Genomic DNA, 113,735 nt, shown 5'->3' with positions numbered 1-113,735 from the left:
GTATGGCCGGGCCGGAGCCATCGGTGACCTCCAGATATGTTTCCTCGATCAGCGTCTTCTTACGAACGCGTACCGTTGCCCCCTCGTGCAGTGGAGCATACTCATCGAGCTCAAGCACGACGCGTGCGCGACGTCCGACGGCTTCGACGGTGCGTACACTACCTACCGTGACTCCTGCGATGGTCACATCCGAGTCGTCAACCAGGTTGGATACCCCGGAGAACTCCGTAGTGACCGTGTATCCCTCTTCCGAGACTCCCGGGATCCGGCCACCGGAATTGACCCACAGGTACGCGAACAGCCCCACACAGACTGCGGCGAAGACAACCAGCACCAGCGTCCGCATGGACGCCGTTATGGACGGCAACTTCATCATCGACACTCACCTATCGGGACGCTGCCGCTGCAAGCTCGGGCAGAAGCGGCACGAGACCAGAGATCGTCTCGTCGGACAGTTGGGCGGCCGCGCGATACGCCGAGCCATCCTTGTCGCGCAGGCTGACCACCGAACGCGTGTTGACGACGAACGCTTTGAGGTCGGTCAGATACGGGAGAACGGCAGACGTGATCGGCTGGAACCGGCGGGTTATCTCCTTGACATCAACCAGGGAAGCCCTAACGTCGCCGATGAACGGGCGGAGGTCTCGCACGACCGGCTTGGCCTTCGCCACGACGGGCCGGGCTGCGTCGACGGTCTTGCCGACCTGGTCGATGGTCTTGGTGAACTGTGCCAACGAGCCGGGTAGCTTGTCCGTGGCTCCGCGAAGGTTGTCTAATGTCGGATCCAGCTCGCTGCTGAGCTCGCTGACGCTGCTCATCGCGCGTTTGAGCTCGGCGGTGAATTCGGGAAGCTCGGCGAGTGCGGCATCCAGATCCCCGCCGCGTTTTCCGGTTGTGCGCAGCGTGCGCTGTAGCGAGCTGGCGAGTGAGCTGAGACGCTGATCATTGTCCCCGACTGCGGTCGAGATCCGGCCGAGTGCGTTCACGAGCTGCGCCAAAGCCCGCTGCCGGGACTGCAACGTCGTGACCACCGGGCGCAGGTCCTTGAGCACCTCACCGGTGGCGTCCAGCCCCCCGGGCAGCCGGCTCGGCGCGTTCGCCAGCGCCACGTCGGATTCCGACAGCAATGTCGTCAACGCGTCCCTTGCGTTGGCATCCAGGTGGCCAAGCGCCTCATCGACCTGAACAGGCCGCGACGAACTGGTGATAGGAAGGGTGGAGCCGGCTGCCAACCGCTCGGCCGGGGGACCACCGGGATCGAGTGCGACGTACATCTCGTTGAGCGGGCTCTTCGGCCGAAGCACCACTCGTGCGTTCTCGTAGATCGCATGTCCGCTGTCGATCGACATTTCCACCTTTGCGTTTCCCTCGTCGTCGACTGACGCGGACTGAATATCGCCCACGCTCACGCCAGCGATCCGCACCTCCTGCCGACTCTCCGGGTTGACCGCGGGAGCTTCGTCGAACGTCGCGGAGAAGCGAAACTCGTCGTGCCACGGCCATTGGATCGTCTGTTGCTGGCTGAAGATGTAGCCGAGAGTGCCAAGGCCGAGGACCACGAGCGTGGTCACGACCAGGAGGTTGCGTTTCAGGTGGCGCTCGCGTCCGATCCTTTCCCAGACCAGTTTGATGCGATCAGTGACAGTTCTCATCGACCCTCCCGTTGTTCGGGTGTGCCGCCACGACTTTGGCCAATGGTGTCGAGCAGTTTCTCGAAGTTGATCGGTGTGCCTGAGATGAGCGCGCCCCCGAAACCGGGTTGTAGGCCGACGGCCGTTCCGTTCTCGTCGACTAGTTGCGAGGCCCGGTCCATGTCGGCGAACATGTAGCCGATCTCCTGGTACAACGGCTTGTCGGAGCCGCCGCCTGAATAAACACCGCTGCCTTTGAACGGCGTCAGAACCATCTTCTTGATCGGCCCGTTCACGCGGTCGAGCACCGGACCGCTTACGTCGTTCAGGACCGACGTGGTCTGGCGTGTGGTCGGCACCAGTTGCTCGACAAGCGGCCTGGCGTCCGCCAGCAGACCTTTGAGGTCGGAGACCAGCGGACGCGACTTGGCCAATACCGGGCCGAGGTGTTTCAAGGTCGTGTCGAGTTCCTGGGCCACGGGCCGTGCCGGGCCTGATGTATCCCGGAGCTTCGTCAAAGTGCGATCGAGTGCATGCAAACCGCGCTCCGCCGAGTCAAGTGTCGCGGGGAGCGTACGAACCGTCGCTGCGACTTCTTCACTACGGTCGTCGAGCACGTTCGAGACGGCGTGCATGTCCTCGATAATCGACTCAAGTTCACCGTCGTTCCGGGTCAGTACACGCGCGGTCGACTCGAGCCCCTGCACGAGGTTCCTGAGGTCTCGCTGAGGGCGCTCTCCCTGAAGCCCCCGCAGCACTTTCGCGGCTGGACCGAGTGTACCGGGTGCGTGGTCCAGCATCTTTTCGACAGCACCCCGTCCTCGCGGACCCAAGGTCTTGTCCATGGCCCGGACCGAAGTGCGGATACCGTCGATTGCATCGGGCTGCAGGGCCGAGGCGACGTGCTGCAGTTCGACGGGAACCTCGGTGCGCTGCGCCGGGATCGTTCCGGAGAACCTGTCTCCCGAACCGCCCGGCTCCAGCGCGACATAGTAATTCCCGCCGAGGATTGTGGTCGGCCGGATCAGTGCCCGAGGGGAAGATCCAAGCGTTTCCACGATGCCGTCGTCTACTTTGAGCCTGGCAACTGCCTTGCCACCATTGGCGCGTTCGACGGACTCCACGACGCCGACGACCACGCCGGCGACCTTTACCTCGGAGACGTAGTCCTGGAGCCGGTAGTTCCGCGCGAACTCCGCACGGACGATCTCACCGGACCTCGTCCACGTTCTGATCTTCTCCATCTGGGACAGGCCGGCCACCATTAGGACGATTAGGGCGATGATCACGGTGCCCAGCTTGAACGGAGACAGCTCACCGGTCTTGACCAGCAGTTTCCTGAGGTTGCGACGGACCGCCGTCATCATCCTTCACCTCCCGTCGAGAGGGTGGACCGATCCTTTGCGGCCTCGCCTGGAGCCGGATACGGTTTACGGTCGACCAGCGGGCTCTTAATCCCACCTTGTCCAGCCACCGACTCCTCGCTAAACAGCAAGGAAAGCCGCAGGTAGTGACCGTTCTCGTCCTTGTGGGACAACGCCCCTGCCCAGTTCGTGAACCAGGTTGAGACTTCCGGCGCGTAGGGGGCCAGTACATTGAGGAAGCTGTGGCTGCGGTCGAGCATCTGGACCGCACGGGGTGCCAGTGGACGAGCGTCCTCGACAACCGCAGTCAGGTCCGAGACCGCGGGTTCGGCCTGTTTGTTGACCGCAGGCATTTTCTGAAGTGGCCGCGTACCTTCGCGGAGCACTCCTCGCAGATCAGGTGTCGCCTCACCGAGGGCCCTGGCGCCGGTCCGCATCGTGCCCATTCCCGCCTGAAGGTCCGCCAATGGCTCTTGCAGGGAACGCATCGCCTCTCTAGTCGTCCGAAGCGTCGAGGGCCCGCGTTCGAGGGTTCCCCGCAACGGCGCGCCCTCGTCGACACCGACCGCATCCATCGTCGTGCGGAAGCCGCGCAGGAGTCCGGCTATGTGTTGCTGCCTGCCCTCGAACCGGCCGGAGAGGCGTTCCGCACTGGCCAGCAGAGCCGCCATATCCGCCCCGTCTTCTGTGGACAATGCCCGGGCGATGGCGCCGAGTTGCGGAAGCATCTCGGGTGCCGCCTCGACGGCATCGTTGAGATCGCGCGCGTGCCCACCGAGACCGCCGCCGACCTCTCGTAACACGGAACCCGCCGCCTCGCGCGTGGATTCGTCGAACACGTCGTCAAGGAGCGTGTTGACGTCCCTGGCCTCCGTGGTTGACCCCCGCGCGATCACGTCTTTCGGCCCGAGCGGTCCGGCTGAGGGCGACCCTGGTATGAGGTTCACGTACTTTTGTCCCAGTAGGGACCGGGACGACACCGAAGCCGTTCTCGCCTCGGCTCGCGCGTTCCGGTAGATCGGACGCTGGTCGCTGAGCTGCATCGTCACGCGTGGGGTTCCGTCCACGAGTTCGATACCTTTTACGCTACCGACGCGCGCGCTCGCGATCCGCACGTCATCACCGATCCTGAGTCCGCTGACGTCCGCGAACTCGGCATGCACGACAGTTCTGTCGTCCCACGGCAGGCCCTTGTGCGCCTGCGTCGCGAGGTATGCAGCCACGCCAACCGTGGCCGCGACAACCATGCCTACGATAAGGGTTCGGCGTTTCCGCAACCGGCCGATGGTCATCGGGAACCTCCCAGCAGAAAGTCGAGAGCACGGCCCTCTTGCTGTTGACTCAACCCGGTTACGCCGCCGTCTCGCGAACTCGGCCTGGAACTGTCGAGCAACCCGCTCACACCACCTTGGAGTTCGGGAAGTTGCTGCCACACGGCACGTTCGTTGTTCCGTTTCGGCGGCGGTTTTTCGCCCTTTGCTCCCGTGAGCTCGGTTGCAGAAGTTTTCGGTAGCAATCCGGTAATCTGTTGAGGATTGATGATTACCATTCCGCGAAAGTAGTGTGAAAGGCCGTCCCAGCCATTTGTGGCCATCGCCCAGTACCGGAAGAAGTTCAGGACGTTTTCTATGTTGCCGGTCAACCGTGCTACCAGCGGTTTCGCCGCACTGGCGGTGCCTTTCAGATCCTTACCTGCCTTTCGCATCTCGGCGACAACCGGCCTCGCCTGGTTCAGCAGTTCTTCCGCGTGCGCCAGCACCGGTTCGGCGCTCGCCAATGCCGGTTGGGCGGTCCTGCTGAACTCTCGTAGTTCCTCACTGATCGCGTTGAGGTTGTCCGTAGTCGGCCGTAGCCCCGCAAGAACCGGTGTGGTCGCCTCTGACGTGCCGGCCAACCGTCCCAGCGTGGCCCTGGCTTCCGACAGGGTTGCGGGAAGTTGTGAAAGCACCGCGTCCAGTGCCTCGTCCTTCTGCGACGTCGATTGCACGACCCGATGAATTGAGCCCACGAGCCGATCCAGGGTCTCGCCGTCGTCGGCCGCCAGCGCGTCCGCGACTGGTTGAGCCGTGCTCACCAGGTCGTTCAGTAGCCTGGTGTGCTCCTTCAGCACCTCGACAAGGCCGTCGGTGTCCCGCATCGCCGATTCGAGGACCGCGATCGCATCAGCAGCATCCTTACCCCTGCCCTGCATACCCTGGCCGAGCGTCGTCACCAGCGCGGCGAGCGATTTCCCGGTTGGTTCGTCAACCATGTTGAGTACCTCGTCCAGGTCCGTCGCCTGCCGCGTCTGGCTCGCAGGCAGCACTGCGCCCGTAGACAGCAGTGGTGCCGAGGGTGTTCCCCGGTCGAGGTCGACGAACCGCTCGCCGAGGATCGTGACGGGGCGGATGATCGCCTGGGCATCCTGATGCAGCGGCTGCGCCGACCGGTCCAGTTTCATCGCCACCGCTGCCTTGTTGCGCCGTGCCTCGATGCTCTCCACCGTGCCGACGACCACGCCGTCGAGCTTGACTTGGTTTCCGACCACCAGCGGGCTCGCGTCCTCGAATTCGGCAACGACGGTCATGTCCCCGCCGGCGTCCGCGGACTTGCCGATGCCTGCGGCCGCGCCGGTACCCCCAAGCAGGGTCGCCAGCACGACCACCAAGATTTTCAGCCTCGACCGCCGGCGTCCTTGTATCGTGTTCGCGTTCATCGGGGACCACTCCCGTAAGCGTCCTGCCATGGCTGCCCGACAAGTTCACCGGGCAGCGGATATGGGTCGTGAACCATTCCTGGTGGCATCACTCCTGGATTGTGGTTGAAACTCGATCCACTTCCGGGAACGAAGATGCGCATGTATCGCCCTTTGCTGTCGTAATTTCCGGCCGATGAGGCCCAGTTCGACAACCATCCGACGATCTCGGGCGTGTACGGACGCAGGAATGACAACGCGGGTGTCAGGTCGCTAATCGCCGACTCGCTGCCGGGCAGTACTTGCTTCGTACTGTCCAGCAGTGCTGGTGTGCGCTGCAGGAGCATGTCCGCCGCGTGGAGCGTGGGACGCAGCCGGGCAACCATCGGACGGAGGTCCCGCAGCACCGGCTGCAGCTTGCTCGCCACGGACGGCAGCCGTTCCGCGGCCGGTCGCAAATCCTCGAGCAGCGGAACCGCCTCGTCCGCGACATCCGGAACCTTGCCGAGCGTCCGATCCGCCGTCGAGAGCACTTCGGGAAGCTTGGCCAGTCCGGCGCGCATAGCCTCACGCTCGCGCACCAGATCGCGGCTCATCCCCGAGAGGCGCTCGACGATTCCCCGTACCACCGCATCGCGACGGGACAGGGTACTGATCATCTCGTTGGTCTCGCTCACCAGTTGCTCGATCGCGCGACCATCCGAACCGACCTCTCGAAGCACGCCGACGAGCTCTGCGACCGCTGGCCCCGCCTGCGTGAGCGTCTGCCGCAACTCCGTCTCGTTCGAGCCGACGGTCTTGTTGAGCCGTTTGATCGAGGACCGCAGGTGTGTTCTGGTAGGGCGGTCAAGGGCGTTGAGCACCTTGTCTATCTCGACCGGATCCGGCATTTTCCCTTCGAGCGTCCCGCCATCGCGGATCACGGGGTTCGACTCAGCTCCATCGCGGATGTCAACCTGACGCTCGCCGAGGACCGCCTTCCACACGATCGCCGCCTCGGCCCCGGAGTGCAGCGGAGCGACTTCGTCGTCCAGATCAAGTGCGACCCGAGCCTTGCCGTTCACGACCTCGATATCACCCACCTGGCCGGCGTCGAAGCCATCGATGAGGACCTTGCTTCCTTCGACCAGGCCCGTAGCCGACGGCAGCACGACATGGGTTGTGTAGCCGTCGTCGGCGCTGGAAGCAGCCCACCCGGCGCCACCGGCTAGCGCGGTCGCGGCGACCGCCAGAATTGCCAGACGTCGCATATCGCTCAGTCCATTCCCAAGGGTCCGGCCGATTCTCCGAGCAGGAACTGCCTCACAAACGGGTCCTCCGACGCGAACGCCTCTTCCGCGGGCCCGTAGTGGACGACCTTTCCTTGCCAGATCAGGCCGATGTAGTCGCTCACCTTGCGCGCTGTTCGGATATCATGCGTCACGAGCAGGTACGTACCTTTGTGTTCCCTGTGCACTTCAAGGATTAGGTCGTTGAGTAAACTCGTCCGTACCGGGTCTAAACCCGAGTCCGGCTCGTCAAACAATAAGATGTCCGGGTTCATCACCAGCGCGCGCGCGAATCCCGCCCGCTTCCTCATTCCCCCGGATATCTCGCCGGGCAATTTTTCGGCGGCGTTTTCGAGACCGACTTCTTTGAGGCGCCCAGACACCAGGTCACGTATATCCGGCTCCGACATTTCCGTGTGTTTTCGCAGCGGAAACGCGGTGTTGTCGAAGATGTTCATCGAGCCAAACAACGCACCGTCCTGGAACAGTACGCCGAAGCGTCTGCGGATGTCGTACCGCTCGCGTTCGGCGATGCCCCAGATATCCTTACCGAAGATTTTCACCTCTCCCTGATCCGGTTCCAGAAGGCCGACCAGGTGTTTGATGAGCACACTCTTACCCGTACCGGAAGGTCCCAGAATGGTCGTGACGGCGTCGTTCTCGAACTTCAAGTTGAGACCCTGCAGCACACGTGAACGTCCGAAGGTTTTATGGAGATCACGAACTTCCATCGCACGCGCCCCGTTGGCTGAATCGCAATTGGGAACGTGGCCTGCCGACAGCTCTCCCGATATTCTCACGACTTGAGTCCTCCTCATCTATTAAGACCGCCGCAATTTCGATCTGGTCAGTTGCCGATCGGCAGATTCGGATGCACACCCCACGCCAGCCAACTGCCTAACAGTCCGACAACGTGCACGAGTACCATATTGAGCATCATCGATTTCGCCGTGTTTCTCCCCACCCCCGACGGACCGCCGGCCGCGTAATACCCGTAATAACAACCGACGAAAATGATCACTGTACCCATTCCGAACATCTTCAGCATGGAAGCGGCCACGTCATACGGATTTTGAAACAACCAGAACAGGTACGAGTACCCACCCGGCGACACAGTCCCGAACTGCACGACGGTGATCAAGTACATGGCGATGAACGTGAACCCCAGTCCAACGAAATAAAGGAACGGCATAGTGATCCAAGCCGCCATGATGCGCGTCCCGACTAGGTAGCTCAACGAGTTGACACCCATGACTTCCATCGCATCGATTTCCTCTGAGATACGCATCGACCCGATTTCAGCGACGAGGCCGCACCCAACTTTTGCGGCGAAGATGTACGCCCACATGTACGGCGACATCTCACGAAGGCCGCAGACGTTGTTGAACACCGCCGCATAGCTGGGCGCGCCCACCTGCTCCAGGGTATAACTCGCATTGGTGGCGCACATGGTTCCGATCACAAACTGCATGAACCAGATGAGCAGACCGCTGAAGAGCACCAATGTCGCGGCTTGCGAGAAGATTTCGCCGATGTGGTGGCGTAAGTCCGGCAGGCTGCGGACCACACGACCGGAGAATCTGGCTATTTCGCCCCCGGTTGTAACCGCGGATCTGATGTTGTCCCTGATTCCCTCACTACCCGTGGCACCGTTTAGATTCGCTCGGCGCACTGGTTGTCGGGTTCGCCGCCAGTTGGTGGTCTCTACCATGCCATGGGCCCTTTACTTGAATACGTGCATGTCGGGGTTAAGCCCGAGCAGAACAGTGGTGAAGAGATAGTTGAAGACATAAACGGCGACGAAGGAGATCACCACCGCCTGGTTCACGGCGCGACCGACGCCGATTGGCCCGCCCTGTGCACTGAGGCCTTTGTAACAGCAAACGACCGAGGTAAGAAGCCCGAATATTAACGTCTTGATGACGCTGCCCCAGATGTCGGTCGTAGTTGCGTTCGCCCAAAAATTAGCGACGAAGGCAGAACCATTGGCGTCGAAGACTAACACGGCGACTAGGTATCCACCGAACACTCCGCAAACCAGTGCGCCGACAACGAGCAGGCCCGTCATCACCGTTACCGCGATAACTCTCGGCACGATCAGCGTTCGCACGGGATCGATTCCAAGCACCTGCATCGCATCGAGCTCGTCGCGGATGCGCCGGGAACCGAGGTCCGCCGTAATGGCGGTGCCCATAACGCCTGCGACGATCATCGCCGTTAGCCACGGGGCAAATTCCCTGACGCTCGCCATGAGCAGGAAGGATCCGAGGCGCTCAGGGATCCCGAGGACGCTGTACATGGCGCCGCCTTGCATACCAGGCGCGGCGAATCCGAAGATCGTGGTGGACACGATGATCGGAATGGCGCAGCGGCGCAATGTGTCATACATCTGATCACGGACATCTGTCCAGTAACCGACTGGATAACGCGCCGCCGACCAGATGACCTTGCCGAACAGCTGGGTTATCTCGCCCGCCTCTAGGAGAGGCCGCTGGGCTGCTGATACCCATCCCGGCCGTTCCCCGGTACGGCGACGGCCTCGGTCCTGGTTCGGACGTTCGAGGTCTTTCGTTATCCTTATCGTCATATTTCATTCCCTGCATTAGCCGCGATCGAGAGGGACCAGCTACGAAGGTGCCCGGCAACCGCCCCGGTGATCCCGGCGGTCGCCGTCACTGCCATGACGACCGGGATCTGAGTCTGCGAAAACCCGTACATAATCGGGAGAAAGAGCAGGTAGCTCGCGACGGCCGTCGTCATTCCATGGACCGCTGGCCGGCGAGCCGCACCGATTCGCGCTCCCGCGACCGCGAACCCGATGATCCCCGTCACCGCCGACAGGAGAGTGGGGCCGATTTGCGTGTAGGCAGTGACGAGGGGGAGGGCGAGGCCGCCGAGCAGCAGGACGCAGAAGCCCGTCCATGCCCCGCCGGCCATAGCGGCAGGGTCGACCGTGTCCGCCGACGCTGATCCAACCCTGTCGGGTATGGCTCGCTGAGCTTTGGGGGCGGCCCCGCGTCCGTGTGCCATGCGGTCTCCTCTTGCAGCGAATCGGAGCTGTGAGGTTGCTCATCAACGATTGCGCAACACGCTAGCATGTTAGTACCGGTCGGACAAGGCGGGGTTCCACCATGCCTACTAGAACGCCAGACCGTTAGAAGGTGAGCAGGACGTTGCTAGGAGAGGTTGAGACGGAGTGACGTGATCCAGCAAGGCTTTGCGTCGGCGCCGTCGCTCACGATGAGTGCCGACAGCGACGCAAATGCCTGAGCCGCAGAACTTTCAAACCACTAACTAGCATGCTAGCATGCTTCTAGAAGGAGGGATCATGAGTCAGCACATTGATCACCACGAACTCCGCAGCACACTTGGTCGCTTCACGACCGGTGTAACCATTGTGACTACGCCGGTAGGCGACTCCGTCCATGCGATGACACTCAATGCGTTTCTCTCGGTATCGCTAGATCCCCCGCTCATCGCGGTATGCATCAACAAGAACGCGAAGATGCACGGACTCATCGCGGCGAGCGGAGTTTACGGGGTAAGCGTTCTGCCACACGAGGCCGCGCACGTGAGCCAGCATTTCGCCGGACGTCCGGTGGACGGCTTCGAGCCGCGATTCACGTGGGTCGGCTCGGTCCCCCTGCTAGAAGGAGCTATCGCGCACCTCGGCACCACGGTAATCGATGCGCACGAAGTCGGGGACCACACGATTTACACGGGCGAGATTCGGTATTTCAACCACACCGACGACAAGCCCTTGATCTTCTTCGGTGGCCGGTACCGCAGTCTCGGGATGGAAAACGTGCCCGCCTGACTACTGCCGGATCCGCTGGCGGGCGGCAACGCGAGGGTAACGCTTCTACGCTGCGTCGAGCCCGGATCCGAGAGCAGGCGTCCCGAGGGGTCGTACCCGGGACTTCGTGCCGGGCGCCATCCGCTGGCGCTCTCCTTCCGGGTGGCTGTCGATCCACACGTCTTCGCACAGCGGAAGCCAAGTGCCGATGTGCATCCAGCTTCTCCCCCACGCTTTCCTGACCAGCACGATCGACCGACGGCAGCGGGGGCAAGGGCGCGGTACGAGGTCAACAGGCATGATCCACTCCGGGTCTTCGTCAGTTGAGTCGGAGCCACCGCTCCTGGGTTGCTTCAGCCTGCTTCCTCGAGACTTGCGTCACATTGGTGGTGCTACCTAGAAATCCCAAGTAGGTACCTATTTTCAAACGGCAGAGATGCGTGCATCACTCCCCGGCCGCGCGGTTTTGCGCCTCGCGACCCAATTCGCGATCTGTGCCCGGGAATGGAACCCGAGCTTGACGAGGATGTGCTCGACGTGTGCGTCCACCGTGCGCGGGGAGATCACCAGTGATTCGGCGATCTGCTTGTTACGCATGCCCTGTGCCACCAGTTCGGCGACCTCCGACTCTCTCCTGGTCAGATTGGTGGATTCGGTTTCGCGCCGGCGCGACCTCCGCTCGGCGGCGCTGCTCACGCTCACCTTAGCGGTCCGGTTCACCGCCAGGGTGAGCGCTGTCTCCAGCGGTAAGGCCGCTCCCTCGCTAAAGTTCGCCTCGAACTTGTTCTGCCCCAGGGAAGTTTTCGTTCGCCGTTCCGCATCGTCGACGACCGTCTTGCGCACGTAGATGTACGGCAGTCGAGCTGGCCCGGTTCGCCAGATCGTTTGCGCGGCGCCCATCAGCTGCGCGGCATGCTCCGGCTGCTCGGCAGCCACCGCCACGCACGCTAGACCGTCGAGGCAACACGCGAGTCCGAGGTTGTGGTTGAGCAGCTGAAAGATGTCTATGGCTTGGTGCAGGTTGACGGTGGCCTCACCGAGCTTGTCTTCCCGGCACCAGTACAGGCCCATGATCCAGAGTACGAAGGCTTTCCACAGTTGCGCTCCGTGTTCGTCGTGCAGTGCGACCGCCTCGGCCCCGTACATCTCGGCCTGTGGGTCGTTCAGCGCGAACGCCATGATCGTGGCCAGGAATAGTGCCTCTCCTGTTATGGCCGGATCGCCCTTGATCCTACCTGCGGCAACACCCTCTTCGGCGATCTTGAGCGCCTGTTCCAGGTCGTCTCGCAGAAACTCGGCGAGCGAGGCGCACAGTGTCAGGTCGGTGTGCAAGTCAAGTAGATCAAGCTGATCAGCGAGTAGCCGGCACTGGTCCATGGTCCCGATCCCAGTTTCCACCTCACCGAGCAAGATCTCGATGTAGCTCATCGCCCATAACGCGCGCGCCCTCGCTTCCGTGGGCTCACGATCGAGCGCGAGCGACTTCCGCAACCATTGGTAGCCCTCCAGGATGAATCCTGGAGCGATCCAGTAAGTCCGGAGTGCGGTGCCGATACGCAGAGCATCCCGCGCGTATTCGGGGTGTGTGACACATAGTTCGAGAGCTGATCGGATATTGGCACGCTCGGCGCCGACTTCCCGGAACCAATCTGCCTCCCGGGGACTAAAGTAATCGACACTCCCTCGTTCGGCGAGCTTTTTGAAGTAGTCGAGGTGCCGCAACCGCAGCTCCCGGGCCTCACCGTGCTCGACAAGGCGTTCCCGGCCGTACTCGCGGACAGTGTCCAACATGCGGAAGCGTGCATCAGGGCTGAGGGGTTCCCGCTGAGTGGTCACGATGGACTTGTCTACCAAGCTACCCAGTAGATCAAAGACGTCTTCAGACGCGATGGGATCTCCGATACAGACTTCCTCTACCGCTCGCAGCCCGAATCCGCCGGCGAAAACGGATAGCCGCGCCCACAACATCTGCTCGGAGCGTGAACAAAGCTCGTAACTCCATTTGAGCGTATCGTGGAGGGTTTGATGGCGTACCGGGGCCGAGCGCGGACCGGCAGCGAGAAGCTGGAACGTCTGACTCAACCGGCATAGGATCTGTTCCGGTGAGTACGCCCGCAGTCGAGCCGCCGCCAGCTCGATGGCCAATGGCACGCCGTCGACACGACGGCAGATCTGAGCAATCGTGTCCTGGTTCTCCTCGGTTAGCGAGAAGCCAGACAGTGCGGCCGCGCCGCGCTCGACGAACAGGGCAACGGCCTCGGACTCGTCCGCCCATCGATCGCCACGCTCCAGTGCTGGCAGGGTGAGCGGTGGAACCGACAGAACGTACTCGCCTTCGACGCCAAGCACATGCCTGCTCGTCGTGAGCACGCGCAGGCCCGAAGCCGCAGTAAGCAGGTTCTTGAGCAGCTTCGCGGTGGCCTCGACGACATGCTCACAGTTGTCCAGCACCAGTAACAACTGCTTGTCGTGCACGAAGTCGGCGAGCCGGGATTCAGGATCCTTCGACGCGTCTTGCAGCCCGAACGCGGTCCCGATCACTAGCGGTAGCAGCGCGCCATCATTGATCTCGGCCAGATCTACTAACCACACGCCGTCGTGGAAGCTGCGATGGACATCCGCCGCCACTCGAACGCCCAGCCTGCTCTTGCCGACGCCCCCAGGACCGGTCAGGGTGAGTAAACGCGTCGAGCTGAGTAGCTTCCTCGTAGCGGTCAGCTCCGACCGACGCCCCACGAAACTAGTCATCTCGGCGGGCAGGTTGCCTAGCGTGCGGGCTGCTGCATTGGACATGGACCCGAGTCCCTCAGCACTTTCTCTATGCACCGTTCGGCTTTGCCTATGTGACCCTCCACCTGTAGGTAGAGTCTTGCGAAAAAGATACTGGAGCGTAGTGTACGTCTACCTACACCGATAGGGTCAAGATTCTCGCCATTGACCTCTTGCCAATAGCGCGTCCAGGGTGGTCAGGCCCTACGTTGTGGCGCAAGACCGGCCGTGACCCCACTGATCCGGCCTGGTGACGGGCTTCCATGGCCGCGACCAGGGCGGCTAGTGTCGCATGTCGGTTCGGGCAGGCCCCGCTCCGTTAATCATCGGGAGATCGTGGCGGCGACGTTGAAGCCGCCGCCGAAGAAGCTCGGGGTGACGCACTGGTCGTCGCGGCTGTTGGCTTCCCGGCTGGGGATCAGTAACGGCACGGTGGCCCGGGCCTGGCGCGCCTACGGGGTGCAGCCCTGGCGGTGCGAGACGTTCAAGTTCTCTACCGACCCCGAACTCATCGCGAAGGTCACCGACGTGGTCGGGCTGTATCTGGCGCCGCCGGAGAATGCGATCGTGCTCTGTGTCGATGAGAAGTCGCAGGTCCAGGCGCTAGATCGGACCCAGCCGACGTTGCCGATGCAGCCCGGGCTGGCGGAGCGGCGTACCCACGACTATGTCCGCCACGGACCACCACGCTGTTCGCCGCCTTAGAGATCGCCACCGGCACGGTGACCGCGCCGTGCAAACCACGGCACCGGCACCAGGAGTTCCTCGCCTTCCTCAGGCAACTCGCCCGTGCCTATCCGGGGCAAGAGCTGCACCTGGTCATGGACAACTACGCCACCCACAAACGCGTCGAAGTCCGCGACTGGCTCGCCGCCAACCCGCGCATCCACGTGCACTTCACGCCGACATCCGGGTCGTGGCTCAACCTGATCGAGGTCTGGTTCGGCATCATCGAATGCCAAGCCATCCGCCGCGGCAGCTTCCGCTCCGTGCGCGACCTCAACGCCAAGATCCGCGCCTTCATCACCGGCTGGAACGACCGCTGCCACCCCTTCGTCTGGACCAAAACACCCGAACAGATCCTCAAGAAAGCCAACCGTAAAACCACTTCAAACACGGACCACTAGGTAGCATTCTAGGTAGTTCATCAGATGATTGCATCCCCGCGCAGCAGCAATGTTGGAAATCGAACCCAGCACATCGAGGTGCGCTCAGGGAGTAGATCATGCCTGTCGATTCGGCGTCGCGACACTTTCCGGGACCCCGTCCATCAACCGTCCTGATGTCCCGTCCCCAGGCACGCGAACGACGGCGCGCGGGTATCTGCCGGCTTCCACGCGATGGCGGGGCCCCCACACCAGGGGCCTCCATCGCGTTGCGGTGCCGACAGTGATCGCCACCGCGACGTGCCATTCGGGTACGTGTGATTGTACCGAGTCCACAGAGGAGTGGTACCGACGACACCGTACAACGATCTGGCGGTACGTGTTCGGCAACTCGGGTGATCACACACTCGCCGACGATTACACGAACGAGACGTTCCTCCGCGCGTTCCGCCGCCGTCACACCTACCGTTGTTACGGTAAAGGAGTGCTCCCCTGGCTGGTCACCATCGCCCGCAACGTCGTGCTCGATGCCGCCAGAAGGGCCTCGCTCCGGATCGAGCATCTCGTCCCTGATTTCTCTGACACTGGCGATTACGAGGCTGATCCCGAGCATGTCCTCGTCAAGCGCGACGAATACCGCGAGCTTCATCAGCAGCTGGCATCCTTGTCCTGGGACCAGGCAACCTGCCTATGGCTTCGCTACTTCAAAGATTATTCTGTCACGGAGACGTCGCTTACGATGCGTCGCGCCGACCCTGCCGTGCGCGCCTTGCAGTATCGCGCCATTCGTACACTCTCGGCCCGCTACACGTCCGATATCTCGTAGAGTTTTCCGGCTTATCGCGGTGCGCTGCCCTCCACACCGACTGACGAACGAGGCGACACCGGCTGTTGAAGCTCGTCTTTGATGATGCTGAGGGGGTCGTGGTGACTGAGCACGGCGGCGTGTGCGCACACGCGCCGATGGCGAGCGGCAAGCTGGACCCAGAGCGGGTGACCTGCCGCGTCCGCAGACGCCACTCAGGTGCTGCCCAGGCCTGGTGCGTGCCCGCCCGTAGTGATGACGCCGAAACGATCGTGCCGCGCTGCTGGCTGTTGGTCTCGATTCCGGTGATACCGCTCGATCGCGGAGGGTCTGGGCCGCCCTGCGCTCACGGCTCGCGGGTGGCTGCACGCCGCGCCGATAGCCCCTCCGTGAGCGGGCCTGGTCGGTGCAGGACCAGGGTCGAGCACATTTGGCGCAGCCGACCGTAGGCGCTACCGGGTCACCGTTGGGCGACGCCATCGATGGATTGGGGGCGGCAGCCGTGGCGGCCAAGTGGTTCGTCGGCATCGACTCGTACGCCACCCAAGTATGAGGGCCGATCGTGCAGATCTGTGGTGGCGGCTACAGCGACCATCGCGTCGATTCACCAGTTGGACGACAGCGGCGCATGGCACAAGTCTGCCCGCGACCGGCGATACCATACACATGTCGCGCCGTTCACGGTGCTCATCACCGTTCCCACGGACACCGTCGGTAGCCGGCACCACCGGTCGGCGTCCTCTCGCTGCGCGTCACGACATGGGCAGAAGCAACGTCGGCCCTGGTCGGCGAGTGCCGATGAGTCGGTGTTCAGGAAAATCGGGCGTTGACCGTTCCAATCCCGCTGATTTCCGCCGAATACTGCATACCCCGACGCACTCGCACCATCGGCCCCAGCGCGCCTGACAATACGATGTCGCCGGCACGCAATGGCGATCCATACTCGGCAGCGGTGTTTGCTAGCCACAGGACAGCATTGAGCGGGTCCCCGAGGCATGCGAATCCTGCACCTTCGGAGATATTGTCGCCGTCCGCGTATAGGGTCATCGTCACATCCGGCAGCGCAAGTCCCTCGAGTGGGATTTGTTGCGGTCCGAGTACGAACAACCCGCAAGATGCGTTGTCTGCGATCGTGTCCACGATGGAGATGTCCCAGTTATTGATTCGGCTGTCCACAATCTCTAACGCCGGTGATACGAAGGCTGTCGCACGACTAACCGCGTCCGTAGTCAACACCGGCCGGTCCAGGTCCTCGGCGAGGACAAATGCTATCTCCGCCTCGATCTTGGGTTGCAGCAGCCGGTCCACCTCGATCGGGTCGTCGTCATGTTGCATGTCCTCGAAAAGGACACCAAAGTCCGGCTGGTCGACGCCGAGTTGACGCTGTACCGCGGGCGACGTCAGCCCCACCTTCCGCCCGACTACGCGCCGTCCGTCGCGGATCGCCGCTTCGGTCAGCAGACGCTGCACCGCATATGCAGCGGCGATGTCCTGGCGACCAAGCATGTCGCGAACCGGTCGGCACGTTCGGTGCTCTGCTGCCGCGATCCGCAAGCGCCGTGCTGCGCCGCGGATGCGGTCCTCCGCTACTTCCTCAGCGACCAACTGCTTCGTGGGACGCACAATCATAGAAACCTCGTTACAGTAACGAAATAGATTACAGTAATCGCTGACTTCGCGTTTACCTGCCGCAGGTTGCATCTGTCGGTCGGCGATCCGATCCCGACAACCACGCTGACCCATTAGCCAAGGATTGGTTCTGACCGGCCAACGGGTCAGCGTGGTTCAGTACCGGTCGTAAAACGCTAGTGGCTGGACCGGTTGGCTACCGGTCACGACTCGAGCCCCGCCATACGGGTAAGGCCGCGTACACCGAGACCACCGTCGCTGTGGATGACGTTGCCCGTCACGGCTGGTGTACGCTCCCGGGCCGCCAGGATCGCATACGACCAGGCGTGGTCTTCCGGGTTGGCCACGAGGCGCAGTGGATTGATACCTTCAATGAGGTTCTCGATATCGGGTACGTCCTTCAGCCGTTGTGCCTCATTCGCCAGCGCCGGAATGCCGCGTAGTTCGGTCACCGTGCCTCCCGGTGCCACGCCGTTCACCCTGACCTTGGGTGCAAGTTCGTAGGCGAGCTCGGTCACGAGACCGCGGACAGCGAACTTTGATGCCACGTACAGTGGCCCGCCGCCTCCGGCGTAAAATCCGGCGTTCGAGATAGTCAGGATTACGTCACCCTGGTTCTCGATAAGCTGGTCGAGCCCCGCTTTCACACTCAGCATGTTGCTCTTGACATTGACGCTGAACAGCTCATCGAACGCGTCACTGATCTTATCTTTCGGGAGTTGGGGTAGTTCGGTGAAGTAGTCGAATACCCCGACGACGCAAATAAGAGTCGTCAGAGAGCCGAATGCATCCACCACGTCAGCAACAGCACGTTCGTTGTCCGTCAACGATGTAGCATCACCCTCCGTCACCACGACGGAGTCACTGGAAAAGGCGTTACGCAAGGTCTTTACCTTTTCCGGGGAGATTTCCAGTACCCCCACCTTCGCGCCTTCTTGCACGAAAAGATCGACAACCCCTCGGCCGATACCAGATCCGCCGCCGGTGATCAGCGCCACCTTGCCATCGAGGAATCCCAAGTCACTCAGTCCTTTCTGAACAATGCCGATAATGGCTTGGCCTTCAAATCCGCACCCGGTCCGTAAGGTGTGTCAAGCAGCGCCGAGTACATCTCCGGCTTCTGCCAGGTGAGGCTCTCCAACTGCAACGGGTCCAGATAGGTCCGAAACCCGAGACGGGGTGAGGTGATGACCAGGCGCTCGCCAGCACCGGTACGGGTATAGCCGATCCGGATAACAGTGAACTCATTTGCGATCTGTATTTCCGGCTCTCGGCCATCATTGTGGATGACGCCCATCAAAGCTCCCTTATCACATGATCAGTGCGAGGTTGTGCGTCATGACCGTGGTCTGATCGAGTAGCACGACTCGTTTGGCTAGACGGAAACGGTCGTCTACACGGCGCAGTACGTCTTGACGCTCACCGGACAGGATGTCGAAGGATGCGACGTCGCCCCGCGTGCGATAAAGCAGTAAGTTCGACTTGACCGCGTACTCGTCCGCATTCTGTCCCGGCGTCACTCGAATATTGGTCACGAAATGCCTTGAGCGCGATGGCGGGTCTTCTGCCCAGGCGTATTCCGTTTCGAGGCGCAGGACGCGCATCTCCATCGAGTCCGCGTCATCGTCCTGATGGCTCATGCCGATGATGACATCGGACTCGGCCTCACGTTCCCGCGTCACCCGAAGCGGCACGACGTAGCTCAGGTCCTCGGTTACAAGATCGAGCCATTCCCGGTACTTGCCGTTGTCGAGCAATTCGGCCTCCATGAACAACCACTCCGTAACCTCACGAAGAGTATTGTCCGCGATCACTGTCACCGTGCTCATCGCGCAGCCTCCGCATTCGCTCGGACCTTGGCCAGGTCGTCAGCCGACGAATCCGCCTTGCCGTTGCCCGCGCCAGGCGGATCAGCGAGCATCAGCCGCATCCAGTACTCAAGGAAGTTCCGCTGATTCGCCTCCGCGTAGTCCAGCGGGTATGCCTCCCCTGGCCCGGGCCAGTCCAGATCGGGCTCCAGAACCCCCTTGCCCATCTGGTAGTTCAGGTCTCCGGCCTGCGCGAACCGGCCGGACAGCACGCGGGTGATACTCTGCCAGTTCTCGGCATCGTCCTGTTCGAATGCCCCCGAGATCCCAAAAGTGCGCAGGTATGCCTTGTAGCTTTCTTCCTTGAACCACTCGGGTGCCTCCTTTTCGACGAAGAAGAAGGACCACACCTCCATCTTCTCCGGCCCCAGCGGGTGCCACAGCCGAAGCGTCACGAAAGGTGAGGGCGGTGAAAGGTGATCCCGTCCCATGAGGAAGTTACCGATCGACAAGTTCGGGAAGACCGTGCCGTGGATGAACGCATTCGGCCGGAAGATCTCGACCTGTTCGGGGGTGAGCCGCCGCTGCAGCTCGTCGACGATGTTCTCCGGCAGCCCCATAAACTCCGGCAGCGGCATACCGGGAGGCGGACCGATGACCCCCAGCCCGTGCCCATTGTTCATATGAATGTGCTCGCCGTAGAGGGCGAACTGCGGGTCCGGCGGCGCCATACCCAGCTCGACCATGGAACGATGGGTCATCATGGTGTGGTACGCGTCGCCGACGAAGTTGTCGGCACCCAGCTTCCAGTTCGCGCCGACAACCCACCGCTGCGGTGCACCAACTATCTCGAGGCCAGCATCACTGCGGTCCACCACGATGTCGAGGTAGAACTTCATATCCCCCAGGTACTCTTCCAGCGATTCGGCATGAGGGTCGAGTGAGCCGAAGACAAGGCCCTTGTAGCTGGCGAGCTTGGGGATCGCCCGGAGGTTCCAGTCGGACTTTTTGAGCTTGTTGCCGTAAGCGTCCTTGCCTGCCGGCACGCCAACCAGGTCTCCCTGATTGTTGTAAGTCCAGCCGTGGTACGGGCAGCGGAAGTGTGATGCGTTGCCCTTCTCCGCGCGGCATACCTGCATGCCACGGTGGCGGCAGCTATTAAGGTGCGCCCGAACCTGACCGCCCTCCTCTCTGCAGACGATGAACTGGTCGTTTGAGATGTACCGGACGACGTAGTCTCCGGGCTCAGGAATCTCGCTCTCGTGCGCGAGGAAGACCCAGGCGCGGCCGAACACGCGCTCGCGTTCGGCGCTATACACCTCCTGGTCACTGATGATCGCCGCTGGAACGGTCCAGTCGCCGTTGATGTCGTGCAGGCCCTTCTGCAGGGTCTGCCGCAGCTCATTGCTCAGCATGGTTTGGCCTTTCCTGATGCAGGCACCTTTGTCTCCTTCAGGGTCTGGAGGGGCGCGTTGTGTTGCTACTGACCTTCTAACATGTTAGTATTTTTAGTCAACTTGTCAATAACGATCTGAGATCGTAGTAGGTCAGTCAGAAGGAGGGCGCAGCATGGCTACACCCGTCTTGTCCCCGGAGTGGATGAAGAGCTACGCGGAACTTTGGAATGAAACCGAGGCGACGCGCGAAGGGCTCAAGAAGCTGAGCATGGTCATCGAGTATCGACTCGCCGAAGACGAAGGTCGTGCCGGTCAGATAGAGGTGGTGGAAGGCGAGGTTGTCCGGGCAGGCGCCCCCGCTGACGGCGTGAAGCCCGAGTACGTTCTCACCGCGAAGGCAGACACGTGGAAGCGCTTGGGCGCCGGAGAGATCCCGGCAGCAAAGGCGATGGTCACCCGCAAGGTCAAGTTCCGTGGCCCGATGTCGGTGGCTTTGGCGCATCTTCCCTCTCTCGAAGCAGCGATGAGGATGTTCGGGCAGATCGACACCGACTGGTCAGCCTGATCAGAGCACTGGTGTACAGAGCGTCCACCGGGTGCGACTACTCCGACATCCGGTGGCGCCCTATCACCCGCCAACCTCAACGCAGCGTGATGGCACCCAAAGGCATACCGCACGCCGGTGATAACGTCTAGAATGCTAGAACTGCAGGGAAGGAGATCGTGATGCGTACGTTCGTCGCCACGGAGGAAAGCCAGGCAGACCCGGCGACCGCGCTGTGGGTCTGCGAGGTGTGCGAAGACGTGTATGACCCCACGGAGGGAGATCCTGAAGGGGGTGTCGCACCGGGGACCGCATTCGAGGATATCCCCGACGACTGGATTTGCCCGGTCTGCGGGGCGCGCAAGAAGGAGTTCCGGAAACTCGAACCCGGCGAGGAGTTCCCGGACGTTCGGGAGGACGCCATGACAGGAGAACGGGCGTGAGCGGTCCTGTCCGGGCCCGTGCGCTCGTCTGTCTCAAACAGGTACCCAGCCCTGGATCGGCCGAATTCGACTCAAGAACGAAACGCGTTCGCCGCACAGAAGGCTCAGCGGTCACCAACCCAGCCGACCTCTACGCGCTGGGGCACGCGTTAAAGCTCCGCGAGGCACTGGGCTGGGAGGTGATCGTCGTAACCATGGGGCCACCAACCGCCACGGCCAGCCTAGTCGACGCCCTGAGCAGGGGCGCCGACCGAGCAGTCCACCTCCTCGACCGGCGTTTCGCCGGTGCTGACACGCTGGCGACGGCGCGCGCGATCACGCGGCTCGTCGAGCGCGAAGAGCCGCATCTCGTTCTCACTGGCCGCTGGACGCTGGACGGAGCCACCGCACAGGTCGGTCCACAGATCGCCGAGCTCGCCGGGCTGCCCCAGCTCACACAGGTAATGTCGATGCGACCTACCGGCAACGGCCGCCTACTCGCTTGCACCGAAACCGATGTCGGTACAGAGGACTGGGGGCTGCGGTTGCCGGCCTTGGTCTCGGTCTGTCGCGGCGTCACGCCTCCCGCTGTCGACGACGTCGACCCGACAGCTATCGAGACCGTCACCGCCGACGACCTCGGAGCGAGCCCTCGAGACTTCGGAACACGTGGTTCTCCGACCTTCGTCGTCGAGATCCGCCCCGGGCGCACCGACCGCATCACCGAGCGCGCTGGTGTCGGCGACGTAGTCGGCAGGCTGGCCACGGCCATCGCTGCAGCGCGGGATGAGGCCCAGTCGGACCGGCCCGCAGAAGGTCGGGAGCCGCCCCGGGAGATCTGGACCGTCGCCGAGCCGCTCCCGGATGGCGGTTTGCATCCCACCAGCCTGGAGGCTCTGGCGTGCGCGCGCTCCGTTGCGGCCGAACTGGGCTCCACCACCGTTGCTGTGCTCCCCTGCGCGGACACAGACGACGCGCCGCGCACTCTAGCCGCGCATGGGGCAGACCGGGTGATTGTGCTACGGAGCCCCGGACTGTCAGGATACTCGACGGCAGCGTTCACAAATGCCCTGAGCGTTGCGGTCGCCGAGGGATCACCCTTCGCCGTGATAGCCCCTTTCAGTGCCAGGGGTCGCGACTACGCGCCGCGGGTCGCGGCCCGGCTGGGCCTCGGGCTCACCGGTGACTTCGTCGGCTTGGAAGTTCGAGACGGCGACACCGCCGACCCAGACCTCGTATGGCTCAAGCCAGCGCTCGGAGGGGACGTGGTGGCACCCGTCATCGCGCATACGATCCCATCGATGGGCACGTTGCGCCCAGGTTCCTTCACGGTCGCCCCGGTCCGAGATGCGAATGACCCAAGAGTTGAGTGCGTCGAGGCGACCGTAACTCCCGCCGACACCCGGTGCGAATCGATAAACCAGCGGATCGAGATGCCCACCGCTCCCGGTCTCACTCAGGCACCCGTAGTCATCGGGCTCGGAGCCGGGCTCGACTCGGCGACGCGCAAGGCGGCAGAACGGCTTGCGCGCAGGATCGGCGGCTCGCTGGCGGCGACCTCAGCCGCCGTGACGGCCGGGGAGGCTCCGTCGCAGGTGGAGATCGGACCGCTGGCCCGGACGATCGCTCCCACGATGTACCTAGGCCTCGGCGCCCACGACCGGGAGAGCTTGCGGGCGGTCACCGGAGCCGGCCACGTCGTGCTCATCGATCCACACGCCCAGTTCGACGAGATCTCCGGTCTTGCCGACTTGGTCGTCACCGACGCTCTCGACGGTGCGCTCGGCACACTGCTCAACACCCCCGAAACAGCAAGCGCCACCACTCCGCACTGACATGGGCTGGTGGTGCGGTGAACCATTCGCGTTCCAACCGAACGGCGTCTCACGCCTGCCCACGTCCAAGGGCATACCCGACATTTCATGGTAAGGAGTCCCGCATGCCCGCCGCGCTGTGCACACTCTCGCATTCCCCGCTAATTGGTTTCAACAATCCGGCCCCGGAAACGGAGGCCAGGGTGCAGGCTGCGTTCGATCATGCCAAGAAGTTCGTCGAAGACTTCGATCCAGAACTGGTCGTACTTTTTGCCCCCGATCATTACAACGGGTTCTTTTACGACATGATGCCACCGTTCTGCGTCGGAACGAACGCCACCGCGCTCGGTGACTACGACACTCTGGCCGGACCGCTGTCCGTCACCCCCATCGCTCGGCAAATCGTAGCCGACGTGCTCGACGCGGGCATCGATATCGCGGTGTCCGAGCACATGTACGTCGATCACGGTTTCGCCCAACCGCTACAGTTTCTCTTTGGCAGTTTGCAAGCCGTTCCATCGCTACCGGTCTTCATCAACTCGGTGGCCGTTCCGCTGGGGCCAGCGAGCCGTGCTCGCAAGCTTGGCTCGGCGATCGGCCAGGCGACGGCAGCGCTGGACAAGCGAGTCTTATTCGTGGGATCGGGCGGCCTGTCCCACGATCCACCGGTGCCGAAACTCGAGGGTGCGTCACCGGAGGTGGCGCAACGCCTCATCGCCGGACGACACCCCACGCCCGAGGAGCGCGCGGCACGGCAGGCCCGGGTGATCCAGTCCGGGCTGGACCTCGCCGCAGGCATATCGACAATGCGTGCGCTCAATCCGGAGTGGGACAATGCTTTCCTCGATATCCTTGCCGCAGGTGACCTCACACAGATCGATACTTGGAGTAACGAGTGGTTCGTCGAACAGGGTGGCGACTCCGCGCACGAGGTGAGAACCTGGATCGCCGCATACGCAGCGTTAGCGGCTCGTAACCGATACTCAATGAACTATCGGTTCTACGAGGAGATCAAGGAATGGATCGCGGGCTTTTCGATCACTACGGCTGTCGAGATACCCGTCCAGAAACCTGTCCAAGCTTGATTGCTGCGTCTCCCCGCCGGTTCGACCTGGCGGGGAGCGGCATTGTGGTATGGGCCTCGCCGCCGTTATCAGCCGACGGACCGGCTAGCTTTCCTTCTTACTCTTCGCTTCCTCGGCGTCGGCACCGGTGTCGTTTATGTCCGCCACAGTGTCCAGTATGTGCCGCTCCATCTGGCGGCGAGCGCCTTCGGCGTCGCGGTTGAGCAACGACTCCAGGATCTCCTCGTGATCGGAATGACGTTCATCGATGGCTGTCGTCAGAGGAGCGGGTATACCGCTCGTGTTGATCAGGAAGTCGCTCAGGTCGAACATTCGCTGAGCGATGTCCATCATGATCTCTGAGCCGGCCATCGTGTGAATGACAGAATGGAACTGGCGATTCAAGATCCGGTACAGCCGGGCACGCTCGGCAGGATCCGTCTCCGTGCGGAGGTTCGCCACGCGTGCTTCAACCCTCGTGAGTTCGACAAGCTGCGACTCGCTGCGCCGCAACGCGGCGATCTCGGTGATCGTGCTTTCGACACCTGCGAAGAGCCGGAAGAAATCCTTTACTTCCCGTTGCGAATAAGTCGAGACCTGAATCCCCACCTGCGGGATGATATCGACAAGTCGTTCACCCGCCAGCCGGCGGAGCGCGTCCATCACCGGCTGCTTGCTTACCTCGAATTCGGTGCGCAAGGCTTCGACCGACAGGCGCTCCCCGGCCGCGTAAGTACCCTCGAGCAGGCGTTGTTTCAGCTGGTCATAGATGAGCGAGCCGAGGCGCATGGATGACCGCGTTGGGTCGAACGACCGGGTTGGCCGGTCGTTCTCTGGCCTGAATGACTCTGACTCGACACCGGCCTGACTAGTCATAAGCTCATACTACCTAGCATGCCTACTCAAGAGCGAGTTACATCCACAAAGTGGTTAACCGGTTGGCCCAACGTGTCGCCTTAACCGCGAAAGCTGGCACGCTAGTGGCTTAGTCGGCGAGGTCGCAGAACATGCGGCCTCGAGCTAGGGGCGGCCACGTAGTACGGCCGCCCCTAGCTGCGACGTGTGGCGTCAGGAGCCGACCTGGAACGACTCGGGCGGGAGTGCGCCCCATGCACTGAACGCCGCACGGAAGTCGTTCCAGAAATTGGGACCGGCGGTAGGGGAAACCGTCCGCGGCATCTCAGCGGAGAGCTCGTACCTGTTACCACCCGGTGCCCAGAAGTACGCGTAGAGGTTGCCTCCGACACCGTGCCTGCCCGGGCCCGTCTCCAGGGGAACTTCCAGCTGGCTCAACATGTCCGCCGCACGCTTCAAGTGATCGATGCCGTCCATGGTCCACGCGAAGTGGTCCAGCGTCTCCGACGACCGCTGTGCCCCCATCACGGCGACGTCGTGATGGTACTCACCCACTCGCGCCCACGCAGCCGCCCACGTACCCGGCGCCGGCTCGAACACGTCGGAAATCTTGAAGTCGAGGCCCGCCACGAGAAACTCGACCAGACCCCGCACATCGCTGGACCGCAGCGTGATGTGGTCCGCATCAAGCGGTACGACGCCTTTGTGCCGGGTGTGCGTGGGATTGCCCGGGTGAAGGTAGACCGGCTGGTCTCGGCTCACTACCAGCTCGATGGAGTGCCCGTCGGGAGCCTGGAACCTCAGTCCCCTGAGCTGGCCGGGGGCCGCGTCGCCACGTGTTTCGGTCGTCACACCGAGCTCAGCAAGGCGTTTCCCGTAATATACGAGGTCGTCCTCGGACTCCACTTGAAGTGCGAAGTGACGGACGCCGCCGCCACCTTGCACGAGCGCGAGGTCATAGTTGTTGTCGGCACCACAACCGAGGAATACCGCACCGTCTGCCCGTCCTATCTCGACCAGACCGAGCAGGTCGGTGTGGAATCCGACCGCCTCTTCGACATCGGCGACCGCGAGGTCCGCGTGCGCAACTTTCAAAATTCCCATCTTATTCTCCTCTGAACTGGTTGTAAGACACCAATCCAGCGCTCTCCCGCTGGTTGAGACCGAGTTGATCGAGCAGACGAGAATTCTCGATCAGCAACATTTCCACGGTTTCCGTGCCATCGTTGTAATGCCGGTGCCACACCCACGGTGGCGTGTAGATCAGGTCACCTTTTGCCCACGGAAGGACCCGCGGTCCGATTTCCGATCGACCGGATCCACGGAGAACCACATGCACTGACTCATGAGCGTGTCGTTGGAGGTCGCTGGCCTCACCCGCGGGAATTTCCTGCAAGTAGAACTCCATGGACAAAGCGGGGATGTCAGCGAGCACGCCGATCTTCGTCGGATTTCCGGTCACTTCTGGGGTGAGCCAGTGCGCGGCTGCCGGGCCAACGACAAGATTCTCGGGCATAACCGACTCGGGATCGAAATGTTTCATGGCGTGCAGCTTCTGTAGCCAGATTTCCATTGCCGGGGAGTTGCTCATAGTGGCACCACCTGCGTAAAACCGCCGTCGATGACGTGAGTTCGGCCCGTAAGGAACCCGGCGTCCTCAGAGCAGAGAAAATCCACTAGAGCCGCTACTTCTTGCGGCTGTCCGAACCTTCCCATCGGGACTTTGGTCAACTGCTCCTTTTCGAATGTTTCCAAATCCACTCCCCGCTTCTCGGCGAGGTGCCTCGTGATCTGCTTGCGCCGTGCCGTATCGATATGGGCAGGCGCGACGACATGGGTGGTTACGCCATCCGGAGCGACCTCCGCGGCGATCGACATCGCGAGCGACTCGACCCCCGACCGCATCACGTTGGACAGATGAAGTTCGGGAAGTGGGCGCACGGACCCGCACGAGGTGAGATAGATCAGCCTTCCCCACCCCGAAAAGCGCATCGCCCCGACCACTTCACGCGTCAGCCGGATGGCGCTGTCCAGGATCAGCCGGTATGAGTACTCCCAGTCATCGGCGGTCAGGCTGTCAAACGTGCCCGCGCGAGGACCTCCGGTATTGCACACGAGGACGTCGATCCCGCCGAGCACCTCGTTCGCTGCGGCTGTGACGTACTCTGCGGCGCCCGCCTCGGTCAAATCGGCTGTACACCACCCAGCGGCACCGATCTCGGCAGCTGCACGCTCGGTCTTCTCCTGGCCTCGCCCGGTGACGTATACATCCATCCCGCTATTCCGCAACCGTTTCGCGATCGCGTTTCCGATGCCCCTTGAAGACGCCGTGACGAGTGCACGCCGGCGCGGCGTGCTCATGTCACCTCCTCGCCCGACGCGCCAAGAACGTCGTCGACGCCATAGGAATCCAGCAGGCTGTCGACCAAATCGAGCGGATGCGCCCAGTCGTACATCTGGAACTGGGTGTTGATCCGCAGGAAGAGCGGATCGCCTGCGTAGAAACGCTCGTACAGTTCGTGGCGACCACCGAAACCGGACACGGCGAGGTCCGCCGCGACCTTGTACAGCTTGACGCGATCCTCCGCGGCGACCTCAGGACCACGGTAGAATTTGTCGAGGTCGCCGGCGATCTCAGACCGGAAGGCCGATACATCCGCCGGCTGGTAGAGCAGACCACCTGCGACGGTCAGCTGCAGCAACTCACGCACCCGGGGATACCAACGGTTACCAGAGTTGCGGACGGCGTAGAGCGGCGTGACATTAGGGACCACCGCACCCGAGGCGGTGGTCTCCGCAGTCGTCTCCGAAGCGATCAGTGCTGCCCTGGTGAGCTCGATGTAAGTGGTGATCTCGCCGAGCATGTCGCGGACTTGTGGGAACTGATCAGTCCTGACTAGCTCCGTCGCTCGTTTGGCCAGACCAGCGACGAACTGCAGCTTGGACATGAGCCTGGCGCTGCTCTGCACCCCCGTGAACGCGTTGGAGTTAATTTCCCAGATCCGGTTTACCCGGTCGTAGTCTTGGTTGAGAAAGACCCGGTTCCACGGCACCAACACACGGTCGAATACGACCACGGCATCCATTTCGTCGAACCTGCTGGCCAGCGGGTGATCAAACCGGTTTCCACTGCTGTAGGGCTCACGGCTGATGAATCGCAGCCCTTCCGAGTTTGTGGGAATCGCGAACGCCAGGGCATACGGGGCGTCTGCGGCCTCGTGGTTGCGTCGGGAGAACGGCCACACCAGGATCTCGTCGGCGTAGGGCGCAGCGGTCGCCAGCATCTTCGCCCCGCTGACGATGAGTCCTTCCTCGGCCTCCGCTTCGACACCGAGGTAGGTGAAGCGATCGGGTTGCTGCGACGGTGGTCGGGACCGATCCACCGGCGGGTCGATGATCGCGTGCGTGAGAAAAAGGTCGTTCTCACGAACGTACTCGAAGTAGTCACGCACCCGGTCCGCCGTGTCCCCGAAAAAGTCCGCGTTGACATACCAAGCGGTGAGCATGGCGCCGATGAAGTCCGTGGTCCGGCCCATGAGACCGCATGTGGCGTCGGCCCAGATCTTGTGTGCGCGACGGCGCCTCAGCAGATCCTCCTGCTTGGTCGGGACCAGGAACTGAGTACCTACTTGCTGACCTGTGGTCGGGGAGGTAAACAGCATGTCCCCGCGATACCTGGCATCGTGCTGTAGGTCGTAAAGCCGCGCGATCTCGTGGGCTGCTCCCTGGGTGGCGGAGTGTGCGGTGACGTCTGTGACGCGATCGGCTCCGATCCACACTTCGGGACTGTTTTTGCAGATCTGCTCGAGATATTGGTTCCCGGTTCTAGCGCTCATTCACCGGTCTCCTTCCAGTAAGAACTTTAGGTGAATATCGTTGAACTCGTCCGGCTTCTCCCACTGCGGCCAGTGACCCGCGTCGCCGATCACGTGCAGTCTGCTGTCAGGAATCCATTTCAATAGGAGTTCGGCTTCATCGAGGCCGCCGGTGGGATCGTTGTCTGTCCAGAGCAGCAGGGTTGGCGCGGCAATCCGTCCACACCACTCTGGCCCCCATGCGAAGGGCTCGCGGATCTCCCAGTTCTGAACGGCTACAATATTTTCCATAGCACGCTCGAACCCGGGCTGGGTGTAGATGGAGCGCCGGATCTCCACTAGTTCCTCCGTGACGAATGACTTGTCATGGAAAAGCCATTCCAGCCGCGACCGAACATTCTCGGGTGTAGCTTCGCGAACCGCTGTGAGGCTCGACTCCTTCACACGCTTCATGACCTCGGGCTTGTTCAGGATGTTTCCCGGCGTGTTCAGTACACACCGCTGCACCCGTTCGGGCTTATGCGCCGCGGTCCAGGCCGCGACCCAGCCGCCAATGGACTCACCAGACAGATGCGCTCGTTCGATCTCGAGCGCATCAAGCACACCAATCAGGTGGTCACTGAGAACATCAATCGTGTAGGGCCGGTCGGGTTTCTCAGAATAGCCGTGCCCCACCATGTCGAAGAGGATGAGGTGAAAATGGCGAGACAGATCGCGAACGTTGCGCGAGTAGGCTTCGAGATGGCCGCCCGTCCCGTGCACCATGACCAGCGGAGGACCTTCCCCGGCCTCCACGACGCGCGTCCGGACTCCGTTCGCCACAACATGACGGTGTCTCAGGGGTACGTCAATGAGATCACTCCAGATACTCACATGCGGTATCACACGTGCCTCCCTTTCCCGTAGCTTTCGTGCCGCTCCGCAACCAGCAGACGCTCGGGGTGGCCGCACTACGCCACCCCGAGCGGGACGCCGGAGGGCTCCTGCGGCGTCCCGCCGTCCTCACGTAACACTGAGCACCGAGCCGTTGCTCGGCGTGTCGCGAGCGCCTCCATGTCGGTTACTAGAAGTGTAGCATGCTAGCCTGTCGGCGACTAGCGTCTCACGATCTCCTTGTACGGCTCCGTGCAACCGACAATCGCTGATTGCGTGAGAACCTTCGCCGCCGATGAACAGCTCAGGAAGCCGCTCAGCTCGCTATGCCAGCAGACGGCGAAGGTGCCCTAGCGATGGTCTCACGCTCGGCGATCGAATCCGCACCGAGCGTGAGGACAACATCGGGGACCTCAGGATGTCGGCGCTGGATAGCGCACCGGATGTTCTCCAACGCCGCAACGAGGGGCACGGTGAAGCACGTCCGACGTGCCAGAGTGTGCGAATTGAATGCCGACCGCGCAGTAGCCGTCGGCGTTATTGGCGTTCTTATTGATCGCGGTCAGGTCTTCGTTGATCACCATGCTCCCGCCATACCATCGGCCGACGAACGATTCGGGGTCGTCGTGCGGCACCTGGACGCTGATGCGGTATCCCCCGATGGTGGTCAGTGTGTCCTACCGCGACCTTCCACACTTCGACTGGAGTTGTCGATCGCGTTCTTTCAGCGCGGCGGTGGTCTTGCTCGTGTGCGGTCGCGTTGGGCCGTGCTCGGGATGGTTCTTGCGGTCCTAGGCGCGGTGGCCGCGGTCCTGGGGCACGACGGGGTAGCCCCCCGTGGCGACTGGCCAACCGCGCGCTGCCACCTCTGGCGATGACGGAGTCGGTTCCCGCGCGCCGCGGCAGGGCGGTGATCAGGACGAGCAGATCCGAGCCCCGATCCTGCCGGTGTCGCTGCGGCAGCGTGCGCTCCACGCGATCAGGAACCCGCTGAGAACGGCGGTCCACAGCCCGTCCCGACCGGGGCGCCGAGGATCAGCCCGTCGCGCATCGACGGCCAAGTGCTGGGTCAGCAGGGTGAGCGCGACCAGCTTGACCGCTTCCTCGATGAGCCCGACGCCGCCGTACAGGCACGCCGACGGGTGCAGCAGGTACGTCTCCAGCACCGACGCACCGAGCACCCCGCCGATGATGAACGTGCGGAACACGAGTTCGGCGGTGATCTCGCCGGAGTCCCGGCGCTCGAACGCCTGCCACGAAGGTCGCCGACGCCAGGAAGCTACCGAGCAGCACGAGTGTCGGGATGAGGTTGGGGTGCCCGGTCAGGTAGGTGACGACCGCGGACATGATCCACAGGACCAGGCCGGCTCCGAACATCCGAAGCCACATTCGTCGTTTCGGCCGTTCAGTGACCGCCCTCACCTGCGCCTCCCCCACCGCTCGCCGCGGCCGTGGGCGGCCGTGTCGATAAAAGTCCGGTACCGGGCCGCGGAACCGGGTTCAGCGACGTCCTCGAGCCCGCCGGGGCAGCGCAGCGACGACCACAGCGCGGCATGCGGTTTCGGGTCGTCGATGACGGCGCGGTACCAGGAAAACACCTCGGCCAGCAGGGGGTCGTCCATCACGTACATCACGGGTGGGGTTAGCCCCAGCCCGGCGAAGTGCGCGGCAAGAAGGGGAGTGCCCGCGCGTCGATCGACCCGCCGGCCGCGACGACGGTGTAGTGGTCGTCGCGCAATGTCGAGGTGACCGTGAGGTTTCCCGTGGTTCCTGCGACCTCGGGTGGAGCACCGCGCGCCCGCCCGGTGAAGCGTTGCAGCTCGGCGAGCGCGGCCACGTGCGTCGGCTGATCGAGGGTGAGTGAGAGTCCGCTGGCCATGTCTAACGCCTTTCAGAGGAGCAGTTCGAACATCCGGAAGACCTGGTTCCATTCGGCGGAGCCGGGGTTCTTCACGCGCGGGTCGATGATCTTGCTCGGGGACTCGGTGTGAACGGGCTCGGGGACTCGGTGTGAACGGGAAGGACCGGAGGCGCGGGAGCCGCGTTCGACCTTGTTTTTCCAGCGCCCGTTCTTGAAGTTGCCGCGCTGACCGGCAGCACCCTGGTCCTGCTCAGCGGCGACAACGCGGCCACGGCCGGCCGGATCGACAGGCAGGTCGGCATCACCGACGTCCGCAGACGCCCCGCCCGCAGCCAACCAACAACACGGTGAACCCGGCTGTTCAGACTCGTGGTCTTCCGTGAGTGTCTCGGGTGGGGATGCCGCGTTCACGGAGTTTGGTCAGCACGGAGGTGTGGTCAACGCCCAGCGTTCGCCGACTCGCGCTAGTGACCAGCCGAGGTTGTACAAGTGGATGGCGGTGTCGACCTGCTCGGGTGAGAGGCTGCGGCGGCGCTGCTCCAGCCTGGTACCCAGCGATGAGTGCTTGGACCTGGTCGGCATCGAGTTGCCGTGCCCGACCTGGTTTCGGCCGGTCAACTAGCGGCGGAGCGGGCGTCGTGGGTGTTGGGCAGCTTCCGGAGCAGCGCCTCCAGTGCTTCTAGCTGGGGTTTTGTGTTGTAGCAAGCTCCCCCAAGGTCCACTCTTGAAGATTCCTCGAGAAACGGCCTTCGAGCTGTGGCAACGCAGTCGGAGGCCGATCTTGTTTGGGGTGCCCGTTGTGGACTGTGCGACTGCACACGGGAGCAAGATGGGAGCATCATCCGCGGCCCCACGGGCGTCCGGTGGTGCCGCATTGGTCGCGACATAGCGGTTGACCTGCGGTTTCGAAGCCGACCAACGCCCCTGTGGCGGGTGAATCACCAGTTCCAAACGCACCCACCACCGACCGTATGAGCTGCGATTCCCGGTCCCTTCACACCACGGCGCCGGAGTCGTCGCGGGCGCGGACCGGCCGCCGTGCCTGCGGTGCTGTGGGCGGGTACCTGTGTTGCAGCACGATGGCCACCGGCCCTGCGGTCACGATGGTGGAGACGGTGCCCGCGAACAATCCGAGCAGTAGCGCGAGCGCGAAGTCGGCCAGCGACCCGTCGCCAAGGAGTAGTAGTGCGCCCAGTACGAATAGCACGCCGATGCCGGTGTTGACCGTGCGGGGAAGGGTCTGCAGCACCGCCTCCCCCACGATCCGGGAAAATGGTTCCCGTCGATGTTGATGCCGCAGTTCTCGCACCCGGTCGAACACCACCACCGAGTCGTTGACCGAGTATCCGATCACGGTCAGCAGCGCGGCGAGGAACACGCCGTCATAGGTCTTGCCCAGCCAGGCGAACAGCCCGAGCACGATCAGGACGTCTTGCGCCAGCGCGACCACGGTGGCGACGCCGAACCGCCAGTCGAACCGCATCGCCAGGTACAGCAGTTGCGCGAGCACTGCCAGCCCTAGCGCGATCAACGCCTTGGTGCGCAGTTCCGCGCCCAGGCTTGGCCCGATCTTCTCGTCACGCAGCTGTGTCGCATCGCCGGTGACCTCGGCGACCGCTGCCTGGATCCGTCCTGTCGCCTCTTGCTCGATGGGCTCGGTGCGTACCGACAGTTCCTGGTCACCGGAGGCCTGCACCACTGCACGCGGGAATCCGGCGTCTTCCACCGCCGCACGGACCCGTTCCACGTCGACCGCGCGCGGAATCTCGTACACCAGCACCCGGCCGCCGGTGAACTCCACGCCCAGGCTGGGTCCGACGACCCCCAGCCCGACCAGCGCGATCACGACCGCTGCCCCGGCACCGAGCAGCCACTGTCGTGGCCGCGCCAAGAAGCCCGAATCGCGTCGGTTGATCCATTGCCGCACCGCGCCCTCGTGGGTCAGCCCGCTCCATCGCGGCCACTTCGACAGCCCGCCCGCCAACGCCAGTTGCAGCAACGCGCGGGTCAGGACCAGGCACGTGAACATCGACGCCACCACACCGATACTCACGGTGACGCCGAACCCGCGCACCGGTCCCGACGCCAGCCAGAACAGCAATCCCGCCGCCAGCAGGGTCGTCACGTTGGAGTCGACGATCGCCGACATCGCACCCTTGAAGCCTCGCTCGACCGCGCCCGGCAAGCTACGCCGCCGGATCGCGTGTTCCTCACGCGTCCGCTCGAACACCAGCACCGTGGCGTCGACAGCCATCCCGATCGCGAGCACCAGCCCGGCCAGTCCCGGCAAGGTCAACGTGGCGCCGATCGCCAACAGCCCGGCATACGCGATCGCGGCGTAACCCAGCAGCGCCAGCACCGCCAGCAGCCCGGACAGCCAGTACACCGCCACCAGAAACACAGCCGTCAGCGCCAGCCCGATCACCGCGGCCCGCGCGCTGTCGTTGATCGCCTCCGCCCCCAGCGTCGGCCCGACCGTGCGCTGCTCGATGATCTCCACCGGCACCGGCAGCGCTCCCGCACTGATCAACACCGCGAGGTCCTTGGCCTCCTGCTGCGTGAAGGACCCCGTGATCTGGGTGCGACCACCCGGAATGCCAGCCTCACAACCCACACTCGGATCGACCTGTGGCGATGAGATCACCTCGCCGTCGAGCACGATCGCGACCCGCCGAGAGGGATCACCCGGCGGCGAGCACGCCGCCTTCCCGGTCAGTCCGCGCCACGCGTCGTCATCGGTGAAATCGACGTCGACCACATAGCCGACGCCCTGCTGGTTGACACCCGAGCGAGCTTGCTCCACCCCCTCGCCGCTCAACGCCGCTTTCCCCAGCCGCAGCAGACCGCCGTCCTCATCGGGCAATACCCAAGTGCCGTCCGGCGCTGGTTTCTGCTGCGGCCGCGCATCGGCCGAAGCGGCACCGATCACCGGGTGGAAGGTCAGCTGCGCGGTGCGGCCGATCACCTCCACAGCCTCAGCCGGGTCCTGAAGCCCGGGAAGCTCGATCACGATCCGGTTCTCCCCAGACCGTGCCAGCATCGGCTCCGCGACCCCCAGAGCGTCCACCCGCCGCCGCAACACCTCCAGCGTGCGGTCGGTCGCCTCAGCATCGGCGCGGGCAGTCGGCGAATCATGGGTCTCCAACACGACCTGCGTCCCGCCTCGCAGATCAAGCCCCAATCGGGGCGTAACAGTCAACAACAAGTAGATGGCGACGGCAAGGACGGCCAACGACACCAGCGCTCGGCCCAACAAATCCCGCCGCGCCGATAAGCGCGACAACGCGAGTTCCTCCGAAACGTGAGATCACCAACGACATGCGTCGGCGAAAAGGGCGCGGCACGCTCAGGCGCGCCTAAGACATCAGGGCAACCCCGTGCCTCGGAGGAGCACGATCACGCGTGCTCGACACATCCACCGTCGACAGCCACGAAACGGTGTCCACAGCTGTCAGACCAAACGAAACCGGCGGAGACACCGGACCGGACCCGACCGGCCCGATTCCCGACTCCGGATCAGCGTCATCGCCGTGGGCTAACGCGACCTCACCCACAGGACGCGGGAGACGCGGCATCGTCAGCGAATCGGGTGCCAGATGGCCATGCGCGGCATGCGGCTCGCTCGGACCGGTTGGCATCGCCGCATCCGGATACCTCGCAGGCGAGGGAAGCCCGAGCGGAGCCAACGCCACCGCCAGGACGACAACCAGCAGCCAGCCAACGCCAGCCCGTGCCGATTCCTTGCCGCCCACCGCACACTCCTCGCTCGTCCTGCCATCCTAAGCCAGCGCCGCGACCAAAGGCCGTGCAATTCCATGGCAGAACGTGTTAAGCCGAAGCCGGTGAGACGTCTGTGTATGCTTGGCGCGAGTTCAGCGGAACTGACCTGCGCTGATAGGAGCGGGTGCGTGCACGAGAAGGCCAGGGCGGGACGTCTCGCCTTTCCGCTCGCCGTGCTGCTCGCGGTATTCGGATGGCTCACCCCGGCGTTGCTCGGCTCCGCCGGCGGTGGGTCACCCCACCAGCTACTGCTGCTGGCCGAGGAGCCTGCCGCCGTCCCGGAGTCGGACACCGACTTCCCGCAGGCACGACCCATACCCTTATCGAGTCCGACGCTCGCCGCGTCACCGTCGGAGGGCTCGTGGGCCGTCCACGCTCCCCATCCCAGCGCCGGTCTCCCCGCGGGCTTGTGGTTCGACCATGTGGCCGAGAACTCGGGCACGCCCGTCGCCGCTGAGAGCGCGACCCGCAGTCGCGCGCCGCCGTCCGTCTGAAGTCGAAACCCGCACAGAACGCTCGCCATGGCCGCCCGGCCATGCGGGCGACGCACACCCACGAACGCCGAATTCGTGTGGGTTGCCTGCCGCGCGCATTTCCCATGCTTGCAGGCCATCACGCCTGCCTTCGCGCGCGATGACATATCGGTAATGGCTTAGTTTTTCTCACGGACGGAAATTCCATGTCAGTTGTCGCATTGGTATTGCTGCTCGCCACTTTCGGGGTCGTAGTGGCCCTCCAGGTCGCGATGTTCGTCAAAGACAAACCGTTGTACGGGGCGTTCAGCATCTTCGTCATCGGCGTCCCGGGCACCGGGCTCGCTTTCCTTTATCAAGCCCTCTCCCACGGGTAACGCGCATGTCGGTCGAAACACTTCTTCCTGCCGGCGTTGCCGCTCAGGGAATCGACCATCTTGCGGGCATGCCGACGTGGCTTCAGGCGGAGACATTGCTGTCCGGTCTCGGGCCGTACATGCTGCTGGGACTGTGTCTCATTGTGTTCGCGGAATGCGGACTCCTGATTGGTTTCTTCCTGCCAGGAGACTCCCTGCTCTTCACCGCCGGGTTGTTCGTCGCGGACGGGCTGATCGCCGAACCGCTGTGGCTGGTGTGCCTCGTGCTCGTGACCTGCGCGTTCTTGGGGAATGTCACGGGGTACTGGATCGGCCGCAAAGCTGGTCCCGCGCTGTTCAACCGATCCGACTCACGGTTGTTCAAGCAGGCGTACGCCGAGAGGACGCATGACTTCTTCGACAAGCACGGCGCCCGGGCGATCGTGCTGGCGCGTTTCGTACCTATCGTGCGCACATTCATCACCGCGATCGCCGGTGCGGTCCAGATGTCACCTCGACACTATCTGACCTATTCCGCTGTGGGCGGAGTCATCTGGGCGGCGGGACTCACTGTGCTCGGCTACTTCTTGGGTCGAATCGACTGGGTACGAAACAACTTGGAGCCAGTCCTCCTGATGATCGTCGCGATCTCGATCACTCCCATCGTCACCGAATTTCTCATGACACGCCGAGCGAAACGTACCGGTGCGACATAACCGAGCCCTCAGCGCCAGGAGGTTCTGACACCGCCGCCTGATCAACTCGTGCCCGGGTTACCAAGCGGGTAACCTACTTGGCTCTAAAACCAGGAACCTACCGGCTGTTCATCCAGCTCCAGACCAACGGCACAGTGCACACCGCACACGCCACCATCAACGTCACCTGACAGCAGAGTCACGGCGAGCGGGAGCGGCAGACGCCCCACGCTCGCCGTTTGGATGTGCTCACCCGGTGCGGTGGCCGCTAGCCTGCCTGTAAGTGCCGGCGTGCTGACGGGAGTGAGGCGATGTCAGTGGAATCTCCCCAGAGCATGGTGGTTGCGACCGATCTCTCTGATCAGTCGGGGCGGGCGGTGCAGCGCGCGGTGCGACTCGCCGAGCAGCATCACGCTGGGCTGACCGCGCTCCATGTGCTGCCACCCCGGGCAGCGAACGACCTGGCGGCGTTCGCGCGCTCGCGCCTGGCCGCCCAGGTCCGGCAGCACGCGACGAACACCGAGGTCGAGCAGGTCGTCGTGACCGGCGAGGTGGCGGTAGAGATCGTGTCGCAGACGCGCGACCGTAGCGCTGACCTCGTGATCGTGGGTGCGACCGGGGCGCACACGTTCCCGTTCGTCGGTCACACCGCGGAGAACCTGGTGCGGGTTTCCCCCTGTCCCGGTGCTCGTCGTTCGTCGCCCAGCCAGTGAGCCGTACCGTCGGGTCCTGCTCGCCGTGGACGCGACCGACACCGCGACCGCCGCTACCGCGGGCACCGGCATCACGCCGCGTGCGGAGCACATCATCGTTCATGTCGCCGTCGTTCTCGGTGAGCACTTGCTGCGGCTGCGCGGTATCGCTGAGGACGCGCTCGCGAAACTCCGACACGTGAGTCTGGAGGACGTGCGCGCCAGCATCCAGCGGTTCGCGCGGGAACTGGAACCGCAGCCGTCCCGCGTTGTCATCGAATCAGGTGTCGCCCGCGACACCCTGCTGGACCTGGCCACCGACCACGGCGCGGATTTGATCGTGGTCGGCACCGGCAGCCGTACGAAACTCAGCTACGCCCTGCTCGGCAGTGTCGCCGCGCACCTGATGCGACGGGCAGAGTCCGATGTGCTCGTCGTTCCCGAACGGACCGGGCGATGACGGCTGATGTCCACGCCTTCCCGCTGATCGCGGCCATCCTCGCCATCGCCGCGGTGGTGGGCCTGCTCGCGACCCGGCTGCGACAGCCGCTCATCGTCGCCTTCATCGGCGTCGGCATTCTCGTCGGACCTACCGGTACCGGCTGGGTCACCACCGGCGGCACGATCGAGTTACTCGCCAGGATGGGCATCGCGATCCTGCTGTTCCTCGTCGGCCTCCGACTCGACCTGCACCTCGTCCGCACCACCGGACCGATCGCGCTGGCGACCGGACTCGGTCAAGTCGTGTTCACCTCGGTCATCGGCTACCTGATCGCCATCGCCCTTGGCATGGACACCGTCACCGCCATCTACGTGGCCGTCGCGCTCACCTTCTCCTCGACGATCATCATCGTGAAACTGCTGTCCGACAAACGTGAGCTGGAGCAGCTCCACGGACGTATCGCTGTCGGTTTCCTCATCGTGCAGGACATCGTCGTCGTGCTGGTGATGATCGCGCTCACCGCGTTCGGACAGCAGACCGACGACACCGTGGCGCTGAACATCGCCCTGGTGTTCGCCAAGGGACTCGGACTACTTGGCGGCATCGCACTGCTGATGCGCTACGTCCTGCCGACACTGCTCGGCCACATCGCCCGCTCGCAAGAGCTGCTGGTGCTCTTCGGCGTCGCCTACGCGGTCTCGGTCGCCGCGGTAAGCGAGTGGCTGGGATTCAGCACCGAGGTCGGCGCGTTCCTGGCCGGTGTCTCCCTCGCGACAACCCAGTACCGCGACGCCTTGGGCGCTCGGCTGGTCAGCCTGCGTGACTTCTTACTGCTGTTCTTCTTCCTCGACCTCGGCGCCAGGCTGGAGTTCACCAACGCCGCGGAGCAGATCACCGCGGCGGCGATCTTCTCGGTGTTCGTGCTGATCGGCAACCCGCTGATCGTGATCGCGATCATGACCCTCATGAAGTACCCCGTGCGGGTCGGCTTCCTCGCCGGCCTCACCGTCGCACAGATCTCCGAGTTCTCCCTCATCCTCGCCGCGCTCGGGCTCAGCCTCGGTCACATCACCAACGCCACCGTCAGCCTGATCACCGTCGTCGGGCTCATCACCATCGGCGGCTCGACCTACCTGATCCTCTACTCTCACCAGATCTACGCTCGTCTCGCACGCTTGCTCGCCATACTCGACCGCTCCGACCGCCGCACCGCCACACTCACCAGCGACGACCACGATGTCGACGTCATCCTCTACGGACTCGGCCGCTTCGGCGGCCACATCGCCGACAAACTCAGCCAGGCCGGGTACCGCGTCCTCGCCGTCGACTTCGACCCGCAACGCGTCGAAAACAACGACCGGCGCGGTGTCACCGCGGTTTTCGGCAGCGCCGAGGACGTCCACTTCCTCGAGTCACTACCACTCTCCCGCGTCAGCCACGTGATCAGCACGCTCCCACTGCGCGAGGCCAACAATGCCCTGCTCCACGGCCTGCGACACCACGACTACCGAGGTCGGATAGCTCTCACCGCCCATACCAAGCACGACGCCGCCCACCTTCGCCAATCCGGGGCCGACATCGTGCTCGAACCCTTCGCATTCGCCGCGGCAACCACCGTTGACACGCTCATCGACGACGTCGTCAACACCAACCGGGACCAGCGCGAGCACGGCGACGAGGCCGAATGAACCCGCTTCGACCACCGCCTACATCGAGGGTCCCATCGAGCGAGGTACGTGGTCAGTCGGGATAACCGTGTTCGCCGAACCAGCGGGCGAGTCGGCCGCGTCGGGCGACGGCGCGGAGTCGTCGTTCGGTCGCGTCGCGGTGCGCGTTCGTGGTGACGATGAGCAGTTCGTCGCCGGTCTTGAGCCAGGTTTCGGGTCGCGGGACGAGCACCTGCCGGCTGCGGATGATCAAGCTGATGACGCTGGTCGGCGGCAGCCGAAGCTCCATGACCGACACGCCGTGGAGGCGGGAGGCTTCGGGGACGGTGAGGGTGAGTAGTTCGGCGTCGATGGTGTCAAGGGGTGCGGATTCGATCTGGACCTCACGGGCAGCGTCCGCCCGTATCAGCCCAAGTACGCACGCCACGGGGCGGAGGCTGGGGGCCTGGACGAGAGTGAAGATGACGACGAGGACGAACACGATGTCGATCAGGCGGTCGCTGCCGGGGACGTTCTGCACAACCGGGAAGGTCGCGAGCACGATGGGCACGGCTCCGCGCAGTCCGGACCAGGACAGGAAGAGTTGGTCACGCCAGGGTGTTTTGAACCAGCTCACCGACAACAGCACGGACAGTGGTCTGGCGAGCAAGAGTAGGACGAGCCCGACGACCAGGGCGGGCAGAACTTCGTCGAGCAGCTCGCTGGGGGTCACGAGCAAGCCCAGCATCACGAAGAGGCTGATCTGTGCGAGCCAGCCGAGTCCCTCGGCGAAGGATCGGGTGGCGGAGCGGTGGGACAGTCCGCTGTTGGCGAGCACGATTCCTGCCAAGTAGGCGGAGAGGAACCCGCTAGCTTGCGCGGCACCGGCGGCGGCGAACGCGACGATGCCGAGTCCGAAGATCGCCAACGGGTACAGGCCCGAAGCGGGCAACGCCGCGTGTTTGAGGATCTTGGCGCCCACCCGCCCGAGGACGAGGCCGATGAGTGCGCCGGCGGCGAGTTGGTAGAGCAGGCTGCCAGCGACGTATACCGGATTGACCTCGAGCGGGGTAGTGCTGAACAGGAGCACGAGGATAACGGTGGGCGCGTCGTTGAACCCGGACTCGGCCTCCAGCGATCCCGCTAGCCGTCTCGGCAGTGGAAGCACGTGCAGTACGGAGAACACGGCCGCGGCGTCGGTGGAGGACACGATCGCCCCCAGCAGCAGGGCGAGTTGCCAGTTGACGTCCAGCAGGAAGTGGGCACCGGCTGCGGTGATCGTCACGCTCACCGCGACGCCAACGGTAGCCAAGAGCCCTGCGGGCACGAGGAGGTTGCGGATGTCGGACCATCTGGTGCTCAACCCACCTTCGACCAGGATGACCGCGAGTGCGGCCGTGCCGATGTTCTGGGCCAGTTGGGCGTCGTCGAAATCGATACCGATGACGTCCTCGCCGAGCACGACGCCCAAGGCGAGGAACAGCAGCAGGCTGGGCAAGCCGACACGGGTCCCGATGCGGGTAGCGATGACCCCGGCGAGCAGGACGACACCAGCGACGAGCATGGCGGCGTAGAGCTGCTGGAGGGTCATCACACCACCTTTCGGGTTCATCGATCGTCGGATAGCGGATCGCTACCGGATCGGCCCCTCATGTCATACGACAGCACCGCTGTCCGTGCGTACGTCCGGGCGTCGTGCCCGTGGAGACGCGGTTCGTCCCGCTCCGGGGTACTTCTTCTCCAGCAGGATGGCAACGGGACCGGCGGTGGCGACGGTAGATACCGTACCGATGATCAACCCGAGCAGGAGTGCGAGCGCGAAGTCGGCGAGAGACCCGTCACCTAGAACCAGCAGCGCGCCGAACACGAACAGCACCCCGATTTTGCAGCACCGCAGCGCCAACGATGCGGGCGAAGTTCGCGTACCCACTCGAACAACGATCACGGGAAGCAACGCGGCCAGGAAACAGCCCGTCGTAGGTCTTGCCGAGCCAGGCGAACGCGCCGAGCACAAGGAGGACGTCTTGGGTGAGTGCGGCCACGGTGGCTGCTACACCGAGGCGCCAGTCGAAACGCACCGCCAGGTAGACAACTTGGGCTGCCACGGCCAGCCCAAGCGCGACTTCGGGCGGCGATCGACGCACGTCCGGTGTACTGGCACCTCGACTGCGACGTCCTCGAACCCGGCATCGTGCCAACGGACTACCGCGTACCCGGCGGACTCACCCTCGACGCCTCCACGCGGCGGCAACTGTCATCGCCGAGCACGAACTGGTCGGCCTCGAGATCGCCGAGTTCCAAGACACCAGCCCGGACGAACCCTCACCATCGCCGCAGCCACTACTCGACGCACTCGCACCGGTGCGCGCGAGCAGGGCAGGACGAAACTCGCGCGGGATGTTGCGCTTGGGCACAGGTGGCGGCGTGTACGCGGTGGCGTTCTCCGGGCAGTCGATCCGGGAAGGATCGGTGACGACCCCGTACTCGTTGAACTCGACGCGGTAGCAGGCATCGAACGCTGGGGAGTGATGCCACCCGGAACCGCTCTCATCGCGGTGAATGCGCCATACCAGGCGCGCTATCGGATCCCCGGGAGACTCCTGGTCGAGGTCCGTGGCCTCCAGCACGCTGAAGTTGGATGACCTGCCGAGCGGGGTGGCCAACGCGGCGCGGGCGAACCGGCATAACGGAATCACACGCACCCGCCATCACTATCACGACCACGGTCCCATGGGTAGCGCCGCTCCTCGGGGCCTGCGGCGCAGGTCCAGGTGGCCGTTGCGTTTAGTACTCGCCGATGGGGTCGGAGTGCCCTATGGGCATTGCCGTGGCCGGTCGACGCTGGGCACAGGAACGCCTGACCAGGGAGGAGTGGCGATGCGCCCGATCACACAGGCCGCAGCGGAGTTTCTGGCCACGAAGCGGATCGCGGTCACGGGGGTATCCCGGACGCCCGCCAACCACGGCAGCAACGTGGTGTACCAGCGGCTACGCGACCGCGGCTACGACGTGTTCGCCGTCAACCCGAACGCGGACGAAGTCGAGGGCGACAGGTGCTACCACGACCTTACGTCGATCGCCGGTGGCGTCGACGCGGTCGTGATCGGCACCCGCCCGGAACACGCCGAGACCACAATGCGCGAATGCGCCGAGCTTGGCATCAAGCATGTGTGGCTGCACCGATCATTCGGCGGCGGCAGCGTCTCTCCCGAGGCCGTCGAGTACGGCAGGCAGCATGACATCGAGGTCATCGATGGCGGCTGCCCGCTGATGTTCCCGCCCGCCGACGATCCGGGGCACCGCGCGATGCGGTGGATGTTCACCCTCAACGGCCACGTGCCGAGGCGAGTGTGACGATGCGGTTCCGCTCGAAGCCGCCACCGCACTCGCCTGACAACGATGCCGCGATGAAGCATGTCCCGGAGACAGGCAGCCCTGATGCCGTCCCGGGCGCTAGACCGCGACGCGGCCTGAAGGGAATCGCCGTGGTCGCCGCCAGCGTGACCGCGCTCGCTGCGATCGCCTGGGTCGGCCTGCAGGTCAACCCTCGATCCTTCTCGAGCCCGCCGCTGTCGCGGGCGGAGCCGGAGACGACGGCGTTGCCGCAGAACCTGCCGCCGCCAGTGGAACGCTTCTACCTGCAGCTCTATGGCGATCGGCTGCCTGTCATCGACTCGGCGGTGATCAGCGGCCGTGGCCGCATGCGGATTTCCGGAATCACCTTCCCGGCGCGGTTCCGTTTCACCCACCTCGCGGGCCACGACTATCGGCACTACATCGAAACAACCGTGTTCGGCCTCCCGCTGTTGTCGGTCAACGAGTCGTTCCTCGACGGCACGAGCCGACTCGAGCTCCCGTTCGGCGTCAGCGAGGGCCCCAAGGTGGATCAGGGCGCGAACCTGGCGCTCTGGGCGGAAGCGGTCTGGCTGCCCGCGGTGTGGGTGACCGATCCGCGGGTGAGGTGGGACGTGGTGGGCGCGCACTCGGCCCGGCTGGTCGTCCCCTTCGGCGACGAAACAGAGGCTTTCCTGGTGCGTTTCGACCCGAGGACGGGCTGGCTGCGGTCGATGGCGTCAATGCGCTACAAGGGTGAGGACGGCGCCGCCAAGATCCGCTGGGTGAACGAGGTCGCCGAATGGGGTGACCTCGGCGGCCGCACCCTGCCGATGCGGACGGCGATCACCTGGCAGGACGAGGGCTCACCGTGGGCGACGTTGCGAACCGAGGATGTCGTGTACAACGCCGACGTCGCTGGCTACCTCACACAGCGGGGACCGTAGGTGAGGTTCGCGACATGAGGCTGTTCGCCTACGTCAGGACGCGACAGTGGGTGCCCGCTGGTGACCGCGTTGCTCGCGCTGATCGGCGCATGGCTGGCCCACCGCCGCCCGCGAGCGCTGCGCAACGTCCACACGGCAGTCCGCAGTCATCCCCTCGTCAGCCTCACCGTCGGCGCGCTGGTGACGGTGACGTTCTTGGCGCTGTCGGTGTTCATGGCGTTCACGCTGGTGCTGCTGCCGATTGGCCTGCTCGGCCTCGCCATCGGACTCGCGGCCGCCGGGTATGGCGTCGTGTGCCTCGGCTCGCTCGTCGCGCGGTGGCTGCCGGTGCGTCGAGCCGCACCAGCCACCGCACTGGGCGAGGTCGCCGTCATGGTGGCGCTCCAGGCGCTCAACGCGATTCCGGTGCTGGGCACGTTCGCTGCGGGCAGCCTGGTGCTGACCGGGCTCGGCGCAGTCGTGGTGACCTACTTCGGGCTCACGGAGTTCACACCCGTAGCGCTGCCGGAGTGAGCCGCCACGACGTCGGGCGATCGTCAGCCGCAACAATCGGCGGTCGCTCACGAAGGTCTCGCCGTAGTGCGACGGGTCTCTGACCGCCAGGACCGTGGTCAGGGCGGTGGCGAGGGTTCGGCCGTCGGGCCGGACGGTGCGCAACAGATCAGCGGCAGCGTGATGATCTTGCCCGCGGTGACGCTACCCAGACGGATACAACAGATGGCGTCGGACGCCGCGATGCCGGCGAGGACGGCATTGCCCGCCGCGACATTGCGAGCTTCGTCGCGAGACCGCACGACGGCTGCCTGCTCACGAAACCTCCGCAGAACCGCCACCCTCACGCTGCTTGACCCGCCGCGTGCGCTCCGGTTCTCCCCTGTGGCGGTTACGCCGCGCCCTGAGTCTCCTCCCGGCGGCTGAAATGGTGGGACTCGAGCAGCAGTGACACCGCCAACCCGCCGATCAGCGCCCAGAATGGACTGGACACGCCGAAGATGGTGACGCCGCTCATCGCGATGACGAGCGCGAAGAACGCACCGATCTGGAACTGGTTTTCGCGGAACGCGCCCTGAAACGCCGAAAGCAGGACCGTGATCATGGCGAGCCCGGCCACGGTGGAGACGAGTTCGGACGGCAGCGCGGTCACCACCGCGACGGCGACACCAGCGAAGACACCGAAGGCCATGAACAGCAAGCCGTTGACCACGCTCGCCGCGTACCGCCCGGACTCGGGGCCGGCCTCGCGGGAGCTGCAGATTGCGGTCATCGGACCGGCGATGTTCGCGGTGTGCCCGCCGAATCCAGCCGCCGCCGCACCGCTGAGCCCGCTGAGCAAGGTCATGACGTTCGTCGGCGGCCGGAAGGAGGCCGCCATCAGGGTGCCGATGGCTTGCGCGTTCTCGGCGCCGATCACGAGGACCGCCAATGGCACGGACACGGCGAGGATCGCGCCGAGGTCGAAGCTCGGCATGACGAGCGCGGGTGCGGTCAGCGTGACGTCGTGTTCGGTGCCGGTGATGGAGCCGCTCATCCAGGCAGCGATCCCGCCGACCACGAGCGCGCCGACGACACCGGGGATCCGCTTGATGAAGCGGGAGAAGAAGAGATATCCGGCGACCGAAGCGGCCACGATCCATGGCGTGGCCGAGCCCGCCTTGACCACGTCGATGGCGAACTTGATCAGCGCTCCGGCGATCATCGCCATGATGATCGGGAACGGCAGCCAGTTCATGACCCGTCGCAACACGCCGGTGAGCGCGAGCAGCACCACTAATGCGCTGCTGACGAGGTAGGCCCCGGCCATCTCGCTGAGTGAGAAGGAGCCGAGTGCGTCGGCGACGAGCACCGCACCGGGGATGCTCCAGGCGCCCACGATGGGTTGTTTGTAGTACAGGGCGAGCAGCACTGAGTTCAGGCCCCCGAACACGTACACGGCGAAGATCCACGACACCGTCTGCGTGGCGCTCAGTCCCGCGGCGTTCGCGCCGTCGATGATGATCAGCGCCGGTCCGGTGCATCCGAACACGGCGGCGACGATCGCGGTGCCCACGGTCGCCACGGTCAGGTTGCGCCTCCGGTCGCGCAGTCCGCTGCGGAACCCGGGGCCGCGTTCGATGAGGCTGTGCTCGGTGCCCGTCGCCTCGGTAGAGGCGGTCGATGGGGTGGCGCTCATCGGCTGTCACCTTCTTTGCGGTTCTGTGGTTGAGTGCTGGTCCGGCCGGTCCGGAACCTGCTGGCTCGGCGGGTGAGGCGGAACCGCCGCAACGCCGTCCTGAGCCGGTCGCCGAGGGTGCCGGCGAGGATCGTCAGCGCGCTCGGGGTGGCGACTGGCTCGGGCAGCGCTGTGCCCGAGGTGGCCGTTCGGCTCAGGGCATCGGCGAACTGTTCGAACATGCGGCGGCTGACGTCGCCGGCCAGCGCCCTGCCGAACTGGGCGATGCGACCGGTGAGGTAAACGGCGGCGTCGGCGAACAGCACGGTGCCCTGAGCGGTCGCCTCGGTGCGCAGCACGATCTCGGCCTGCGTGCGAGCCCCACCGGTGTCGTATCCCTGCGCGAGCATGCGGATGCGGCGTCCCGCCTTGTCGTGCTCGATGATGTGCGCGGTGCCGGTGAAGGCCAGTTTGACCGGGCCGACCGAGACCTTGGCACGGCCCGCGTAGCGGTTGTCGCCGAGGTCGTCGGTCAGTTCGGCGCCGGGCAGGCAGCGGGCCAGCAGCGGCACATCGTCGAGGACCCGCCACACCTCGTTCTCGGACACCGCGATCTCGGTCCTGGTGTTCACGACCGCCGTCGGGTCACCGCTGGGAAGCACGATGTCGCCGTCCCGCCCGGGCGTTTCCGTGCCGCTGCCGGTGTTCGCCTCACCGTCCGGTACGACGCCCGCTCCGCCGGTGACCCGTCCGATGAGCGCACGCCGGGCGCAGTTGCCGGGGCCGGGCACACCGTCGGGATGCGCTTGGCGGGTTTCGGCGATCGCGGCCAGGATGTTGCGGTATCCGGTGCAGCGGCACAGCACGCCGGACATCTCCTCGGGCAGTTCCTCGTCGGTGACGCCGGGTTTGGTGGTGAGCAGGTCGTAGGAACTCATCAGGAACCCCGGGGTGCAGAACCCGCACTGAAGCGCGTGGTTCCTGCCGAACGACTCCTGCAGGGGGTGCAGCTCGCCGGGCGTGCCGAGCCCTTCGACGGTGACGATGTCGCACCCGTCGAGCTGAACCGCGAACAGCAGGCAGGCCCTGGCCGCTTCGCCGTCGACGAGCACCGTGCACATTCCGCACACCCCGTGCTCGCAGCCGAGATGCGTTCCGGTCAGCCCGAGGTGCTCGCGTAGCGCGTCAGCGAGCGTGAGGCGTGCTGGCAGCGCCAGGGTGACCGAGTTGCCGTTGACCGTCAACCGGACCTCGACCGTGTCGTCGACGGCCGCCTTGACCGGCCGCGGTGTCCCGGGGCGCGCGGTGTCGTCGCGGGTGGCAGGTGTCGTGGTCATTCGTTCACCTCGTCGATGTCGCTGCGAGCGCGGTGGTATGCCTTGCTCAGTTCGCGGGCGGCCAGCGTGCGGAACAGCCTGCGGCGATAGTCCCGTGACGCGTGCGCGTCGCCGTCGGTGTCGACCATCTCGTCGGCCACCGTGCTGAGTGCCTCCCGCAGGTCGTCGGCCATGCGGCCGGACTCGCTGCCGCCAGCGCGCACCACGGTGATGAGCTCGTCGCTGACCGCGCGCGTGACGGGCCGGTCGGAGATACCGAACCCGGTGAGCACCGCGTCGACCGTCTCGCCGTCAAGCCGGACACGCGCGGCGACACCGGCGAGTGCGAAGTCGCCGTGCCTGCGCGCGATCTCGGCGAAGCCGAATCCCTCGCCGGGCGCGGCGACCGGGAACCTGACCGCGGACACGATCTCGTCCTGGCCCAGCGCGGTCATCATCGCGCCTGTGAAGAACTCCCGCGCCAGGACGCTTCGGCTGCCGCCCGGTCCCGCGATGACGACGCCGGCGTCCACACAGGACGCGACGGCGGGCAGCTCGGCGGCCGGGTCGGCGTGTGCCACGCTGCCGCACACGGTGCCGCGGCTGCGGATCTCGCGATGTCCGACCCACGGCATCGCCGCCCGCAGCAACGGAACCATCGAGCACACCGGGTCGCGCTCCACACGTCGCTGCCGCACGGTCGCACCAATCTCGACAACGCCGTCGGCATCGACGATCTGGTCCAACCCGGCGACGGCGGTGATGTCGATCAGCGTCTCCGGCCGGGCGAGGCGCATCGCGAGCACCGGCGTCAGCGACTGCCCACCCGCGATGACCTTGCCCTCCCCCTCGGTCGCGGCGAGCTCGGCGACCGCGTCCGACAGGCTCGACGGCCGGACGTAAGCGAACGGCGCGGCTTTCATCGGCTCACCGGCCCTGGAACTTCGGGGCGCGCTTCTCGGCGAACGCGGCGACGCCCTCGGCGAAGTCCTTGCTCGACCGCAGCATCGCGTAGGCCTTGCGTTCGAGCTCGATCCCGGAGTACAGCGGGGCATCGACGCCCTTGTCGAGCACCTCCTTGGCGGTGCGGGCGGCCAGCGGTGAGTAGCCGAGCAGCGTCGTCACGATCCGCTCGACCTCGGCGTCGAGCGCGGCGCGGTCGTCAACGACGGCGGCGACCAAACCCCAGTCACCGGCCTGCGCGGCGTTGATCCTGCTCGCGGTCATGATGTGGTACTTCGCCCTCGACAGTCCGATCAGCCGGGCGAGCCGCTGGGTACCACCGGAACCCGGGATCATGCCGAGCCGCATCTCCGGCAACGCGAACTCGCTACGGGTGGTCGCGACCCGGATGTCGGTGGACAACGCCAGCTCGAGCCCGACGCCGAAGCAGTAGCCGTCAACGGCGGCGATGACCGGCTTCGAGCTGCGTGCCGGGGCCGTCACGTTGTGCCCGAGGTCGGTGAAGTCGATCGGGTCGACCTCCATGAACCCGGCGATGTCGCCGCCGGACGAGAAGTGCTCGCCCTCGGCCGTGATCACGACGACCTGGATGTCGTCGTCGGCGTCGATCTCGGCGAACCGGTCGGCCATCACCTGGCGGGTCTCCCAGGTGATGATGTTGTATTTGCCGTGGTTGAGCGTCAGGTAGGCGACCCTGCCGTCGTGGCCACGGTCCAGCCTGATCTCTCCTCCGGTCAGTGCCATCGTCAGTGTGTTCCTTCCGTGTCGGTTGTTGCCTGGTTCTCCAGCAGGTCGTGCAGCACGTTGCCGTGCAGCGGCAAGCTGGTGATGTTCACGCCCGCGGGGCCTAGCGCGTCCGCGACCGCGTTGGCGATCGCCACCGGCAGGCTCATGCAGCTGCCCTCGCCGCAGCCCTTCGCGCCGAGCTTGGTCAGCGGGGACGGCGTCTCGAGGTGGTCGCTGGTGAGCTCGTAGGTGGTCTCGGCCGAGGTCGGGCACAGGTAGTCCATGAACGTCGCCGTGGGCTGCCCGGCGTCGGTGTAGCGCAGCTCCTCGTACAGCGCGCCGCCGATGGCGTGCGCCAGCGCGCCGTGCACCTGGCCTTCGAGCAGCGTCGGGTTGAGGATGGTGCCCGCGTCGTGGATCGTGACGACCTGCTCCAGCGTGGGTTGCCTGGTGTCGGGGTCGATCCTCACGGCGGCCAGCTCGGCGACGAAGCCGTAGCAGAGGCTGGAGTTGATCTGGTCACTGCGGCTGGCTGCCTTCGACTGCGGCGGTGTGAACGCCGCCTCTTGATAGAGCCGCGCCGGGACGCCGTCGGGCAGCGCCCCCGGGTCCCAGTGGACCAGTCCGGCGGCGTGCCGGAACTCCACCGCGCGTGCGGGCTCGTGCCGTAGCCGCACCTGGCCCTCGGCGAGTTCGACGTCGGCTGGGTCCGCGTTGAGCAGTGTCGCTCCCGCGATCCTGATGGTCGTCGCGAGTTTCTCGCTCGCTTCGACCAGCGCGCTGGTCAGCAGCGGCGCGAACCGTGAGGAGTAGCTGCCCGAGCTGATGGTCCACGGCGTGGTGGCGGTGTCCATCTCCACCACCGGGCGCACCTGGTCGAGCGGGAGGCCGAACTGCTCGGCGACGACGGACTGCGCGACCGTGGCGTGGCCCTGCCCCTGGGGAACGGTTCCCAGTAGCACCGACACCACGCCGTTCGGGTCGACACTGATCCGCACGTGCTCGGTGGAGCCCGACTTGTCCCGGCCGGGCCGCCGGTCCTCAGCGGGGGTGGCGAGTCCGACGTAGCCGATGTTGGTCGCCGATGGGTCGACGATGGTGGCCACCCCGATGCCGTAGTACTCGCCGCGTTCGCGAGCCTCTCGCTGTTTCCGGCGCAGCTGCTGGTAGTCGGCGTTCTTGACCAGCATGTCGACGGCTCGCGGATAGTCTCCGGAGTCGTAGACGCCGCCGGTAGGGGTCGCGTACGGAAAGTCGTCAGGCTGCACGAGGTTGCGCCGCCGCAGCTCGACGGGGTCGAGCCCGCACACCCCGGCGATGGTGTCCATCAGTCGTTCCAGGCCGAAGTACAGCTGTTGTCCGCCGAAGCCCCGGTTGAGCCCGGTCGGGGTCTTGTTGGTCACCACGGCGCGGGAGCGGATCTCGACGGCGTCGATGGTGTAGGCGCCGGTGATGTTGCCGAAGCAGCGGTACAGAGTGGACGGTTCCGGGGGCCGCAGGTACGCGCCGACATTGTCGACGAGATCGGCCCGCAGCGCACGCACCGTGCCGTCGGCGGTCACCGCGGCCTCGAACCGCATCGCCCGGTCGGAGCCGGCTGAGCTGGCGAGCAGGTGCTCGATCCTGTCCTCGGTCCAGCGAACCGGACGGCCCGCGTGCTTGCTGGCCAGCGCCATCAGCGCGACGTAGGGATAGATGCCCGCCTTGATGCCGAAGCTGCCCCCGTTGTCGGCGGGAATCATCAGCCGGATGCGCGAGGCAGGCAGGCCGAACGCCCCGGCGAGCACCGCGACCATCGAGAACGGGCCGTGGAAGTTGGCCCACGCCTGGATCGCGGGGCCGTCGGCCTCGTCCTGCCACTCCGCGACGACCGAGTAGCACTCCATCGGCGTCGAGGAGTAACGCGGGAACTCGTACTCTCCACTCACCACGTGGTCGGCCGCTGCGAACACCGCGTCGACGTCGCCGAACGTGAAGGTGCGGTCCGTCGCCACGTTGTCGGCGGCGTCCTCGTGCAGCCGAGGCGCGTCCGGCGCCAAGGCGCGCTTGACGTCGAGCACCGGCGGCAGCGGCTCGTAGTCCACCTCGACCAGCTCGGCGGCATCCTCGGCGAGGTAACGGTCCGATGCCACGACAACCGCTACCGGCTCGCCCACGAAGCGGGCCTTGTCGGTCGCCGTCGGGTAGTACGGCATCGGTGTGTTCAACGCGAGCGGGAACGGCCGCAGCGTCTCACGGACCTCATCGGGTCCGATCACGGCGGCGACACCGGGATGACGCCGCGCCCGCTCCACGTTCACGGCGCGAATGCGCGCGTGCGGATGCGGGCTGCGCACCACGGCGGCGGTCAGCGTGCCCGGCAAAGGGTCCATGTCGTCGAGGAACCGGCCCCTGCCGGTCAGCAACGCCGCGTCCTCCACCCGTGCCAGCGTGCGCTTCTGCTGTTGCGACCCCGCGCTCATGCGCCCACCTGGCCAGATGCCTGCGCGCTGTCGGCCAGCGGGCTGAAGGTGCCCGCGCTCAGTTCGCGGCGTAACAGCTTGCCGACCGCCGACTTCGGGATCGTCTCGACGGCGACGTACCGCTTCGGCCGTTTCAGCGAGGGCAGTCCCGACCGTTCGCGGGCGAAGCTGTCGAGCTCAGCCAGAGCACGCTCCGGTGCCATACCCGTCGCGGGAACGAAGAATGCCGTCGCCGCCTGTCCCCACCTGTCGTCGGCGAGGCCGACCACGACGATCTCCTCGACCGCGTCGCAGCGGACCAGCGCGTCCTCGATCTCGTCCGGATAGATGTTCTCCCCACCGGAGTTGATCATGTCGTCGACTCGGCCCGCGACCCAGAGGTCACCGTCCGCGTCTGTGGTCGCGAGGTCGCCGGGGAAGTACCAGCCGTTGCGAATGGACTTGGCGTCCGCGTCGGGGCGCTGCCAATACCCGGCGAACGCCTCGGGGCTCGCCATCGAGATGGCGATCTGCCCCTGCTCCCCTGGGCCGACCACATCGTCGGGACTCGCCCCAGGGAGCGGGTCGACCAGCCGGACCCGGGAGAACACCCCTGCGCGCCCTGCCGAGCCCGGCTTCGCCCTGGCGTCAGGGCCGATGGTGAAGGTGTAGATCTCGGTGCTACCCAGGTGATTGACGAACGAGACCGGCTCGACCGCGTCCACCAACTGCTCGGCCAGCGCGGTGGTCATCGACGCACCCGCATAGGCCAGTTTGCGCACCGACTTGGCCTCCGACAGCCGGCCGGTGTGCAGCAGCGACCAGTAGATCGTCGGCACCAGATAGAGCGTGTCGACCCGTTCGGTCGTGATCAGCTCCATCGCCTCATCGGCGTCGAACCTGGCCTGCGGCACCCAGGTGCCGGCGCCGATCACACTCGCCAACAGGGTGCGCAGCCCCATGGTGTGGAACAGCGGCATCACACCCAGCACGGTGTCGAACCGTGCGTGTCCACTCTGGAGCATGTGTGCGACCGAAGCGTGGTGCTCGGCGGCGTGAGTCCGGGGAACGCCCTTGGGTTTCCCGGTCGTGCCCGAGGTATAGAGCATGACGCTGATGTCCTGATCGGACACCGCGACGTCAAGCGCATCGCTCGGCTGCCTCGACGCCAGCCGCTCGATCGTGTCGTCCGATGACGAACCCGACGCGACCCGCAGCATCGGCGGCAGGCCTGCCAGCGCCTTGTCGGCGGCCTGAGCCGTCGACGCATCGGTCACGACCAGGACCGGTGCGGCATCCCCGATGCAGTAGGCAAGCTCGGACGGCGAGAACCGGAACGACAACGGAACCGAGACGGCACCCAGCTTCTGCAGCGCGAGGTGCAGGCTAGCCAGCGGCTCGCCACCACCAAGCGACAACAGGACACGATCCTTCGGCCGGACCCCCAGCTCCGCCAGCGCCCGCGCCAGTTGGTTGGTCCACGCATCCCACGCGGCGTACGTCAGCGGACATCTACCTCCCACCGCGCGGCGGCCTGGGTAGCGCTCGGCCGTCCACGTCAGGCTCCTGCCCAGATCCATGACCGTCCCTTCGCGACAGTGCGATGATCAACAACCATGCGACGCGTATCGTATTACCCGCATCGTATGATTCATATGGTTAGCGAAGGTACGGTACGCTTCAGACCATGTCAAGGGTTCGACTATCCACAACGTCGTACGTGGTGCTCGGGATGATCGCGTTGCGCGGCCCATCGACCTCGTACGACCTCAAACGGGCCATCGGCCGGTCCGTCGGCTACTTCTGGAACTTCCCCCACGCCCAGCTCTACTCCGAGCCCAAACGCCTCGAAGAAGCCGGTCTACTCGAACTCGACGAAGAAGAATCCGGGCGCCGCCGCAAGATCTACTCAATCACCGAATCCGGCAGAGCCGCACTGCAGGACTGGCTGGCCGAGCCCGTCAACGCACACTTCGAACTGCGCGATATCGCCGAGATCAAACTGTTCTTCAACGAACTGGCAGGCCCCGAAGACGTCGCCCGGCTCGCTAAGGACCAGATCGAACAACACCAGCGCAGGATCGCCGAATACGAACAGATGCAGCACCGCTACGGTGACGTCGCCGACGTCGCCCCTCGCATGATCACCCTCCGACTCGGGCTCGGCATGGAATACGCCGCACTCGACTTCTGGCGCGACGTCGCCGCCCGCGCCGAACGAGGCGAGTTCTCGTGACACCTCAGCGTGCGCTGATTCCGGTGTACTGCTGAGACTGCAGAGGCTGCGAATGCCTAGCCGGAGCGCGGGTGACACGAAACGGGGCAAATCGTGTGGTTTCTGATGCCCGCAGAGACCACTCACGTGACCAAAGGCCTGGTAGAGGCCCTGGTGGTCGCTGTCGCCCCACCCTTGTAAACCGTAGGTCAGGGGTTCGAGCCCCCTTGTCGGCTCAGGGTGTGACCAGGGAATGCGTTGTTGGCAGATGCACAACAGCGCCTGCTGCTGGCCTCGCGTGACGTAAGTATGCCCCTTTTGGAGCGAATTTGTGTTTTTGGTGTTTATGATCGACCATAGAATCCGTGAACGATAAGCAGTTGTTGTCCACGGGACAGGCGGCCGAGGTGCTCGGCTGCTCGCGACAACACGTTGTCGATCTCTGTTCCTCCGGCCAGCTCCCCTACGTCACCGTCGGCGCGCATCGGCGCATCCGCCGAGCGGACGCCGAGGCCTTCCTCCAGCCCCCACTGCGCCGCGACGAAGAACGGTCACTGTGGCTGCACCAAGTCGTAGCAGGCCGACTGGCCACAGATACCGCCAGCGTGATGGAAACCGCTCACGAGAACATGCGTCATCTTCGCCACGTCCACCCTGACGGCATGGCTACCCGGTGGCTCGACCACTGGGAAGAACTGCTCAACGCCGGACCGGACGCGGTGTTCGACGCCCTCACCTCCCGCGCCCGCTGGGCGATCGAGCTACGACAGAACAGCCCCTTCGCCGGAGTCCTCACCACCAAGGAACGACAGGCAGCACTGAACTCGTTCCGCACCCACTGGAAGACCGACCACGCCGCATGAAACGCGAGCAACTCGAACACGTCCTCCGCGCCGCCTCTCGCATCGTCGACGACCCAGACGTCGTCGTCATCGGCAGCCAATCAATCCTCGGCGAACTACCGAAGACAAACTGCCACCAGAAGCAACCACCTCGATGGAAGTCGAGGCCGCGAAAAAGACTACGCATTCGGCACCGCTCTCGTGGCCGCAGGCCTGGTCGATCCGACCGTCCTCGCCAACCGACTCCACACCCTGCCCACGGACCTGCAAGTCGCACAACGCATCCGGAACTGGCTCTCAACCATCAACCGACCGTGACGAGCCATACGGGCACGAAGCGAACCCAGCTGCCACCCCGCCGTAACATCCGCATGATCACAACGCCCGAGGAACTCCAGCGTGTCTCGTCGCGATTTCGCTCGTCCACCTCGTCGTGTCGGGCTGGGCTCCCGGCCTGGAAGGTTGACATCCCCACTACAGCAGATGTGGATGTTCTAGCAGCACCCGCAGTTGTCGAGTGAGGTCAAGATGGCTTGCTCCACCTGCGGACGGGTTCGTCGGATTTGACTCGCCCCAGTCTCCGAGCAGTTGGTAGTCCTCTCGGTAGGGGTCGGTGCGCTTCTATTACCGGACCAGCGCGCGGCGATGCAGGCGTTCAGGCGTCGTGAGATAGTCGCACCAGGGTGTGTCCTTCCGAGTATCCATTTAGCACAGTCTCAAGTGTCTGGCTGAGCTCGTTCAGCGTGACTTCGGAAGGTCCCAGGTTGGCCACGTCAGTCGCATCTACATCTGCGGCCAGGCGTTGCCACACCTGGCGTCGGTGGGTGATGGGGCATCGAACGGAGTCGATGCCGACCAACGAGACACCGCGGAGTATGAAGGGGAACACCGTGGTCGGCAACGTTGCTCCACCGGTGTTGCCACATGCGGTGACAATCCCTCCGTAAGCGGTGGCGCTCAGGACGCTCGCCAGCGTTTTACCGCCTACGCAGTCGATAGCCGCTGCCCAGCGCTCGCGCTGGAGCGGCTTGTCCGCTGTTCCGATGTCAGTACGATCTACGATCTCCGCCGCGCCGAGCGCGCGCAGGCGGTCATGGGCCGTGACCTTGCCCGTGGCCGCGACGACGTGGTACCCACGGCGGGCCAGCAGGCCGACTGCCGCGCTGCCTACGCCGCCGGATGCGCCGGTGACAATGACTGGACCGGCACTGGGGGCTATATGACGCTGCTCCAAAGCTTCCACGCTCAATGCCGCGGTGAAGCCGGCGGTTCCGAGGCACATGGCTTGCCGCTGGGTGAGCCCGTGCGGTAGCGGTACGACCCAGGCGGCAGGGACTCGGGCGTATTCACTGTAGCCCCCGTGATGAGCGACGCCCAGGTCGTAACCGTGCACGATCACCTGATCGCCGATCGAGAACTCGGTGCTGTCCGAGGCGACTACCGAGCCTGCGAGATCAATGCCAGGAACGAGCGGAGAGATTTGCGCGACCTTGCCGCTGGCAACGCACGCCAGTGCGTCCTTGAAGTTGACGCCGGACCAGCCAACGCGGATGGTGACCTCACCCGCCGGCAGGTCATTGGCGTGCATGCGGCGCACTCCTCGGGCGACGGAGTCGTTCGTGGCTTCGGCGACAAAGGCGTCGAATTCGACGGGTAGGACGGACATGCGTGCCTCCTTAGTGATGTCGGGCAGCGGACTCGAGCTAACAGTGACCGGGAGATGAGGTATCGAGCTGGATGCCGAGAACCGCATGAAGTCCCATAGGGGCGAGACGGTCAGCGAAACGCTGGGATTCCAGTGACCGCCTGCCCGATGGAGAGTGCGTGCATCTCTTCGGTGCCCTCGTAGGTCAGTACGGTCTCCAGGTTCGCCATGTGGCGCATAACTGGATACTCCAGCGAGATGCCGTTCGCGCCGAGCATGGTGCGAGCCGTGCGTGCGACGTCGAGGGCAGCGCGGACGTTGGCGAGTTTGCCGAAGCTCACCAGGTTGTGGTGCAGCTTGCCGGCTTCCTTGAGGTGGCCGATGTGGAGGGCGACCAGCCCGGCGCGATTGACGTTGACAACCAGATCAGCCAGCTTGCGCTGGGTGAGCTGGAATGCCGCGATGGGCTTGCCGAACTGCTCCCGGGTCAACGCATACTCACGTGCGGACTCGTAGCACGCGCGGGCGGCACCGACGACCCCGAACAGGATTCCGTACCGTGCTTCATTCAGACACGACAGCGGCGCACGGAGCCCTCGCACGTCGGGGAACGCTGCTTCGGCTGGCACGCGAACGTCGTCGAGCACGAGTTCGGCTGTCAACGATGCCCGCAACGACAGCTTGTGCTTGACCTCGTTGGCCTGAAATCCAGGCGTGGTTGTGGGCACGACGAACCCCCGGACACCTTCCTCCGTCTGCGCCCACACGACAGCTACGTCGGCAACCGTGCCATTGGTGATCCACATTTTCGTGCCGGTGAGGACCCAGTCCGACCCGTCGCGGCGGGCGTAGGTGCGCATGCCGGAGGGATCGCTACCGGCGTCCGGTTCGGTCAGGCCGAAGCAGCCGAGCACCTCGCCGGTCGCCATCCGGGGCAGCCATTCCTGCTTGTGTTGCTCGCTTCCCCAATGGTGGATCGCGAACATCGCGAGCGAGCCCTGCACCGACACGAAGCTGCGGATGCCGGAATCGACGGCCTCGAGCTCGCGGCAGGCGACGCCGTACGCCACGGCGCTGGCGCCAGCGCACCCGTAGCCGTCGAGATGCATGCCCAGAAGTCCCAGCGAGCCGAATTCCTTCGCCAGCTCGGCCGCGGGCAGCCATCCGGCCTCGTACCAGTCGGGCACGTGCGGGAGGAGTTGGCCGGTGGCATATGTGCGCACCGTGTCACGGATGTCCCGCTCCTCGGTGGTCAGGCTGGCGTCCAGATCAAGGAAATCAGACGGATCGGGTGGCTTCAAGCTCATGGTCGCTTCTCCGGGGAGTGGGTTTACGTGAACAGGACGATGGAGCGGCCGCCTTCGCCATGGCGCATACGGTCAAACGCGGCGGGGACGTCGGACAACGAGATCTGGTGCGTCACGATGGCGTCGAGATTGAGGGATCCGCTCAGCACGGCGGACGCGATGCCAGGGATGTCGCGGTCGGGATCGGCGGAGCCGTACACCGACGACGTCAGGGTCCTGGCGAAGTGGAAAAGCTCCAGCGCGGAGAAGGAGATCTTGTCGTCACGTGAGCCCATGCCTACGACTACACAGGTGCCACCTCGACGGGTGCTCTGCCACGCTGCGCGGATAGTGTCCGAGCGACCGACGCACTCGAAGGTGTGATTCACCCCCAGGCCGTCTGTCAGGCTGTGAACGACCTGGGGAAGCTCCGGATTGGAGATCAGGAAATCAGTTGCCCCGCAGGTGCGCGCCAATTCTTCTTTATCCGCAGAGATATCGACGGCGACGATCCGCTCAGCGCCGGCCAGTTGCGCACCTGCCACGGCTGACAGCCCGACCCCGCCGAGCCCGATCACCGCGACCGACTCACCCTGCCGTACGCGAGCAGTGTTATGAACGGCCCCGACTCCGGTGAGAACCGCGCACCCGAGTAGTGCGGCGTCGGCCATGGGCAGCTCTGGTGAAACGGTGACGAGTGCGCCCTCGCCGACGACGACCTCCTCGGCGAGGGCACCCACGCCGAGCGTGACATGTGTGGGAGTGCCATCGGCCAGCGTGCCGCGCGGCCGCGATGTGACACCTTCCATGGTCACGCACAGCCATGGCTCGCCGTGTTGGCAAAATGCGCATTCGCCGCACGCGGGTGACCAATTGATCACGACGTGGTCCCCTTCAGCCACCCTGCGCACCTCGGACCCAGTCTCGATCACGACACCTGCCGCCTCGTGCCCGAGCACCAGTGGGAACTTCGGACGCACCGTTCCGTTGATCATGGACAGGTCCGAGTGACACACTCCAGCAGCTGCGATCCGAACCCGCACTTCTCCCGGCTCAGGCCTCGGCAGCTCGATCTCCTCGACCGCAAGGTCGGCTCCCGCTGACCGTGCGACCAATGCCTTCACCATGATGGCGTCACTCCTCACCGCTGGATCGCTTTGATCTGGAAGAACTCCTCAAGGCCATAGCGCCCGAGCTCTCGTCCGAGACCCGATTGCTTGGACCCACCGAATGGGGCGAGTGGGTTGAAGGCGGCACCGTTGATGTCGACGGACCCCGTTTCCATGCGCCGTGCGATCTCGAGCGCGCGGTTCCTGTCTCGCGACCACACCGCACCGGATAACCCGTAACGCGAGTTGTTGGCTATCGCGACCGCGTCGTCATCGTCCGAGTAAGGGATGACCGCCAGCACGGGGCCGAAGATCTCCTCCTGCGCCACGACGTCGTCGGGCTTGACATCGGCCAGGACGGTAGCGGGAACGTAGTGCCCGCGAGTGGGCACCTCGCCGCCGCCCGCGACGAGGCGTGCACCCTGCTTCAGTCCGATCTCGATGTAGGACAGTACCGATGACCGCTGCTTGGCCGAGGCCAGTGGGCCGAGCTTGGTTTCTTCGGCCAGCGGATCGGCGGGTACGTACTTCGTCAACGCCGCTTTCGCGATCTCCAGTGCTTGCTCGTAGGCCGAGTACGGGACAAGCATTCTCGTCCAGGCCATGCATGTCTGCCCAGCGTTGAGGAATGCATTGCCGACACCGACCTTCACCGCGGCGGCGAGGTCAGCGTCATCGAGTATGACGTTCGCGGACTTCCCACCCAGTTCGAGCGCGACCTTCTTGACACTGTCGGCGGCTAACACCGCGATCTGCTTGCCGACCTCGGTCGATCCGGTGAAGGACACCATGTCGACGCCGGGATGGGTCACCAACGCAGGACCAAGTACCGATCCCTGCCCGCTCACCAGGTTGAACACACCACCGGGGATGCCCGCCTCCGCCACCGCGTCGGCGAGGACATAGGCGACGAGCGGCGCCAGGTCCGCCGGTTTGAGCACTATGGTGCATCCCGCCAGTAACGCGGGCGCGACCTTCGCCATGATCTGGTGGAGCGGGTAGTTCCACGGTGTGATCGCGGCAACCACACCCACGGGCTCCTTCACGACGAGGGAGTTCCCGATCCGTTCGGAGAACTCGATCACCGCGGCGAGATCCACATAGCTACGCAACACCCGCAGCGGAAGGGCAGTCTGGATAGCGACCGACGTCTTTACTGGCGTACCGAGTTCCCTCGTGATCGTGTACGCAATGTGCCCGCGGCGCTGTTCCAGTGCCACGAACAGACGATCCAAATACTCGGCGCGCTGAGACGGCGTCAGTACGCGCCAGCCAGCCAGTGCCTCTCGTGCAGCCAGCACTGCGCTGTCGACATCGGCGACGCCCGCTGCGGGCACTTGCCCAATCAGCTGCTCTGTGGCCGGGTTCTCGACGTCGCCGTACTCGCCGGAAAGCGGCGGGCGCCATTCACCGTCGATGTACAGATTGGTGCGTTGCATTCGCACCGCCTTCCGAGTTCGTCGTCACCATTGCCTTGGCAAGCAACGTACGAACGCACCCGGCCACGAGACTGTCCTGCTTCGCTACACGGGCGTGGACGCTGTCCCATTTCGCGACACCACACGCCGCGGATCACCTGTGTTGCATTCTCGGACAGTGATTGCCGTCACGGTCGGTTCACTATTCCGGAAACTCATTGCTCACGAGCGAATGGAGTCAGCAATGACTGATCGGAAACTCACTCCCATTGTCGAGGGCTACACCTTCCTCGAAGGGCCGAGGTGGCACGACGGTCGGCTATGGGTGTCGGACTTCTACACCCATCAAGTGATCGCGGTGACACCCGAGGGCGATGTCGAGAAGATCGCCACCGTGCCGCAACAACCATCCGGACTCGGCTGGTTGCCCGATGGCGCGCTGCTCGTCGTCTCGATGCGTGACCGGAAACTGTTGCGTTTGGAGCGCGGCGAACTGGTCGAGCACGCCGACCTCTCCAGCCTCACTAGCGGGCATGTCAACGACATGGTCGTCGATGAGCAAGGCCGCGCCTACGTCGGCAATTTCGGGTTCGACCTCATGGGCGGCGCACCGTTCCGAACTACAACGCTCGTCCGCGTCGATCCGGACGGCAAAGCGAGCATCGCCGCGAAAGACGTCATGTTCCCCAACGGCTCAGTGATCACACCGGACGGCTCGACTCTGATCGTCGACGAGACGTTCGGCAACCGGATTTCGGCCTTCGACATCGCTCCAGACGGTTCGCTCGGACCCCGGCGCGACTGGGCGAACTTCGGCGCGCTACCCGACACCGACAGCGTCGACGAGCTCGTCGCGGCCTCCGCCATCGGACCAGACGGCAACTCGCTTGACGCCGAGGGCGCCCTGTGGGTCGCCGACGCGCTCAACAACAGAGTCGTCCGTGTCGCCGAAGGTGGCCAGATCCTCGAGGAGATCAGCACCGGTGACGACGGCGTCTTCGCCTGCATGCTCGGCGGAAACGACGGCCGGACGCTCTTCCTGTGCGTCGCGCCCAACTTCGATGAAACGGAACGGTCGACGACCCGGCTCGGCCGGCTGCTCGCGACCACCGTCGACGTGCCGCATGCAGGCACTCCCTGACCAACAACTCACCCATCGGCACGAAAACGCGAAGGAGCGAAAAACATGAGCACCACATCCAACGCCGTCGAGGAGCTCGATGTTCTCGTGATCGGGGCCGGCTTCGCTGGCATCTACCAGCTCGATCGGCTGCGCAGTCTGGGTCATACGGTGAAGATCTGGGAGGCGGGGTCGAAGCTCGGCGGGATCTGGTACTGGAACTGCTACCCAGGTGCCCGGGTCGACACCGAGGGCCCGATCTACCAGTTCTCCCGTGACGACCTGTGGAAGGAATGGGAGTACAGCGAGCTCTACCCCGACTGGAGCGAGGTGCGCGAGTACTTCGCCTACGTCGACCGCAAGCTGGACATCAGCAGAGACGTCCGTTACAACACCCGGGTCGCCTCGGCCGACTTCGACAGTGGGCGCAACCAGTGGGTCGTGCGGGCATCGGACGGCACCACTGTGCGCTGCACCTATCTCGTTCCATGCCTGGGGTTCGGCTCGAAGCCCTACATCCCGCCGATCCGCGACCTGAACGCCTTCGCCGGCGCCTGCCACCACACCGCGTTGTGGCCGCAGGAAGGGCTCGATATGACCGGCAAGCGGGTCGCCGTCATCGGTACCGGGGCCAGTGGCGTCCAGGTCACCCAGGAGGCCGCTCGTGACGCGGCGGAGGTGACCGTCTTCCAGCGGACACCGAACCTGGCGATCCCTATGCGGCAGCGCACGCTCACCCCGGAGGACCAGGCCACGATCAAAGCCGAGTTGCCCGAACGGTTCGAGCGGCGCGGCAACGTCTTCGCCGGGTTCGACTTCGACTTCGAACCTCGCAACGCTCTCGACCTCAGCGACGAAGAGCGTACCGCTGGCTATGAGAAGCTGTGGCAGGCTGGCGGTTTCCGGTTCTGGCTTGGGGTCTTCCAGGACACCCTCTTCGACGAGAAAGCCAACGACTACGCCTACTCGTTCTGGCGGGACAAGGTACGTGCCAGGATCAAGGACCCGGCGACCGCCGAGAAGCTCGCGCCCACCCAACCGCCACATCCGTTCGGTGTCAAGCGTCCCTCGCTGGAACAGAACTACTTCGACGTGTTCAACCAAGACAACGTACACCTGGTCGACCTCACCGAGACACCGATCGAGTCGTTCACCGAACGTGGCATCGTCACCTCCGACGGAGCCGAGCGTGCGTTCGACATCATCGCGTTCGCCACCGGCTTCGACTCGGTCACCGGCGGATTGACAGCGATCGACATCCGGGGCGCAGACGGCACGCTGCTGCGCGACAAGTGGGCCGCCGGTGTCGACGCCCACCTCGGCATCGCCACCGCAGGCTTCCCCAACATGTTGTTCGTCTACGGCCCACAGAGTCCTTCGGGATTCTGCAACGGCCCCACCTGCGCCGAGATCCAGGGCGAGATGATCGTCGACATGGTCGATCAGTTGTTGCGCGCTGGCAGAAAGCGCATCGAGTCGACACCCGATGCTGACCGCGACTGGACCGACCACGTCGCGCAGTTGGTCGCACCAACCCTCTTCCCCAAGGCCAAGTCGTGGTACATGGGCGCCAATATCCCTGGTAAGACTGTCCAGAGCCTCAACTACCCGGGCGGGCTGCCGCTGTATCGCGAGAAGTTCGCCGAAGCGAAGGCGAACGGGTTCGCCGGTTTCCACATCGCGTAGCCGACGGGTCGGGACGGTCGCATGACCGTCCCGACCCACCGGTCGACGCGGTAACGCCGAAAAGGATGAGGGCAGAGCCATGCACGGCCTGATGATGGACCGACCACTATTGATCAAGCGCCTCTTGTGGCGCGCCGAGCACGTCTTCGGCGACAAGCAGGTGATCTCCCGGGACGGATCCGGCTATCACACCTACACCTACGCTGAGCTCGGGAGCCGGGTCAGACGGCTGGCAGGGGCGTTAGCCGCCCTCGGCGTCGCCCCAGGCGACCGGGTGGCGACCCTGGCATGGAACACCCACCGCCACCTCGAGTGCTATTTCGCGGTGCCCGGAATGGGGGCGATCCTGCACACCGCCAACCACCGGCTGTCCGAGGATCAGCTGGCATACACGATGGACCACGCGCGGGACCGAGTCGTTCTCGTCGAACCCGACCTGGTGCCCCTGCTGGAATCGATCGCCGACCGGCTGCCACTGGTGCATTCCTACGTCGTACTCGGCAAAGTTCCGGCAGACACGACGCTCAGCCCCGTGTTCGACTACGAGGACCTGCTCGCGCACGCCGCCGCTGTGGAGCTACCGGAGCTGGACGAGTACGCCGCCGCCGGACTGTGCTACACCTCCGGAACGACAGGAGACCCGAAGGGCGTGTTGTACAGCCACCGCAGCACGGTGCTGCACACCCTCGCCCTGTGCGTAAAGGGCTCAGCCGAGGTCGCTGAAGACGACACGTACCTCGTGGTCACCCCGATGTCGCACGTGAACGCCTGGGGTACGCCCTACGCGTGCGCTCTCCAAGGGACCACGCTAGTGCTGCCCGGAACTCATCCGAGACCCGAGGACCTCCTGCGCATCATCCACGACCAGCGACCGAATGTCATGGTCGCGGCGGTGACGGTCGGAACGATGCTGCGCGATGCCCACAACTCAACCGGCAGGCGCTACCATCTCGACTCCCTGCAGCGGCTCTGGCTGGGCGGGCAGGCGCCCCCGGCCGCGCTCACCGAGTGGTGGCAACAGAACAACGGCACCGTGGTGGTCAACGGATGGGGGATGACCGAGACGTCTCCGATCGCCACCTTCTCCCCGGATGTGTCATCCCAGGGCAAGCCCCTTCCCCTGGTCGAGATGCGGATCACCGACGAGGCCGGCACCGAGCTTCCGTGGGATGGAAAGTCGGTTGGCGAACTCGAGGTTTGCACCCCGTGGGCAGCTCGCGAGTACCTGGACGACCCGCGCTCGGTCGACAGCTTCCGCGAAGGATGGCTGCGCACCGGCGACGTGAGCGTGTTCACCCCCGACGGGTCCATGGCCCTCAAGGACCGATCCAAAGATCTGATCAAGAGTGGCGGCGAGTGGATCTCATCAGTTGATCTGGAGAACGCGCTGATGGCCCACCCCATGGTGCACGAGGCCGTCGTCATCGCGATTCCGGACGAAACGTGGCTAGAGCGGCCCCTGGCCTGCGTCGAAGCGCAAGGCAGCGTCACCGAGGAGGAGTTGCGCAACCACCTTCAAGCCCGATTCGCGAAGTACTGGGTTCCTGAACACATCGTCTTCGTACGGCGCATCCCGAAGACGTCCGTCGGCAAGTTCGACAAGAAGCAGCTGCGTGCTCGCTATCTCGAGTGCGGCCTCCCTGGCATTAGCCCCTGATAACACCAGGACAACTCTCACTCGAACGGTCTAGTCCAGCCGCCAAGTGTTCTAAAGTGGGACAATTACCAAGCGAGGATGTGACTAGTTTCACTGTCGTGGCGACAAGTCGATGACGAGGTGACAGATGGGCAGGATCCACGAGTCCGTGGGCACGATGCGCCGCACCCGTGACGACATCCTCGGCGATGCCGCCACTCTACTGACCGGCAACCAGAGCGAATCGGTGGATCCACGCGTTCGCGCGGACATCGCAACCTCATGGCGTCGCTGTCATCTGATCGGCGTCAAGGCGACCAGCGACGACGTGCCCTACGAGGGCGAGTTCGACCGCCCCAGCCGCCTGCTGCGGGCAGCGGCTCCGGTGATCGATCGGCTCGCCGACCAGCTCACCGACAGTCCGGCGACCATCATGCTGGCTGACGCCGAAGCACAGATCGTCGACCGCAGAGCGGGCGGCCGGGAGCTGGTACGGGCGCTCGACAAAGCGTATGTCGCCCCGGGATTCCGCTACGCCGAGGAATTCACGGGCACCAACGGCATCGGCAGCGCGCTAGAGGAACGCCGACCATTCTTCGTGCAGGGAGCCGAACACTTCCGAGAGAACCTCCTCGAGTTCGCCTGTGTTGGCGCACCTGTCATGCATCCGATCAGCGGCACCGTCGAAGGGGTCCTGGACGTGACCTGCCGCTTCGACGAAACGAACGTCTTGATGAAACCACTGGTGCTCTCCGCCGTCCGCGAGATCGAGTCGAGGATGTACGCCGACGCCTCCCTCAAGGAGCGGATGCTGCTGGAGCACTTCCTGCGCGTCTCCCGAAAAGTGCGTTCGGCCGTGGTTTCGCTCAACCAGGACTTCATCATCAGCAACACAGCAGCGGCGAAACTGCTCGATCCCTCGGACCAAGCCCTCCTTTGGGACTGGGCTACCCGCATGTTGGCCCGGCGCGACGAGTGCACTGGCGAAGTCCGCTTAGCCCAGGACATCGTGGTACAGGCAAAAGCCTCGAAGGTAGGCGAAGGAAGCAGCCCCGCAGGCGTACTCGTCGAGATGCGAACTCGCAACGCCAGCTCGATAACCCCGCGTCGCCACCCGTCTCACTCAACGCCGACCGCAGGGCGAACCGCACCACCAGCCGAGGAGCGGCTCCCCGGCCGCAGCGCCGCCAGCACCCGGCTGCGGCGCGAAATCGACTCAATAGTCGAATCAGGGCCGCCCACCCTCATATGCGGCGAACCCGGATCGGGCAAACTGTTCGTCGCGCGGCATCTACACAAGCGATGGGCGCCAGACGAACCCTGCACGGTACTCGACGGCACAGTAGCCCGGCTCGAACCCGAAGCGTGGTTGGACCGGTTCGTTAGCCGTATCGCAACACCAGGCACACTTGTCCTGCGGCATCTGGACGACCTGCCTGACCAGCTATGCGCCCACGTCCTGGCTCACCTGGAGGCCGCAACCCGTCGGGCCCGCCTTATCGCCACAGCCCCGGAACGCCGGGGCCACGGTCCTGCGGCCAGGTTGCTCGACCACCTCCCGGCCACACTCCTGGTGCCGCCGCTGCGCTACCGAGTGGAGGATATCGCCGACATCGCCCCGGCCATCCTCAAGCAACACAGTCCACGCTCACCGGTCCCGCGCCTGCAACCCGCCACGCTGCAAACATTCACTGGGCTCGACTGGCCTGGAAACATCCGCGAGCTGGAGGCTGTGCTGACCTCGGCGCTGATCCGCTCGATGGGAGCCGACATCACGCAATCCCATCTGCCACCGGAGTACCGGTCATCGCCCACCCGGCACCGCCTCGCCTCGCTCGAGCGCGCCGAACGCGACACGATCCTGCAAGCACTGGCCGATGCCAGCGGTAACAAGCTGGCCGCAGCGGAGCGACTGGGGATCGCACGCTCGACTTTGTATCGGAAGATGCGAGTACTCGGAATCGACGACAACCGATTCAGCAGCTAACCGGCACGTGCGCAAATGGACGGCACGTTGACGGAAGCCGCCATGCGGCGAGCGCAGTCCGAAGTCCGCGAGTCCGTGACGCCGTTCGTGACGCGAAACGTCGTAAAACACCGGGGATATAGAGGTTTCCGAGGCCGACTGTTTGACTAAAGTGCCTGGTGGAGGCCCTGGTCGCCGCTGTCGCACAGCCTTGTAGACCGTAGGTCAGGGGTTCGAGTCCCCTTGTCGGCTCCGCTTTCCCCCTCAAAACGTGGGGCACGAAGGCGTGGCGGCTGCCCTGTAGCAGCCTCACCATGCTCCTATGCCTGGCATCAGGGTCGCCCCCGAGCGGGTTTCTGGGTACGGGGGCGACACCACCATGTTGCCACCTCACGTATCCTGTGACGTGAACCTCTTCGCGGAGGACACGCCCCCGGCATTGGCCCGCCGGGGGCTTCGCGAAGAGATCACTCCGCGAACGAGGTGACCAGATGTCGCATCGACCTGACGACAGCCTGCCAATCGGGCGGCGCATCCAGCGGTACCGCGAGCGTGCGGGTATGACTCGCCCTGTGCTCGCCCAGCTCGTTGACCGGTCCCCGTCTTGGCTGAAGGGTGTCGAAGTGGGCCGACTGCATCCTCCTCGGTTGCCGATGTTGCTACGCATCGCCGACGCGCTCGGCCTGGCCGATCTTGCCGACCTGACCGGCAACGGACACGCCGTGTCCGTGAGCGTGTACGCCGGGGAACGACACCCTGCGTTGGCCGACGTGCAGGCCGCGCTCACCGAATACCGCATCAGCCCAGCAGGTCGCGAAGTCAGCGTGCCGCACTTGCGGCAGCGCCTAACCCGCGCCTGGCAAATCCGGCACAGCTCGCCCGACCACCGCACGCAACTCGGCCTGATCTTGCCGGACCTGATTCGCGACGCGCAGCAAGCCGTGCGCGCGACACGCAGCGAGGAACGCCGCGACGCACGGCGAGTCCTCGGCGGAGTCTACGCGCTCGCTGACTTCTACGTCGCCTACCAGCCCGCACCCGAGCTGGTGTGGTTGTGTGCTGACCGCGCGCTCACCGAGGGCCAGGAAGCCGACGACCCGTACTGCATAGCGAGCGGAGCCTGGGCCATGATCCAGGCTCTGCGCGACTCGGGCCGCTGGGATGAGGCACTCGGGCTCGCACACGACGCGATCGGCCAGCTCACCCCGCATCTCGACGGGGCACCCGATGACTGGCGCGGCATGGTCGGTGCGCTCGAAGCCGAGATCGCACTGACCCACGCACGGCGCGGCCGTCGCGGTGACGCCTGGGGAGCGTTCGAGCGCGCCGACGCGATCGCACGGACCCTCGGGCCGAACTACCGGCACGTACAAAGCAGCTTCTCAGCGCCGACGATGGCGGCGCACGCCACCACCCTCGGCGTTGACTTGCGGCGGCCTGGCGAGGCCATGCGCGCGGCCGAGAGTATCGACGCCGACACGATCGCAAGCGTGCCACGTCGTGCCCGCCACCTGATCGAGCATGCCCGTGCGGCACACCAGCGCGACGAGCGCGTGGCCACGCTTGCACTGCTGGATCGGTCCGAGCGGACTGCGAGCGAGACGATCCGCTACAACGGGTGGGCGCGCGAGCTGATCCGCGACCTGCGGCAGCGGCCACCGTCCGGGATGCGCGACGACGTGGCCGACCTCGCGCACCGCGTCGGCATCGCCGCGTAGTAGTCCAATCGAGTGGGGGCACAAACTGTGCCTCTCGACCCGTAGTCGCCGTGTGACGCTGCGCGCATGTCATGGATTTCGGGAAGCTGTTACCTGCCGCCGTCGCACGTCAGCCGGGAGCACATCAGCGCCGACGAGCCGGTCATCCTCACTGATGCCGAGGCTCGCGCCGATGAGAATCGGCCCGCCGACGACGAGTGTGAGGCGGACCAGTGAGTCGCCATCGCGCCGGTGTGGACGCCTGGGCGCGTCAGCGGCGCTCCGACCAGCTCGGCGCGGTGGTCGCGTCTATCGTGCTGATCGCCGTGGTCACCGTCGCCACCTGGGGCGCGCTCGGGGCGATGCTGCCGTGAGGACACCCCGTACGACCGACGAGAGCTTGTGGCACGAGCTTGCACTGATCGCGCCCGGCATCATCAGCGGCATTGACCGGATGGTCCGTGACAGCGACCTGCTGGCCGACGAGCTGGACAATGCTGAGCTGGACGCCGATCTGCGACGTCGCCTCAGCGGCGAGCTGCGCGGCATTGCTGACACGCTCATCGAGCGCGCCAACCGCATGGTGATCGAGGCGGCATGTGAACATCCTGAGAAGGGGTGTTCGTGTTGGTGAGCTGGCTCTTGGTCGCCGCCGTCGTGCTTTTCGTCGCCATACGGATCGTAGTCAACTACTACGACAGACCCACTGACGAATCGTGACCATTGGCGCAAACGACCGAGCGGGTGTGGTGTACCGCGCACGGTCATCGGGATGTCGTCCCCGGCCTGGCCGACCATCGACCTGGATCGCCCCATGATCGAGGTGCCGACGGTGCGTCGTTACTACTTGCCCCATCTCCTGTTGAGCGACGTGCGTCCTGTCGATTCGGGCCGAGGCGCTACCGACGAAGCCGACAGAGGGAGATCAGCATGTTGATCGCGTACTGCACGACCTGCGGGTCGCAACTCGGGCAGAACGACGAAAAGCCGATGGCCGACGTGCTCGCGGGTCTTGCCGACGAGGATGGCTGTCTCATTCTCGGCAGCGCGGATGATCCCGACGCCATCTTGTGCCTGCGGTGTACGTGTGCCGCGTGGCGTGGCGAGCCCGACTCGACGAGGTGCGCGACGTTCGTCGACGGGAAGTGGGAGTCCTGGGCAGGTAGAAGCGCGGCGGCGACGGCGATCCGGCATTCGGACGTCTCAGATGTAGTCACCGTATTCCAGACGTACTACGACATCGCCGTAGTCAAGCTACTAAACGCCTCGCAGGACGATCCCAGGGTGATGCCCGACCGCGAGCGTGTCCGGCGTGTCAGCGACGCCATCGAGCAGGTTGATCCGCAGAAGATCGCCGAACACGTCGCGTGGCTGTGCGAGGTGACGGTGCCCGGCGGGGAGGGCCGATGGACAGATTGCTAGTGGCATTCGGCCGCATGCTAGCGGATGCGCGCGATGAGGCCAGCCTGTCTCACGCCGACGTCGCAGCAGCCAGCGGACTCACACCCGCCGACATCGCGCAGATGGAAGCTGGCGAGGTCGATCCCGACCTCGCGGCGCTGTTGTCAGTGACAGACGCTGTCGGCCTTCACCTGCCAAGCGTGCTCCGGCAGCTACAGCGAGAAGAGAACAACTCAGAGGAAGGGGAAACATAACCGTGTACGTCTATCTCCACTGCACCCACTGCCGCACGCAGCTCGCCAACCCAGTGCCCGCCGAGCACGTGGCCACCGAAACGCGTCTCCTGAGACTAGGGCGTGTCTCCCGAATATCGGCCGGTGGTTCGCTGATGATCGGTGAATGATCAGAACTGGTGTGATCACGGACGAGTTGTGGGAGTCGATCGAGCCGGTGTTGCCGTCTGATGTTGGGCGGCGTGGTGCGCGCTGGCGTGATCACCGTCAGGTGCTGGAAGCGATCGCGTGGCGCTTTCGCACCGGATCGCCGTGGCGTGATGTGCCCGCTGAGTTCGGCCCCTGGCAGACCTTGTGGAAGCGGCATCGCCGCTGGTCAAGCGACGGCACGTACGAGCGGATCTTCGAGCATGTGCTGTCCGACCACGCCGATACGGGCAAGCTGGACTGGTTGCTGTCGGTGGACTCCACCGTCGTGCGGGCGCACCAGCATGCCGCCGGCGCGCCCTCCGCGGACCACACAGGGGGCCAGGTCGAATGACAAGATTTCCGAGCCGGACGACCACGCGATCGGTCGTTCGCGCGGCGGATTGACCACCAAGGTCCACGCCCTGGTCACCTCCGGTGTCCGCCCGGTGGCCATGCTGCTGTCCGCCGGGCAAGCCGGGGACAATCCGCGCCTGGCGCCGTTGCTCGAGGCCCTGGCCGCGACCGGGCACCGGCCGGATCGCCTGCTGGCGGACAAGGCCTACTCACACCCGTCGACTCGCCGCGAACTGCGGCGGCGACGCCTCCGGCACACCATCCCCGAGCGCTCCGACCAGGCCAAACGCCGTAAGGACAAGGGGTCCGCCGGTGGTCGGCCACCGGGTTTCGACCCCGAGCTCTACAAGCAGCGCAACACCGTCGAGCGCGGTTTCGGCCGGTTCAAGCAGTGGCGCGGAATCGCGACCCGCTACGACAAGTACGCGCGGACCTACTTCGGCGGCGTACTCCTCGCCGCCACCGTCATGCTCGCCCGATGAATCGGGAGACACGCTCTAGGCGGGTGCATCGTCATCGGCGAATGGTCGTCTCCTGACGAGATTCTGTGCGATTGCTGCACTATCGCAGCGTGGCTCGGCCCTGCCGGACGTCACGGTACGGCCCGTCACGTTTACCTCGCTCTGTGAGGATTGGACGGGCACCAGTGCGGCAGCCGCCGAGGTGCGAGAGTCCGGCAATACGGAGGCGATAGCGGAGATGCGTGGCGCCTTCGACAACGCCGTTCTGTTGACACTTATGCCTACACACCGGGACCCGCGCATGCTCACCTCCGACGAACGTGCGCGCCGGATAGCCGACGCGATGGCATCGGTCGACGTCGACATGATCGCCCACCAAGCCCCGCTATTCCTCTGAACAGTGCGCCAGCCGATACCGTGGCTGAGATCATCGGGCGGGCTGAACCACGACACACAGACGAACTCCGACACCTCGCGAACCGATGGCCACGACTGGTCATGGCACTCGTCGATCTTCTGGAAGAGCGAGAGCAACCAGTCCCAAGAGATTGGCAACGGTTCCGTTCTGCCTAGCGAACCATCTACGTGCGGAGCTCCGTGAATGACCCCTCCCCGTTGGATCACCAAAAATGTCGTACGAGGCACGAGAGTCCCGTACGAGCTGCCCGAGAACATCCACATTGGTGTTCTCGGACCCACCGCCACGGCGAGCATCGGTATTTCGTTCGACCGCGGGCGGTCGGTGCTGGCGTTCACCGAAGACGAAGCCGAGAATCTGATCGCCGCCATCCGAGAGGCGGTCACAGAATGGCGAGACCTCGCCGAGAAGAACGCCGATCAACAGACCGCCGCCAAGGACGCACTGGAGCGGGTCCGCAAGCACGCGAACGACCGGCCGACCACAGACCGCGACGACGCCATCGTGGACGCCCTGGCACTCGGGGCGTATCTGGGTGACGTCGGCATGGCCGCAGGCACGACGGATACGCGAGTTCGGCAGGTATGGAAGCAGCGCACGGGGCAGCCACCGACGCCCCTTCGTGGACACAAGCCACTTACTGATCTTGCCCATCTTGACCTCCTTAGATGCCGAGCGCGGCCCACGTCTTCGGGCCGACGATTCCGTCGGGCACCAACCCACTGCGGCGTTGGAACTCGCGCATCACGCGCTGTGTCTTCGGCCTGTAGATGCCGTCGACGCGCAACTGCGAGTAAAGCGGGTAGACCTCGTTCATGTGCTGTTGCAGCTCGCGGACGGTGTCGCTTCGGCTGCCCCGCTTAAGCGTCGACCGCTCAGCCCGCCGGGCTTCTCGCCACGCAGCCCGGCCTCGATGCGTGCCCAGGTGTTCGGACCGACGATCCCGTCGAAGACAAGGTCTTGCTGGCGCTGGTAGCGGCGCACCTCGCGCTCAGTAACCGGCCCGAAGATGCCATCGTCGCGGATGCCGAGGTAGCGCTGCACGAGTTCCACGGCGTCGCTGCGGCTGCCACGCTTGAGCGTCGGGCGGCCGTCGCCACGCTTCGGCTTGCGACGAGGTGTCGAGTCGTCGTTCCCGCGAGTCGCCGCGCGACCCGCTCGACGGCGGCGCGACCGGCATTGATCTCGAAGTGCATCTCATCGGGCCGACCGGTGTAGTCGCCGCCCCAACGCACAACGTGGTCGACTTCGTCGAGGATCGCGTGGATTTCGCGGACCTGCGCGCGGTTGCTGGTCTCGTCGCTGCCACGGATAGGGCGGTCGGCCCAGCCCCAGTCGTCAGGCGCCCGCGCCCCGAGTCGAGGTCGAGGTCTTCGACACGACCCATTTCGTCCACAATGGATAGCTTCTGTAGCGGCTTTGCGGGTTGGTAGCCGCCGTTTCCGAAGTTCAGGGTAGGAATCCGCAGCGTGGGAAAGGCTCGAACTCCTGAAACGCGTGACCCGACCGCCTGTGGCGAGCGGTCGTGGCGCCATCGATGACCACCGAGCCGACGATCAGGCGCTTCTCTAAGACACCGTGAGCTCACTTGTGTTTTGGTGTTTCGGTCAACGCTGTCGCACACCCTCGTAAACCGTAGGTCAGGGGTTCGAGTCCCCTTGTCGGCCCAAGGTTTGACCTGGGGCAATTCCTGTTGATGTGGCGACAGTAAGGCCCTTCAAGATCAAGCATGGCACAAGATTGGCACATTTTCGTCCACTGTGGACCGCGCCGCCGACACTCGGAGCGAGTTTTACCAGGTTAGAGAACCTCCATCGGAACATGGGTGTAACGGCGCGGACTAACGATCAGTGCGCGGCCACCAGTGCACCGCCCGCCGAGGTGCTGCCGCAATCCATGACCCCACCAGTCATATGACTGTGAATGCAGTCACATGACTGGTACAGTAGTCACATGCACTTCGGCGAACCTTTCGGTGGGATCATCCCCGGCCCGCGTGGCGCGGTGCTCTCGATCTTGTTGCGGACCGGCGAGCCACTCACGGGGCGACGGATCCACAGCATGGTCAGCGACGACTACAGCCTGTGGTCTATCCAGGAAACGTTGAAAGCTCTGCGGCAACTGGGACTGGTGACGTCCCAGACGATCGGTCGCGCTGGCGTCCACACGGTCAACGAAGACCACGCCGCAGTGGCGCCCTTACGCGCCCTCCTCGACCCCATTGCGGCTCTGAAAGCTGCCATTGGCGAAGCCATCGACTCCACCGTGCACACTGTGATTCTCTTCGGGTCGATCGCTCGCGGCGAAGCCTCAGCCAGAAGTGATCTCGACCTCGCCGTCATCGCCTCACCCGAGTGGGACGGACGAAGCGGGTTGGAGGACGTGGTTCGCACGCGACTGGGCAACGACTGCGATGTCCTCGTCTTCACCGAAGCCGAGTTCACAAGACTCGCCCATGATGGCGCGCCAGTCGTCAGCGACATCCTCCGCGACGGCGTGGCACTGGTAGGGACAAAGCCCCCGATGAGGACAGGAGACGCTTGATGGCGACTGCCGAGCAGCGTAACCACGCCAAGGCATTCCTGAAGAAGACCGAGGAGTACCTGGCCTCAGCCGAGGACAACCTCGCCGCCGGTCGCAACACACCCGCCGCTGGCGATGCGATCCACGCCGGCATCCATGCTGGCATCAGCGCCAAAGACGCCATCGTCACCGCACTCACCGGCGCGACCAGCGAGGGCAAGGATCACCCACAGCGGCGAAGGAACTCAAGACCGCCATGGCCAAGCGCGATCAAGCAGCCGCCGCCGAGAGGCATTGCGCGAGCTCTTCGCAGCCAAAAGCGACGTCGAATACGGCGTCGCACTCACCACCGCGGCCAAGGCCGAGATTCTTGTCCGACGAGCCCGGTCACGGAAGCCGTGGCACGGTCCGTAGCACGGAAACCGGGATACTCAGAGTGAAATCTGGGACTCCAGAGGCCATCTGCGTGACGAAAGTGCCTGGTAGAGGCCCTGGTCACGCTTGTCGCACGCCCTTGTAAACCGTAGGTCAAGGGTTCGAGTCCCTTGTCAGCGCAGAGTTGACCTGGGGCAAGCGCAGGATCTGCTCAGTGCAGTCCGAGTACCTGGACGAGCCCGCGCTCCACCTGTTCCAGCAGGCTGGTCGGTAGCTGACCGACCGGCCCGGTGAGCTCGGCCTTGTTCACCGTGACCAGGGCCGTGACGTTGACGACCGAGTCTTTCGGGAGCCCGCTCGCGACGGCCGGGACGAACACGTTGCCTGGCATCGCCGAAAGGGCCGTGTTCGAGGTCAACACCGCCGCTATCGCCGTGGCGAGGTCACTGGAGTTGTAGGGATCGGCCTGGACCAGCAGAACGGGTCGTTCCTTGGCCGGCCGGCTACCGACGGCTTCGCCAAGATCGACCCAGTAGACCCCTCCACGGCGGATCACCAGTCACCCGACAGGTCCGCAATCCGCCGACGCCCGACTTCCGCAGCGGCGGCATTGCTATCGTCCTGCTCGGCAAGTGCGAGAGCCTCGTTGATCTGCCCAGGAAGCTCCTGCTCCTCCAGTTCGTCGAGGTAGCGGGTCGCTGCGCGAGAGTAGAACTCCGATCGGCTGACACCCATGGAGGCCAAGCGCTGCTCGACCTTCTCGTAGGTGGCCTCAGGGACCGAGATCGCCGTCTTCATACGGACAGTATAACTCGGTATAACCGCACATGGCACCCGGCATACCGATGCAGGCAACGAGTGACGATCTCGACGCGTACGTCGACAGTGATGTCGTCGTCGATGAGTGAACCGCTCTCTTCCGTCCTGCTGGACACGAACGTCGTCATCGATCTCGGCGACGGGCTCGACCCGTACTCCCTCCCGGACGGCGCGCTGTATCTGAGCGCGATCACCCTCGCCGAACTGTCCGCCGGAGTCGCAGCGGCCAAGACCGCTGATGACCAAGCGGCCAGGCTTCGCCGCCTGCAATGGGTGGAGAGCAGCTTCGTCCCACTCCCTTTCGACGCAGCGGCAGCACGGTTCTACGGCCACGTCTTCGCACGCGTTCGAGCCCACGGTCGCCAGCCCCGCCGACTCGCCGACCTGCAGATCGCCGCCATCGCTGGCGCTCACGGCTGGCCACTGCTCACCCGCAACCCCTCCGACTTCGTCGGGCTCGAAACACTGATCACCATCACTGCCAGTTGAGCGAACTCAGCACGGGTATCACCCTCCCGATCAGATTGCGGGACAGCCCACGGCGAGCCCTCCCACGCGTGCGCAACACCGAGCGGCAACTCGTCAAAAATGAGTTCTCGACATACGCGAGCCGCACGTATGGTTGCCGTACACGGGAAAGGAGGTGATCCGATACATGATTGGCTATCGGACGCGTGAGGTGGTCGCCGGCTGACGCTGGGACCAACGCGAACCACGTCGCCAATTCCAGGCGGCCACCCGGCCCCCGAGCATCGGTGTTCGTCCAGCCGATTCCGCTGTCACAGCGGGAAACGCTCGGGGGCCGCCCCATACCCGTTCGTGTCTGCGCGACCACGACCAACTCCGGATCACCGACATCGCACACAACACCGTGCGACGGCGTGGCGAGCCCAGCGGCGGGAACAAATCCGCTCCGGGGCTCGTTGTGTGGTTAGGTCGAAGTTTTGAAGTGTTCGTGTTCCAAGCACGCTCGCGCAGGAACTTGGTGCGGGCGTCGCTCCTCTCCTTGCAGGGCAAGCCGAGAAGTCGCCGTCTGATCAACCCGGCCACGCGGGGCCGCGCAGTGCGACCCGGCATACATCCCTCATAAGGAGAACAAGGAATGACACAAGGAACCGTGAAGTGGTTCAACGCTGAAAAGGGCTTCGGCTTCATCGCTCGCGAGGATGGCCCTGACGTCTTCGTGCACTACTCCGAGATCGACGGCCACGGCTTCCGTAGCCTCGAGGAGAACCAGCGCGTCGAGTTCGAGCTCACACAGGGCAACAAGGGCCCGCAGGCCAGTGGCGTGCGAGTGCTCTGATCTGGCCCTCGCGCCACGATTAGCGCCGTGCCCGCGTGGGTACCACGCGGGCATGGCGGTTCCGCCGCCAATCCGACAAACCCAGCGGCTCACCTACCTCGGGTGGCAATCACGACCCGCTACCAGGAGGTAGCATCATGTCTTTTTCAACACTCGAACGGTCTCGCAGTGAATCCGCGCGCGACAAGCGCGCCGAACCGATGCTCGACGGCAAGAAGTCCGGCACCGAGACGTTCCTCGTCAAGGTGTTCGCCGTCGTCCCCCTACTCGCCCTGATCGCCGCGATACCCATCGCGTGGGGCTGGGGCCTCAGCTGGACCGATATCGCTCTTGCCGCGTCGTTCTACGTCGTCACCGGCCTCGGCGTGACCGTCGGCTTCCACCGGTACTTCACTCACGGGGCTTTCAAAGCCAAGCGCGGCCTGCGGGTCGCCCTCGCCGTGGCAGGCAGCATGGCCATGCAGGGACCGGTCATCGGTTGGGTGGCCGATCACCGTCGCCACCACGCCTACGCCGATCGCGAAGGCGACCCCCACTCGCCGTGGCGCTTCGGCACATCGGCCAAGGCACTCGCCAAGGGCTTCTGGTACGCCCATATGGGTTGGTTGTTCCAGCGCGACCGGACGAACGCCAAGCGGTTCGCGCCCGACCTACTCAAGGACCGAGCCATCCGTGTCGTCGACCGGCTGTTCCCGCTGCTGACCGCCGCGACCCTACTGTTGCCCGCCCTGCTCGGCGGGCTGATCTCGCTGTCCTGGTGGGGTGCGCTGACCGCGTTTTTCTGGGCCAGCCTGGTCCGGGTCGCGGCGCTACACCACGTCACGTGGTCGGTGAACTCGATCTGCCACATGATCGGGGACCGCCCGTTCGCGTCCCGCGACAAGTCGGCCAACTTCTGGCCGCTCGCCGTGCTGTCGTTCGGCGAGTCGTGGCACAACTCCCACCACGCCGACCCCACCGGCGCGCGTCACGGCGTGCGACGCGGCCAGATCGATATCTCGGCCAGGGTCATCTGGCTCTTCGAGAAGCTGCACTGGGTCTCCCACGTGCGGTGGCCGAAGCCGGAACGGCTGGCGCGCAAGCTCGCCACCCAGCCGATCCAGTAGCGCATCGTGCGAGTCCGCGCCCGATCGCGACAGCGTCAAGGACGACCAAGCGCGCGGTAGCTCCAGCCGGCCAGTCGCCACCGGTCGGGGTCAAGGCCGTTGCGGCCGTCCACGATGCGACGACGGTTCACCGCCGAGCCCAGCGTCAACGGGTCGAGGGTGCGGAACTCCGGCCACTCGGTGAGGTGCAGGACCAGATCAGCACCGGTCACGGCCGCCCGTGCGCTATCCACGTAGTCCAGCGCCGGGGCGACCCGGCTCGCGCTGTCGTTCGCGACCGGGTCGAACACCCGCACGCGCGCACCCAGCCCGCGCAGGGTGGTCGCGACGTGCAGTGCCGGTGAGTCCCGCACGTCGTCGGACAACGGCTTGAACGCTGCCCCGAGCACCGCGACCTGGCGGCCACGCGGGTCGGAGTCGCACGCCTCGACGGCAAGCTCGACGACCCGCTCGCGCATACGAAGGTTGGCGACGTCGACGGCTGACAAGAGTTCGCCCGCGCCCGCGCCGAGTTCCTCAGCCTGTGCGGTCAGCGCCCGGATGTCCTTGGGCAGGCAACCACCGCCAAAACCGATACCCGCGCTGAGGCCACGTCGCCCGATCCGGTCGTCGTAACCCAAGACGTCGGCGAGGCTGACGACATCGGCACCGACGAGGTCACTCATCTCGGCCATCGCGTTGATGAAGGAGATCTTGGTGGCGAGGAACGCGTTCGCCGCCAGCTTGCTCAGCTCCGCCGTCGGCACGTCGGTCACCACGACCGGCACGCCCTCGCGGATGGGTTGGCGGTAGAGCTGCCGCAGGATCTTCTCCGCCTCCGCGGAGGCCACCCCCAGTACCAGCCGGTCGGGGCGCACGGTGTCTTCGATGGCGTGTCCTTCGCGGAGGAACTCCGGGTTCCAGGCGACCTCCGCGTCGACACCCGAGGGCGTCAACGCGGCGAGCCGCTCGGTCAGTCGTGCCGCCGTGCCAGCGGGCACGGTTGACTTGCCCACGATCAGGCAGTCCTGGGACAGCAGGGGTGCCAGCCCCTCCACCACGGAGAACACCGCACCGAGATCGGCGCCATGGCCGTCACGAGCCTGCGGGGTGCCGACGCAGACGAAATGCACCGTCGCGAACTCGGCCGCCTCGGCGAGCGATGTGGTGAACCGCAGCCCGCCGTGACGTACGTGCCGCGAGACCAGGTCGTCCAAGCCCGGCTCGGCGAACGGGACGATCCCTTCGGAGAGCATGGCGACCTTGCGTTCGTCGACGTCGACGCCGAGGACCTCGAAGCCGAGCTCGGCCATACACGCCGCGTGCGTGGCTCCTAGGTAGCCGGTTCCGATCACACAGATGCGTTCGTCCATGGAAGTTCATCCCAGCACCGGGTGGTGACGAGAGACCGCTCATGACGCGGACGTCGCGTGACAGCCAAGTGACGACAAACCGGGCCCTGACGTCCGGCGGCACTTCGTCAGCTAGTTGGCGTCAACGCGCAACCCGCGGCTCGTCGCGCGTTCACTCACGACTGCCACGTTGACGGCGTGCGCATCGCGATCGTGGCCGAGTCGTTCCTGCCGCAGGTGAATGGCGTCGCCAACACCGTCCGGCACCTGGTCGAGGAACTGACCGCCGCCGGGCACGAGACGCTCGTCATCGCTCCCGGCCCCGGCGACACGTCGTACCACGGGGCCCGTGTTATACGACTGCGCAGCGTCCCGCTACCCCGCTACGCGAGCTTTCCGGTGGCACTACCGCACCGACGTGTGATCACCGACGTCCTCGCGCGGTTCGCGCCCGACGTGGTGCACCTGGCGTCCCCGGCCGTGCTCGGCGCGGCCGGGATTAGCGTAGCCAGACGGCTGGGCGTGCCCACGATCGCGGTATTCCAGACCGACCTGGCCGGGTTCGCCCGCCAATATCGGATCCGCGCCAACACCGCCGTGTGGGCCTGGATACGGCGGATTCACAGCAGGGCCGATCGCACGCTCGCACCATCGAGCCACACCGCGGCTCAACTACGTGCCGCCGGAGTACCGCGTGTCGCGCTGTGGGGCAGAGGCGTCGACCTGGACCTGTTCCGCCCCGATCGACGTAGCGACGAACTGCGACGACGGCTGGCACCCAACGGTGAGCTGCTCATCGGATACGTCGGTCGGCTGGCGATGGAGAAGCGAGTGCGACGTCTTACCGAGCTAGCGGGCATCCCCGGCACTCGCGTGGTCGTGGTCGGCGACGGCCCAGAAAGAGAGACGCTGCGGGACGCGCTACCGGCAGCGGCGTTCCTCGGGATGCTCCGTGGCGAGGAACTGGCCGCCGCGTACGCGTCACTCGACGTCTTCGTGCACACCGGCGAACATGAGACGTTCTGCCAGACCGTGCAGGAAGCGCAGGCCAGCGGGGTCGCGACCGTGGCGCCAGCCATGGGTGGCCCACTCGATCTCGTGGCCGACGGCAAGTCGGGCCTGCTCTACGCCCCCAGCGACCGCGACGGACTGCGTCGCGCGGTCGAACTCCTCGCTCGCGATCACGCGCTACGGTCTCGGCTCGCCACGGGCGGCGTCGCCCGGGTCGCCGGGCGGACATGGGGGCACGTGGTCGACGACCTCGTCGCCAAGCACTACGTCGCCGTGCTTCCGCGTCCCACCGGATTGGCCGCGTGAACCAGTCTCGTTCCGATGGCCCGCGGATCGCCCAACTCGCCAACTTCGTCGGGCCATCCTCCGGTGGCATGAAGACCGCCGTCGAGATGCTCGGGCGGCACTACGTCGAGTCCGGGGCCGCGCGGCTGCTCGTTACCCCGGGCTCCCGAGACCTGGTCGAACGCACCACCGTCGGCACCCTGGTCCAGCTCAGGGCGCCGCGTGTCGGCGGCGGCTACCGCCTCATCCTGGAGCCATGGCGCGTATTGGAGGTCTTGGCCAGCTTCCGGCCTACGTCGATCGAGATCTCCGACAAGTCGACGCTACTTCCGGTCACTGGGTGGGCGCGACGGGCGGGCGTCGGGTGCCTGCTGTTCTCACACGAGCGGCTCGACGCCATGTTGTCGCTTCGAACGGGCTGGCAGTCCGGCATCGGGGCTGGCGTTTCGGTACTTAACCGAGTGTTGGCAAGGCGCTTCGACGCCGTCGTCGTGACCTCACGATTCGCCGCCGCGGAGTTCCCCACGCACGCGACTCCCGTGCACCGCGTCCCGCTCGGCGTCGACCTGGACGTCTTCCATCCCCGGCGCGGCGCTCCCGCCGACGACGGCGTACTCAAACTCGCTCATGTCGGGCGATTGTCACGGGAGAAAAGCCCCCATTTGGCCGTGGCCGCCGCGGTCGCGCTGCATCAGCGCGGTGTGCCCGTCCACATGGACGTCTTCGGCAGCGGCCCCCACGAGCACGAGCTCCGTGCCATCGGGCGGGGCGCACCGGTCCGTTTCCACGGCCATGTCACGGACCGAGGGACCCTCGCCGCGTACCTGGCATCGGCGGACGTCGCGGTGTCCGCATGCCCTGGCGAAACGTTCGGACTGGCTATTCTCGAAGCACTCGCCTGCGGAACACCGGTCGTAACGGCCGACCGCGGCGGCGGGCCGGAGCTCGTCGACGACGACTGCGGGGAGCATGGGGCACCCGAACCGGAGGCGCTCGCCGACGCCGTATCGCGGCTCGCGGCGCGCGACCCCGGGGTTCGCCGTAGGGCCGCACGGCGCCGCGCGGAGCGCTTTCAGTGGGCCGAAACCGCGCGGGCGATGCTTGAGCTGCATCGCGACGTCACTGCTGGACAGACCGTCAGCGCCACCGCGTGAATCGGCGCCACGCACCGCTCACCGCACGCGACGAGCGCCATCCGACGGCGTCGCGGTGAACGCCGCGGGCTCAGCGAAACCGCTCCGCTCGAACGCCTGATGAACCTCCGTGACGCAGGCCCGCACCCGCGCGCCCGGGAGGAGCGCGATGGCGCATCCGCCAAAGCCGCCGCCGGTCATCCGGGCACCGAGCGCGCCCGCGGCGAGCGTCGCCTCGACCGCCGTGTCCAGCTCAGGGCACGTGACCTCATAGTCGTCGCGCAGTGAGACATGCGACGCCGTCAACACCGGCCCCGCCTCAACGAGCCTTCCCGCCCGTAACAGCTCGACGAAGTGTTCCACCCTGGCGTTCTCCGTGACGACGTGGCGCGTCCGCGCCCGCAGCTCCTCGGTCGGTAGCGCGGCGAGCACCGCGTCCAAGCCATCGACGTCGATGTCCCGCAATGCGGTGACACCCAGCGTGGCGGCGGCGCGCTCGCAGGAACGACGTCGCGCCGCGTAGGCGCCGTCCACGAGCCGATGTGGCGCACGAGTGTCGATGACAAGCAGCGCGAGGTCGTCGGCGGCTGGATCGAACGGCACCTGGGTCGCGGCCATGCTCCTGGTGTCGAGCAGCAGCGCGTGCCCAGCAGTGCAAAGCACCGAAGCGGCCTGGTCCATCACGCCGCACGGAACGCCGACGAACTCGTTCTCCGCATGTCGCGCGAGTTCGGCGAGCTCACGCCCTGCCAGGTCGATGTCGTAGAGGTCTGCGACGGCCATCGCGGTGGCGCACTCCAGCGCGGCGGACGACGAGAGCCCCGCGCCCGGCGGGACGTCGCCGTCGATCAGCAGGTCAAGCCCACCGACATGGTGTCCCCGCTGCCGCGACGCCCAGACGACGCCCGCGGGGTAAGCGGCCCAGCCGGTGACCCTGCCGGGCGCGAGGTCGTCGATGGCGAGTTCCCCTCGGCCATCTGCCTGGTGAGAGACCAGCCGCAGCATGTGGTCGTCGCGGGGCGCAGCGGTGACGCTGACGTGATGCGACAGCGCGATCGGCAGAACGTAGCCGTCGTTGTAGTCGGTGTGCTCGCCGATCAGGTTGACGCGGCCGGGAGCGGCCCAGGTTCCGGCGGGCGAGCGTCCGAACTCGCGCCGGAAGGCCGCGTCAACGGACACCCGACCACCTCCGTGCGAGGTCTCCCGTCGTTGGTCAGTGCGCCGAGTCGGACTCGCTGTGCGGCTCGGCGGTGCGCGGCTCGTCCGGCGACTCGATCGGCACCCGCAGATCGACGGTGCCCGCGTCGGCGAAGGTCAGTGTCACCGTCACGACCTGGCCGGGGAACAGGTCCCGGTTGATGTTTCGCAGGGTCGCGGTCGCGGTACCGACCTCGCCGGCCGCGATCTCGCCGCCGGGCGGGTTCGGCGCCTCAGCCGTTCCACCGTCGATCGTGAGCGCCTTGTGCGCCCGGATCGTCGTGTCGCCATCGATGACGACGTCGCGCGAGATCGGCGTGCTGATCGAGCTGAGCTCGTCGCTCGACTCGCCGTTGTTGACGATCGTCATGGTCAGCGGTACGTCGGAGCCCTCGAGCCACACGCGCTGGTCGTCTTCGGGATAGGCGAACGCGGCGTTGTTGACGCTCAACTGCCCCGCGGTGGCGCCACCCCCGTTGACGGCGGCGAGCTGGGTGTCGGTCTGGGTGATCTGCCCCGCGCTGCAGCCCGCGAGGAGCGCGCCCGCCGCGACTCCGAGCGTCGCTACCGCGAGACGCCGACCAAACGAGCGACCATTCTGCTGCCGCATGAGCTCCGGTGTCCTTCCTGTGCCGGACTGAGTGCGTCAAAAGCCTAACGCCTGTCCGGTATGGCCAAGACGGTGACCACCCCCGAACCGCCTACGCGGGAGCGTCACGGGGCCTGAGCGATCCACAGTAGACGGCCCGCTGACCGGGACGCGGTAGGCCGCCACCTGCATGAGCATGCATGCCACTGTTTTGTCAAGCCCCTTCGTCGTATGATTAGGCCGCTGACCTGCGACGACGGACGCCGGGGCGGTGGGGGCCCCGGTTAGCCGCGTGCTAGCATGGAGCCAGCGAAAGGGGCAGAGGACACATGGTTTTCAAGGTCGGAGAGACCGTCGTCTACCCGCACCACGGTGCCGCACTCATCGAAGCAATCGAGACCCGTGTGATCAAAGGCGAGGAGAAGCAGTACCTCGTCTTGAAGGTCGCGCAGGGCGATCTCACCGTTCGTGTCCCCGCGGACAACGCCGAGATCGTCGGGGTTCGTGACGTGGTGAGCGAGGATGGCCTCAATCACGTCTTCGATGTGCTGCGCACTCCCCACACCGAGGAGCCAACCAACTGGTCTCGTCGGTACAAGGCCAACCTGGAGAAGCTCGCCTCTGGCGATGTGAACAAGGTGGCCGAAGTGGTGCGCGACCTCTGGCGGCGAGAAAAGGACCGTGGCCTTTCCGCTGGTGAGAAGCGGATGCTGGCGAAGGCCCGGCAAATACTGGTGAGCGAGCTCGCACTCGCGGAAGGCACCGACGAAGGCAAGGCGGAGACCTTGCTGGACGAGGTCCTGGAGAAGACGGCCGGGGCCAGTGACGGTGTCGCGGGCGATGAGCGGATCGGTGCCGGTGTCGCCGGCGCTACTCAGGGAATCGACGGCTAGGGCACTTGCCCGGCCCAGGTTTCCAGCCTGATCGACTGAAGGTCGTCGCGATCGTCCCTGCCGCTGGCAGGGGTGAGCGGCTTGGTTCGCCAGTGCCAAAAGCGCTGGTCGAGGTCCGAGGCGTCTCGCTGCTCGCACGTGCCGTTAGCGGCCTGCTCGACTCCGAGGTAGTCGACGCGGTCGTCGTCGCGGCGCCGCACGACTACCACGCCGAGTTCGTGCGAGAGCTCGCTCCTTTCGAGGAGCGTTGCGAGGTCGTCGTCGGTGGCCACGACCGGAGTTCGTCGGTCCGGCTCGCGCTTGAATCCGTTCCACCTGGTGCGTACGACGTCGTGCTGGTGCACGACGCCGCACGCGCGTTCGCACCGGGTGCGATCATCCGCGCCGTCGTCGACACCGTCCGTAGCGGCGCTCCCGCCGCCGTCCCGGTGCTCCCGGTTACCGACACCGTCAAGGTGGTCGACGCCGCCGGGGTGATCACCGCGACGCAGGACCGCGGTGCCCTCCGTGCCGTGCAGACCCCGCAGGGGTTCACCGACGCCGTGCTGCGCGCCGCCTACTCGGCCAGGCTCGACGCGGCGACCGACGACGCCGGTCTGGTCGAACAGCTGGGCGAAAAAGTGATTACCGTCACAGGTCACCCCGATAGCATGAAGATCACGACGGCGTTCGATCTCGCGATTGCCGAGGCAGTCCTCGCGCCGAAGGAGGAAGCGTGACGCCGCGCGTCGGTCAGGGCGTCGACGTCCACCCCATCGAGGCGGGTAGGCCGTGTTGGGTCGCCGGGTTGTTGTGGGAAGGCGCCGATGGCTGCGCCGGACACTCCGACGGCGACGTCGCGGCGCACGCGCTGTGCGACGCGGTGCTGTCCGCCGCGGGCCTCGGTGATCTCGGTTCGGTGTTCGGCACCGGCGATCCGCGCTGGTCCGGCGCTCACGGCGCGGAGTTGCTCGCCGAGGTCCGCGCTCGGATCGACGCGGCGGGCTGGCGGCTCGGCAACGCGTCGGTGCAGGTCATCGGCAACCAGCCGAAGATAGGGAAACGCCGTGACGAGGCGCAGGAGCTGTTGTCCGACGTCTTGGGTGGGCCGGTCAGCGTCTCCGGCACGACGACCGACGGCCTCGGCCTCACTGGACGCGGCGAAGGTATCGCCGCCATCGCGACCGCGCTCCTGCTGCCCGACGGGTGACGGTGCGCCTCGCGCCGGACAGGGCGCAACTCGCCGCTCCACCCGCCCAGCAACTCGCCCATCAGCGCAAACCCGTACCATTTCGGCGTGACTCTGCACCTGCACGACACCGCCACCCGCACCATCCGTCCGTTCGAGCCCGCCACGCCCGGCCGGGCCTCGATCTACGTCTGTGGTGCGACCGTGCAGGGGACTCCACACATCGGCCACATCCGCGGCGCGCTGAACTACGACGTGTTGCGCCGCTGGCTGATGCACAACGGCCTCGATGTGCTGTTCATCCGCAACGTCACCGACATCGACGACAAGATCCTCACCAAGGCGGCCGAAGCGGGCAGGCCATGGTGGGAATGGGCCTTCACTCACGAGCGTGAGTTCGAGGCCGCATACGACGCGCTCGGCTGCCTCCCACCGTCCGCGCTGCCACGCGCGACCGGGCACGTCACGCAGATGGTCGAGTTGATGCGGCGGCTGATCGACTCCGGCCACGCCTACGTCTCCGGCGGCGACGTCTACTTCGACGTCCAGTCGTTCCCGGACTACGGGAAACTGTCCGGCCAGCGCCCCGACGAGGTGCAACAGGGCGAGACGAGCGCGGAGGGCAAACGGGATCCGCGCGACTTCACACTGTGGAAGGCCGCGAAACCGGGCGAGCCGTCCTGGCCGACGCCGTGGGGCGATGGCAGGCCGGGCTGGCACCTGGAGTGCTCCGCGATGGCGACGTCGTATCTCGGTTCGGAGTTCGACATCCACGGCGGCGGTGTCGACCTGGTATTTCCGCACCACGAGAACGAGCGCGCCCAGTCGCGCGCGGCTGGCGACGGTTTCGCGCGGTTCTGGCTGCACAACGCGTGGGTGACGATGTCGGGCGAGAAGATGTCGAAGTCGCTAGGCAACGTCGTCTCGATCCCGGCGATGCTGGCGAAGGCCACCGGTCAGGAGCTGCGCTACTACCTGATCCAGCCGCACTACCGCTCCACCATCGAGTATTCCGACGAGGCGCTCGCCGAGGCGCGACAGGGCTACCGGCGCGTGGAACAGTTCCTGCGCCGGGCGACGTCACAGGTCGGGGACGTCGAACCGGGCGAGGTGCCCGCCGAGTTCGCCGCGGCCCTTGACGACGACCTGGCTACTCCACAGGCATTCGCGGTTATCCACAACACCGTGCGCGAGGGCAACACCGCGCTGGACGACCGCGACGACAAACTTGTCGCGGAGCACGCGGCGGCGGTGCGCGGCATGACGGGCGTACTCGGCATCGACCCGCTGACCGAGCAAGCGGAGCGCGGCGGGGACAATGGCACGCAGCAGGCGCTCGCCTCCCTGGTCGAGGGCATGCTTGAGCAGCGGCAGCAGGCACGGGCCGCACGCGACTTCGCCACGGCGGACGACGTGCGCGACCGGCTGGCCGCCGCTGGAATCGCCGTGGCGGACACCGCCGACGGCCCGACCTGGCAGGTGAAATCCGACTGATGGCAGGCAACTCCAAGCGCAAGGGCGCGATCCGCAAGCCCGGCACCAAGAAGGGTGCCGTCACCGGCTCCGGTGGCCAGCGGTCGAAGGGCCTCGAAGGCAAGGGGCCGACGCCGAGGGCTGAGATGCGCCCCGGACATCCCAAGCAGCGGCGCGCGATCGCGAAGTCGAAGGCCCGTCACCAGTCGGCCAAGCAGCGAGAGAAGAAGGCGCAGCAGCCTGAGCTGATCGCGGGCCGCAATCCGGTGGCCGAGGCGTTGCGTGCCGACGTGCCCGCCGAGGCGCTCTACGTCGCGATCGGCATCGACGCTGACGACCGGGTGAAAGAGGCGGTGCGCATCGCCGCGGACAAGGGCATCTCGATCCTGGAGATCCCCCGCGACGAACTGGACCGTAAGACGCGCAACGCCGTCCACCAGGGACTCGGCCTCCAGGTGCCACCGTTCGACTACGCCGAGCCGGACGAGCTGCTGCGGGCAGCGCGCGAGTCAGGGGACCCGCCGATGCTCGTCGCGCTGGACGGTGTGACCGACCCGCGCAACCTCGGTGCCGTCATCCGCTCCGCCGCCGCGTTCGGCGCACACGGCGTCCTGCTGCCGCAACGTCGCAGCGCGGGCGTCACAGCGGTGACCTGGCGGACCAGCGCGGGCACGGCCGCGCAGCTGCCGATCGCGGTGGCGACCAACCTGACCCGGCAACTCAAGGCGTTCGCGTCGGAGGGGCTGATGATCGTCGGGCTCGACGCCGACGGCGACACCGACATCGACGGCCTCGAACTCGCGACGGAGCCACTGGTCGTCGTCCTCGGCTCTGAGGGCAGGGGGCTGTCGCGGCTGGTGCGCGAGACCTGCGACTCAGCGGTGTCGATCCCGATGGCGCATGGCGTGGAGTCGCTGAACGCCTCAGTCGCCGCTGGTGTGCTGCTCGCCGAGGTCGCCCGCAAGCGCAGGGCCGCGGGGCGCGTCTGACGTCGTTCCGGTCCGGGCCGCCATGGCCCGCTTGTCGCTGTCCTTGGCGAACAGCACGAGAATGACGGCCGCGAGCAGCGGCATGAGCAACAGGTTCGCCAGATGGAGCGCCACGTCGGCGTCCGACCAGGGCATGCCCCGCAGGCCAAACAGCAGGCCCGCGAAGCCGTGATAGAGAGCGGTCGACATCAGCACGAGCACGGCGCCGCGTACTGACCGCTTGCGCGACATCGCCAGCACACCGAGAACGAGCGCGGCCACGATGCCGAACGCACTGGTGAAGTACGGCGCACCGAACAGCATCGTCGGCCCGGACGCGCGCGGGTCCGCGATCATCCGCAGAAACACCATGACGTCGTCAGCCGCTGGAGACACGACGAACGCGATGACGCTGAGCAGCGCGTAGACGACAAGCAGCACCCCGCCGACGCGATACGTCGAGCGCGTAAGGCGCGGCGAATCGATGTTCTCCCGCGCCCATAGCATCAGGCCGAACAGGGCGAACGCGACCACAAGGCCGAACGCCCACGACGCCCGCAGCCACGGCATCAATTCCGCTGGCAGCCATTCTTCATACGCCGGAGAGAGCACGCCGGACGCCTCGCGAACGCCCTCCACCAACAGCAGCGCGCCGAACAGGACAGCGGCACTACGTGCCGCCCTGCGGCGGGCGAACAGGCACAGAGCTGTCACCAGCATCGCGACCGCGAACACGGCCTTGGTGGAGTTGAGTACCGCGAACTCGACCGGGTTCTCGTGGGGTTCGAGGAGCGCATCTGGAACACCGGTGAGGCTCAACCCGGTGTCATACCAGAGATAACCCTGCCAACCGGCCGTCAGCAACGCCTGCAGGAGCAGCACCGCACCCGCGATAATGAATGGCACTTTCTTGGCATCCGCCGCACGCCCAGGTGGCGTCTCACCTGGCGGTGGCTCCGATGTCGGCCGCACCGCCTCGTTCCCGCTCGGCGGTATGTCCATCTCCTGCGTCACGTCGCCTCCCCTTCCGTGAGTGCCCCGTAGTCATATCACGGCGATGTCTGGTTGATCCGCTTCGCTCGGGTTTCCGGGGATGCGGTGAACGACGCCTTCGCCGCGCCTAGCGCGGGAAAAGCGCCATTCAACGCAGTTGATCACGTCTACTCGCGCTGTTGTTCGGCATACAGTGCGAACCGGACATACTCTCGCAACAACGCGAGCAGAGGTGATCAATATCTCGGGCGCGGGGAGCGGCACCGGGTGCGGGGCGTAAGGCGCGGGGCGGGCACGAGGCGCGAAGGCCAGACCCCAGCGCAGCCCGCGTAACCCCCGACACGATCCGTGTCACCCGGCCAGTCAAGAGCCCGCGCCACGGGCTACCGTTTTCGCTGGTGGACCCACGAGATCGGTAAGGAGGGTTGGGTGGACATCGACGCCATCGTGGCCGACGTGCACGCCAACTGGCCGATCTACGTCTCCATCCCGTTCATCGCGGCCTTGATCGGCTACGTCACCAAGCGCGTGGCGATCGAGATGATGTTTCGCCCGCTCGAGTTCGTCGGCATTGAGCCGTACCTGGGCTGGCAGGGCGTGCTTCCCGCGAACGCGCACCGCATGGCGGCCATCGCGACGGAAACGCTCACCAGCAACATCGTCGACACCCGGGAGATCTTCGCCCGCCTCGACCCGGAACAGATCGCCAAGGAGATCGAAGGGCCCCTGCTCGACGCGGTCGACGAGGTGACCCGTGAGGTCATGGAGCTGTACCAACCGCAGCTGTGGGAGATGCTGCCGACGCGGGCGCAACGGATGTTGCTCGCGCGGGTGCAGGCGCAGGCACCGAAGGCCATCGCGAAGCTGATGAAGCAGGTCTCGGACAACATCGAGGACGTCTTCGACCTCAAGCACATGGTCGTGACGAACCTTGTCCGGGACAAGGCGCTGCTGAACCGGCTGATCCGTGACATCTCCCGGCCGGAGATGAGCTTCATCGCGCGTTCCGGGATCTACTTTGGATTCGCGCTTGGCCTGGTGCAGCTCGCGGTGTGGACGCTGACGCACGAACCGCTTGTCATGCCGATCTTCGGGTTCATGATCGGCTGGCTGACCGACTGGCTCGCCCTGAAGATGATCTTCCTGCCGCGGGAGCCGAGAAAGTTCTTCGGCGTGTTCACCTGGCAGGGCGTGTTCCAGAAGCGCAGGGACGAGGTCGCCGCCGACTACGGTGACATGATCGCCGCCGAGGTCATCACCGTGCCGAACATCGTCGAGGCGGTGCTGACCGGACCGAAGTCCGACCGGCTGTTCGAGCTCATTCAGCGGGAGGTGCGGCGCACCGTCGACGCGCAAGCTGGCATCATCAAGCCGTTCGTCGTCGCCGCCGTCGGGACAACCAAGTTCCAGGAGATGAAGGCGACCGTCGCCCAGAAGGCGATGGAGCGCGTCCCGGCCACGGTGCACCACGCCGAGGACTACGCTGTAGGCGCGCTCGACGTCCGCAACACCATCGTGGAGCGGATGCGCAAGCTGAACCGATTCGAGTTCGAGCAGTTGCTGCGGCCGGCTTTCCGGCAGGACGAGTGGAAACTGATCGCGGTCGGCGCACTCATCGGCGGGCTGGTCGGCGAGCTGCAAGTGCTGCTGATGCTGCATTAAGCGGAGGTGCCGGTGATTGCCGAGCTGAGCCAGAACTGGCTGCTCTACGCGGCGATCCCGGTCATCGGCGCGCTTATCGGCTACGTAACCAAGCGCGTCGCCATCGAGATGATGTTCCGCCCAGCGCACCGCACATTCGGCTGGCAGGGCGTCGTGCCGAAGCATCGCGGCCGCATCGCGGGCATCGCGGCGGAACTGCTCACCACGCGGCTGATCGACCCCCGCGAGGTGCTAGATCGCATCGACGTCGACCGCATCAACGCCGAGATCGAGCAGCCGCTGCTGAACGCGGTGGATGCCATCGCCCGCGACGTCATCACCGAGCATCACCCGACCATGTGGGAGGCACTGCCGCCGCTCGCGCAGGACATGGTGATCAAGCAGGTGCAAGCGGCGACACCGCGCGTCGTCGCGCAAACACTCACCGAGCTGCGGGAAAATATCGACGCCGTCGTGGACGTCAAGCAGTTCGCGCTCGCCCAGCTCACCAAGGACGACGACCGCCTCGTCCGCATTGTCCGCGAGCTGGCGCGGCCCGAACTGACGTTCATCGCCCGCTCTGGCATCTGGTTCGGCTTCGTCATCGGCATCGCGCAGGCCGTGGTGTGGGCGTTGACGAAGGAGCCGCTGGTCATGCCGATCTTCGGCGCGGCGATCGGTCTGTTAACCGACTGGCTGGCGATCACGCTGGTGTTCCGGCCGCGCGAGCCTGTCTCGATCCTCGGCTGGCCGGTGCGGGGTAGCTTCCACCGCAGGCGCGCCGATGTGGCACACCGTTATGCCCGGCTGATCGCGGACGAAGTCCTGACGGTGCCGAACATGCTCACGGCTGTCCTCAGTGGACCCCGCGCCGACCGGATGTTGTCGCTCATCGAAGACGTCGTCGCGGATGCGGTGAACGAGCAGACGCGCGCGTTCCGGCCGTTGCTCGCCGCGACGGGCAGGAATGTCGCGGTCGGCCAACTGCACCGGGCTGCCGCGCTGAAGGCGATGCCGATGATCCCGGACACCGCGCGCAGCGCCAACGGCTACCTGACGAGCGCCATGGACGTCGCGGGCATGATCGAGCGTCGGATGCTAGCGCTGCCGGCCGACGAGTACGAGAGCCTGCTGCGACCCGCATTCAAGCAGGAAGAACCGAAGCTGATCGTCGTCGGTGGCATTATCGGGGCGATCATCGGTGAGCTTCAGTTGCTGTTGCTGTTTCTGTAGTAACCCGCGCGCTGGTGCGGGTGGTCGACAGCCTGCGGCGTTCGATCACCCGGCACACCGCGTAGATCGTGAACGCGATGGTGGTGACGAACGCGCTGACCGGAGCACCCGGGGCCAGCGAAAGCACGATCCCGCCGAGCACGGCGGTTTCGGCGAAGATTACCGCGAGCACCGTCGCCCGCAGTGGCGACGCGGTGACCCGGCAGGCGGCGGCGGCCGGTGTCACCAGTAGCGCGATCACAAGCAGCACACCGACGGTCTGCACACCGAGCGCGGTCGCGATGCCCATGAGCACGGCGAACAACGGCGTTACCAATTTGACCGGCACACCCCGCGCGGCCGCGACAACGGGATCGACGCTGGCGAACAGCAGCGGCCGATAGACCACGGCGAGCACGCCGAGCACGACAGCACCGGACACGAGGAAAACCATCAGGTTCGCCGAGTCGACCGTGATGATCTGCCCGACGAGCAAGCCGAACTTGTTCTGCGCTCGGCTGGGATACAGCCACAACAGCAGCACGCCGACGCCGAGCCCGAACGACAACACCGCCCCGATGACCGAGTCGCGTTCGCGCTCCTTGCCACCGAGCAGCGCGAGCAGCAACGCCGCGACCACCGCTCCAGCCAACGCCCCGTAAGCCACGCTCATGCCCAGCAGCAGCGCCGCCGCCGCGCCGGTGAACGCCAGCTCAGCGGTCCCGTGCACGGCGAATGCCATCCGCCGCATCACGATTAGCGGCCCGAGCGCACCAGCGACGACGCCGAGCACAGCGGCCGCGAGCAACGCGTTCTGCACGAAGTCGAGGCCGAGTAGCCGCAGCGTCAGTTCGATGTTGAAGAAGTCCTTCATGGGCGCGCCCCCGAGTGAGGGTGGTGGGGGTCGTCCTCGCAAACCGCGCTGTGCGGCCCTGTCACGTGGATCTGGCCGCCGATGCGCACCACGTCGACGTCCGTTCGGTACAGAGTGGACAGCGTGTCAGAGGTCATCACCTCTTCGGTGCTGCCGATGGAGAACCGGCCGTCAACTAAGTACAGCACTCTATCCACATAGGACAAGATCGGATTGATCTCGTGCGTGACAAACAGGACTGTGGTGCCCGCCTCGGTCCGTCGTCGTTCGATCAGGTCGCTCACCGCACGCTGGTTGACGTGGTCGAGCGACAGCAGCGGCTCGTCACACAGCAACACGGCCGGCTCGCCGACGAGGGCCTGCGCCACCCGCAGTCGTTGTTGCTCACCGCCGGAGAGCAACGCGAGCGGCCTGTGCGCGAACGACTCGGCCCCGACCGCCTCGATCGCCTCCGCGACCCTGCGCCTGCGCTCGGCGGCGCCACGAAACCCAAGCCCCCAGCGATGTCCATCGAGACCGAGACCAACGAGGTCGATGCCGCGCAACGTGTGCGGGAAGTCCACGACACCCTGCTGCGGGATGTAGCCCATCCCGCGGGGGGGCAAGCCCCCCGCGAACCCCCCCGGACCGCAGCGTCCCGCGCCGCGACGCGGACGGTGCCCGACGACAGCCGTTGCTGCCCGAGCAGCACCGAGAGCAGTGTGGACTTGCCGGAACCATTCGGGCCGAGCACCGCGAGGAACTCGCCCGGCGCGATGTCGAGATTCAGGCCAGACCACAGGGCACGCGGGCCAAACGACAGGCTCGCGTCCCTGAGTTGGATGGCCGGTTCGGTCATCGGTTCACTGCTGCTCCGAGTGCGTCCACTTCTGCTTCGACCCACTCAAGGTAGTCGGTTTTACCGTCCGGCAGGGTCTCCGTGACGTCAACGACCGGCACGTCGGCCTGCTTCGCGGCCTCGACCAGCTGCTCCGTCACCGGCGTCGTCGTCTGTGGGTTGTTGATGACGACGGCGAGATCACCGCCCTCGACCAGGCGCAACACCTCGTCCTGTACGGCGACCGGGACGTCGGTCTCGTTCTCGATGGCTTCCCGGTACTCGTCCGGCGTCGCGTCGGTGACGCCAGCGCCCTCGATCAAGTAGTGGCTCACCGGCTCGGTGGCGAGCACCTTCGCGTCGGGGTTGTCCTCGCCGATGGCCGCCAGCTTCTCCTCGATGTCTTCCAACGCCGTGGTGAACTCCTCGGCGTTGGCGGTGAAGGTCTCGGCCTCGGCGGGGCGGATCTCGCCGAGCGCTTCGGCGGCAGCATCGGCGACGGCTTCGACAACGTGGAAGTCATACCAGACGTGCTCGTTGGGGCCGCTGTGGTCATGGCCGTGTTCGTCGGCGTGCGGCTCGCCCTCGTGACCGCCCTCGTCGGCGTGGCCACCCTCGTCGGCGTGCGTCTCATCCTCGTGACCGCCTTCGTCGGCGTGGCCGCCTTCCCCTGCCTCATGACCGGAGAGCTCGACGGCGTTGAGCACGGGCGCGTCGGTGGCCTGCTCCGCGAGCTGCGCGGCGAACTCGTCGTACCCGCCACCGTTGTAGAGCACCAACCGCGCTTCCTCGAACGCGAGACCGTCGCGTGCGGTGCTCTCGTAGGAGTGCGGATCGCCGTCAGATGCGTCGATGATCGACGTCACCGACACCTTGTCGCCGCCGACCGCCTTGAGCACGCTTCCCCATGCATCGGTTGAGGCCACGACGGAGATGGCGCCGTCATCGGTGGCCTCACCGGCATCCCCAGAACCGCAGGCGGTGACAGCAAGAGCCAGCGCGCCGACCGTCGCTACCGCGTACCCCTTCCGGAGCACCCCATTCGTGATCATCCGCCCTCGCTCTCGTCACTCGACGCAAACTGTAATGGAAACCGTTATCGATAACTTACCCCATTCGTGCTACGTTGCGCATCACCTAATCGTTGTGCCGGTCACCACAACGTTCATGCCAGATTCGCATCAGCATGGTGTCGGCTTCTCAGAACATGTTCTGAACCGTTACGGTTCCTAGTTATGGGTCGGCCGATTCGCACCAGACGGCAAGCGACGCTTGCCTCGCTTGCGGCGGAGCTGGGCGTTTCACGCACGACAGTGTCGAATGCGTACAACCGTCCGGACCAGCTCTCTCCCGAGCTCCGCAAGCGCGTTCTCGACACCGCGCGCAAGCTGGGTTATCCGGGGCCTGACCCGGTCGCCCGGTCGCTGCGCACGCGCAAGGCGGGCGCCATCGGTCTGCTGCTCACCGAGAACCTCTCCTACGCCTTCCGGGACCCAGCCGCGCTCGGCGTGCTGGAAGGGCTCGCCCTCGCCTGTGAGGACGCCGGAGTCGGCGTGCAGCTGGTGCCAGCTCGGCCCGGCGAAGAAGACGTCGCGACGGTGCACCGGGCCGGGGTCGACGGTTTCGTCGTCTACTCGGTGCCCGACGATGATCCGCACCTCAACGCTGTCCTGCAGCGGCCGGTGCCGACGGTGATCATCGACCAGCCGGTGCTCTCCGGCGTTGATCGCGTGGCACCGGACGACGCGGCGGCCATGACCACGCTCGCGTACCACCTGATCGAGCTGGGGCATCGCGAGATCGGCGTGCTGTGCATGCGGCTGTCCCGCGACCGCAACGACGGCTTCGCATCGCGTGACCGTCAGGAGAAGGCGCACTACCACGTGCAGCGCACCCGGCTGACCACGCTCGCGGAGTCGTTCGAGGCCGTCGGCGTCGACTGGTCTACCGTGCCGGTCGTGGAGCGTTTCGAGCACACGCTCGACGAGGGCGCGTCGGCCGCACGCCAGTTGCTCGACGCGAACCCGCAGGTCACCGCCATTATCTGTACGTCGGACATCCTCGCGCTCGGTGCCCTCAACGAGGCGCAGCGGCGTGGACTGCGGGTACCAGCGGACCTCTCCATTACCGGTTTCGACGGCATCGCGGACGCCGAACGCGCCGAACTGACCACCGTGTACCAGCCGGTGCGCGAGAAGGGACGCTCAGCGGGCAACCTGCTGCTCGATCCCACACGGCGCGGCCAGGGCAATCCGCTGAACCAGCAGATCATCACGCTGGAGACGGAACTGCGGATCGGCAAGACGTCCGCTCCGCCGCGTACCGCGGAGCAACACTGGTTCGGGCCGTAACAACGACGTGGCGTTGGCAACCTGACACGAGTGATATTCGCGACGTGGCGTTGCTCTAATTAGCCTTGTCCACCGGCCACCGTCCCGATGGAATAGGCGCGCACGAAGAGTCGAGGAGGCGCACGTGACCGCGATCGAGGAACTGATCAACCGCAACAAGGAGCTGGGCCTCAAGGCGGAAGGCTACCGCGAATCGCCGGAGCCGCAGCTCCACGTGAGCATCCTGACCTGCATGGACGCCCGGATCCGTGTGTTCGAGATCTTCGGTCTCAACCACGGCGACGCGCACATCCTGCGTAACGCGGGCGGCGTCGTCACCGACGACATGATCCGGTCGCTCGCGCTGAGCCAGCGCAAGCTAGGCACCCGCGAGGTGCTGATCGTGCAGCACACGAGCTGCGGGCTGAACCTCGTCACAGAGGACGGCTTCAAAGACGAGCTGGAGGCCGACACCGGGCTGCGGCCGACCTGGGCGGTTGAGGCTTTCAGCGACGTCAAGGACAGCGTCAGGCGCTCCATGAACCGCGTCCGGCGCAGCGACTTCCTGCCGCACACCGACCAGGTGCGCGGCTTCGTCTACGACGTCCACACCGGAGCGCTGACCGAGGTCGAGTGAGGGCGGCTACGTGCCAACGCCCTGGTCGGGGCACAATCACAAGCGCTATGACGGACGCGACCCATGCCCCGCTCGACGCGGGCACCCTGATCGGATGGTTTGACGCCAACGCCCGTGACCTGCCGTGGCGTGCCCCCGAATGCGACGCGTGGGGCGTGCTGGTCAGCGAGATCATGCTGCAGCAGACGCCGGTCGCGCGTGTGGAGCCGATCTGGCACGACTGGCTTACTCGCTGGCCCCGCCCCTCCGCGCTCGCGGCCGAAAGCCAGGGCGAGGTCGTACGAGCGTGGGGCAAGCTCGGCTACCCGCGCCGGGCGCTGCGATTGCACGCCGCGGCCGGAGTGATCGCCGAGGAACATGGCGACGTCGTTCCTTCCGACGTGGACACGCTGCTGGCGCTGCCCGGTATCGGCGCGTACACCGCGCGGGCGGTCGCCGCCTTCGCGTACGGCCAGCGGGTGCCGGTGGTCGACACGAACGTGCGCCGGGTCATCGCACGCGCCGTGCATGGTGCTGGCGACGCCGGTCCGCCGTCCAACACGCGCGACATGGCCGACGTCGAGGCGCTGCTGCCGGAGCAGAAGGCTGCCCGGTACTCGGCCGCGCTCATGGAACTCGGTGCGACGGTGTGTACCGCGCGGGCGCCGGAGTGCGCGCGCTGCCCCGTGGTGTCGTTCTGCGCCTGGTACCAGGCTGGCAAGCCCGCGTACGACGGTCCCGCCAGGCCGGTGCAACGCTTCGCGGGCACCGACCGCCAGGTCCGTGGCCTACTGCTCGACGTCTTGCGCGGCACCAGTGAACCAGTCCCCAAGACGAAGCTGGACACGGTGTGGAACGTCGATGGCCAACGGGATCGCTGTCTGTTCTCGCTGCTTGAGGACGGGCTGGTGGAGCAGACACCGGACGGTCGGTTCGCGCTTCCCGGTGAGCACGCCTAACGCGGTGTCCGGCACGTCCGATCCGCACCGCTCTGCCCAGTACGGAGCCCCGACGTGCCCCGTTCGGTTGACGTGTCAGTAGTTGTCGGCGGTCTCGCCCCGGATTAGTGTCCCCTAACGCACCTAATCCGTGCGTTTCACCAGGGGAGAAGTCACGATGGCACCGGGATTCCGCCGCCGCACGCTGCTCGGCGCGGGACTGGCAGCGACCGTCACCGGCGGGCTCACGGCACGTACGGCGCGAGCGACGTCGTCAGGACACATAACCGAACCGACGATCTACGGCACGGCGGAGTGGGAAGCCCGCCCACCGAGCGCGGACATCGTCGTCGTGGATCATCCACCGACGTACATCGTCGTGCACCACACCGTGGAACCAGGCAATACCGACGATCTGTCGCGCGAGCACGCGTTCGAGATCTCACGCGCGATCCAGAACTTCCACATGGATTCCCGCGGGTGGATCGACACCGGGCAGCAGTTCACCATCAGCCGGGGCGGCCACATCACCGAGGGTAGGCACCGCAGCCTGGAGATCCTGCGTGAGGGCACCCGGCATGTGGAGGGCACCAACGTCGCGAACTTCAACAGCCGCGTCATCGGGATCGAGAACGAGGGCCTCTACACCGAGGAAGACGTCCCCGACATGCTGTGGGACTCGCTGGCGAACCTGGTCACGTACATGGCGTACCAGTACGACGTCTCGCCGCGGCTGATCATGGGCCACCGTGACTTCAACTCGACACAGTGTCCAGGCGACGTCCTCTACGAGCGGTTGATCGAGTTGCGCGGCACCGTGGCGGCGCGGCTCGGCACACCGCTGCCCCCGTCGACACCGGAGTGGCCGCTGCTGCGGCCCGGCGACGAGGGCGAGCGCGTGTTGATCGCACAGCGCCTGCTCCGGGAACGGGGCGCGCGGGTGCCGGTGAATGGTGTCTTCGGACCGGCCACGCGTGACGCTGTCACGGACATGGCCACCGCACACGGGCTCGACAAGCCGAGTTGCGCCGCCTGCGCGCACATCGACGAGCGCGGGTTCCTCGGCGCCGACATCTGGCCCCTGCTGATTGGTCCGGAACGGGCGTCAGCGGAGTGGAAACGGCGGCTCGCGGCGACGCGGTGAGTGCGTCACCCGGCTACGCGGCGTAGGAAGCGCGCCACGGCTTCCCGGTACGCCTCCGGCGCGTCGGCATGGACGACGTGGCCGGTGCCGGGGATCCGCACATGCTCGCCGTCCGGTACCCGCGCGGCCAGTTCCGCCTGCTGCCCTGGTGGCATAGCGGTGTGTTCGGCTTCGATAGCCAGCAGCGGGCACTTGATGGCATCGACGTCGTCCCAGTAGTCCCGTTCACCCCACTCCGCCGCGATCTCGTACAGCTCGTCCAGGTCGGCGAGCAGGTAGTAGCCGTCCTCGCGCTCGGTCATGCACTCGACGAAGTAATCACCGTATGGGGCGAAGAACTCGCGCACGTGGGCCAGCGACTGGAACGGCACCGGCCACGACTCGAAGTAACCCCGCCACGCCTCAACAGTCCTGCCGCGCTGGTCGGGCGCCATGTCCTCCACGACGACGGCCCGCACCAACTCGGGATACCGCGCCGCTGTCATCCACGCGTGCAGCCCGCCCATGGAATGACCGATCAGCACCGCGGGCCCCGCGTCGAGTGAGCGGATGAGCGCCGCGACGTCGGCCACGAAGTCCTCGGTCCGACAGGCGCTGCGGTGCGGGTTGCGCCCGTGCACACGGGCGTCGAGGCCGACGACATGGCCGTGCTCGGTCAGCCACCGCGCAACCGGCCACCAGGTCCGGGCGCGTCCCATCAGCCCGTGCAGCACGACGATCGGCTGGCCTGACCCACCGAAGTCGATGACCCATGGTGGCTGCGTCACTTAGGCTCCTTGCGTGACCTTCTCCCCGCAGCGGCTACTGCTCTGCTGTCTCGCGCTTACCCTAACCGGGTGCACCGGTCCGGCCGACGACGCGGAGGAGCCACTACCGACCGTGACCAAGCCGTTCCACGGTGCGGTGGGTGCTGGCGATCCGTACTACCCCACCCAGGGCAACGGCGGCTACGACGTGCGCGGCTACGACATCGACATCAGCTACAACCCGAACAGCCAGCACCTCAAGGGCGAGGCCACCATCACCGCGACGGCCACACAGCAGTTGTCGCGGTTCAACCTCGACCTGCGGGGATTCGACGTCAAGTCGGTCTTCGTCAACGGCGACAGGGCAGCGTTCACCCGGATGCGCGAGCACGAGCTGGTCATCACGCCCGCCAAGCGAGTTGAGAATGGCGAAGAACTTGTCACCCGGGTGCGATACAGCGGTAAGCCGACCAGCACCGACGAGGACGAGTTGGCCACCGTCGGCTGGCTCACGACGTCGTCCGGCGGCAGTTACGCGCTCGGCGAACCACACTCGGCGTCGTTCTGGTACCCGGTCAACGAGACGCCCCGCGACAAGGCGACGTTCCGGCTGTCCGCGCGAGTTCCGGAAGGCTGGGTCGCGGTGTCGATCGGCAAGCAGAAGTCGAAGCGCACCGAGGACGGTTGGACCACCTACACGTGGGAAGACACCAACCCGGCCGCCAGCTACGTCACCACCGTGGCGATCGACAAGTTCACCGTCGAGCGGTCGCGGCTGGACGACGGGACACCGGTGCTGTCCGCGTACGCGCCGGGGCAGGAGAGCAAACGCGAGCTTGAAGCCCGTAACGGCGAGATCATCGACTTCCTGAGCAGTAAGTTCGGCCCGTACCCGCAGGATACGGCTGGCGGGATCTACATGAGCGACAGCATCTCGTTCGCGCTGGAGACCCAAGGTCGGCCGACGTATGCATCCTGGGCGGATCTGGACACCGTGGTGCACGAGTACGCCCACCAGTGGTACGGCAACTCGGTGACCATCGAGTCGTGGTCCGATATGTGCCTCAACGAGTGCTTCGCCAGTTACAGCGAATGGTTGTGGGCCGAGGCGAAACAGGGCATGGATCTCGACCAGTACTACCTCAACAAGGTGGATGAGCTCGCGGGCGACGACTCGTTCTGGGCGGACAAGCTGCACAAGATGGGCGCGGGCAACGAGTTCGACGGCATGTACGGCAAATCGAAGCTCGCCATGCACGCGCTGCGCCGCAAGGTCGGGGACGACGTCTTCGATCAGGTGCTGCGAGAGTGGGCGCGGGAGCACCGGCACAGCAACGCATCGTGGCCGGAGTTCGAGCGGTTCGTCAGTGACCGCGCGGATGTCGAGTTGGCCGAGTTCTTCGACGTCTGGTTCCGGGGCGAGGAAATCCCACCGGACGAGCACCTCTACCCCGGCACGCTAAGGCCGTGAGCACTGGCTGCGTCGTGTCCCCTGCTCCCGACGTTGTATCCCCGTTCCCGCACGTGCGTCCGACGTTCGGAACGTCGTGTCACACGCACTCCCCGACGTAACATCGCGCCGTGAGCGATACGGGCTGCCGAACAGTACGCTGGGGCGCATGGCTGTTGTGAAGATCAACGCGATCGAGGTCCCCGAGGGCGCCGGCGAGGAGCTGGAGAAGCGCTTCGCCGCACGGGCGGGCAGCGTGGACTCCGCGCCCGGTTTCCTCGGGTTCGAGCTGCTTCGACCGGTCAAGGGCGACAATCGGTACTTCGTCTACACCAAGTGGGAGACGGAGGAGGACTTCCAGAACTGGGCGCAAGGGCCAGCCAAGGAAGCCCACGCGGGTGAGTCGCGCAATCCGGTGTCGACGGGCGCGAGCCTGCTGGAGTTCGAGGTCGTACTGCGTTCCGATCCCTCGGCGTGACGACACCCACCGACGACGACTACACCCGAGCGGCTGAGGCGATCGCCAACGCCGGAGCGCTACTGGTGTGCGCCGGGGCTGGCATGGGCGTCGACTCCGGGCTTCCCGACTTCCGGGGCGACGAGGGCTTCTGGCGCGCGTATCCGCCGTACGCACGGCTCGGCTTTCGCTTCACCGAACTGGCCAACCCGGAGCACTTCGCCACCGACCCGGAACTGGCGTGGGGCTTCTACGGTCACCGGCTATCGCTGTATCGGCGCACCATCCCCCACGAGGGCTTCGACCTGCTGCGCCAATGGGGTGACGGCCTCGATGGTGGCGCAGCGGTGTTCACCTCGAACGTCGACGGGCATTTCCAGCGCGCGGGTTTCGACAACGTGGCCGAGGTACACGGCTCGATCCACCATCTCCAGTGCGGCATCGGCTGCTCAGGCGAAGTGTGGCCTGCGGAGGATGCCGTGGTCGACGTCGATGAGGCCACGATGCACGCGTGTTCGCCACTGCCCCGGTGCGAGCGGTGCGGCGCCGTGGCGCGGCCCAACATCCTGATGTTCGGGGACGCCGATTGGGTGCCGGACCGCAGCCAGCGGCAGCTCGACGCGCTGCGAGAGTGGCAAGCACGGCACCGGGACCTCGTGGTGGTCGAACTCGGCGCTGGCCTGGCGATCCCGACCGTCCGGTGGCACGCGGAGTCCGCGAGCGTCGACACCGGCGCGCTGGTGCGGATCAATCCGCGCGAGCCGGAGATCCCCGGCGGGAAGGGTGTCTCGTTGGGCGTCGGCGCGCTGGAAGCGTTGCGGGAGATCGACGCCCGGCTGTGACGTCAGCTCGGAAGCGTGACCGCGGCGAAGACCGCGCTGTGGTCGCTGCCGTCGACGTCGATCACCTCGAAGTCACGCACGGCCGCACGGGCGTCGACCAACACGTGGTCCAGCGTGACCGGTGGTGCGCTGCGCCGCCGAGGCCACGTCGTCTCCAGCGCCGCGCCGGTCTGCTCGGCGGCGTCCACATAACCTGAGTCGAGCACACGGCGAAACGCGGCGTGGTCGAGGGTGGCGTTGAAGTCACCCGCGAGGATGCGCGCGGGACCGTCGTTCGGCGCGGCTGGCATGTCGCGTAGCTCCTGCCGCCACTTGACCACATTGGACACTGGAACGACCGGGTGCACCGCGACGACTTCGACGTCCGTCTCGCCGATCCGCACCCGCGCGCTCGGCTGCGCGAGCAGCGACGGCCCGGCCAGCGACAGCTCCCGAAGCGGATGGCGCGACGCGATGCCAGACCCGACGGCGGCGCCGGCCGGCTCGAACACCCGATGCGGCATGACGCCGTCAAGGCCCGCCGTGTCCAGCGCTGACACCGCTGCTGGGTCGAGTTCCAGGAGAGCGAGGACGTCGATGGCACGCTCGCGGACGAGTTGGACGACGTCCTCGGCGGCGGCGTTGCCGAAGTACATGTTGAGCGCGAGCACCCGGATTGTCGGGCCGGACGCGGCCGGTTGCGGATCGGCGAGCACGCGCGGCATGAGGGTCGCGGCGAGCGCGACGCTGAGCGCCACGGCGAGGGCCGCCGTCCACCACCGGCGCGCGAGCAGGGCGATCGCGGCGAGCAGCGCCCCCGTGAGCGCGGCGTATGGATTCAGCGCGAGAGCCGCAGCGGTGTAGCGGTTGCCGTCGGTGTCCAGCACGCCAGAGACGAACAGCCGCAGCACGGCGTATGCCGCGAGGCCGACGACGGCCGCGACGAGTGTGACGGTAACGCACGGGTTGCGGCGCTTCGTGCCCACGCTCGACGCGTACGGGTCGTTGGATACGTCGGTTGCTGCCGTGGTCTGGTCCCCAGTGACGGTCACGGCATCGACCCTGCCGGACACGCCGTACGGACACCGTCAAGACGTGCGAATGTCACACACGTCGTCGAGACTGCGGGACACAACGGCGGGAACAGGGGACACGACGCACGGAGGGCGGCTCCCTACCCTGGGAGCCGCCCTCCGTCGCGTTGTCACCGCAGCGGGCCGTCTCACTGGCCCGTCGGTGTCCTTACTCCGACTCGGCCTCGCTGGAGCCGGAACCGGAGCCGCCGCCCTCGCCGCCGGTGGCGGCGATGTCGACCGGCGGTGCGTCCGGCACATCGACCGGTTTGCCTTCGCCGCGGAAGACGAAGCGGGCTTGGTCGTCGGGGCTGGTTTCTTCGTCCCAGTTTTCGACGTCGACGATGATGATTTGGCCGGTTTCGACTTCGCCGAACAGGATTTTCTCGGAGAGTTGGTCCTCGATCTCGCGTTGGATGGTGCGGCGTAGTGGCCGGGCACCCAGCACGGGGTCGAAGCCGCGCTTGGCGAGTAGTTTCTTCGCCTTGGTGGTGAGTTCGAGGGCCATGTCCTTGTTCTTCAACTGTTCCTCGACACGGCTGGTCATCAAGTCCACCATCTCCACGATCTGGTCCTCGGTGAGCTGGTGGAACACGATGATGTCATCGATACGGTTGAGGAACTCCGGCCGGAAATGCTTCTTCATTTCCTCGTTGACCTTCTGCTTCATCTTCTCGTAGCGCGAGCCTTCGTCGCTGGTCGAAGCGAAGCCGAGGGTCACCGACTTGGAGATGTCCTGCGTGCCGAGGTTCGAGGTGAAGATCAACACGGTGTTCTTGAAATCAACCGTGCGACCCTGACCGTCGGTGAGACGCCCATCCTCGAGCACCTGCAACAGCGTGTTGTAGATCTCCTGATGCGCCTTCTCGATCTCGTCGAACAACACCACACTGAACGGCTTACGCCGCACCTTCTCGGTGAGCTGGCCGCCCTCCTCGTAGCCGACATAACCCGGGGGCGCCCCGAACAGCCGCGACGCGGTGTAGCGGTCATGGAACTCACCCATATCGATCTGGATGAGCGCGTCATCCTCACCGAACAGGAAGTTCGCCAGCGCCTTCGACAGCTCCGTCTTGCCGACACCGGACGGGCCGGCGAAGATGAACGACCCGGACGGGCGCTTCGGGTCCTTCAGGCCAGCGCGGGTACGCCGGATCGCCTGCGAGACCGCCTTGACGGCGTCCTCCTGACCGATGATCCGCTTGTGCAGCTCATCCTCCATACGCAGCAGCCGGGTGGTCTCTTCCTCGGTGAGCTTGAACACCGGGATACCGGTCCAGTTGGCCAGCACCTCCGCGATCTGCTCGTCGTCCACCTCGGCGACGACGTCGAGGTCGCCGTCCTTCCACTGCTTCTCCCGCTCCGCCTTCTGACCGAGCAGGGTCTTCTCCTCGTCACGCAGCCGCGCGGCGCGCTCGAAGTCCTGCGCGTCGATCGCGGATTCCTTGTCCCTGCGGACGTCGGCGATTTTCTCGTCGAACTCGCGCAGGTCCGGTGGGGCGGTCATGCGGCGGATGCGCATCCGGGCACCGGCCTCGTCGATCAAATCGATCGCCTTGTCCGGCAGGTACCGGTCGTTGATGTAGCGATCCGCCAGCGTCGACGCCGCCACCAACGCCGAGTCGGTGATCGAAACCCGGTGGTGCGCCTCGTAGCGATCCCGCAGCCCTTTCAGGATCTCGATGGTGTGCTCCAACGACGGCTCACCCACCTGGATCGGCTGGAACCGACGCTCCAACGCCGCATCCTTCTCCACATGCTTTTTGTACTCATCCAGCGTGGTCGCACCAATAGTCTGCAACTCACCGCGGGCCAGCATCGGCTTCAAAATCGACGCGGCATCGATCGCGCCCTCCGCCGCACCGGCACCGACCAGCGTGTGCAACTCGTCGATGAACAAGATGATGTCGCCACGGGTCTTGATCTCCTTGAGCACCTTCTTCAAGCGCTCTTCGAAATCACCCCGGTAGCGCGACCCAGCGACCAGCGAGCCGAGGTCGAGGGTGTAGAGCTGCTTGTCCTTCAACGTCTCGGGCACCTCACCCTTAACGATGGACTGCGCCAACCCTTCGACGACCGCGGTCTTACCGACACCGGGCTCACCGATGAGCACCGGGTTGTTCTTCGTGCGCCGCGACAGCACCTGCATGACCCGCTCGATTTCCTTCTCCCGACCAATCACCGGGTCGAGCTTGCCCTCCCGCGCCGACGCGGTCAGGTTGCGGCCGAACTGGTCAAGCACCAGCGACGACGACGGCGTGCCCTCGCGGCCACCGCTGCCCGCCTCCTGCGGCTCCTTGCCCTGATAGCCCGACAGCAGCTGCAACACCTGCTGCCGCACCCGGTTCAGGTCCGCGCCGAGCTTGACCAGCACCTGCGCCGCCACACCCTCACCCTCACGGATCAACCCGAGCAGGATGTGCTCCGTGCCGATGTAGTTATGGCCAAGCTGCAGCGCCTCCCGCAGCGACAACTCGAGCACCTTCTTCGCCCGCGGGGTGAACGGAATATGCCCGCTCGGCGCCTGCTGCCCCTGCCCGATGATCTCCTCGACCTGCTGACGGACACCCTCCAGCGCGATGCCAAGCGATTCGAGCGCCTTCGCCGCGACACCCTCACCCTCATGAATCAGCCCAAGCAGGATGTGCTCAGTGCCGATGTAATTGTGGTTGAGCATCCTCGCCTCTTCTTGAGCAAGCACAACCACCCGCCTCGCGCGGTCGGTGAACCTCTCGAACATCTCCACTCCCTGACTGCTGCTCGGCGGTACCTGGCCTTGGCCAGGCATCGCGCCCAGGTGCGCGATACGGATTCCCACCGTAAGCCCACTGTAGTAGTCACACCATGTCGACCGGGTAACCACTCAGGCGTATTTCACCTCGTGGACCCTGTGACTAGCACTGTGTGTCGCACGTGAGCCCCGTCCGACATGGCCTTTGATTCTGTCTACACAACGTGTGGGCGGCACGGGATGATTCCGCGCGAACCGCATGTCCGCTGAGCGCGAACAACGGGATAGGTCCCGGCGGCGTGAAGGCTTCTTCTCGACGCAGCGCGACGCGAAGGCGCCCTTCACACCACTCACTTGTCTGAGTGACGTACTCCATGTGGGCGGATAGCACTCACGCGAGGTAAAGTAAGGCATCCCTAATGAGTCGGGACCGGGAGGTGCGCATGGCGGTTCGACGTTCCGTACTCACCGCCTGCCCTCCCGACAACAGCTTGCTCGACGCGATCGTCAGGGTCAACGCCACCCAGGACCTTATGGCACTCCGGTACGGCACGCCGCCCGCTACCGAGCTCACCGGCGATGTCAGGGGGTGGCACTTCTGCGCGGATGTCCTGACGAGATCGGATGTCTTGAGCCGCTGGCACGACGAGCAGCGCGCCTGGCTGCGCGCCGAGTACGGTCAGGCTCCCGATCGTACGGCGGCTGGTTCCATCAAGTCGTGGTACCTGCAGGCGCCCGCCACCCTCGGCGCGTTGTTGTTCCACTACGAGCGCAGGGTGCCGAGCCTGCGCCCCGACGACCTCGCCTTCCACGTATCGAGTACCGGCAAGCCCAAGCCAGACGTCGTGGCGTTGCTCAGTCCGCGATTCGCCTGCCTGCCGGACGACCCCGCCGCCGAAACGTCCGAAGCGACCGTCGTCGAGTCGGAAGGCGCGCTCGCGGCGCTGCTCCGCGCCCGCTACGCGGCGCACGCGACCCGCTTCGTCGCCGCCTACCGGCCACCGGTGCGCTTCGGCAAGCACGCGTTGTGGGGCGCGGCGACCGACGCGCTCGACGTCGCGCTGTGGAAGGCAGGCAAACAGGGCGGCAACGAGAGCGCTGGGGTCGCCGACGCCGCCCTCGTACTGCCGGATCGCATCGAGCCGTTCACGTCGGCTTCGACGTTGCACACCACGCTCGACGACGGCCAGCCGTGCTGGACCCGCCGCAAGGAAAGTTGCTGCTTTCACTACCTGCTAGACAACGGCAAAGGCGCGTGTGACACGTGCCCCCGCCGGTCGCCGCCGCTCATGCCGCGACAGCACTGAGCAACGAGTAACTCCGCCAAGCCCACCCAGTTTCGCCCAAATGGGCCAGGCCGGGACGAGAAAATGATTCCGAATGGCGCACCGCGATCACACGGTGACCATCTGAAGACACACGAACGGGGCCGCCCGGAATACCCAGGCGGCCCCTTACCACGGTACTGACGTTCAGTTCTGCTTGTGGTATGCGTCGACGACTTCCGACGGGATACGGCCGCGGTCGGAAACGTCGTAACCGTTCTTCCGCGCCCATGCCCGAATAGCCTGGTTTTGCTCCCGATCGACCGAAGCCGACTTGCCGCCACCGCTCGCGCCAGAAGACTTCTGGCTACGCTTCCGGCCGCCCGCCCGGCGAGCATGCTCTACATACTGCGCGAGCGCGTCACGCAACTCCTCCGCATTCGCGGATGAGAGGTCAATCTGGTAGCTGACACCGTCAAGACCGAACTCGACGGTTTCGTCAGCTTCTGAGCCGTCCAAATCGTCCACGAGGGATACGAGGACCTTCTGTGCCATTGGTTTCCTCCCGGTTGACGCCTGTTCGAATGATCGCTACTCCGGCCAGGCAGCTAACTCAAGTCGATGTTAGCTCATTAATACTCGGAAAATGCTGAGAACGCAAACTCTCGGATTGCACGCTGGGCACGCCTTTCCAATCTAGACCCAAACCCGAGGTCTACTCCCAGCCATTGGCCGTACCTGTCAGCGGTCGAACACACGAAACCAGGAGGAAGCCAACGAGAGCGGTTCTCGCTATTCCGGACGTACCAGGGGAAACAGGATCGTCTCCCGGATTCCGAGGCCGGTGAGCGCCATCAGCAACCGGTCGATGCCCATGCCGACACCACCGGACGGTGGCATGCCATACTCCAGCGCACGCAGGAAATCCTCATCGAGTTGCATCGCCTCGCTGTCGCCAGCGGCGGCGAGCCCCGCCTGTGCCGTCAACCGCTCACGCTCGACTACCGGATCGACCAGCTCCGAATACCCAGTCGCCAGTTCGAAACCTCGCACGTAGAGATCCCACTTCTCGGCAACATCGGGGTTACTACGGTGCTGCCTCGTCAATGGTGACGTCTCGACGGGAAAGTCGCGAACGAATGTGGGCGCGTACAAGTGGTCGCCAACCAGGTGCTCCCACAGCTCCTCGACGAGTTTGCCGTGAGTGAGCTTCGGGTCCACCTCCAGTTCGCGCTCCTTGGCGTAAGCGTGGAGCCTATCGGCGGGCGTTTCCGGAGTTACCTCCTCGCCGAGCGCCTCGGACAGCGAGCCATACATTGTGAGACTCGTCCACTCGCCTGACAGATCGTAATCAGATCCATCAGAAAGGGTGACGATATGGGAGCCAAAGACGGCCTTGGCCGCCTCTTGTACGAGTTCCCGCGTCAACCTCGCCATGGAGTCGTACGTCGCATACGCTTCGTAAAACTCCAGCATCGCGAACTCCGGCGAATGGGACGAGTCGCTGCCCTCGTTCCGGAAGTTTCGATTGATCTCGAAGACCTTCTCCAGCCCCCCGACGACACACCGCTTGAGATAAAGCTCCGGCGCGATGCGCAAGAAAAGTTGCATGTCGAATGCGTTGGATTCCGTAACGAACGGCCGCGCGGCCGCCCCGCCGTGCAAAGTTTGCAGCATCGGCGTCTCGACTTCGATATAGCCACGCTGATGGAACGAGTCACGCAACGCTCGCATCACCCCGGCACGGGTGCGCACCACCTCATTCGCCTTGGGCCGCACGATCAGGTCGACGTAGCGCTGCCGGATGCGGGTCTCCTCAGCGAGCTCCTTGTGCATCACCGGCAGCGGGCGCAGCGCCTTGGACGTGATCCGCCAGGAATCGGCCATCACCGACAGCTCGCCGCGCTTCGACGTGATGACCTCCCCGTGCACGTAGACGTGGTCGCCAAGGTCGACGTCGGACTTCCACGCGGCGAGCGCCTCTTCGCCGACGCCGTTGAGGCTGATCATCGCCTGCAACTCAGTGCCGTCGCCCTCACGCAGCGTCGCGAAACACAGCTTGCCGGTGTTGCGCATGAACATAACCCTGCCGGTCACACCGACGATGTCGCCGGTCGCGGTATCGACGGGCAGATCGGGGTGCGCCGACCGCACCTCGGCGAGCGTATGAGTGCGAGGCACCTCGACGGGATAGGGATCGACTCCAGCGGCGAGCAGCCGGTCACGCTTCTCCCTGCGCACCCGCATCTGCTCGGGGACATCCGGTTCTGCTGCGGGGCGCTGCGATTCGGTCATGGTCACATAGCGTACGAAAGCCGTTCAGCGGCGTGCGAACCGGTTTCGATGGGACTGAACCACGTCACATGACGTGCTCAGCGGGTCACTACGTGACGACGTTGCGTTCGTAGGCGTAGCGCAGGCCGAGCAGGGTGAGATCGGGCCGGTAGTGACTGATGGTGCGGGACTCCTTGAGGATCATCGGCGCGAGCCCACCGGTCGCGATGACGTCGACGACGTCCTGCTCGCCGGGGGCAAGCTCGGCCGCCACCCGCGACACCAGGCCGTCCACCTGGCCCGCGAAGCCGTAGAGCACACCGGATTGCAGGCACTCGACAGTGGTCTTGCCGATGACGGAGCGGGGCCGCACCAGCTCGACCGTGCGCAACGACGCCGCCCGCGCGGCCAGCGCCTCCAGCGAGATCTCGATGCCCGGCGCGAACGCCCCGCCGAGGAACTCGCCCTTAGCGGACACCGCGTCCACGACGGTCGCGGTGCCGAAATCGACGACGACGCATGGGCGTTCCGGCTGGATGCGGTGGGCGGCGAGGGCGTTGACCAACCGGTCACCTCCGACATCCTTGGGGTTGTCGACCAGCAACGGCACCCCGGTGCGCACGCCCGGCTCGATGACCACCTTCGGCACGTCGCGGTAGTACTCGCGCAACATGGTACGGAGCTCGCGCCGTAGCTGCGGCACGGTGGACAACACGGCAGCGCCAGTGATCGCGTCAGCGTGCTCACCCAGCATCCCGCGCATAGTCAGCGCGAGCTCGTCCGCGGTGAGGTGGGGATCGGTGCGCATCCGCCAGTCGCGCACCAGTGTCGCGTTTTCGTCCCTGCCGGTATAGAGGCCGAAGACGATGGCGGTGTCGCGCGCGGCGACGGTGAGCAGCACCGTCAGTGCTCCGCGTGCAGCAGCGCGTCGAGCTTCACGGCGTCGGCGGTCTCCTGGGTGGACACGCGCTCTCCAGCCTGCCGCGTGATCGGCACAGGGCCGCTGACCAGGCCGGAGCCGACAGGCGCCTGGCTTGGGTCCGCGCCGAGGTCGGCGATCTGGTTCTCGGCGTCGACGAAGATGACCCTCGGCTCGTAGCGCCGGGCCTCCGCGTCGTCCATCTGCCCGTAGGAGATGAGGATGACCAGGTCACCCGGGTGCACCAAGTGCGCGGCGGCGCCGTTGATACCCAGCACGCCGCTACCCGCCTCGCCGGGGATGACGTACGTCTCCAGCCGCGCGCCGTTGGTGATGTCGACGATGGTGACCTGCTCGCCAGGCAGCAGATCGGCCGCCGCCATCAGGTCCTCGTCGACGGTCACCGAGCCGACGTAGTGCAGGTCGGCCTGGGTCACGGTCGCCCGGTGGATCTTGGACTTGAGCATCGTGCGCAACATCGGTTTCTCCTCACGTCCCTGCCGGGGTGCCGAGTACGAGCCCCACGTTGTCGATCAAGCGTGTGCCGCCGACCCGCGCCGCGACGAGCAGCCGCGCCGCGCCGGTTTCCGGTGGCTCCCCCAAATCCGTGCCCCGCAGTTCCAGGTAGTCGACGTCGATCTCGGGCGTCGCTGCCAGCGTCGCCCGAGCCGCCTCCAGCACGGCGTCCGCGCCGTTTGGTCCAGCATGCGCGCCAGCCGTCAGCGCGGCCGACAGCGTCACCGCCTGCTCGCGGTGCTCATCGGAGAGATAGCTGTTACGGGAGGACAGTGCGAGGCCGTCGCGCTCCCGCACCGTCGGCGCGCCAATCACGTGGACGTCCATGTTCAGGTCGCGCACCATCTTCTTGATCAGCACGAGCTGCTGATAGTCCTTCTCGCCGAACACCGCGTAGGACGGCCGCACGATGTTGAACAGCTTCGCCACCACGGTCAACACACCGCCGAAGTGGCCGGGCCGGTGCGCGCCCTCGAGGACGTCGCCGAGCGGACCTGGGTGCACCGTGACAGCGGCGTCCTCACCGTAGAGGTCGTCGGCCGTCGGGGTGAACGCCAGCTCCACGCCCTCTTGCTCCAGGGCCTTGAGGTCAGCTTCGAGTGTGCGCGGGTAGGCGTCAAGGTCTTCGCCTGGCCCGAACTGCAACGGGTTCACGAAGATCGACACGGCGACGGTCACGTTGCCCGGCACCCGCTTGGCGCGGCGGATGAGGTCGAGGTGTCCCTCGTGCAGCGCGCCCATGGTGGGGACAAGCGCGACAGTCCTGCCGACGGCGCGCAGGGCGGACGTCGTGCGATGGACGTCGTCAGGGCGCGCGTAGACGTTGAGCTGCCCCCGGGTGAACTTCGGCAGGTTCGTTGTCATCGCCATCCATCCAGTGCTGCGTCGATATCGGCCACGGCGTCCGCGCGGAGCAGGCCGGAGCGCGCGGCCCTGGTCGCGGTGCGGCGCGCGAGCGTGGCATAGGAAGGCAGCACCTCCGGTGCGTGCTCGCCGAGCACCCGCAGGTGGGTGTCGACCGTGCCCGCGTCGCCGCGCGCGACCGGACCGGTCAGCGCCTTATCCCCCCGGCGCAGCGCGTTGTCCAGCGAGGCGGAAAGCAGCGGGGCGATCAGCCGGTCCGCGTTCTCGATGTCAGCGCCACGCAGGATCTCGAGGCAGTCCGCGACCAGTGTCATGAGGTGGTTGGCGCCGTGAGTGAGCGCGGCGTGATACAGCGGGCGTGCCGCCTCGGGTATCACGATGGGCTCGGCGCCCATTTCGACCGCGAGGGCGGAGCCGACGCTGGTCGCCTGCCGCTCGTCGTCCTGTGCGGTGACGCCGATGCATGCGGTCGCGAGCCGTTCCAGATCCTCAGCGTGTCCGGTGAATGTCATCGCGGGATGCAGCGCGAGGCACAAGACGTCGCGGTCAGCGGCGGGACGCAGCACGTCGACGCCATGGGCCCCCGAGGTGTGCACGAGAATCTTGCCCGCGGTGAGCGAGTCGGTGGCGACGAGGCCTTTGACGGTGCCGGCGAGGGCATCATCCGGCAGGGCCAGGATGACAAGATCGGCCTCACGCACGACCTCGTCCGGCGGCAACAGTGGCACGCCAGGAAGCAGTTCTTCGGCGCGGCGTACGGACGCGGCCGAGATCCCCGATGCCGCGATCACGTTGTGGCCAGCACGGGCGAGGGCGGCACCGAGAACGCTGCCGACGCGACCCGCTGACACAACGCCGACGGCAAGCCTCGGCCGACGCATCGTCATCGCATGCTCCTTCACTCGTTCCAGTCCCGCTCCGAATCGGCGGGTACCGGACGACGGCGCGAGCGTAGCTCACCAGACCGGGGTCGTGCCGAGCCGAGGTGACGAGCACCACGCGCCGATCAGGTGATTTTCACTGCGTAGGAGGCATGCGCGACCGTCAAGTGATCGCCCAAGGTCACGACCACATCGCGGTGTGTGGCCTCAATCCTTGTAGCGGTGCCGACGAGCCGGGGTGCTCCTGCCGTGTGCGGCCAGCAGGTCATGCACGGACCGGCCACTCGCGTGGGATCCGGTGGATTCCTCCCGCATGGGCGCACGGGGCGCCGGTTCCGGTCGGGAGGCGGCCCGCACGGTCGGAGTCTCCGGCACGACCGGTTCCGACGACCCTGCTGATGCCATCGCGGCGTCGTCTGGGTCCGGCTTCCGTCGCCTGCCGCCCGGCTTGCCCTGGCGCTGGATCTCCAGCGCGCCCGGCGGCAGCGAGTGGTTGGTCGCCGGCGGCGTTTCGCGGTGCGCGCCCCCGGCGTGGCCGTTCTCCGTCGGCGTCACGGGCGACGTCGGAGTGAACCAGGAGTGCTCCTGCTGGGGCTGCTGCGTCTGCGCCGGCCGCGCCCATCCGCCTCTGTGGTCAGATGCGCCTCCGTGGTCAGCTGAGTGGGCGCCCTGCTGGCTAGCGGCGTGGTTCCCCTGGTTCGCGGCGATGACCGCCGACAGGTCGCCGGTATCGGAGCCGTCGTTGTGCGGACGTTTCGGTGGCTGCGGTGCTGACGGCCACTGCTGTGGCGGCTGATACCCGCCATTGGTGCCGTGGCCGTTGGCGGTGAAGGCCCCGTCACCCGCCGCGCTGCCACCGAAGGCATCGAACGACTCCTGCGCGCTGTCCTCGAACAAGGAGAACGCGGGGAACTCGTACTTGCGCGCCGCGGCCGAGCCGCCCGTTCCATTGCCACCGTTGGTGTAGTCAGCGAGGGAGAACTCGGATGCGGACTGGTGTTCCGGTAGGGAGAGTCCGTCGTCCGGTTGATCGCCGGTGGGCAGCTCGGCTCGGTAGTAGCGAGCCTGCTCGGGCTCGGCGCTCGATACGGGTTCGTATGGGTTCGGCTCAGGTGCGGGCTCGGCCGGGAACGCCTCATACCCGGTGGCCTGCCTCGGCTCCCCCGGGTATGGCTCATACCGGGGCTCATCGACGACGTGCTGGCCTGCTCGCCGGAGCCGAGGCGCGCTCGAGGTGACGACCCGCGAGATCACCTGGGTGCGCTGATCAGCGACTTCCTCAAGCGCCGTCTTGGTGCCCGAAACGAGGCGCGGCCCTGAGCGGCCCTCCCCGGACGCGACGCCGTTCTGTTCCTCCCGCATTGATCGCCTCCGTGTCGACTGCTCGGTCAGCGCGACCCGCTCGTAGACCACGTCTCCTTCCAAGAGCTGTTGCAGGCTATCCCGCAGCGCCATGACTTCAGTGCGCAGGTCCTGAATCTCGGAGTGGGTTTCCTGCTCTACCCTGCGACGGGTGGACGCCTCGAGTTCGAGTTCGTACTCCCTGCGTGCCGTAATCTCCCGCTCCAATTCCAGCTCATAGATGTGCTGCGCATCGGCGACCGAGTGCCATGCCTGCTCCGCGGCTTTTCGGTGTTTCGTCGCGAGGAAGGCACCGAGCAATGCCGCCCACAGCGCCGCGACGATGCCCAAGCGTAACCATCGAGCTTCATCGGTAAGCAGCAGCGCGCCCGTCGCGGCGAGTGCGCATACGGCGCCTGCGATCAGCCACGGTCTGCTCCCGTTATGGCTGTCCGCAATCGCTCGCGCGCCCAACATGGCGTAGAGCGTACCTTGCAAGTTATCGAGTCGAGACCTTGCTGGTACGGA

112 protein-coding genes and 4 pseudogenes (1 of these 116 only partly in view) are annotated in these 113,735 nt (G+C 65.6%); 51 read left to right on the top strand and 65 right to left on the bottom strand.

Going from position 1 to position 113,735, the window contains the following annotated elements; translation table 11 throughout:
* The 10 genes from ACFQGD_RS04645 to ACFQGD_RS04600 all read right to left on the bottom strand — a co-directional run.
* Positions 1-346 carry the start of an MlaD family protein gene (locus ACFQGD_RS04645; protein WP_345402064.1) on the bottom strand. The gene continues 923 nt to the left of window position 1, outside the view, so the window shows 346 of its 1,269 coding nt (coding positions 1-346); the start codon lies at positions 344-346; its stop codon lies off the left edge, out of view.
* Between the two features lie 40 nt (positions 347-386).
* Positions 387-1,571 carry an MlaD family protein gene (locus ACFQGD_RS04640; protein ID WP_345402061.1) on the bottom strand — a complete coding sequence of 395 codons (1,185 nt, stop codon included), beginning with the start codon at positions 1,569-1,571 and terminating at the stop codon, positions 387-389.
* Positions 1,572-1,648: 77 nt separating this feature from the next.
* A complete protein-coding gene (locus ACFQGD_RS04635; RefSeq protein ID WP_345402058.1) occupies positions 1,649-2,998 on the bottom strand; it encodes an MlaD family protein in 1,350 nt (449 codons plus the stop codon).
* On the bottom strand, positions 2,995-4,287 hold the full coding sequence (locus ACFQGD_RS04630; protein ID WP_345402055.1) for an MlaD family protein: 1,293 nt from the start codon (positions 4,285-4,287) through the stop codon (positions 2,995-2,997). The genes ACFQGD_RS04635 and ACFQGD_RS04630 overlap by 4 nt, the downstream gene beginning before the upstream one ends.
* On the bottom strand, positions 4,284-5,690 hold the full coding sequence (locus ACFQGD_RS04625; RefSeq protein ID WP_390183579.1) for an MlaD family protein: 1,407 nt from the start codon (positions 5,688-5,690) through the stop codon (positions 4,284-4,286). Before ACFQGD_RS04625 ends, ACFQGD_RS04630 begins: the two co-directional genes overlap by 4 nt.
* Positions 5,687-6,919 carry an MlaD family protein gene (locus ACFQGD_RS04620; protein ID WP_345402052.1) on the bottom strand — a complete coding sequence of 411 codons (1,233 nt, stop codon included), beginning with the start codon at positions 6,917-6,919 and terminating at the stop codon, positions 5,687-5,689. Before ACFQGD_RS04620 ends, ACFQGD_RS04625 begins: the two co-directional genes overlap by 4 nt.
* Positions 6,920-6,924: 5 nt before the next feature.
* On the bottom strand, positions 6,925-7,755 hold the full coding sequence (locus ACFQGD_RS04615; RefSeq protein WP_390221013.1) for an ABC transporter ATP-binding protein: 831 nt from the start codon (positions 7,753-7,755) through the stop codon (positions 6,925-6,927).
* Between the two features lie 29 nt (positions 7,756-7,784).
* Positions 7,785-8,504, bottom strand: coding sequence for an ABC transporter permease (locus ACFQGD_RS04610; RefSeq protein WP_345402049.1), 720 nt, complete (start codon positions 8,502-8,504; stop codon positions 7,785-7,787).
* Between the two features lie 156 nt (positions 8,505-8,660).
* Entirely contained in the window at positions 8,661-9,524 is an 864-nt protein-coding gene (locus ACFQGD_RS04605) for an MlaE family ABC transporter permease (protein WP_345402046.1), read from the bottom strand.
* On the bottom strand, positions 9,521-9,874 hold the full coding sequence (locus ACFQGD_RS04600) for a hypothetical protein (protein ID WP_345402043.1): 354 nt from the start codon (positions 9,872-9,874) through the stop codon (positions 9,521-9,523). Before ACFQGD_RS04600 ends, ACFQGD_RS04605 begins: the two co-directional genes overlap by 4 nt.
* 391 nt (positions 9,875-10,265) lie before the next feature.
* Here ACFQGD_RS04600 and ACFQGD_RS04595 point away from each other — a divergent pair, with 391 nt between their 5' ends.
* Positions 10,266-10,754, top strand: coding sequence for a flavin reductase family protein (locus tag ACFQGD_RS04595; protein ID WP_345402040.1), 489 nt, complete (start codon positions 10,266-10,268; stop codon positions 10,752-10,754).
* 402 nt (positions 10,755-11,156) lie between these two features.
* Here ACFQGD_RS04595 and ACFQGD_RS04590 read toward each other — a convergent pair whose 3' ends face one another.
* Positions 11,157-13,526 (bottom strand): LuxR C-terminal-related transcriptional regulator, encoded by a 2,370-nt coding sequence (locus tag ACFQGD_RS04590; RefSeq protein ID WP_345402037.1) that lies wholly within the window; start codon positions 13,524-13,526, stop codon positions 11,157-11,159.
* A gap of 276 nt (positions 13,527-13,802) precedes the next feature.
* Here ACFQGD_RS04590 and ACFQGD_RS04585 point away from each other — a divergent pair.
* Together ACFQGD_RS04585 and ACFQGD_RS04580 are read left to right on the top strand one after the other, a co-directional pair.
* Positions 13,803-14,629, top strand: a pseudogene (locus ACFQGD_RS04585) (IS630 family transposase); the annotation flags it as partial.
* A gap of 49 nt (positions 14,630-14,678) precedes the next feature.
* Positions 14,679-15,434: an RNA polymerase sigma factor gene (locus ACFQGD_RS04580; RefSeq protein WP_345402034.1), complete on the top strand. Its 756-nt coding sequence runs from the start codon at positions 14,679-14,681 to the stop codon at positions 15,432-15,434.
* 789 nt (positions 15,435-16,223) lie between these two features.
* Here ACFQGD_RS04580 and ACFQGD_RS04575 read toward each other — a convergent pair.
* From ACFQGD_RS04575 to ACFQGD_RS04555, 5 genes are all read right to left on the bottom strand, one after another.
* Complete coding sequence (locus ACFQGD_RS04575) at positions 16,224-17,156, bottom strand: 2-keto-4-pentenoate hydratase (RefSeq protein ID WP_345402031.1); 933 nt, start codon at positions 17,154-17,156, stop codon at positions 16,224-16,226.
* 89 nt (positions 17,157-17,245) lie between these two features.
* Positions 17,246-18,061, bottom strand: a complete 816-nt coding sequence (gene hcaB / locus ACFQGD_RS04570; RefSeq protein WP_345402028.1) for a 3-(cis-5,6-dihydroxycyclohexa-1,3-dien-1-yl)propanoate dehydrogenase — start codon at positions 18,059-18,061, stop codon at positions 17,246-17,248.
* Between the two features lie 5 nt (positions 18,062-18,066).
* Positions 18,067-18,339, bottom strand: coding sequence for a dihydrodiol dehydrogenase (locus ACFQGD_RS04565; protein WP_345402025.1), 273 nt, complete (start codon positions 18,337-18,339; stop codon positions 18,067-18,069).
* A gap of 13 nt (positions 18,340-18,352) precedes the next feature.
* Entirely contained in the window at positions 18,353-18,871 is a 519-nt protein-coding gene (locus ACFQGD_RS04560; protein ID WP_345402022.1) for an aromatic-ring-hydroxylating dioxygenase subunit beta, read from the bottom strand.
* The gene (locus tag ACFQGD_RS04555; protein ID WP_345402019.1) at positions 18,868-20,265 is read right to left on the bottom strand and encodes a Rieske 2Fe-2S domain-containing protein; all 1,398 of its coding nucleotides are present in this window, start codon (positions 20,263-20,265) and stop codon (positions 18,868-18,870) included. The genes ACFQGD_RS04560 and ACFQGD_RS04555 overlap by 4 nt, the downstream gene beginning before the upstream one ends.
* 154 nt (positions 20,266-20,419) lie before the next feature.
* On the opposite strand from ACFQGD_RS04555, the gene ACFQGD_RS04550 reads away from it, so the two are divergent.
* From ACFQGD_RS04550 to ACFQGD_RS04535, 4 genes are all read left to right on the top strand, one after another.
* Positions 20,420-20,812 (top strand): SCP2 sterol-binding domain-containing protein, encoded by a 393-nt coding sequence (locus ACFQGD_RS04550; RefSeq protein WP_345402016.1) that lies wholly within the window; start codon positions 20,420-20,422, stop codon positions 20,810-20,812.
* A 161-nt stretch (positions 20,813-20,973) separates the two neighbouring features.
* Positions 20,974-21,234: a rubredoxin gene (locus tag ACFQGD_RS04545; RefSeq protein WP_390183577.1), complete on the top strand. Its 261-nt coding sequence runs from the start codon at positions 20,974-20,976 to the stop codon at positions 21,232-21,234.
* Entirely contained in the window at positions 21,231-23,048 is a 1,818-nt protein-coding gene (locus tag ACFQGD_RS04540) for an FAD-binding protein (protein ID WP_345402013.1), read from the top strand. Before ACFQGD_RS04545 ends, ACFQGD_RS04540 begins: the two co-directional genes overlap by 4 nt.
* Positions 23,049-23,152: 104 nt before the next feature.
* On the top strand, positions 23,153-24,112 hold the full coding sequence (locus tag ACFQGD_RS04535; protein ID WP_345402010.1) for a 3-carboxyethylcatechol 2,3-dioxygenase: 960 nt from the start codon (positions 23,153-23,155) through the stop codon (positions 24,110-24,112).
* An 84-nt stretch (positions 24,113-24,196) separates the two neighbouring features.
* On the opposite strand, the gene ACFQGD_RS04530 is transcribed toward ACFQGD_RS04535, so the two are convergent.
* The 13 genes from ACFQGD_RS04530 to secD all read right to left on the bottom strand — a co-directional run bounded on the left by ACFQGD_RS04530 (position 24,197) and on the right by secD (position 34,778).
* Positions 24,197-24,967, bottom strand: a complete 771-nt coding sequence (locus tag ACFQGD_RS04530) for a GntR family transcriptional regulator (protein WP_390221012.1) — start codon at positions 24,965-24,967, stop codon at positions 24,197-24,199.
* A 192-nt stretch (positions 24,968-25,159) separates the two neighbouring features.
* A complete protein-coding gene (locus ACFQGD_RS04525) occupies positions 25,160-26,050 on the bottom strand; it encodes a VOC family protein (RefSeq protein WP_345402004.1) in 891 nt (296 codons plus the stop codon).
* 1 nt (position 26,051) lies between these two features.
* Positions 26,052-26,537 carry a cupin domain-containing protein gene (locus ACFQGD_RS04520; protein WP_345402001.1) on the bottom strand — a complete coding sequence of 162 codons (486 nt, stop codon included), beginning with the start codon at positions 26,535-26,537 and terminating at the stop codon, positions 26,052-26,054.
* Entirely contained in the window at positions 26,534-27,307 is a 774-nt protein-coding gene (locus ACFQGD_RS04515) for an SDR family oxidoreductase (RefSeq protein WP_345401998.1), read from the bottom strand. The genes ACFQGD_RS04520 and ACFQGD_RS04515 overlap by 4 nt, the downstream gene beginning before the upstream one ends.
* Positions 27,304-28,782, bottom strand: a complete 1,479-nt coding sequence (locus ACFQGD_RS04510) for a 4-hydroxyphenylacetate 3-hydroxylase family protein (RefSeq protein WP_345401995.1) — start codon at positions 28,780-28,782, stop codon at positions 27,304-27,306. The genes ACFQGD_RS04515 and ACFQGD_RS04510 overlap by 4 nt, the downstream gene beginning before the upstream one ends.
* Complete coding sequence (locus ACFQGD_RS04505; protein WP_345401992.1) at positions 28,783-29,583, bottom strand: alpha/beta fold hydrolase; 801 nt, start codon at positions 29,581-29,583, stop codon at positions 28,783-28,785.
* 464 nt (positions 29,584-30,047) lie between these two features.
* Complete coding sequence (locus ACFQGD_RS04500) at positions 30,048-30,218, bottom strand: hypothetical protein (protein WP_345401989.1); 171 nt, start codon at positions 30,216-30,218, stop codon at positions 30,048-30,050.
* Between the two features lie 330 nt (positions 30,219-30,548).
* On the bottom strand, positions 30,549-30,842 hold the full coding sequence (locus ACFQGD_RS04495; RefSeq protein ID WP_345401986.1) for a hypothetical protein: 294 nt from the start codon (positions 30,840-30,842) through the stop codon (positions 30,549-30,551).
* A 210-nt stretch (positions 30,843-31,052) separates the two neighbouring features.
* Positions 31,053-31,256 carry a hypothetical protein gene (locus ACFQGD_RS04490; RefSeq protein WP_345401983.1) on the bottom strand — a complete coding sequence of 68 codons (204 nt, stop codon included), beginning with the start codon at positions 31,254-31,256 and terminating at the stop codon, positions 31,053-31,055.
* 20 nt (positions 31,257-31,276) lie between these two features.
* Positions 31,277-31,513 (bottom strand): hypothetical protein, encoded by a 237-nt coding sequence (locus ACFQGD_RS04485; RefSeq protein WP_345401980.1) that lies wholly within the window; start codon positions 31,511-31,513, stop codon positions 31,277-31,279.
* A 12-nt stretch (positions 31,514-31,525) separates the two neighbouring features.
* On the bottom strand, positions 31,526-31,831 hold the full coding sequence (locus tag ACFQGD_RS04480) for a hypothetical protein (RefSeq protein ID WP_345401977.1): 306 nt from the start codon (positions 31,829-31,831) through the stop codon (positions 31,526-31,528).
* Positions 31,832-31,915: 84 nt separating this feature from the next.
* Complete coding sequence (locus ACFQGD_RS04475; protein ID WP_345401974.1) at positions 31,916-32,077, bottom strand: hypothetical protein; 162 nt, start codon at positions 32,075-32,077, stop codon at positions 31,916-31,918.
* A gap of 412 nt (positions 32,078-32,489) precedes the next feature.
* Positions 32,490-34,778, bottom strand: coding sequence for a protein translocase subunit SecD (gene secD, locus ACFQGD_RS04470; RefSeq protein WP_345401971.1), 2,289 nt, complete (start codon positions 34,776-34,778; stop codon positions 32,490-32,492).
* Positions 34,779-35,403: 625 nt separating this feature from the next.
* On the opposite strand from secD, the gene ACFQGD_RS04465 reads away from it, so the two are divergent.
* From ACFQGD_RS04465 to ACFQGD_RS04440, 6 genes are all read left to right on the top strand, one after another.
* The gene (locus ACFQGD_RS04465) at positions 35,404-35,769 is read left to right on the top strand and encodes a hypothetical protein (protein WP_345401968.1); all 366 of its coding nucleotides are present in this window, start codon (positions 35,404-35,406) and stop codon (positions 35,767-35,769) included.
* Positions 35,770-35,954: 185 nt separating this feature from the next.
* Entirely contained in the window at positions 35,955-36,125 is a 171-nt protein-coding gene (locus ACFQGD_RS04460) for a hypothetical protein (RefSeq protein ID WP_345401965.1), read from the top strand.
* 68 nt (positions 36,126-36,193) lie between these two features.
* Positions 36,194-36,820, top strand: coding sequence for a DedA family protein (locus ACFQGD_RS04455; RefSeq protein ID WP_345401962.1), 627 nt, complete (start codon positions 36,194-36,196; stop codon positions 36,818-36,820).
* Between the two features lie 290 nt (positions 36,821-37,110).
* Positions 37,111-37,512 carry a universal stress protein gene (locus ACFQGD_RS04450; RefSeq protein ID WP_390221011.1) on the top strand — a complete coding sequence of 134 codons (402 nt, stop codon included), beginning with the start codon at positions 37,111-37,113 and terminating at the stop codon, positions 37,510-37,512.
* Positions 37,484-37,951, top strand: a complete 468-nt coding sequence (locus ACFQGD_RS04445) for a universal stress protein (RefSeq protein WP_345401956.1) — start codon at positions 37,484-37,486, stop codon at positions 37,949-37,951. Before ACFQGD_RS04450 ends, ACFQGD_RS04445 begins: the two co-directional genes overlap by 29 nt.
* Positions 37,948-39,621 (top strand): cation:proton antiporter, encoded by a 1,674-nt coding sequence (locus ACFQGD_RS04440; RefSeq protein WP_345401953.1) that lies wholly within the window; start codon positions 37,948-37,950, stop codon positions 39,619-39,621. Before ACFQGD_RS04445 ends, ACFQGD_RS04440 begins: the two co-directional genes overlap by 4 nt.
* A 52-nt stretch (positions 39,622-39,673) precedes the next feature.
* On the opposite strand, the gene ACFQGD_RS04435 is transcribed toward ACFQGD_RS04440, so the two are convergent.
* The 4 genes from ACFQGD_RS04435 to ACFQGD_RS04420 all read right to left on the bottom strand — a co-directional run bounded on the left by ACFQGD_RS04435 (position 39,674) and on the right by ACFQGD_RS04420 (position 42,281).
* On the bottom strand, positions 39,674-41,170 hold the full coding sequence (locus ACFQGD_RS04435) for a potassium/proton antiporter (protein ID WP_345401950.1): 1,497 nt from the start codon (positions 41,168-41,170) through the stop codon (positions 39,674-39,676).
* A gap of 63 nt (positions 41,171-41,233) precedes the next feature.
* Positions 41,234-41,509, bottom strand: a complete 276-nt coding sequence (locus ACFQGD_RS04430) for a hypothetical protein (protein ID WP_345401947.1) — start codon at positions 41,507-41,509, stop codon at positions 41,234-41,236.
* Positions 41,418-41,657, bottom strand: coding sequence for a hypothetical protein (locus ACFQGD_RS04425; protein ID WP_345402070.1), 240 nt, complete (start codon positions 41,655-41,657; stop codon positions 41,418-41,420). Before ACFQGD_RS04425 ends, ACFQGD_RS04430 begins: the two co-directional genes overlap by 92 nt.
* Before the next feature lie 144 nt (positions 41,658-41,801).
* A complete protein-coding gene (locus ACFQGD_RS04420; protein WP_345401944.1) occupies positions 41,802-42,281 on the bottom strand; it encodes a hypothetical protein in 480 nt (159 codons plus the stop codon).
* 175 nt (positions 42,282-42,456) lie between these two features.
* On the opposite strand from ACFQGD_RS04420, the gene ACFQGD_RS04415 reads away from it, so the two are divergent.
* Genes ACFQGD_RS04415 through ACFQGD_RS04405 form a run of 3 tightly spaced genes read left to right on the top strand, consistent with a single transcriptional unit; the run spans position 42,457 to position 44,372 of the window.
* A complete protein-coding gene (locus ACFQGD_RS04415; protein WP_345401941.1) occupies positions 42,457-42,933 on the top strand; it encodes a CoA-binding protein in 477 nt (158 codons plus the stop codon).
* A gap of 53 nt (positions 42,934-42,986) precedes the next feature.
* Positions 42,987-43,859, top strand: a complete 873-nt coding sequence (locus ACFQGD_RS04410) for a DUF6544 family protein (RefSeq protein WP_345401938.1) — start codon at positions 42,987-42,989, stop codon at positions 43,857-43,859.
* A gap of 60 nt (positions 43,860-43,919) precedes the next feature.
* Complete coding sequence (locus ACFQGD_RS04405; protein WP_345401935.1) at positions 43,920-44,372, top strand: DUF8173 domain-containing protein; 453 nt, start codon at positions 43,920-43,922, stop codon at positions 44,370-44,372.
* Between the two features lie 98 nt (positions 44,373-44,470).
* On the opposite strand, the gene ACFQGD_RS04400 is transcribed toward ACFQGD_RS04405, so the two are convergent.
* Genes ACFQGD_RS04400 through ACFQGD_RS04370 form a run of 7 tightly spaced genes read right to left on the bottom strand, consistent with a single transcriptional unit; the run spans position 44,471 to position 53,034 of the window.
* Positions 44,471-44,692 (bottom strand): hypothetical protein, encoded by a 222-nt coding sequence (locus ACFQGD_RS04400; RefSeq protein ID WP_345401932.1) that lies wholly within the window; start codon positions 44,690-44,692, stop codon positions 44,471-44,473.
* A 50-nt stretch (positions 44,693-44,742) separates the two neighbouring features.
* Complete coding sequence (locus ACFQGD_RS04395) at positions 44,743-46,029, bottom strand: benzoate/H(+) symporter BenE family transporter (protein ID WP_345401929.1); 1,287 nt, start codon at positions 46,027-46,029, stop codon at positions 44,743-44,745.
* The gene (locus ACFQGD_RS04390; RefSeq protein ID WP_345401926.1) at positions 46,026-47,345 is read right to left on the bottom strand and encodes a xanthine dehydrogenase family Fe-S subunit; all 1,320 of its coding nucleotides are present in this window, start codon (positions 47,343-47,345) and stop codon (positions 46,026-46,028) included. Before ACFQGD_RS04390 ends, ACFQGD_RS04395 begins: the two co-directional genes overlap by 4 nt.
* Positions 47,342-48,247 (bottom strand): FAD binding domain-containing protein, encoded by a 906-nt coding sequence (locus tag ACFQGD_RS04385; protein ID WP_345401923.1) that lies wholly within the window; start codon positions 48,245-48,247, stop codon positions 47,342-47,344. Before ACFQGD_RS04385 ends, ACFQGD_RS04390 begins: the two co-directional genes overlap by 4 nt.
* A gap of 4 nt (positions 48,248-48,251) precedes the next feature.
* Positions 48,252-49,031: an enoyl-CoA hydratase/isomerase family protein gene (locus tag ACFQGD_RS04380; RefSeq protein ID WP_345401920.1), complete on the bottom strand. Its 780-nt coding sequence runs from the start codon at positions 49,029-49,031 to the stop codon at positions 48,252-48,254.
* A 2-nt stretch (positions 49,032-49,033) separates the two neighbouring features.
* On the bottom strand, positions 49,034-51,475 hold the full coding sequence (locus tag ACFQGD_RS04375; protein ID WP_345401917.1) for a xanthine dehydrogenase family protein molybdopterin-binding subunit: 2,442 nt from the start codon (positions 51,473-51,475) through the stop codon (positions 49,034-49,036).
* A complete protein-coding gene (locus tag ACFQGD_RS04370; RefSeq protein WP_345401914.1) occupies positions 51,472-53,034 on the bottom strand; it encodes an AMP-binding protein in 1,563 nt (520 codons plus the stop codon). The genes ACFQGD_RS04375 and ACFQGD_RS04370 overlap by 4 nt, the downstream gene beginning before the upstream one ends.
* 107 nt (positions 53,035-53,141) lie before the next feature.
* On the opposite strand from ACFQGD_RS04370, the gene ACFQGD_RS04365 reads away from it, so the two are divergent.
* Together ACFQGD_RS04365 and ACFQGD_RS04360 are read left to right on the top strand one after the other, a co-directional pair.
* Positions 53,142-53,690: a PadR family transcriptional regulator gene (locus tag ACFQGD_RS04365; protein ID WP_345401911.1), complete on the top strand. Its 549-nt coding sequence runs from the start codon at positions 53,142-53,144 to the stop codon at positions 53,688-53,690.
* Positions 53,691-54,034: 344 nt separating this feature from the next.
* Positions 54,035-54,532, top strand: coding sequence for a helix-turn-helix domain-containing protein (locus ACFQGD_RS04360; protein WP_345401908.1), 498 nt, complete (start codon positions 54,035-54,037; stop codon positions 54,530-54,532).
* Between the two features lie 634 nt (positions 54,533-55,166).
* Here the strand turns inward: ACFQGD_RS04360 and ACFQGD_RS04355 are convergent.
* From ACFQGD_RS04355 to ACFQGD_RS04340, 4 genes are all read right to left on the bottom strand, one after another.
* Complete coding sequence (locus ACFQGD_RS04355) at positions 55,167-56,177, bottom strand: acrylyl-CoA reductase family protein (RefSeq protein ID WP_345401905.1); 1,011 nt, start codon at positions 56,175-56,177, stop codon at positions 55,167-55,169.
* Positions 56,178-56,287: 110 nt separating this feature from the next.
* Positions 56,288-57,463 carry an acyl-CoA dehydrogenase family protein gene (locus ACFQGD_RS04350; protein WP_345401902.1) on the bottom strand — a complete coding sequence of 392 codons (1,176 nt, stop codon included), beginning with the start codon at positions 57,461-57,463 and terminating at the stop codon, positions 56,288-56,290.
* 23 nt (positions 57,464-57,486) lie between these two features.
* Positions 57,487-58,569, bottom strand: a complete 1,083-nt coding sequence (locus ACFQGD_RS04345; RefSeq protein ID WP_345401899.1) for a Zn-dependent alcohol dehydrogenase — start codon at positions 58,567-58,569, stop codon at positions 57,487-57,489.
* A 14-nt stretch (positions 58,570-58,583) separates the two neighbouring features.
* Entirely contained in the window at positions 58,584-59,990 is a 1,407-nt protein-coding gene (locus ACFQGD_RS04340; protein ID WP_345401896.1) for an aldehyde dehydrogenase family protein, read from the bottom strand.
* Between the two features lie 223 nt (positions 59,991-60,213).
* On the opposite strand from ACFQGD_RS04340, the gene ACFQGD_RS04335 reads away from it, so the two are divergent.
* From ACFQGD_RS04335 to ACFQGD_RS04285, 11 genes and pseudogenes are all read left to right on the top strand, one after another.
* Positions 60,214-61,110, top strand: a complete 897-nt coding sequence (locus tag ACFQGD_RS04335) for an SMP-30/gluconolactonase/LRE family protein (protein ID WP_345401893.1) — start codon at positions 60,214-60,216, stop codon at positions 61,108-61,110.
* 45 nt (positions 61,111-61,155) lie between these two features.
* Positions 61,156-62,775 carry a flavin-containing monooxygenase gene (locus ACFQGD_RS04330; RefSeq protein ID WP_345401890.1) on the top strand — a complete coding sequence of 540 codons (1,620 nt, stop codon included), beginning with the start codon at positions 61,156-61,158 and terminating at the stop codon, positions 62,773-62,775.
* A 79-nt stretch (positions 62,776-62,854) separates the two neighbouring features.
* Positions 62,855-64,432: a long-chain-fatty-acid--CoA ligase gene (locus tag ACFQGD_RS04325; protein WP_345401886.1), complete on the top strand. Its 1,578-nt coding sequence runs from the start codon at positions 62,855-62,857 to the stop codon at positions 64,430-64,432.
* 127 nt (positions 64,433-64,559) lie between these two features.
* Positions 64,560-66,398, top strand: coding sequence for a sigma-54-dependent Fis family transcriptional regulator (locus ACFQGD_RS04320; protein ID WP_345401883.1), 1,839 nt, complete (start codon positions 64,560-64,562; stop codon positions 66,396-66,398).
* Positions 66,399-66,868: 470 nt separating this feature from the next.
* Positions 66,869-68,095 carry a helix-turn-helix transcriptional regulator gene (locus tag ACFQGD_RS04315; RefSeq protein ID WP_345401880.1) on the top strand — a complete coding sequence of 409 codons (1,227 nt, stop codon included), beginning with the start codon at positions 66,869-66,871 and terminating at the stop codon, positions 68,093-68,095.
* Positions 68,096-68,161: 66 nt separating this feature from the next.
* Complete coding sequence (locus tag ACFQGD_RS04310) at positions 68,162-68,311, top strand: hypothetical protein (RefSeq protein ID WP_345401877.1); 150 nt, start codon at positions 68,162-68,164, stop codon at positions 68,309-68,311.
* Positions 68,308-68,448, top strand: coding sequence for a hypothetical protein (locus ACFQGD_RS04305; RefSeq protein WP_345401874.1), 141 nt, complete (start codon positions 68,308-68,310; stop codon positions 68,446-68,448). The genes ACFQGD_RS04310 and ACFQGD_RS04305 overlap by 4 nt, the downstream gene beginning before the upstream one ends.
* Positions 68,445-68,708: a hypothetical protein gene (locus ACFQGD_RS04300; protein ID WP_345401871.1), complete on the top strand. Its 264-nt coding sequence runs from the start codon at positions 68,445-68,447 to the stop codon at positions 68,706-68,708. The genes ACFQGD_RS04305 and ACFQGD_RS04300 overlap by 4 nt, the downstream gene beginning before the upstream one ends.
* Positions 68,709-69,004: 296 nt before the next feature.
* On the top strand, positions 69,005-69,496 hold the full coding sequence (locus ACFQGD_RS04295) for a hypothetical protein (RefSeq protein ID WP_345401868.1): 492 nt from the start codon (positions 69,005-69,007) through the stop codon (positions 69,494-69,496).
* Positions 69,481-69,729, top strand: a complete 249-nt coding sequence (locus ACFQGD_RS04290) for a helix-turn-helix domain-containing protein (RefSeq protein ID WP_345401865.1) — start codon at positions 69,481-69,483, stop codon at positions 69,727-69,729. The genes ACFQGD_RS04295 and ACFQGD_RS04290 overlap by 16 nt, the downstream gene beginning before the upstream one ends.
* Before the next feature lie 145 nt (positions 69,730-69,874).
* Positions 69,875-70,733, top strand: a pseudogene (locus ACFQGD_RS04285) (IS5 family transposase).
* A gap of 1,061 nt (positions 70,734-71,794) precedes the next feature.
* Here the strand turns inward: ACFQGD_RS04285 and ACFQGD_RS04280 are convergent.
* Entirely contained in the window at positions 71,795-71,947 is a 153-nt protein-coding gene (locus ACFQGD_RS04280; RefSeq protein WP_345399854.1) for a peptidoglycan-binding domain-containing protein, read from the bottom strand.
* Positions 71,944-72,183 (bottom strand): peptidoglycan-binding domain-containing protein, encoded by a 240-nt coding sequence (locus ACFQGD_RS04275; RefSeq protein WP_345399852.1) that lies wholly within the window; start codon positions 72,181-72,183, stop codon positions 71,944-71,946. Before ACFQGD_RS04275 ends, ACFQGD_RS04280 begins: the two co-directional genes overlap by 4 nt.
* Positions 72,184-73,083: 900 nt before the next feature.
* Here ACFQGD_RS04275 and ACFQGD_RS04270 point away from each other — a divergent pair.
* Both ACFQGD_RS04270 and ACFQGD_RS04265 read left to right on the top strand, forming a co-directional pair.
* Positions 73,084-73,674: a nucleotidyltransferase domain-containing protein gene (locus ACFQGD_RS04270; RefSeq protein WP_345399849.1), complete on the top strand. Its 591-nt coding sequence runs from the start codon at positions 73,084-73,086 to the stop codon at positions 73,672-73,674.
* Positions 73,674-74,093 (top strand): hypothetical protein, encoded by a 420-nt coding sequence (locus ACFQGD_RS04265; RefSeq protein ID WP_345399846.1) that lies wholly within the window; start codon positions 73,674-73,676, stop codon positions 74,091-74,093. Before ACFQGD_RS04270 ends, ACFQGD_RS04265 begins: the two co-directional genes overlap by 1 nt.
* Positions 74,094-74,239: 146 nt before the next feature.
* Here ACFQGD_RS04265 and ACFQGD_RS04260 read toward each other — a convergent pair whose 3' ends face one another.
* Positions 74,240-74,584 carry a type II toxin-antitoxin system PemK/MazF family toxin gene (locus ACFQGD_RS04260; RefSeq protein ID WP_345399843.1) on the bottom strand — a complete coding sequence of 115 codons (345 nt, stop codon included), beginning with the start codon at positions 74,582-74,584 and terminating at the stop codon, positions 74,240-74,242.
* On the bottom strand, positions 74,581-74,826 hold the full coding sequence (locus ACFQGD_RS04255) for a CopG family transcriptional regulator (protein ID WP_345399840.1): 246 nt from the start codon (positions 74,824-74,826) through the stop codon (positions 74,581-74,583). The genes ACFQGD_RS04260 and ACFQGD_RS04255 overlap by 4 nt, the downstream gene beginning before the upstream one ends.
* 102 nt (positions 74,827-74,928) lie before the next feature.
* Here ACFQGD_RS04255 and ACFQGD_RS04250 point away from each other — a divergent pair, with 102 nt between their 5' ends.
* The 3 genes from ACFQGD_RS04250 (at position 74,929) to ACFQGD_RS04240 (ending at position 77,256) form a co-directional block, all read left to right on the top strand.
* On the top strand, positions 74,929-75,336 hold the full coding sequence (locus ACFQGD_RS04250) for a type II toxin-antitoxin system VapC family toxin (RefSeq protein ID WP_345399837.1): 408 nt from the start codon (positions 74,929-74,931) through the stop codon (positions 75,334-75,336).
* Positions 75,337-75,949: 613 nt separating this feature from the next.
* Positions 75,950-76,150, top strand: coding sequence for a cold-shock protein (locus tag ACFQGD_RS04245; protein ID WP_345399834.1), 201 nt, complete (start codon positions 75,950-75,952; stop codon positions 76,148-76,150).
* Positions 76,151-76,350: 200 nt separating this feature from the next.
* On the top strand, positions 76,351-77,256 hold the full coding sequence (locus tag ACFQGD_RS04240) for an acyl-CoA desaturase (protein ID WP_345399858.1): 906 nt from the start codon (positions 76,351-76,353) through the stop codon (positions 77,254-77,256).
* A 35-nt stretch (positions 77,257-77,291) separates the two neighbouring features.
* Here ACFQGD_RS04240 and ACFQGD_RS04235 read toward each other — a convergent pair whose 3' ends face one another.
* On the bottom strand, positions 77,292-78,608 hold the full coding sequence (locus ACFQGD_RS04235) for a UDP-glucose dehydrogenase family protein (RefSeq protein ID WP_345399831.1): 1,317 nt from the start codon (positions 78,606-78,608) through the stop codon (positions 77,292-77,294).
* Between the two features lie 177 nt (positions 78,609-78,785).
* On the opposite strand from ACFQGD_RS04235, the gene ACFQGD_RS04230 reads away from it, so the two are divergent.
* Both ACFQGD_RS04230 and ACFQGD_RS04225 read left to right on the top strand, forming a co-directional pair.
* Positions 78,786-79,904, top strand: a complete 1,119-nt coding sequence (locus tag ACFQGD_RS04230; RefSeq protein ID WP_345399828.1) for a glycosyltransferase family 4 protein — start codon at positions 78,786-78,788, stop codon at positions 79,902-79,904.
* Entirely contained in the window at positions 79,901-81,037 is a 1,137-nt protein-coding gene (locus ACFQGD_RS04225) for a glycosyltransferase (protein WP_345399825.1), read from the top strand. Before ACFQGD_RS04230 ends, ACFQGD_RS04225 begins: the two co-directional genes overlap by 4 nt.
* Positions 81,038-81,055: 18 nt before the next feature.
* Here the strand turns inward: ACFQGD_RS04225 and galK are convergent, their stop codons facing one another.
* Both galK and ACFQGD_RS04215 read right to left on the bottom strand, forming a co-directional pair.
* Positions 81,056-82,195, bottom strand: coding sequence for a galactokinase (galK, locus tag ACFQGD_RS04220; protein WP_345399822.1), 1,140 nt, complete (start codon positions 82,193-82,195; stop codon positions 81,056-81,058).
* Between the two features lie 34 nt (positions 82,196-82,229).
* On the bottom strand, positions 82,230-82,823 hold the full coding sequence (locus ACFQGD_RS04215) for a copper chaperone PCu(A)C (RefSeq protein WP_345399819.1): 594 nt from the start codon (positions 82,821-82,823) through the stop codon (positions 82,230-82,232).
* A 308-nt stretch (positions 82,824-83,131) separates the two neighbouring features.
* On the opposite strand from ACFQGD_RS04215, the pseudogene ACFQGD_RS04210 reads away from it, so the two are divergent.
* From ACFQGD_RS04210 to rlmB, 5 genes and pseudogenes are all read left to right on the top strand, one after another.
* Positions 83,132-83,605, top strand: a pseudogene (locus ACFQGD_RS04210) (CarD family transcriptional regulator); the annotation flags it as partial.
* 125 nt (positions 83,606-83,730) lie between these two features.
* Positions 83,731-84,414 carry a 2-C-methyl-D-erythritol 4-phosphate cytidylyltransferase gene (gene ispD, locus ACFQGD_RS04205; protein ID WP_345399856.1) on the top strand — a complete coding sequence of 228 codons (684 nt, stop codon included), beginning with the start codon at positions 83,731-83,733 and terminating at the stop codon, positions 84,412-84,414.
* On the top strand, positions 84,411-84,884 hold the full coding sequence (ispF, locus tag ACFQGD_RS04200) for a 2-C-methyl-D-erythritol 2,4-cyclodiphosphate synthase (RefSeq protein WP_345399816.1): 474 nt from the start codon (positions 84,411-84,413) through the stop codon (positions 84,882-84,884). The genes ispD and ispF overlap by 4 nt, the downstream gene beginning before the upstream one ends.
* A gap of 87 nt (positions 84,885-84,971) precedes the next feature.
* On the top strand, positions 84,972-86,357 hold the full coding sequence (gene cysS / locus ACFQGD_RS04195) for a cysteine--tRNA ligase (RefSeq protein WP_345399813.1): 1,386 nt from the start codon (positions 84,972-84,974) through the stop codon (positions 86,355-86,357).
* Positions 86,357-87,325 (top strand): 23S rRNA (guanosine(2251)-2'-O)-methyltransferase RlmB, encoded by a 969-nt coding sequence (gene rlmB / locus ACFQGD_RS04190; RefSeq protein ID WP_345399810.1) that lies wholly within the window; start codon positions 86,357-86,359, stop codon positions 87,323-87,325. The genes cysS and rlmB overlap by 1 nt, the downstream gene beginning before the upstream one ends.
* Here the strand turns inward: rlmB and ACFQGD_RS04185 are convergent.
* Entirely contained in the window at positions 87,260-88,318 is a 1,059-nt protein-coding gene (locus ACFQGD_RS04185) for a hypothetical protein (protein ID WP_345399807.1), read from the bottom strand. The two genes, rlmB and ACFQGD_RS04185, sit on opposite strands and share 66 nt — an antisense overlap.
* 414 nt (positions 88,319-88,732) lie before the next feature.
* Between ACFQGD_RS04185 and ACFQGD_RS04180 the strand changes: the two genes are divergently transcribed.
* Positions 88,733-89,959, top strand: coding sequence for a DUF445 domain-containing protein (locus tag ACFQGD_RS04180; protein ID WP_390183597.1), 1,227 nt, complete (start codon positions 88,733-88,735; stop codon positions 89,957-89,959).
* 12 nt (positions 89,960-89,971) lie between these two features.
* Positions 89,972-91,171: a DUF445 domain-containing protein gene (locus ACFQGD_RS04175; RefSeq protein WP_345399801.1), complete on the top strand. Its 1,200-nt coding sequence runs from the start codon at positions 89,972-89,974 to the stop codon at positions 91,169-91,171.
* Here the strand turns inward: ACFQGD_RS04175 and ACFQGD_RS04170 are convergent.
* The 3 genes and pseudogenes from ACFQGD_RS04170 to ACFQGD_RS04160 all read right to left on the bottom strand — a co-directional run bounded on the left by ACFQGD_RS04170 (position 91,134) and on the right by ACFQGD_RS04160 (position 93,893).
* Positions 91,134-92,024, bottom strand: coding sequence for a metal ABC transporter permease (locus ACFQGD_RS04170; protein WP_345399798.1), 891 nt, complete (start codon positions 92,022-92,024; stop codon positions 91,134-91,136). The genes ACFQGD_RS04175 and ACFQGD_RS04170 overlap by 38 nt on opposite strands.
* Positions 92,021-92,862, bottom strand: a pseudogene (locus tag ACFQGD_RS04165) (metal ABC transporter ATP-binding protein). Before ACFQGD_RS04165 ends, ACFQGD_RS04170 begins: the two are co-directional and overlap by 4 nt.
* Positions 92,859-93,893 carry a metal ABC transporter solute-binding protein, Zn/Mn family gene (locus ACFQGD_RS04160; protein WP_345399792.1) on the bottom strand — a complete coding sequence of 345 codons (1,035 nt, stop codon included), beginning with the start codon at positions 93,891-93,893 and terminating at the stop codon, positions 92,859-92,861. Before ACFQGD_RS04160 ends, ACFQGD_RS04165 begins: the two are co-directional and overlap by 4 nt.
* A gap of 183 nt (positions 93,894-94,076) precedes the next feature.
* On the opposite strand from ACFQGD_RS04160, the gene ACFQGD_RS04155 reads away from it, so the two are divergent.
* The 4 genes from ACFQGD_RS04155 (at position 94,077) to ACFQGD_RS04140 (ending at position 97,869) form a co-directional block, all read left to right on the top strand.
* Positions 94,077-95,192 (top strand): LacI family DNA-binding transcriptional regulator, encoded by a 1,116-nt coding sequence (locus ACFQGD_RS04155; RefSeq protein WP_345399789.1) that lies wholly within the window; start codon positions 94,077-94,079, stop codon positions 95,190-95,192.
* A 124-nt stretch (positions 95,193-95,316) separates the two neighbouring features.
* Positions 95,317-95,808 (top strand): beta-class carbonic anhydrase, encoded by a 492-nt coding sequence (locus ACFQGD_RS04150; RefSeq protein ID WP_345399786.1) that lies wholly within the window; start codon positions 95,317-95,319, stop codon positions 95,806-95,808.
* 47 nt (positions 95,809-95,855) lie between these two features.
* Positions 95,856-96,746, top strand: a complete 891-nt coding sequence (locus ACFQGD_RS04145; protein ID WP_345399783.1) for an A/G-specific adenine glycosylase — start codon at positions 95,856-95,858, stop codon at positions 96,744-96,746.
* A 157-nt stretch (positions 96,747-96,903) separates the two neighbouring features.
* Complete coding sequence (locus tag ACFQGD_RS04140) at positions 96,904-97,869, top strand: peptidoglycan recognition protein family protein (RefSeq protein ID WP_345399780.1); 966 nt, start codon at positions 96,904-96,906, stop codon at positions 97,867-97,869.
* 5 nt (positions 97,870-97,874) lie between these two features.
* On the opposite strand, the gene ACFQGD_RS04135 is transcribed toward ACFQGD_RS04140, so the two are convergent.
* Positions 97,875-98,636: an alpha/beta fold hydrolase gene (locus ACFQGD_RS04135; RefSeq protein WP_345399777.1), complete on the bottom strand. Its 762-nt coding sequence runs from the start codon at positions 98,634-98,636 to the stop codon at positions 97,875-97,877.
* 13 nt (positions 98,637-98,649) lie between these two features.
* Here ACFQGD_RS04135 and ACFQGD_RS04130 point away from each other — a divergent pair, with 13 nt between their 5' ends.
* The 3 genes from ACFQGD_RS04130 to ACFQGD_RS04120 all read left to right on the top strand — a co-directional run bounded on the left by ACFQGD_RS04130 (position 98,650) and on the right by ACFQGD_RS04120 (position 101,364).
* A complete protein-coding gene (locus ACFQGD_RS04130) occupies positions 98,650-100,086 on the top strand; it encodes a M1 family metallopeptidase (protein WP_345399774.1) in 1,437 nt (478 codons plus the stop codon).
* Positions 100,087-100,234: 148 nt separating this feature from the next.
* Positions 100,235-100,543, top strand: coding sequence for an antibiotic biosynthesis monooxygenase family protein (locus ACFQGD_RS04125; RefSeq protein ID WP_345399771.1), 309 nt, complete (start codon positions 100,235-100,237; stop codon positions 100,541-100,543).
* On the top strand, positions 100,540-101,364 hold the full coding sequence (locus tag ACFQGD_RS04120) for an SIR2 family NAD-dependent protein deacylase (RefSeq protein ID WP_345399768.1): 825 nt from the start codon (positions 100,540-100,542) through the stop codon (positions 101,362-101,364). Before ACFQGD_RS04125 ends, ACFQGD_RS04120 begins: the two co-directional genes overlap by 4 nt.
* 2 nt (positions 101,365-101,366) lie before the next feature.
* Here the strand turns inward: ACFQGD_RS04120 and ACFQGD_RS04115 are convergent, their stop codons facing one another.
* Together ACFQGD_RS04115 and ACFQGD_RS04110 are read right to left on the bottom strand one after the other, a co-directional pair.
* Positions 101,367-102,395 (bottom strand): endonuclease/exonuclease/phosphatase family protein, encoded by a 1,029-nt coding sequence (locus ACFQGD_RS04115; RefSeq protein WP_345399765.1) that lies wholly within the window; start codon positions 102,393-102,395, stop codon positions 101,367-101,369.
* A gap of 190 nt (positions 102,396-102,585) precedes the next feature.
* Positions 102,586-105,156, bottom strand: a complete 2,571-nt coding sequence (locus ACFQGD_RS04110; protein ID WP_390221010.1) for an ATP-dependent Clp protease ATP-binding subunit — start codon at positions 105,154-105,156, stop codon at positions 102,586-102,588.
* A 434-nt stretch (positions 105,157-105,590) separates the two neighbouring features.
* Between ACFQGD_RS04110 and ACFQGD_RS04105 the strand changes: the two genes are divergently transcribed.
* The gene (locus ACFQGD_RS04105) at positions 105,591-106,454 is read left to right on the top strand and encodes a (2Fe-2S)-binding protein (protein WP_345400912.1); all 864 of its coding nucleotides are present in this window, start codon (positions 105,591-105,593) and stop codon (positions 106,452-106,454) included.
* Positions 106,455-106,619: 165 nt separating this feature from the next.
* On the opposite strand, the gene ACFQGD_RS04100 is transcribed toward ACFQGD_RS04105, so the two are convergent.
* The 7 genes from ACFQGD_RS04100 to ACFQGD_RS04070 all read right to left on the bottom strand — a co-directional run bounded on the left by ACFQGD_RS04100 (position 106,620) and on the right by ACFQGD_RS04070 (position 113,684).
* The gene (locus tag ACFQGD_RS04100; protein ID WP_345400909.1) at positions 106,620-106,967 is read right to left on the bottom strand and encodes a histone-like nucleoid-structuring protein Lsr2; all 348 of its coding nucleotides are present in this window, start codon (positions 106,965-106,967) and stop codon (positions 106,620-106,622) included.
* A 237-nt stretch (positions 106,968-107,204) separates the two neighbouring features.
* Positions 107,205-108,707, bottom strand: coding sequence for a lysine--tRNA ligase (gene lysS / locus ACFQGD_RS04095; RefSeq protein ID WP_345400906.1), 1,503 nt, complete (start codon positions 108,705-108,707; stop codon positions 107,205-107,207).
* An 88-nt stretch (positions 108,708-108,795) separates the two neighbouring features.
* Positions 108,796-109,587 (bottom strand): type III pantothenate kinase, encoded by a 792-nt coding sequence (locus tag ACFQGD_RS04090; RefSeq protein ID WP_345400903.1) that lies wholly within the window; start codon positions 109,585-109,587, stop codon positions 108,796-108,798.
* 2 nt (positions 109,588-109,589) lie between these two features.
* Positions 109,590-110,084 carry an aspartate 1-decarboxylase gene (panD, locus tag ACFQGD_RS04085; RefSeq protein WP_345400900.1) on the bottom strand — a complete coding sequence of 165 codons (495 nt, stop codon included), beginning with the start codon at positions 110,082-110,084 and terminating at the stop codon, positions 109,590-109,592.
* A gap of 10 nt (positions 110,085-110,094) precedes the next feature.
* Complete coding sequence (gene panC, locus ACFQGD_RS04080) at positions 110,095-110,985, bottom strand: pantoate--beta-alanine ligase (protein ID WP_345400897.1); 891 nt, start codon at positions 110,983-110,985, stop codon at positions 110,095-110,097.
* Positions 110,982-111,866: a Rossmann-like and DUF2520 domain-containing protein gene (locus ACFQGD_RS04075; RefSeq protein ID WP_345400921.1), complete on the bottom strand. Its 885-nt coding sequence runs from the start codon at positions 111,864-111,866 to the stop codon at positions 110,982-110,984. The genes panC and ACFQGD_RS04075 overlap by 4 nt, the downstream gene beginning before the upstream one ends.
* A gap of 207 nt (positions 111,867-112,073) precedes the next feature.
* On the bottom strand, positions 112,074-113,684 hold the full coding sequence (locus ACFQGD_RS04070) for a DUF6779 domain-containing protein (RefSeq protein ID WP_345400894.1): 1,611 nt from the start codon (positions 113,682-113,684) through the stop codon (positions 112,074-112,076).
* Positions 113,685-113,735: the final 51 nt, after the last annotated feature.

This window comes from Haloechinothrix salitolerans, assembly GCF_042662605.1.
GTDB lineage: Bacteria > Actinomycetota > Actinomycetes > Mycobacteriales > Pseudonocardiaceae > Haloechinothrix_A > Haloechinothrix_A salitolerans.
The sequence above is the reverse complement of the archived record's forward strand: the minus strand, read 5'-3'. Positions and strand labels throughout refer to the sequence as shown.

Bases quoted from the DNA above. Each gene is read 5' to 3' on its own strand.
- ACFQGD_RS04635 (WP_345402058.1), bottom strand. From the start codon at position 2,998: ATGATGACGGCGGTCCGTCGCAACCTCAGGAAACTGCTGGTCAAGACC.
- ACFQGD_RS04630 (WP_345402055.1), bottom strand. From the start codon at position 4,287: ATGACCATCGGCCGGTTGCGGAAACGCCGAACCCTTATCGTAGGCATG.
- ACFQGD_RS04625 (WP_390183579.1), bottom strand. From the start codon at position 5,690: ATGAACGCGAACACGATACAAGGACGCCGGCGGTCGAGGCTGAAAATC.
- ACFQGD_RS04620 (WP_345402052.1), bottom strand. From the start codon at position 6,919: ATGCGACGTCTGGCAATTCTGGCGGTCGCCGCGACCGCGCTAGCCGGT.
- ACFQGD_RS04615 (WP_390221013.1), bottom strand. From the start codon at position 7,755: ATGAGGAGGACTCAAGTCGTGAGAATATCGGGAGAGCTGTCGGCAGGC.
- ACFQGD_RS04605 (WP_345402046.1), bottom strand. From the start codon at position 9,524: ATGACGATAAGGATAACGAAAGACCTCGAACGTCCGAACCAGGACCGA.
- ACFQGD_RS04600 (WP_345402043.1), bottom strand. From the start codon at position 9,874: ATGGCCGGCGGGGCATGGACGGGCTTCTGCGTCCTGCTGCTCGGCGGC.
- ACFQGD_RS04595 (WP_345402040.1), top strand. From the start codon at position 10,266: ATGAGTCAGCACATTGATCACCACGAACTCCGCAGCACACTTGGTCGC.
- ACFQGD_RS04590 (WP_345402037.1), bottom strand. From the start codon at position 13,526: ATGTCCAATGCAGCAGCCCGCACGCTAGGCAACCTGCCCGCCGAGATG.
- ACFQGD_RS04580 (WP_345402034.1), top strand. From the start codon at position 14,679: ATGTTGGAAATCGAACCCAGCACATCGAGGTGCGCTCAGGGAGTAGAT.
- ACFQGD_RS04575 (WP_345402031.1), bottom strand. From the start codon at position 17,156: ATGGGTCAGCGTGGTTGTCGGGATCGGATCGCCGACCGACAGATGCAA.
- ACFQGD_RS04565 (WP_345402025.1), bottom strand. From the start codon at position 18,339: ATGGGCGTCATCCACAATGATGGCCGAGAGCCGGAAATACAGATCGCA.
- ACFQGD_RS04560 (WP_345402022.1), bottom strand. From the start codon at position 18,871: ATGAGCACGGTGACAGTGATCGCGGACAATACTCTTCGTGAGGTTACG.
- ACFQGD_RS04555 (WP_345402019.1), bottom strand. From the start codon at position 20,265: ATGCTGAGCAATGAGCTGCGGCAGACCCTGCAGAAGGGCCTGCACGAC.
- ACFQGD_RS04550 (WP_345402016.1), top strand. From the start codon at position 20,420: ATGGCTACACCCGTCTTGTCCCCGGAGTGGATGAAGAGCTACGCGGAA.
- ACFQGD_RS04545 (WP_390183577.1), top strand. From the start codon at position 20,974: ATGCGTACGTTCGTCGCCACGGAGGAAAGCCAGGCAGACCCGGCGACC.
- ACFQGD_RS04535 (WP_345402010.1), top strand. From the start codon at position 23,153: ATGCCCGCCGCGCTGTGCACACTCTCGCATTCCCCGCTAATTGGTTTC.
- ACFQGD_RS04530 (WP_390221012.1), bottom strand. From the start codon at position 24,967: ATGACTAGTCAGGCCGGTGTCGAGTCAGAGTCATTCAGGCCAGAGAAC.
- ACFQGD_RS04525 (WP_345402004.1), bottom strand. From the start codon at position 26,050: ATGGGAATTTTGAAAGTTGCGCACGCGGACCTCGCGGTCGCCGATGTC.
- ACFQGD_RS04520 (WP_345402001.1), bottom strand. From the start codon at position 26,537: ATGAGCAACTCCCCGGCAATGGAAATCTGGCTACAGAAGCTGCACGCC.
- ACFQGD_RS04515 (WP_345401998.1), bottom strand. From the start codon at position 27,307: ATGAGCACGCCGCGCCGGCGTGCACTCGTCACGGCGTCTTCAAGGGGC.
- ACFQGD_RS04510 (WP_345401995.1), bottom strand. From the start codon at position 28,782: ATGAGCGCTAGAACCGGGAACCAATATCTCGAGCAGATCTGCAAAAAC.
- ACFQGD_RS04500 (WP_345401989.1), bottom strand. From the start codon at position 30,218: ATGGTGATCAACGAAGACCTGACCGCGATCAATAAGAACGCCAATAAC.
- ACFQGD_RS04490 (WP_345401983.1), bottom strand. From the start codon at position 31,256: ATGGACGACCCCCTGCTGGCCGAGGTGTTTTCCTGGTACCGCGCCGTC.
- ACFQGD_RS04485 (WP_345401980.1), bottom strand. From the start codon at position 31,513: ATGGCCAGCGGACTCTCACTCACCCTCGATCAGCCGACGCACGTGGCC.
- ACFQGD_RS04475 (WP_345401974.1), bottom strand. From the start codon at position 32,077: ATGCCGACCAGGTCCAAGCACTCATCGCTGGGTACCAGGCTGGAGCAG.
- ACFQGD_RS04460 (WP_345401965.1), top strand. From the start codon at position 35,955: ATGTCAGTTGTCGCATTGGTATTGCTGCTCGCCACTTTCGGGGTCGTA.
- ACFQGD_RS04455 (WP_345401962.1), top strand. From the start codon at position 36,194: ATGCCGACGTGGCTTCAGGCGGAGACATTGCTGTCCGGTCTCGGGCCG.
- ACFQGD_RS04450 (WP_390221011.1), top strand. From the start codon at position 37,111: ATGTCAGTGGAATCTCCCCAGAGCATGGTGGTTGCGACCGATCTCTCT.
- ACFQGD_RS04440 (WP_345401953.1), top strand. From the start codon at position 37,948: ATGACGGCTGATGTCCACGCCTTCCCGCTGATCGCGGCCATCCTCGCC.
- ACFQGD_RS04435 (WP_345401950.1), bottom strand. From the start codon at position 41,170: ATGACCCTCCAGCAGCTCTACGCCGCCATGCTCGTCGCTGGTGTCGTC.
- ACFQGD_RS04415 (WP_345401941.1), top strand. From the start codon at position 42,457: ATGCGCCCGATCACACAGGCCGCAGCGGAGTTTCTGGCCACGAAGCGG.
- ACFQGD_RS04410 (WP_345401938.1), top strand. From the start codon at position 42,987: ATGAAGCATGTCCCGGAGACAGGCAGCCCTGATGCCGTCCCGGGCGCT.
- ACFQGD_RS04395 (WP_345401929.1), bottom strand. From the start codon at position 46,029: ATGAGCGCCACCCCATCGACCGCCTCTACCGAGGCGACGGGCACCGAG.
- ACFQGD_RS04390 (WP_345401926.1), bottom strand. From the start codon at position 47,345: ATGACCACGACACCTGCCACCCGCGACGACACCGCGCGCCCCGGGACA.
- ACFQGD_RS04385 (WP_345401923.1), bottom strand. From the start codon at position 48,247: ATGAAAGCCGCGCCGTTCGCTTACGTCCGGCCGTCGAGCCTGTCGGAC.
- ACFQGD_RS04380 (WP_345401920.1), bottom strand. From the start codon at position 49,031: ATGGCACTGACCGGAGGAGAGATCAGGCTGGACCGTGGCCACGACGGC.
- ACFQGD_RS04375 (WP_345401917.1), bottom strand. From the start codon at position 51,475: ATGAGCGCGGGGTCGCAACAGCAGAAGCGCACGCTGGCACGGGTGGAG.
- ACFQGD_RS04370 (WP_345401914.1), bottom strand. From the start codon at position 53,034: ATGGATCTGGGCAGGAGCCTGACGTGGACGGCCGAGCGCTACCCAGGC.
- ACFQGD_RS04365 (WP_345401911.1), top strand. From the start codon at position 53,142: ATGTCAAGGGTTCGACTATCCACAACGTCGTACGTGGTGCTCGGGATG.
- ACFQGD_RS04355 (WP_345401905.1), bottom strand. From the start codon at position 56,177: ATGTCCGTCCTACCCGTCGAATTCGACGCCTTTGTCGCCGAAGCCACG.
- ACFQGD_RS04350 (WP_345401902.1), bottom strand. From the start codon at position 57,463: ATGAGCTTGAAGCCACCCGATCCGTCTGATTTCCTTGATCTGGACGCC.
- ACFQGD_RS04345 (WP_345401899.1), bottom strand. From the start codon at position 58,569: ATGGTGAAGGCATTGGTCGCACGGTCAGCGGGAGCCGACCTTGCGGTC.
- ACFQGD_RS04340 (WP_345401896.1), bottom strand. From the start codon at position 59,990: ATGCAACGCACCAATCTGTACATCGACGGTGAATGGCGCCCGCCGCTT.
- ACFQGD_RS04335 (WP_345401893.1), top strand. From the start codon at position 60,214: ATGACTGATCGGAAACTCACTCCCATTGTCGAGGGCTACACCTTCCTC.
- ACFQGD_RS04330 (WP_345401890.1), top strand. From the start codon at position 61,156: ATGAGCACCACATCCAACGCCGTCGAGGAGCTCGATGTTCTCGTGATC.
- ACFQGD_RS04325 (WP_345401886.1), top strand. From the start codon at position 62,855: ATGCACGGCCTGATGATGGACCGACCACTATTGATCAAGCGCCTCTTG.
- ACFQGD_RS04320 (WP_345401883.1), top strand. From the start codon at position 64,560: ATGGGCAGGATCCACGAGTCCGTGGGCACGATGCGCCGCACCCGTGAC.
- ACFQGD_RS04315 (WP_345401880.1), top strand. From the start codon at position 66,869: ATGTCGCATCGACCTGACGACAGCCTGCCAATCGGGCGGCGCATCCAG.
- ACFQGD_RS04310 (WP_345401877.1), top strand. From the start codon at position 68,162: ATGTCATGGATTTCGGGAAGCTGTTACCTGCCGCCGTCGCACGTCAGC.
- ACFQGD_RS04295 (WP_345401868.1), top strand. From the start codon at position 69,005: ATGTTGATCGCGTACTGCACGACCTGCGGGTCGCAACTCGGGCAGAAC.
- ACFQGD_RS04290 (WP_345401865.1), top strand. From the start codon at position 69,481: ATGGACAGATTGCTAGTGGCATTCGGCCGCATGCTAGCGGATGCGCGC.
- ACFQGD_RS04280 (WP_345399854.1), bottom strand. From the start codon at position 71,947: ATGAACGAGGTCTACCCGCTTTACTCGCAGTTGCGCGTCGACGGCATC.
- ACFQGD_RS04270 (WP_345399849.1), top strand. From the start codon at position 73,084: ATGCACTTCGGCGAACCTTTCGGTGGGATCATCCCCGGCCCGCGTGGC.
- ACFQGD_RS04265 (WP_345399846.1), top strand. From the start codon at position 73,674: ATGGCGACTGCCGAGCAGCGTAACCACGCCAAGGCATTCCTGAAGAAG.
- ACFQGD_RS04255 (WP_345399840.1), bottom strand. From the start codon at position 74,826: ATGAAGACGGCGATCTCGGTCCCTGAGGCCACCTACGAGAAGGTCGAG.
- ACFQGD_RS04250 (WP_345399837.1), top strand. From the start codon at position 74,929: ATGAGTGAACCGCTCTCTTCCGTCCTGCTGGACACGAACGTCGTCATC.
- ACFQGD_RS04245 (WP_345399834.1), top strand. From the start codon at position 75,950: ATGACACAAGGAACCGTGAAGTGGTTCAACGCTGAAAAGGGCTTCGGC.
- ACFQGD_RS04240 (WP_345399858.1), top strand. From the start codon at position 76,351: ATGCTCGACGGCAAGAAGTCCGGCACCGAGACGTTCCTCGTCAAGGTG.
- ACFQGD_RS04235 (WP_345399831.1), bottom strand. From the start codon at position 78,608: ATGGACGAACGCATCTGTGTGATCGGAACCGGCTACCTAGGAGCCACG.
- ACFQGD_RS04215 (WP_345399819.1), bottom strand. From the start codon at position 82,823: ATGCGGCAGCAGAATGGTCGCTCGTTTGGTCGGCGTCTCGCGGTAGCG.
- rlmB (WP_345399810.1), top strand. From the start codon at position 86,357: ATGGCAGGCAACTCCAAGCGCAAGGGCGCGATCCGCAAGCCCGGCACC.
- ACFQGD_RS04170 (WP_345399798.1), bottom strand. From the start codon at position 92,024: ATGAAGGACTTCTTCAACATCGAACTGACGCTGCGGCTACTCGGCCTC.
- ACFQGD_RS04160 (WP_345399792.1), bottom strand. From the start codon at position 93,893: ATGATCACGAATGGGGTGCTCCGGAAGGGGTACGCGGTAGCGACGGTC.
- ACFQGD_RS04155 (WP_345399789.1), top strand. From the start codon at position 94,077: ATGGGTCGGCCGATTCGCACCAGACGGCAAGCGACGCTTGCCTCGCTT.
- ACFQGD_RS04145 (WP_345399783.1), top strand. From the start codon at position 95,856: ATGACGGACGCGACCCATGCCCCGCTCGACGCGGGCACCCTGATCGGA.
- ACFQGD_RS04140 (WP_345399780.1), top strand. From the start codon at position 96,904: ATGGCACCGGGATTCCGCCGCCGCACGCTGCTCGGCGCGGGACTGGCA.
- ACFQGD_RS04125 (WP_345399771.1), top strand. From the start codon at position 100,235: ATGGCTGTTGTGAAGATCAACGCGATCGAGGTCCCCGAGGGCGCCGGC.
- ACFQGD_RS04110 (WP_390221010.1), bottom strand. From the start codon at position 105,156: ATGTTCGAGAGGTTCACCGACCGCGCGAGGCGGGTGGTTGTGCTTGCT.
- ACFQGD_RS04105 (WP_345400912.1), top strand. From the start codon at position 105,591: ATGGCGGTTCGACGTTCCGTACTCACCGCCTGCCCTCCCGACAACAGC.
- ACFQGD_RS04100 (WP_345400909.1), bottom strand. From the start codon at position 106,967: ATGGCACAGAAGGTCCTCGTATCCCTCGTGGACGATTTGGACGGCTCA.
- lysS (WP_345400906.1), bottom strand. From the start codon at position 108,707: ATGACCGAATCGCAGCGCCCCGCAGCAGAACCGGATGTCCCCGAGCAG.
- panD (WP_345400900.1), bottom strand. From the start codon at position 110,084: ATGTTGCGCACGATGCTCAAGTCCAAGATCCACCGGGCGACCGTGACC.
- panC (WP_345400897.1), bottom strand. From the start codon at position 110,985: ATGACAACGAACCTGCCGAAGTTCACCCGGGGGCAGCTCAACGTCTAC.
- ACFQGD_RS04075 (WP_345400921.1), bottom strand. From the start codon at position 111,866: ATGCGTCGGCCGAGGCTTGCCGTCGGCGTTGTGTCAGCGGGTCGCGTC.
- ACFQGD_RS04070 (WP_345400894.1), bottom strand. From the start codon at position 113,684: ATGTTGGGCGCGCGAGCGATTGCGGACAGCCATAACGGGAGCAGACCG.